Below are 110,714 nucleotides of genomic sequence, written 5' to 3'. Positions count from 1 at the left end.
ATAGGTGATGACCCCGATCTCTTCCTTCTGGCAGAGTGCTGCGAGATCTCCCTCGAAGGTCGAGCGCGTATAGAGATTGTATTCGGGCTGGAGCACGTCGTAGCGGCTGACACCCGCCGCCTTGGCGGCATCGAAGGTCGCCTGCAATTGTTCGGCATTGAGGTTCGAGCAGCCGATCGCCCGGACCTTGCCCTGCTCCTTGAGCCGGGAGAAGGCCGTCAGGCTTTCCTCGTGGGAGGTGTCCGCATCCGGCCAGTGAGCGAGGTAGAGATCGATATAGTCGGTCTGCAGGCGGCGAAGGGAATCATCGACCGCCTCGGCGATCCAGCGGGCGCTGAGGCCCCGGCGGTTCTCGCCGAGGTCGCCACCCACTTTGGTCACGATGATCGCATCTTCCCGGCGCACGCTTCCGCGCTTCAGCCAGTTTCCGATGATCGTCTCGCTTTCGCCGCCGACATGGCCATCGGCCCAGCTCGAATAGATGTCGGCCGTATCGATCGTGTTGAAGCCGGCGTCGAAGAAACGATCGAGAATGTCGAAGGACGTCTTCTCGTCGGCGGTCCAGCCGAAGACATTGCCGCCAAGCACGACGGGGGCGATGGAAAGGCCGGTGCGGCCGAGAGCACGTTTCTGCATGGAAAGCCTCGAAAAGTGGAGAAGGAGAGGGGGAAGGGTTAGGGAGACGCTATCAAGCGTAAGCGACGGGTACCATTAAAATCGTGGATGGGTCTGGAAACGAAACGGAGAGCGACCAGTCACTTGCCGGTCCTTCGGAATTCGCTGGGCGACACGCCGTGGTGCTGGGACCAGACGCGGCGCATATGCCGCGACGAGGCAAAGCCGGCCCGCTGCGCCAGGCTTTCCATGTCGAGCCGCGATTGTTTGAGCAGTTCCTGGGCAAGCGTCACCCGCATCAGATTGACGTAATCGACGACGGACAGTCCGACATGTTCGCGAAACAGGCGGGAGAGATGCCGTTCGCTGAGATGGGCTATGGCCGCAAGCCCCGGCAGCGACCACTCGCGCGCCGGATCGGCCATGATCGCATCCTGGGCGCGGTGGATTGCCGGGTGAATGTGATTACGCCCCGAAAGCCAGGGCGACATCTGCGGGTCCTGTCCGCTGCGGCGAAGATAGATGACCATCTTGCGGGCCACCGAAAGCGCGGTCAGCGGGGAGACGAACCGCCCCACGACATGCAGCATCAGATCGATCCCGGTTGAAATCCCGGCGCTCGAAAAGCGATTGCCGTCCTCGACATAGAGCCGGTTGTCGAGCACGCTGGCGGTCGGGGCAAGCGCCCGCAGCTCATCCAGGCATTCGACATGCGTGGTGCACTGGCAGCCTTCCATCAGCCCCGCGGCGGCGGCAAGCAAAGCGCCAGAGCAGATGGTCATTAGTCGGATGTCGGGGCGAACGGCCTGTGCCAGCCAGCGCGTCAGCACCTTCAGTTCCGGATCGCGTGCGATCTCGGCAATGCCGACCGTGAGGCTGCCGGAAATGATCAGCACGGCATCATCCGGCAGGCTGTCGGGCAGCGGTTCCAGCCCATCCAGCGTCAGTCCGATGGATGTCTGCTGCCGGGGGGTCGCGGAAATGTAGCCATAGTCGAACCGAACCTCGTCCTGCTCCTCGTTTGCATAACGCAAGGCTTCCAGCGGGCCGGCAATGTCGACCAGCAGGGTGTCGGGCGGAATGAGGATATAGACCGGGATCACGTCCATGACGGATCTTACGCAGCGACCGGAAGCGGCGCCAGCGCCTGTTCGACCGTGACGATCCGGGCGAAGCGTCCTGATAACACCAGCTCGGTCCGGACGCGAATGTCCTCGGCGGAAAACACCGCCCCGGAGGCATGCGTCATCGGGAAGGTGAGGGTCGCCTCGGTGACGAAATCGACGGCGAAGCCGAGATCCGACGCATGCCGGGTCGTGGTCTCGCAGCACTGCTCGGTGCGGATGCCGGAGACGATCACCCGGCGGATGCCGTTTTCGCGCAGCCAGGCTTCTAGCCCGGTGTCGACCAGGGCCGAGTGCACGCCCTTGTGGAAGGTGACATCAGGCGTGAGCGAAATCTCAGCGAGGGTCCGCACGAACCCGCTTTCAAGGGTGAAGGTGTCGTCGGCATCGACATGGAAGATCTGCACGATCGGCATGCCCACAGCTGTCGCGCCGTCGATCAGCGCCTGTTGGCGCGCAAGATAGGACGCTGCGGTCGACGGATCCCAATCCGGCATCTGGCGAAAGCTTTCCTGGGCGTCGACCACGATGAGGGCTGTGTCTTGGGCGGACATATTCGACTCCTGTCGTTGCGTTCGAGCTCTACCATAGAGCCGGGGCTTGAGGCCACTATGTCCGGGACGGACGAAGTTCGGACATTTTCGGCCATCCTCTTGCGGAAGCCCGTGCGAAGATGGCATCGACGCCGTTGCACCCTGCCTGTCCTTCCCCTAATGTCCGCCCCGACATTTTTGAGGAGGATGAGAGATGCTGCGTTTCGGAATTCTGTCGACGGCCAAGATCGGTCGCGAGCTCGTGGTGCCGGCGATCCAGGATGCCGAAAACGCCGTCGTAACAGCCATTGCAAGCCGGGATCTGGCAAGGGCCCGAGAGATGGCCGACCGCTTCTCCGTGCCCCATGCTTTCGGCTCCTACGAGGAGATGCTGGCCTCCGACGTGATCGACGCCGTCTATATTCCGCTGCCGACCAGCCAGCATGTCGAATGGGCGATCAAGGCGGCCAATGCCGGCAAACACGTGCTCTGCGAAAAGCCGATCGCGCTGAAGGCCGACGAGATCGACGCCATCATCGAAGCGCGCGACCGCAACAAGGTGCTGATCACCGAAGCGTATATGGTGACTTACGCACCGGTCTGGCTGAAAGTGCGCGACCTCTTGGCCGAGGGCGCGATCGGCACGCTGAAGATGGTGCAGGGCTCCTTCACCTACTTCAACCGCGATCCCGGCAACATGCGCAACATTCCCGAACTCGGCGGCGGCGCGCTGCCGGATATCGGCGTCTACCCCACCATCACCACCCGCTTCGTGACCGGCAAGGAGCCGGTCCGCGTCCAGTCGACGATCGAGCGCGATCCGGACTTCGGCACGGACATCTATGCAAGCGTGAAGGCGGATTTCGCCGATTTCGAGCTGAATTTCTATGTCGCGACCCAGATGGCCAACCGTCAGCTGATGGTCTTCCACGGCACGGATGGTTTCATCGAGGTGAAGTCCCCCTTCAATGCCGACCGCTGGGGCGCCGAGGAAGTGGAACTCACCAATCGCGGCCACAATGTCTCGCAGATCTTCCGCTTCCCCGACAGCCGCCAGTACAAGCTGGAGGCCGAAGCCTTTGCCCGCGCGGTCGAGGGGAAGACGGGTGAAGTGGTCACGCTGGAAAGCTCGAAGCTGAACCAGAAGCTGATCGACGCGATCTACCGCGCAGCGACCAAGGACGGCTGGGAGGCGGTGTAAGCCGCGGCTTTATCATCTCGTCTCATCGATCAGCGAAAGCGTTTGATCCGGTACACGCCGAAGGCGATGAAGAGAAGAGCGGCCGCCCAGGCCAGAAGCAGATGCAGAATCGGCTGGATTTCCGGCGCGCGTGCGTTGAGGATCCCAAACAGGCCGAAGTTGATCAAGCCTGTGATCGCAAGCAGCGGCCACAGGCCCGGCACCTGGAGAATGGCGCCGGGAGACTTGCCAAGCCCGGTAGTCGCTCGCAGCATTTGCGAAACCGCATAAGCGGTCAGAAACGAGACGCCTCGGGACAGGATCGGCGCTTCCAGCGCGGTAAGGATCATCGGAAAGAGCACGAGATCTGCGACGATCGTAATCCCGAGCGTCACGCGCCAATCGAGTCGGTTGCGCCGCTCAGACATGGATCGTGACGAGCCCGGCAACGATCAGCAACGTTCCCATGAGATAACGAAAATGCAGTGGCTCGCCGAAGACGAGCTGCGCCAGAACGGGAACGAAGCAGAATGTCAGCCCCATGAAAGAATAGGCGATGGTGAGGGGAACGGAGCGCAGCACGTAGATCCAGACAACCGTGCCGAAGCCGTACAGGGCGAGCGCCGCGATGAAGACTGGATTGACGGCAAGCGTGATGAGGCTGGCCAAAGAAAACGTGCCGGTGGTCTGGCTCGCAAACTTGAACAGGACTTGTCCCATCGCGATCATCAAGGGGGTGCCGAGCAATCCGATCCAGGTTGCGAGTGTCAGGCTGGAGAAATCCAAGGTGCTCAGCGCTCCACGTTTTCCATGTAGAAGATGTCACGCCCGATATCGACGCAGCTATGCTGCGCAGGGACCGGATGCATGGCGCGCAGAAAGGAATGCGTATAGGGGAAAAAGTTGAAATGCGGATTGAAACTGTAGCGTGCCTCGCGTTCCCGGGGAACGACAATGATGACCCGCCTGCGGGCAATGCGCCGCAGCTCGGCAATTGCACGGTGGTACTCAAGCACGTGTTCGATGACATGCGTGCAAACGACGGTGTCAAACTCTCCATCGGCAAACGGGAGGTTTTCGATCTTTGCGGCAATATATTCGACGCCCGGTAAGGCTGCGGCATCATCAATGACGAAATCGACGCCTGTCACCCGCGTCAATGTCGGGTGACCTTGGCGGATGCGCGTGAGGAGCGCGCCTGTCCCGCAGCCGATGTCGCAAACGCTGTCCCCTTGGACTTCCTCTACGACCCGGCGGATGCAGGCTTCCGAATTGTCGGTGCCGGCATGCACCCGCGGATGCTTGCGGTAAAGATCAGCGTAAGCCTCCTCTGTCAGGAAGGGCGCACGCGCACGAAATTCGGCCAGGTCCGATATGTGCTTGCCCCACGCCAATTCGGCCAACCAGAGGAACAGCTTGGAATCGCGCAGGATCGGTGGGAGGACATCTTCAATGAAGAAGCGGATCCTGTTTGTTGTTTCGCGCCTCATGCCGCATCTCTTTTGCGTGCCGCCTCTTCGGCCGGATCGGAGCGCTTGCCGGAATAAATCGACGGTAGACTGAGATAGTGCAATCGTAGCAGCTCGTTGCGACCCTGCGCCACGGAATCCAGAATCACACCGCCGGCGAAGGAAACAAAACTCAGGCCGACAAGGCAGAGAGACAATACCCATGTCGGCATTCGCGGGACGAGACCCGTCTGAAGGTATTCGACGATTACCGGGGCGCCAAAGAGAATGCCCGCCATCAGAAACGCGCTTGCGATACTTGCAAAGAACGCAAAAGGACGCGTCTCCTTCATCAGCATGGCAAACATACCCAGGATCTTGAACCCGTCCCGGAAGGTGGAAAGTTTCGATTGGGATCCGGCGGGACGGCGTCCGTAATTGAGTTCAAGCTCGGTTACCGGCAGCTTGAGCCGCGAAGCATGCACCGACATTTCCGTCTCGATCTCGAAGCCGGCAGAGACGGCCGGAAAACTTTTCACATAGCGGCGCGAAAAGGCGCGGTAGCCGGAGAGGATGTCGGTGAAGTCGTTGCCGAAGAGCAGGCGGTAAAGCCCGTTGAACAGCCGGTTGCCGAAGGCATGGCCGTTGCGTCCGGCATCGGCATGTACGCCGCGCCGCGTGCCGACGACCATGTCGACGCGCTCGGTGATCAGCGTGCGGATCAGTTCTTCAGCGTCGGCGGGGCCATAGGTCCCGTCGCCATCGGCCATGATGTAGATATCGGCATCGATATCGCAGAACATGCGGCGCACCACATGGCCCTTGCCCTGGCGTCGTTCGCGCACGACGGTGGCGCCGGCCAGCATGGCGGTCAGCGCCGTGCCGTCGGTGGAATTGTTGTCGTAGACGTAGATCCGCGCCTCCGGCAGGGCCGCCCGGAAGTCGCGCACCACCTGGCCGATCGTCGCCGCCTCGTTGTAGCAAGGCAAGAGAACGGCAATGTCGGGAGCATTGGTGGCCGGACCACTCATGGGGCAATACCTGCTGGGGCTCTGGAGACCCTTATGGTCCCCTCTCGCTTTACTATTTCTTGAGAAGGTTAAGGCTAGGTTTCGCCCGCGTATCATCTTGGAATGATGGCACCGAGCCAGTCGATGCGCCGGGTCTTTGAAGAAACGGGGGATCCATGATCGATTTGTCCGCACAGGCGTCAGACAAGGTTCAGTCGAGGGCATCCCTGCCACTCTGGATCGGTTTCTACAGTGTCGCGGCCATCGCCTTCATCGCGCTTCTCAACCTGCCCGGAGCCGTGGATTATGTCGGCGCCGACAACGACGATGTCATGCGCCTCGTCGAGGTGCGCGATCTGCTCGCCGGCCAGTCCTGGTTCGACCTGATGCAGTATCGCTTGGGCCTTGACGGCGGCACGCTGATGCATTGGTCCCGCCTGATCGACCTGCCGATCGCGCTGTTGATCCGGCTCTTTTCCCATGTCGCGCCCGGTGAACAGGCTGAAGCTTTAGCGCTGCTTGTCTGGCCGCTGTCGCTCGTCGTGCCGCTGATGACGGCCATGGCGGTTGCCGCTCGCCGCATCGGGTCTGATGTGACGATGCATGTCGTGCTGATGTTCACGGCCGTCTTCTGCATCACCAGCAATCGTTTCCTGCCGGGGGCGATCGATCATCACAATGTTCAGATGGTCTTGGCCGCCATCATGGCGGCGGGGCTGCTCGACCCGGCCCGTGGCCGCATGAGCCATGCCGTGGCGGGCTTGGCCGCAGCGGTGGCGCTGGCCATCGGTGCGGAAACGACGCCGCTGGTGGCGGCCGTCTGCGCCGTGGTCGGCCTTCTCTGGGTGGCCGAAGGTCCGGCTTTCACCTCGGCTGCGCGCAGCTTCTCGCTGACCCTGCTTCTGTCGCTCTCTGCGCTGTTTTTTGCCACGGTGCCGCCCGCTCGCTACGGCGCCGTCACCTGTGACAGCCTTTCGATCGGTTTCTACGCCATCGTCGGCATTGGTGCCGCAGCGCTTTATGTCGCGACCTATCTCGGCAACGGGGCAAGCCTGCGCCTGCGCAGTGTCGCAATCCTGGTCATCGGTGCCCTGGTTCTGGCCACCGCTTTGATCGTTGCGCCCCAGTGCCTGCAGAACCCGCTGAATGAACTCGATCCGCTGTTGCAGACCCTGTGGCTGTCAGGCGTCATCGAGGCGCAGTCCTTTCGCCAGCAACTGGCCGCTGACCCGCAAAGCTTCGGTGGTTTTTACGCCGTCGGTTTCTTCGGCATTGCCGTCTGCCTGTTCCGCATTGCCGGTCGGGACGGCGTGCGCGTCCATCTCGTGCTGCTCGCACTGCTGGCCGTCAGCTACCTCGTTGCCCTCGTGCAGGTCCGTGGCAGCACCTTTTCAAATCTCTTCGCCATCCTGCCCCTCTCTCTCCTGATCTCGGACCTGCGCCTGAAGACCCATGACCAGCCCGAGCATCTCGGCGCCGGCCTGCTCTTTGCGCTCACCGCAATCCTCTCCGTGCCGAGTGTCTGGATCCTGAGCGGCGTGTTCTTCGTCGAGGGCACGGCGGGCGTTACCGCGCGGATGAAATCGCTGGTCGGACCAAACCAGATGGCGCAGGACGCAGCCGTTGCCTGTGACACGCGGGCGGCATACCAGACGCTTGCCAAGCTGCTGCCGACGACGGTGGCCGCCCCCTCCGACATCGGCCCGGAAATCCTCCGTTTCACCCGGCATCGCGTCCTGACCGGCCCCTATCACCGCAACCAGGGCGGCATGCTGACCGAGATCCATATCGGCCTGGCCAAGCCCGACGAGGCCGCCGCCTTTCTGCGAGGCGCAGGCGTCGGCATTCTCGCCTTCTGCCCGGATTTCCTGCAGTCGGAAAAGATTGCCCGGATGAAACCGGATGGCCTCTATGCACAGCTGCTCAAGGGCAATGTGCCGGCCTATCTCACTCCCGTTCCGATCGACGGCCCATCGGGATTGCAGATCTTCACCGTGACGTTGCCCTGATCAATGCCGGGGAAACCGGGCAGGCTGCGACGGCACGGGCTGATCTCGGCGGATTTTTCCGCTAGCAAAGGGGCATGAGCAATTTCTTCGACAACGATTCGCCGACGAATCTGACCGAGTTCTCCGTTTCGGAACTGTCGGGCTCGATCAAGCGCACCATCGAAACCTCCTTCGATCATGTCCGCGTGCGCGGCGAAATCTCCGGCTATCGCGGACCGCATTCCTCGGGCCATGCCTATTTCAGCCTGAAGGACGACAAGGCGCGCATCGATGCGGTGATCTGGAAGGGCTCGTTCTCGAAGCTGAGATATCGCCCGGAAGAGGGCATGGAGGTGATTGCCACCGGCAAGGTCACCACCTTCCCCGGCTCGTCGAAATACCAGATCGTCATCGAGCAGATGGAACCTGCCGGTGCCGGCGCGCTGATGGCGCTGATCGAGGAGCGCAAGCGCCGCTTTACGGCCGAAGGCCTGTTCGATCCCGCCCGCAAGCAGCAGCTGCCCTTCCTGCCCAAGGTGATCGGCGTTGTCACTTCGCCGACGGGAGCCGTCATCCGCGATATCCTGCACCGCATCTCGGATCGCTTCCCGGTGCATGTTCTCGTCTGGCCGGTGAAGGTGCAGGGCGAGGGCTCCGGCGACGAGGTGGCGAATGCCATCCAGGGGTTCAACGCCCTGGAGCACGGCGGCCCGATCCCGCGACCCGATGTTCTGATCGTGGCGCGCGGCGGTGGCAGCCTTGAGGATCTCTGGAGCTTCAACGACGAGGCCGTGGTGCGGGCCGCCGCTGCGAGCACGATCCCGCTGATCTCCGCCGTCGGCCACGAAACCGACTGGACGCTCATCGATTACGCGGCCGATATCCGTGCGCCGACCCCGACGGGTGCGGCCGAGATGGCGGTGCCTGTCAAGGCGGACCTCGAGGCGCAGGTCTCGGCATTGTCGGCCCGTCTGTCCGGTGCCATGAACCGCCAGATGGACAATCGCCGGCAGAACCTGCGCGCGCTTGTGCGGGCACTGCCCTCGCTCGATCAGCTGCTCGCTTTGCCGCGCCGTCGCTTCGATGAAGCCGCAGCCGGGCTCGGCCGCAGCCTTGAACTCAACACCATGAACAAACGGCGCAATTTCGAACGCGCGGCGGCCAGGCTTTCGCCCGACATGCTGGTGCGTCGCTTGGTCGAGCGGAAGCAGAAGCTGTCCGAACAGGCAGCCCGTGCCGAGCGCGTCGTCGAACGGCTGCTCGACCGCAACAAGGCCCGCCTGGAACGCTTCGATGCGACGCTGAGTGCCGTGCCGGCTCGCCTGAAAGCCATGACCGACCGGTCGCGCGATCGTCTCGACGGTCTGTCGCGCCGGGCAGACAGCGCCGTGGTCAACGATCTGCGCCGCGCCCGCCAGGCGCTCGTCTCCCAGGATCGCGTGTTGCAGTCGCTCTCCTATACCAATGTGCTCGCGCGCGGCTATGCCGTGATCCGTGATGCCGAGGATCGGCCGGTGACGCGGGCAAACGCGGTGGCGCACGGCCAGGGGATCGAGATCCAGTTCGCCGATGGTCGGGTGAAGGCCGTGGCCGGGGAGGGCGTTCTGCCGCCCGAACCGACGGCGCCGTCCAGGCCCGCGCCGCAGCCGCGCCCTGCGAGAAAGCCCGAGGGCACCTCTGGTCAGGGCAGCCTGTTCTGACATTTGTCTGGCGAGGTGCCGGCTCCAGCAGCAGACAAGGCATCTGCGTTGACAGACATCGAATCTGAGGCATCAATAATATTTTCCGCGATATGGCGGAAAAGAGCAAAATACTCGCGAAATTATCGGCAAATATTTTCGCTTATGGCCGTTGTTTTCGTGATGAAAAACCATCCGAATAGAGTCGAAATTCGTGCAATTTCGACTTTCGGTTGACTTTTAGGCCAGCTCTGTCTATATCTGGTTTGTCGATATTTGTTTGTCTGGCTTTGGTTACCGCGCTTCAGCGCTTTGAGCGAAACTTCCTTTCAAAAATCGTTATCCTGTCCGCAGCGCAGTCGCGCTGGGGGAAATCTATGCGCTACGAAAGGGTTCATCATGACCACTGGCACAGTAAAATGGTTCAATTCCACCAAGGGCTTCGGCTTCATTCAGCCTGACAACGGCGGCCCGGACGCATTCGTCCACATCTCGGCTGTTGAACGCGCCGGAATGCGCGAAATCGTTGAAGGCCAGAAGATTGCCTACGACATGGAGCGCGACAACAAGTCGGGCAAGATGTCGGCCTGCAACCTGCAGGCGGCCTGATAGATCCGGGATCCGCTTTCCTTTGACCACGGATGTACTGGCACTGTCGAAAGCAAGATCCCTAGGGAAGGTCAGGCGGTTTGCCTGGCCTTTTTTTATTGCCCGACAAGGGCAGGCTCCTGAAAGGAGACGAAATGTCCGACAACCTAACGAAGTCGCGCCAGACCGCCGAAGCGGCCTTTGCGCGTACCCAGTCACAGTTTCTCGCCCGCGGTCGCGCCGTCGACGAACTGGATGCCATTACCGCAGCGCGGGATGAAAAGACGGCGCGCCTGCGCGAAGCCCGTCTCACCCGCGAACGCGAAACGCGCGAACGCGCGACGGCCGCCCTTGTGGCCAAGCGCGCGCGCCCCTGACACCCCACTCGAGAGATCGGAGCACCGATGAAATTCAGCAGAGATCATGGCCTGGCCGAGCGCCGGACGACAGCCACAGACGCCAAGGCGGCATTGCTCGAGGCCTACAAGGCCGCGCATTCCGCAGCCGACCCCGACCGTGAAGCGCGTTTGGCCGAACGGGCCGCGCGCGCCGAAGAGCGCGCCAAGCGCCATGCCGAACGCGACCGTGCCAAGGCAGAGGAAAAAGCCCGCGCCGAGCAGGAAGCCCGCGAACGCGAGGAAGCCCTGACTGCCGCAGCGAGCGCCGAAAAGGACGCCCGCGAACAGGCCGAAGCATCACGCATCAGCCGCGTCGTCGAAGACGAAGCCGCCCGCAAGGCCGAGCGTGACCGCCGTTACGCCGCCCGCAAGGCCCGCCAGGGCTGACAGGCGCTGCCACCGATCTGCCGGTCATCGATTTCGGTTGACCGGCACAGCGCTGCACGGCCGCCCGGCGGCAAATAAATTGCGCGCAATTGATCAACCCGACGTGATTATACTGGAAAACTATCTTCGTCGTCGCCACATCTGTCTCCGAAGCTGAATGCATGAACACGGCACTCGGCGAAAAGGAGTATGATCATGATGAAGAAGACCATTCTGGCCGCCATTGTCGCTGCGGCCACGTTCGGCGTTGTTTCCGCCCAGGCTGCCACCTATGTCGAAGCCGGTGGCTGGACGCCGCGCGAGATCCTGTTCGGCAAGCAGTATAACGGCAATGTCACGGCAATCCGCGTCGATCGCGGCGGGTTCGATCGTCACACCTATCCGCGCCAGGCCATCTACCCGACCGGCAACAGTCTGCGTCTGGCTCAGGCCGTCGTCACGGAAGATCCGAGCCTGGTTGCCGCACTCCAGGTCCGCGGCATTGCGCAGCACAACGTGCTCTGGGTCCAGACCGCGCTCAACGGCGGCAAGATCGTCTACTACCGCTGAGTTTGAGGCTCTGGCCGAAAATCAAAACCCCGCCCTGGAATGAGGACGGGGTTTTTGTTTGACCGCTGAGGGATTAAGTCTCAGGCCCACTCGCCCTTGCGCATCACCGGAACCTTGGAGCCATCGGCGCGGATGCCGTCGATATCGACCTTGTCGGAACCGATCATCCAGTCGATGTGGATCAGCGAGGAATTGCCGCCCTGCGCCTTGATCTGGTCCGGGCTGAGCGAGGCCCCGTCGAGGAAGCACTTCGAATAGCACTGGCCGAGTGCGATGTGGCAGGAGGCGTTTTCGTCGAACAGCGTGTTGTAGAACAGCACGCCCGAGGCCGAGATCGGCGAGGAATGCGGCACCAGCGCCACTTCGCCCAGCCGCCGTGCACCTTCGTCGGTGTCGAGCACCTTGTTGAGCACGGCCTCGCCCTTGGATGCCTTGGCCTCGACGATCCGGCCGCCTTCGAACCGCACCTGGATGTCGTCGATCAACGTGCCCTGGTGCGAAAGCGGCTTGGTCGAGGAGACATGGCCCTCCACCTTCAGCGCATGCGGCGTGGTGAAGACCTCCTCCGTCGGAATGTTCGGATTGCAGGTCACGCCGTTCTTCGCCGTCGACGCACCGCCATGCCATTCATGGCCGTCGGCGAGGCCAACCGTCAGGTCCGTGCCGGGGCCGGTAAAATGCAGCGCTGAGAAGCGTTCGCCGTTGAGCCAGGTCGAGCGCTTCTTCAGTTCCGCATTGTGTTCGGCCCAGGCCGCGACCGGATCGTCGCGATCGACACGCGAGGCAGCAAAGATCGCGTCGGCCAGCTTGCGCACGGCCTCGTCGATCGGCAGATCAGGGAAGACGAGCTTCGCCCAGGACGGGTTCGGGTAGGAGCAGATGTTCCAGTTGATGTCGAAGTTGGAGATATGCTCCAGCGCCGGCTTGTAGGCGATCGAGGTCGCCTTGTTGGCGCGGCCGACCTTGGCAGGGTCTTCGGAGGCGAGCAGCATCGGATTGTCGCCGGCGATCGCGAGGCGTGCCGCGCCGTTTTCATAAGCCTTCGCCATGCCGTCATAGAGCCAGTTCGGCGCGCGATCGAAGCTCTCGTCGTGACCGTGGCGATAGCGCGCCAGCGTCGTCTCCTCGTCCGAATAGAAGGTGGTGACCGTCGACGCGCCCGCTTTGTAGGCATGCGCCGTGATCAGCCGCACCAGCGGCACGGCGACGAGCGGGGCCGTCAGCACCAGGTCCTGACCCTTTTGCAGCTGCAAGCCGACCTTGATCGCCACCTCGGCGAGCTTGTCGAGTTTTACAGGATCGATGGAGGCGGAGTAATCGGGAAGGGTCATGGGGCATTCCTGTTGTGGCTGTCACGCCAGAGTTAAGGGCAAAGATGGCGAAGTCCAGACCGCGGGGCGAGGTCAGGCGATCAAATGCGCTACAATTGCAAGCAGCGCCTTTTGCGCATCCTGTGGTGAGAGCCGCACCTGCAGCCCGCGCTGTCCGCCATTCATGTAGACGAGCGGCTCGTCCATGGCGGAGATCTCGATAGCGGTCGGCACCTGCTTTTTCTGGCCGAAGGGGCTGATGCCGCCGACCACGAATCCGGTGAGCTTTTCCGCGTTGGCCGGCTTCATCATCGCTGCGGATTTTCCGCCGAAGGCTGCCGCCAGCTTCTTCATCGACACCTCCTTGTCGGAGGGCACGACGACGCAGACCGGCTTGCCGTCGAGTTCGGCCATCAGCGTCTTCAGCACCCGCGACGGATGCTCGCCGATCGCTTCCGCCGCCTGCAGCCCGATGCGCTCGGCATTCGGGTCGTAGTCATAGGTCGCGGTGGTATAGGCGACGCCGGCCTTGTCGAGAAACTGCGTGGCGCGGGTGGTCTTCGCCATGGGATCAGGCCTTGAAGGTTTGCTGATAGGTCTCGGGCTTGAAACCGACGACAAGCGCGCCGTCCACGTCGAGCACCGGGCGTTTGATCATCGAGGGCTGCGCCAGCATCAGCGTCTTGGCCTTCGCGGCGTCAAGGTTCTCTTTCTGCGCGTCGTCGAGCTTCTTGAAGGTGGTGCCGGCCTTGTTCAGGAGCACCTCCCAGCCGACTTTGCCGATCCAGCTGTCGAGGGTCGACGCGTCAATGCCCTTGGCCTTGTAGTCGTGGAAGTCATGCGAGACGCTGTGGTCATCAAGCCAGGTGCGGGCCTTCTTCATCGTGTCGCAGTTCTTGATGCCGTAGATGGTGGTGGGCATGCCATGTCTCCTGTTCACAAACGAGGGATAGCAAGGCACAGCCGCGCATGGCAAGCCGGCACCGTCCTGCCGGATTGGTGAAGAGGAGAGGTTCGGAAATCGGGTTGCCGGGCGGGCCGGGAAGAGCCATCTTCAGCATGCTGCAAGGGGCAGCCAGATGGACGAGCGCATCATGTCAGTCACGCATTACTATGCGACCTTCGAGGCCGCCCATGGCCATTGTGCCATTCTCTGGAGCGAGAATGGCATCGCAGGCTTCCGACTGCCGGCTGCATCGCAGGAAGAGACGGTGCTGTCCATAAGTCGGCGCCACGCCTCGATCATCGAGACGGATCCGGACGCCCGGATGGCGGGTGTGATCGGCCGCGTGAAGCGCTACTTTGATGGCGAGCAGAGCGATTTTTCCGATCTGCTGCTCGACTTGTCCGCCCAGACCGATCTGTATCGCCAGATCTATGCGGCCACGCGACGCCTGGGCTGGGGCACGTCGACCACCTATGGCGCCCTGGCCGCCGAACTGGAACTCGGACCGGCGGGCGCATGGACGATCGGCCAGGCCATGGCCAAGAACCCCATTCCGCTGATCATCCCCTGCCATAGGGTCCTCGCGGCCGGACGCAAGATCGGCGGCTTCTCCGCGCCTGGCGGAACGGACGCCAAGCTGCGAATGCTGGAGCTGGAGGGGGTTGAGCTGCCTGAAACGACCCCGGCGCAGCAGTCCTTTGCTTTCTGAGGACAGGGTACGGAAAAGAAAACGGAGGGCGAGGCCCTCCGTTTCATTCGTTCACTAAGGTTGAGGCGGTCGCCTCATTCCCACTCGATCGTCCCCGGCGGCTTGGACGTCACGTCGTAGACGACGCGGTTGATGCCGCGGACCTCGTTGATGATGCGGGTAGCAGCCCGGCCGAGGAATTCCATGTCGTAGTGGTAGAAGTCGGCGGTCATGCCGTCGACCGAGGTGACGGCGCGCAGCGCACAGACGAATTCGTAAGTACGCCCATCGCCCATGACGCCGACGGTCTGCACCGGCAGCAGCACGGCAAAGGCCTGCCAGATCGCGTCGTAGAGGCCGGCCTTGCGGATCTCGTCGAGATAGATGGCATCGGCTTCGCGCAGGATGTCGAGCTTTTCGCGGGTGACACCACCCGGGCAGCGGATGGCAAGGCCCGGACCCGGGAAGGGGTGACGGCCGATGAACGAGTCGGGCAGGCCAAGCTCCTTGCCGAGCACGCGCACTTCGTCCTTGAAGAGTTCGCGCAAGGGCTCGACGAGCTGCATCTTCATGCGCTCGGGCAGGCCACCGACATTATGGTGGCTCTTGATCGTCACGGAAGGGCCGCCGGTGAAGGACACACTTTCGATGACGTCGGGATAAAGCGTGCCTTGGCCGAGGAAATCGGCGCCGCCGAGCTTTTTCGCTTCTTCCTCGAAAGTCTCGATGAACAGGCGGCCGATGATCTTGCGCTTGGTTTCCGGGTCGCTGACACCTTCGAGCTCGCCAACGAACTTGTCGACGGCATCCACATGGATGAGGTGCAGATTGTAGTGTTCCTTGAACATGGCAACGACATCCGCTGCCTCGTTCTTGCGCATCAGGCCGTGGTCGACGAGGATGCAGGTCAGCTGATCGCCGACGGCCTCGTGGATCAGCAGGGCTGCTACGGACGAGTCGACGCCGCCCGAGAGCGCGCAGATGACGCGCTTGTCGCCGACCTGGGCACGGATCTGCTCAACCGCCTTCTGGCGATAGGCATGCATGGTCCAGTCGCCCTTCACGCCGGCGATGTTCTGCACGAAGTTTTGGATGAGCTTCGCACCATCGGGCGTGTGCACGACCTCAGGGTGGAACTGCACGGCGTAATATTTGCGGGCCTCGTCGGCGATGAAGGCGAAGGGCGCGTTGGACGAGGTGGCGAGCACCTTGAAGCCCGGCGGGATCGCGGTGACGCGGTCGCCATGGGACATCCAGACCTGGTGGCGCGAGCCGACAGACCAGAGGCCTTCAAAGAGGGTGCAATCCTGCTCGACTTCGAGGAAGGCGCGACCGAATTCGCGGTGATGGCCCGCTTCGACCTTGCCGCCGAGCTGGGCGCACATGGTCTGCTGGCCATAGCATATGCCGAAGATGGGAAGACCGCTGTCGAACAGAACCTGCGGTGCCCGGGGGCTTCCTTCATCGAGCACGGAAGCGGGGCTTCCCGACAGGATGATTGCCTTGGGCTTCAGGCGCTTGAAGCCTTCTTCGGCGGACTGGAAAGGGACGATTTCGCAATAGACGCCGGATTCACGAACGCGGCGGGCGATCAGCTGCGTTACCTGGCTGCCGAAATCGACGATGAGAACACTGTCGGGATGTGCTGTCTGGGTCATGGCGAGCCTTTAAAGAAAAAGGGGCCATCTTTCAATGGCAGATCGGACGGAGAATCCCGATTTTTTGTGCGCCTGCTCAGAACCAGAAGACGCCGTCTTCGAGCGCCGTCTGCAGGCTGTCGACCGCGAGCGCCAGCTTCTTGTCGATGATGTGCAGATACTGCGTCCAGTCGTCGATATGGTTGACGTCGTGGCGCCCATCGGAAATGCCGCGCAGGCCGATCAGCGGCACGCCAAAACTCTGGCAGGCGCGCAGGATCGCGAAGGTTTCCATCTCGACCATGTCGGCATCGATCGACTGATAGGCAGCCCCCGAGACGACATTGGCGCCGGTGGAGAGGCTGGCGATGGGAATGCCGGGAATGCGCAAGGGAAGCTCGACGGCGACGGGCAGATCGAGAAACGGCGTCTTGCCCTTTTCGAAGCCGAAGGCGGAGGCATCCATGTCGCGATAGGAAACGGAGGAGACCTGATAGACTTCGGCCTGTTCGAGCCTGGCGGAGCCGGCCGAACCGAGCGAGACCACGAGGTCCGGAAGATCGTCATGGATAGCGAGCCGCGCCAGTTCCCTGGTCAGGACGACCGCGGCTTCGACCGGGCCTACGCCGGTCATCAGCGGCGAAATGCGCGTGCGCAGGAAGACGCCGTATTCGGCATCCGCTGCCATGACGAAGAGCACCTGTCTGCCGGCGATCGACTTCATCTCATAGCTCATCCGGAAATCCCCTCCCGCCCGCGGATCACCATCAAGGTGCTGGTCATCGAGGCGATCAGCTTGGCCGGACCGTCGGTCAGCGCATAACCGCGCCCGTCGGCCACGATGATGTTGGAGCCGGGCTTGGTGATCTCGCCACGAAACAGAAAACGTTCGCCCCGGCCCGGCGACATCAGGTTGACCTTGAATTCGATGGTGAGCAGCGAGACTTCGGGCTCGACCACGGTATAGGCTGCATAGCTGCAGGCCGTATCAAGCGCTGCCGAAATCACGCCCGCATGCAGGAAACCGTGTTGCTGGGTGAGCTTGGGATCGAAACCCAGTTCGATCTCGACGACACCCTGACTGATGCGCGAAAGCTCCGCCCCCAGCGTCTCCATGGCGCCCTGACGAGCAAAACTGCGTCGAATGCGTGCCTCGACGGTATCAGGATCGATTTCTGTCATGCTTGATGCCCCTTCGGCGCGAAATTGGCACGCAGAAATAAGGCATGCAAGCACTCATCAGCCAGTTTTCAATTGAGCCAGGCAATGCTGAGGTTGAGCAGGCTCGCAAAGGCGACCCAGGCGAGATAGGGGACAAAGAGCAGTGTCGAGACACGGTCGATCGGCCGCGCCTTGATCATGAAGCCGACGATCGTCAGCAGCATGCCGGCAATCACGATGAGGCCGAGTTCGGGGTTCTGCAGACCGAAAAAGGCAGGCGACCAGAGCAGATTGGCACCCAACTGGGCAAACCAAAGCTGCATCGCCGCCGATTTCGGTGCCCGCATCCAGATCCGCGCACCGGCAATGCCGATCAGCACATAGAGCGTGGTCCAGACCGGGCCGAAGAGCCAGGCGGGCGGGTTGAAAAACGGCTTCTGCAGCGTCGCATACCAGTCGCCTGACATGTTCGCGAGGCCGGACAAGAGACCGGCCGAAACGACGATGACGATGAAGACGGCATAGGTGAGGATGATGCGCATGGAGCCTAACTAGGGCAGCCGGTCGCCTTTGGCCAGATGCCGGTCAACCGATCAGAGCCGAACGATATGCTGGTCCCAGGCAACGCGGTGCACCCGGTCGAGGAAGTCGCCGCGATAGGAGGAGACGGCAAAACTCTCACGGGACGGCGCGATGCCGGCGGCATCCGCGACCACCGTTTCCGAGATCAGCCGTCCGTCGCGTCCGTCGAGCACGGCCCAGAGCCCATTCTTCGGCGAGGCAATGCCGACCAGGCCCTGGGCGCGGTTGACGGCGATGGCGCCGACATAATTGCCGAGCCGGTCGGTGGTCGCCTCCGGCAGCGACACGAAGGAGAGAGCCTCGCCCTTGGAGAAATGCCCGACCAGCGGCGGCCGGTCGGTGCGCGGCCCCTCATATTGGCAGGCAAACCAGATCTTGCCGTCCTCGGCGATATCCAGATGGCGGGTGGAGAGCTGGCGCAGTTCGGCGGGCAAAGCGTGTTTCTGGATCAGCTCGCCGCTCTTCGCATCGACCAGCGCCAAGGATGGGTCCATATGGTCGAGATTGAGCTTGGTGCGGCCGAAATCCGGATGGGTCTCGATGCCGCCATTGGCGATGACCAGCATGCCGTCAGCCGTCACCGTGATGTCATGCGTGCCGATGCCATGGGCCGGCACTTCGCCGACGCGTTTAAAACCCGAAAGGCAGTCATAGATCCCGATCACGCCGGCATTGGCGTCAAAATCGTTTTCGCTGGCGTAAAACAGCTGACCATTGGGCGAAAAGGCGCCATGGCCGAAATAATGTCGCCCCTCCGGCGCCGAGATGATTTTCGGTTCGGCCCGGTGGGTGGTGTCGAAGATGACGGCAAAGGTGCCCGGTCGCCGGGCAAAGGCGACGGAGAGGCCGTTGACCGTGCTGTGGCAAAGCCCGTGGACGCGGCCCGGAAGCGCGATCTGCTCGATGAGTTCCCCGGCCTCACTGACAAGGCCAATGGCAAACCGGCCATCCGGCAGCTTCAGGCCGGAGGCATAGACCGCATCCGTCTGGTCGAGCGCGAAGGCGGCGCGCGGCGTCAGCCCGGCGACGAAGGCAAGGCCCGCCGCCCGCACGAAGGCACGGCGATCGATCAAGGGCAGGACCGGCATCTCAGTCCCCGTCGGAAAAGGAGAAACCGGCGGCAAGGCCGATACCGCCACCGAGATCATTGTTGAGGCGCAGGATCAGGTCGCGGCTGTTGAGCAGCAGGAAGTCGAGTTTCGCCACCTGTTCCGGCGTTTCGAGCGCCTTGGCGACATCGGGTTCGATATCACCGGAAACCCGCGCCAGGGAATGCGCCACGAAATCGGTGGAGCTGACGACCGAGCGATTGTCTTCGGCCAAGAGGTCAGCCATGCCGGATTGGTCCATCAGGTCGCGGATACCCTCGATATTGGCCGTGATCGAGCGGAAGGTATTGCCAGAGCGCCAGTAGATCGCCTGGTGGGGCAGGGCCTTCGCCGCATCACCCTTGTAAAAACTCTCAATGCGCTGGTCGCGCACGGTTTCAGCCGCATGCACGAGCACGCCGAGCAGCTCCTTGGCTGCCTCTGCTTCGTCGCGATAGATGGGGTTGTTCGGGCCCGGTGTCTTCCAGGCGGCCTGAATGCCGTCCGGTTTGTCCCATTCGGTCGCAAGCTCGCCGCCCAACCGCTGCAGATTGGCGGCGATGGCCGCCCCATAGCGGCAGCGATAGCCCTCCTTCTCGGCGGTCAACGCCTCGGCGCCTGTGCCGTAGAGTACGAATTCGAGCGCGCCGATGCCCTGCATTGCAACGCTCTTGTCCTTCAGCGTCTCCATCGACGTCGCGCTTTCGTCCGATTTGGCAAGCGCGGCCTGCACCTGTTTCAAGCCAGTGCCCTTGCGGTCGGGGAAAAACAGGATGCGCTCGAAGCGATTGCCCTCGAGCACGGGGCCGACGCGCACGATCTCGATCCGCGACCAGGCGTCGACCACGCTGCCAAAGGCTGTCCGGGCACCGTCGAGGCTGAGCTGCGAGGGGGCAGCACACAGGGCGCCCATGGCGGATGCCATGGCGGTCGCGCTGTCATGGAAGCGGTGATAGCCGGGGCGAATGAAACCGTCGACGGCCTTGGCCATGACGCCGGGCACCTTCGCGGTGTCGAGCACGCCGGGGGGGATGGGGCTTTCCTGCGCCAGCGCGGGGCCGAAGCCGAGCGGAAGTGCCAGAAGTGTGGCGAAGGCGATCCGGGTAAACGGTGTCCGCATCAGAGAGACTCCAGGAATGTGATGAGGGCCTTGCGGTCCTGGGGGGCGGAAGCAGCAAAGAGATCCCGAGCCGCTTTCGCTTCCCCGCCATGCCAGAGGATGGCTTCGGTGAGAGAGCGGGCGCGCCCGTCATGCAGGAAGAAACTGTGGCCATTGACGGCTTGTGTGAGACCGATACCCCAGAGCGGCGGTGTGCGCCACTCGCTTCCTGTGGCATCGCCCACGGCCTGCCCGTCGGAGAGGCCCTCGCCCATGTCATGCAGCAGGAAATCGGAATAGGGCCAGATCAGCTGGAAGGCCTGCGCCTTGTTGTCGGCCTTGCGGCTGGTGACGAATTTGGGTGTGTGGCAGGCGGTGCAGCCGCCGTCGTAGAACAGCTGCTTGCCGCGCAGGACCTCGGCATGCTCGACATCGCGACGGGCCGGCGGCGCCAGGGTCTTGGCATAGAAGGTGACGAGATCAAGCACCGGGGCGGGCGCCTCGGTGTCGCCCAGCCGCGCCTGCACGCCGGTGGCGCTGGCGAGACATTGCGCCTGTGCTGGCGTGCAATCGCCGAAATGACGTCGATCGTCCGGCGTCGAAATGCCGATATCCCCGGCAAAGGCGCCGGAACTCTGGTCGCGCACAGAAGCGTTCTGCGCCTTCCAGCCGAAACGCCCGAGCTTGATCTCGCCGGTCCTGTGATCGCGGGCGCGCGCCGCCTTGCCCGAGATCCCGTCGCCGTCGGCATCGTCAGGGTCTGCCAGGGCCAGGATATCCTCCTCGGCAATCGCCTCGATCAGGCCAAGCCCGATCATCGGATTGGCAATGCGCGGCGACAGCGTCGTCGTCGGGTCGAGCGGTCCGTAGGCGAGGTGGGAGACCGAATAGGTGGGTCGGCGCAGCCTCACGGTCTCGCCGCCCGAAAGCGTCACGGCCTGTTCGTCATAGCGGATCTGCATCCGCCCCTCGGCGGAAAGGCCCGGTACCGCCTGGTCCTGCAGCTGCCCGCCATAAACCGGGTCCGGCAGGCTCATCACCTCCAGCCGCTCCAGCTTGGCGCGCTCTTCCGCGGTGGCGGGGGCACGTGCGAGCCGCAGGAACATTGAGGTCGCGTCACGATCGCCCTCCGGCGGATGGCCGCGTCCATCCTTCACATGGCAGCTCTGGCAGGCGCGCGCGTTGAACAGCGGCCCCAGCCCATCGGAGGCCTGGGTCGAGGAGGGGGAGGAGACCCAGAGCTTGGTGAAGAGCGCATTGCCGAGCTTGAAATCCTGCTCTTCGGCAAAGGTGATGTTGGGGGCAAAATGCGAGAAGGCATCGCGGGAGACGCCATGCTGCGAGGTGCCGGCGCCGCCTTGTTTGATCTCGAAGGGTTCTGCTTTGGAGAAATCGCTGGTTGGCGTCGTCACCGCCTGCACACGGGCAAGGTCTTGCGGGGAGAGGTCACTGCGGGTGACCGCTTCCCCGGCGCTCGACGGGATCGCTGTCGGCATGAGCAGCGCGAGGCCGGCAGCGAGAGCGATCGGAGTTTTCATCGGGGAGATCGGGCCGTTCTGAGTGGAACGGCCCGCCTTTGCTTCTTACTGGAACACGGCGCCAGGATTATCAAGGCTGTCGGAGCCTTCAAGCTCGATCGTGCCGAGATCCAGCGACGCAATGACGCGCTGGATGGTCTGGGTCTGGTCGATCAGCCCGTCGATGGCGGCCTGCACGGTGGCATTGCCCTCGGCATTGCCTTCGCCGATCATCTGGTCATAGGCCTCCTTGGTCTCGGCGCGCTTGGCCATGGCGTTCATGGCGTCCAGCGTCTTTGCAAGCTTCGCCTTCATCTCGGCATCGAGCGCCGGATCCTTGGCGGCAACCAGTTCCGAGAGCGACGGGCCGGTGAGCTTGGTGCCGTCGGCGCGGGTGTAATCGCCGAGATAGGCCGAGGCGATGCCGATGGCGTCGTTCAGATGCGAATTGTGCGTGTTGTCGGAGAAGCAGTCATGCTCTTCTTCCGGGTCATGCAGCAACACGCCGAGCTTCATGCGCTCGCCGGCGAGTTCACCATAGGAGAGCGAGCCCATGCCGGTCAGAATGATCGACAGACCCTTCTTCTCGTCGGCAAGCACGTTCTTCGTGGCGTCGCCTTCCGGCGCCCAGGCATCGACCATTTCCTGCAGATCCTGCACGAGCAGCGTCGAGGCGGACTTCAGATAGTCGGCGCGGCGATCGCAATTGCCGTTGGTGCAATTGGCCTTGTCGTAATCCGTATAGGGGCGGTTGCCGGCGCCGGGACCGGTGCCATTCAGGTCCTGACCCCAGAGCAGGAATTCGATGGCGTGATAGCCGGTCGCGACATTGGCTTCGACGTCGCCGGCCTCATGCAGCGTGTTGGCGAGGAAATCGGGCGTGATCTTCGAGGCGTCGATCTCTTCACCGTTGATCTTGATCTTCGGGTTGGCGATGACATTCGCCACATAAAGCGAATTGCCGTCGCTTTCGGTGCCGTAGGCGGCATCGACATAGTCGATCAGGCCTTCATCGAGCGGCCAGGCATTCACCTTGCCTTCCCATTCGTCGACGATCGGGTTGCCGAAGCGGTAGACTTCCGATTGCTGATAGGACGGGCGAGCCGCGATCCAGGCGGCGCGCGCAGCCTTCAGCGTCTCGTCGCTCGGCTTGGCGATCAGCGCGTCGATGGCGGCATCCAGAGCCTTGGCGGTGGTGAGCGCATCCTGGAATTTCGCCTCCGCGAGATCGGTGTAGTGCACCAGAACCTCTTTGGCAGACGGGGCGGCAAAGGCCGGCCCGGCGAACATCGCAGCCGACGAAGCCAGGAGCGCAAAAGATGCGCCGATGACGGTTTTCCGGATCATGGTGTCTCCCTTCGGCACCGACACGGCGCCACTCTTTGAACGGACGCCATGTCTTGGCTGAAAATCAAACTGGTGTCAAACAGTCGAGTATAAGAAAGAGAACAATCCTTGAGCCCGTTGCAGGGGTTACTTGCGCCGCATGCGGCAGAAGAAGAAGCCGTCCGTATCCATGCTGGCCGGGCTGAGCGTCAGCGTCCTGCTATCGGCCGAACGCGGCACGGGTGCAGATGCGCCAAACAGCCGTTTCCAGTCATCGAGCACAGGCACGATCTCGAAGGCCGGGTTCTTTTCGCAAAAGGCCCGAACCTGCCGATCGTTTTCATCGGGCAGGACGGAGCACGTCACATAAACCAGCGAGCCGCCGGGCTTGACGAAGGCGGATGCCGCCGTCAGCGCCTCGTCCTGCTGCGACACCCGCTCCTGCAGATTGCGATCGGTCAGCCGCCACTTGGTGTCGGGGCGACGGCGCCAGGTGCCGGTGCCGGTGCAAGGCGCGTCGACCAGCACGTGGTCGAAGCGTTCCTTCAGGCTCTCCAGCGCCTTGGCGCTGTCATGCACCTGGACGTTATGCGTACCGGCGCGCTTCAGCCGCTCGATGATCGGCGCCAGTCGCTTGCGGTCGGCGTCATAGGCATGCACTTGGCCCTTGTTGTTCATGGCCGCTGCCATGGCCAGCGTCTTGCCGCCGCCGCCGGCGCAGAAGTCGAGGACCTGCTGGCCCTCGCGCGGATCGACGAGATCGGCGACGATCTGCGAACCCTCGTCCTGCACCTCGAACCAGCCCTTCTGGAAGCTGAGTTCTGCCGTGACGTTCGGGAGGCGCGACGGCCCTTCGCCGGCCGGCACGCGCATGCCGAAACGGGCAATCGGCGAGGCCTGGGCGCCGGCGCGGTCCAGCGCCTTCAGCACCTTCTCGCGGTTTGCCTTCAGGGTGTTGACGCGCAGATCGAGTGTCGGGCGGGTGGCAAGTGCCTTGGCTTCCGCAAGCCAGTCGTCGCCGAAGGCTTCCTCGAAGGCGGGCTGGACCCAATCCGGGATATCGCCCTGGATATGCAGCGGAGCAGTCGAGAGATCGCGGGAGGAAAAGGCTTCGATCTGCTGGGCGGAAAGAGGGGCCGGAGCAAAGTTGTCGCCTTCGAAGCCGGCGGTGAGCGCATCGAGTTCCATGCCCCACTGGCGCAGGAGAACGGCCCAGCCCAGGGCCTGCGCGCTGTCGTCATCCATCAGCCAGGTGTGGGAGAGCTTCATGCGAAGCGCGTCATAGACGATATTGCCGATCGCGGCGCGGTCGCCGGATCCGGCGAAGCGATGGGCCAGCCCCCAATCCTTGAGGGCATCGGCAACGGGACGGCGACGGGTCTCGATATCATCCAAGACTTCGATCGCACCGGCAAGACGGCCGCCCAGACGCATGGTCATTCTCCTTTGAAAGAAGAGAGCGTGGTAACGGCTGTCTGGTGCAAGAGCAAGCGCCTAACCACGTTCGACCGTAAGCGCCGTCCGGACGGGTGGAGAGATCAGCCGATGATCTCGTAGCAGACCTTGGCGTGGCCGGAACGAACCATGCCGATGTTCTGGGCTGCAGCCTTGGAGAGATCGAGCACGCGGCCGCGAATGAAGGGTCCGCGATCGTTGATGCGGACAACCACGCTCTGGCCGCTGCGGGCATTGGTAACCTTGACCTTGGTTCCGAACGGCAGGCTCTTGTGGGCTGCCGTCATCTTGGCCGGGTTCATACGTTCACCGGAAGCTGTCTTCGAATGCAGGGCGTACCACGAGGCGCCACCGCAGGAGGACTTGGCATTTGCACTGTGGGGCGCGAAAGCACAGAGTGCAGCAATAGTTGCAGCGGTGAAAATAGAGCGGCAGCTGATCGTCAAGTTACATTTCCCTAGTCGTTGACACGAGGTGTTTTTTGCGTGTCTGAGGCTAGGCAGGGTCAAAAGTGGCAAAAAAGTGCCAATTGGCAATCACGAACTATTTCACAATGTAACATTCGTGATGGTCGGATTGGGTGTCTTTACCTTAATGAATGGTAAAGAATTCAGAAAAATTGTTTGATTCCAGTCGTAAACGCGGAATGAAAATCCAGCCCGAGTCCGGGATGCGCCGTTCACGGAATCGAGAAAGAAAAATTTTCCACAGCGGTCATATTTGCTGCCCAAATTGTGGTGCGGAAGGGGCCGAGGCCCTGCCTTTCGGCCATTTTTGCCAGTCTTCACGCAAAGTTCGACCTGGAAAAACGGCTTTCAGGCCTTTTGGTTCCACCGTCCGGAGCCAAGTAATTCCGCCAGAGACATATGGTAGTTCTGGTACCTGAAGTTGAATCCGAGTGCCTTGATCTTGGCGTTCGAAACACGCTTGTTCTCGCCGTAGAAGGAGCGCGCCATTGGCGTCAGATCGGCCGTTTCGAAGGGCTGTTCGGGCGGCGCATCCATACCCATCAACCGCGCGGCCTCGGTCACCACGTCCTGTGGCGGAGAGGGCTCGTCGTCCGTGACGTTGAACACGCCACCCGTCCGTGGCCCGGCCAGGAAAGCGGTCGCCTCGGCTATGTCTTCCACCCGGATGCGGTTGAACACCTGGTCCTTCTTCACCAGCCGTCGAGCGGTGCCGTTGGCAAGGTTCATGAAGGTGTTGCGGCCCGGCCCGTAGATGCCGGAGAGCCGGAGGATGGCAAGCGGGATGCCTTCGGCTGCAGCCAGCCTCTGCCAGGCCTCTTCCGCCTCCACGCGCTCCACCGAGCGCACCGAAACCGGTTTCAGCTCGGATGTCTCGTCCACCCAGGCGCCCTGATGGTCGCCATAAACCCCGACGGTCGAGAGATAGCAGACCCATTCCAGCTTCGGCATCACGGACTTCAGGCCCTGGCCACCGAACAGCCGGACCAGCGGATCGCCATCCGCGCCCGGCGCGATCGACTGGACGAGATGCGTGACGTCTTTCAATGCGGCTTCGAACTCCGGCGTCAGGCTGGAACCGTCAAAGACGAAAGGCTCGATGCCGGCGGCCTCAAGGGCGGCCCCTTTTTCGGCGCTGCGTGTGGTGCCGGCGACAGAGGCACCCTGGCCGCTCAACAGCCGGCCGATCGCCTTGCCCGAATAACCGGCTCCGAAAATCATCACACGCATGCGTCAGCTCTCCATCATCCATTCCAGCCGGACCGTTTCATCCGGTTCTTGCCCCATGCGCGCCGTCCGCAAGGCCAGGAAGTCCAGGCTCGGCAAAAGCCGCGACAGCGCCCAGACGGCCATGCCGCGCACATCGGCGGAAGTATCGTCGAGAAGCGCCTCGCAGGCCGGCGCCAGCTTGACCGACCTGGAATTGCCCGCTGCAATCAGGACGTTGCGCACGAAGCGGTCGCGCCCGATGCGCTTTACGGGCGAGCCGCTAAAGTAGGTGCGGAAGTCGGCATCGTCCAGCGTCAGGAAGAAGGCGATCTCGGGCGCTTTCAGATCATCGCGCGCCTTGAGCTTCATCTCGCGGGCGCTCGCCGCGAACTTGTTCCACGGACAGGCGGCCAGACAGTCGTCGCAGCCATAGATCCGGTTGCCGAAGGCGGGGCGAAGCTGAGGGTCGATCCGCCCTTTGTGCTCGATGGTGAGATAGGAAATGCAGCGTCGCGCATCGATCTGGTAAGGCGCCGGGAAGGCATCCGTCGGACAGGCGTCGAGACAGGCGCGGCAGGAGCCGCAATGATCGCGTTCCGGCTGATCGATCTCAAGATCTTCAGTGGTGAACAGGCTGCCGAGAAACAGCCAGGAGCCGAAGTCGCGACTGACCAGATTGGTGTGTTTGCCCTGCCAGCCGAGCCCGGCTGCCGCCGCGAGCGGTTTTTCCATGACAGGCGCCGTATCGACAAAGACCTTCACATCGGCGCCGGCGCGCGCGGCAAAGCGCGTCGCGATCTCCTTCAGCCTCCCCTTGATCACGTCGTGATAGTCGCGGTTTCGGGCATAAACGGAGATGGCGGCCTTGTCCGGCTCTGCCTGCAAGAGGCGCGGATCCGCGTCCGGACCGTAATTCATCCCGAACATCACGATGGAGCGCACGTCCGACCAGAGCACGCGCGGATCGCCGCGCCTCTCCAGGGTCTCTTCCATCCAGGCCATGGTGCCGTGCCGACCGGCCTCGACAAAAGCGGCAAGACGCCCCGGCGCCTCCGGAATGCTGTCGGGCAGGGTAACGCGACAGACATCAAACCCTTGTGCGAGCGCTTCCCCGCGCAGGAAGCGCGTCAGGTCTTCCCGCCGCTTCCTGATCTTCGGATCGCTCTGCGGCTCGTCCATCGGGCTGGCCGTCAGAAGTCGAGATCGGCGTAATGCGAGACCGGCGTGATGCCGCGCACGCGTTCGGTCAGGAGCGGGCGGAAGGAGGGGCGCGATTTGATCCGCTGGTACCATTCCTTGGCGACCGAGAACTCGTTCCAGTCGATCTCGCCGAGATAATCGAGCACCGAAACGGCAGCCGCTGCCGACAGGTCGCCGTAGCTCAAACGTTCGCCGGCCACCCACTGGCGCGAGCCGGAGAGCCAGGTGAGATACTTCATGTGGTGGCGGATATTGCCACGCGCGGTGCGAAGCACCTTGGAATCGGGAGCGCCGCCGCCCAGGCCATTGGGGATCAGCAGCTTGTGCACCCGCTCGCGCACCAGCGGTTTCGTGACATCCTGCTCCATCTTTTGCAGGAACCACTCGACCAGACGGCGGATCTCGGCCCGCTGGAAAGGATCTTCGGCAAACAGCCGTCTATCCCGCTTCAACACGCCATGCGTCTCGTCGATGAATTCGGAAATCACGATGGGGCCACACAGCGCCCGCATATTGTCGTCGACATAGACGGGCAGGGTGCCGGCGGGATTGAACGCCAGGAATTCCTTGCGTTTCTCCCAGGTCTGTTCTTCCACCAGATCCACCTGGAAGCCGTATTCGGCGAGCACCAGACGGATGAAACGGGACGCGGTGGACATCGAATGATGATACAGGGTCGGCATTGTGACTCGGATTCTCGGATTTTTTAAAAGTGCCAAACCGCGCCATCAGAGGCGACTGGTCATGATCTCGGCTTCCAAGCTATAGGTGCTTGGTTAATGCAATACAAGCAAATCACTGACAGCCTTCCCCCCCGACGGAGACCTCATGGAAGATCAATCAATTATCAGCGCGCTGGTGCTCGGCCTCATCGAGGGCTTGACCGAGTTCATCCCGGTGTCGTCGACGGCGCATGTCCTGCTCGCCGGTCATTTTCTCGGTTTCAAGTCGCCGGGCAACACCTTTGCGGTGCTGATCCAGCTGGGCGCGATCCTCGCCATCCTGAGTGTCTATTTCACCAAGCTTCTGCAGATCGCCCTGTCGTTGCCCACAAGTGCTGCCAGCCGCCGCTTCGTCGGCGCCGTGCTCGTCGGCTTCCTGCCAGCCGCTGTGATCGGCGCGATCGCCCATGATTTCATCAAGACCGTTTTGTTTGAAACGCCGATGCTGATCTGTGTCGTTCTGATCCTCGGCGGTTTCGTGCTGCTCTGGATCGACCGCAAGCCGCTCACGCCTCGTTATCACGACGTGACCGAATATCCGCTGTCGCTGGCGCTGAAGATCGGCTTCTTCCAGTGCCTGGCGATGATCCCCGGCACCTCGCGCTCGGGCGCCACAATTGTCGGTGCTCTGCTGCTTGGCGCCGACAAGCGCTCGGCCGCGGAATTCTCGTTTTTCCTGGCCATGCCGACCATGGTCGGCGCCTTCGCGCTCGATCTCTACAAGAACCGTGATGCGTTGAGCTTCAACGACGGCGCGATCATCGCCATCGGCTTCATCGCTGCCTTCGTCTCGGCGATCTTTGTGGTCAGGTCTCTGCTGGATTTCATCTCGCGGCGCGGTTATGCGCCGTTCGCCTACTGGCGGATTGCGGTCGGTGCAATCGGCCTCGTCGCCCTTTTGCTGGTGGGGTGATCCCGCCAGGGCTGCGCGAAAAAAAGGGCCGTTCGAAGCGGCCCTTTTTTATGGAAACATGATCAGTTCGTCGCCGGGATGGAAGCCGTGCTGCACGGGTCGATCCCGTATGCCGGGGTGCAATTGCCCTTGCGGGCCGCCACCGTGGTCGGCGCCACGAAGGAGCCGGCGATGATCACCAATGCCGCACATGCAAAGAACAGTGCGATGGACTTGCCCATGAAATGCCTCTTGAGACTGTCGTAAAACAAATGACCGGCGAACAAATCTCGCCCGGCGCTGCGGGCGAGTCTTTACGCATTGCTGTGATGGCCATCAATAGGCGATCTTGCTTTATCCGCGGTTAACATGCGTCTTTCTTTAGCTGCGTCTTTTGTGCAACTCCGACACAGAAGGCAGCGCCTGGGAAAGCCTGTCAGGCCGCCTTGCCGGCGCCGGCATACTGGCCGTGCGGGCGGTACTGCACGAGATAGGTCGGCAGGATGGCAGCCACGGTCACCGGCTCGATGCCGAGGCCTTCGAGGGTGCGACCCTCAGCCTTGGCGGCTGGCGAGACCACATTGTCCTTCTTCAGGAGTGTGACCTGGTCGGGCGTGAGCGGCGGCGTGATCAGCGGGATGGCCGATGCAATGCTGCCGATCAGCGAGGCAATGCCGAATGGCAGGGAAACGAGCGTGCGCTTGCGCCCAACGACTTCAAGCATGGTCTCGAGACACTGCTTGAAGGTCAGGACGTCGCGACCGCCGAGTTCGTAGGTCTTGCCGCGCGTGATCGTGCCATCGACGGCACGGGCGACGACTTCGGCCACGTCTTCCACATAAACAGGCTGGAACTTCGTCTTGCCGCCGCCGACGAGCGGCAGGACGGGCAGCATCTGCGCCATGGCGGCGAACTTGTTGAAGAAACCGTCTTCAGGGCCGAAAACGATCGAGGGACGCAGGATCGTTGCATCCGGCAGGATCGACTGGATCGCGGCTTCGGCACGCCCCTTGGTGGCGGCATAAACCGACGCCGACTTGGCATCGGCGCCGATGGCGGAGATATGGGTCAGCGTCGCGCCAACCGAGCGGGCGGCTTCGGCAACGGCACGGGCACCAAAATCCTGCACGGCATCAAAGCCATTACGGCCGCTCTCGAACAGGATGCCAACGCAGTTGACGACATGGTCGGCGCCCTGCACGGCGGCATCGACCGACGCGCGGTAACGCAGATTGGCCTGGACGAAGGAGATCTGGCCGACATTGCCGAGCGGCTGCAGGAAGCCCGCGAGATCCGGACGGCGCACGGCAACGCGAATACGATAGCCGCGCTTGGCGAGCGCCCTGACCACATGCCGTCCGACGAAACCCGAGCCCCCGAAGACGGTGACGAGCGGCGGTTGGTTGGACAAGGTCATGGACGGGCTCCCCTGAACGGTGCGGCGCACGCGGCGCGTATGATATCGCGCCTCTCTTAGCCGAATCGCTTGCCCGGGGAAAGGGCAGATGAGGCCTTTGCCGGCAGGACAAAGAGCCTCAGGTCAAAAGCATCAGACGCCTTCGACGACCACCATTTCGGCATCGGCCACTTCCTGGCGGATTTTCGCGGCAATCTGGTATTCCGGCGAGTTGTAGCAATCGACGGCGGCCTGATGCGACGGGAACTCGATCACCACGTTGCGGGCGCGCACCTGGCCCTCAAGCTGCGTGTAAGCGCCGCCCCGGGCGAGGAAGGTCGCGCCGTATTTTTCAAAGGCCGGCTTTGCGGCGGCGACATAATCCTTGTAGCGCTCGGCATCGCGAATATCGACGCGGGCGATCCAGTATCCCTTGGCCATGCGGCCCTCCCTGACAGCTTGAAATTAGTGTGACGTACCCAGCGCTGCGTCCATCTCGGCGAGAATGGCAAGTGCGGCCGCTTTCGGGTCGGCGGCCTTCACGATCGGGCGCGCCACGACGAGATGGCTGGAACCGGCGGCAATCGCGTCGGCCGGCGTCATCACCCGCTTCTGGTCGCCATGGTCGGCGCCGGCAGGCCGGATGCCCGGCGTGACGATCGCCATCTTCGGCCCGAGGATCTGGCGCACGGCCGATGCCTCCTCCGCCGAGCAGACCACCCCACCCATGCCGGCGATGCGCGCCTGTTCGGCCCGCTTCAAAACCAGCGTATGCGGATCATATTCATAACCGGCATCGGTCAGGTCCTGCTCATCCATGGAGGTCAGCACGGTCACGCCGAGCAGGCAGAGGCCGGAACCGGTGGCGGCCTCGACGGCCGCCTTCATCGCCTTCGGATAGGCATGCAGCGTCAGCATGGTCATGCCCATGCGCGCGATATTCTCCACGGCCGAAGCGACCGTGTTGTCGATGTCGAGCAGCTTCATGTCGAGGAAGACCTGCTTGCCGTCCTTGGCGAGGTCGCGGGCAAATTCCAGCCCGCCGGCAAAGGCGAGCTGATAGCCGATCTTGTAGAAGGAGATGCTGTCCCCGAGCGTGGTGACCACGCCCTCCGCATCGGCGACGGTCGGAACATCCAGTCCGACGATGAGACGGTGACGTGCGCTCAAGACAAAGACTCCTGCCAGATCGAGACCGACGTCAAGTCGCACGACACGCCATGAATCGCAAGCACGACCAACGGCGTGCAGGCGATGATCCCCCGCTCAGATGGGAAGAGACACGATCAGGCCCGGCGATAGATCCACAGCTGCGCCGGCGGGATGTTGCGCACGATGAAGTCGAAATGCTGGATATGGTAGCGGTCCGGCTTGGCGATAACAGGCGAAACCGGGCCGTAGGTGATCTGTACCACCGGCCGTCCGGCCGGCATGCGGGACAGCAGGTCGTCGATGAGCCGGATGCGGGCCTCCATCGGGAAGCTCAAAAGCGGCACCGCCGAGATGACGCTGTCGAAGGTCTGGTCGGCAAAGGCGCCGAGTGTCTTTTCCAGATCGAAGGCGTCGCCGTGGATGAAATTCACCCCGGCATAGTCCTCGACCAGCCGTTCGTAGAAGTCACGCGAATATTCGACGGATACGATCTTCTCGGGCGCAATGCCGCGGGCCAGGATCTGTTTGGTGATGACGCCTGTGCCCGGACCGAGCTCGAGAACAGGAAGTCCGGAGGCGGTGTCGATGACGCTCGCCATCTTCCGTGCGGTGACGGACGAGGTCGGCACGATGGCGCCGACCTGCTTTGGCCCCTGCATCATCCCTCGGAAGAAGCGGATTTCTTCGTCGAACTTCTTTTCGAACCGTTCTTTCAAGCGCAGCGCCATCATCGTCTCCGTTACTGACCGCATTGACTGGAATTCAATAAGCCGACTTTGGAGCGAATTGTCGCAAAAACAAGATCAGATGGCGCCCAGAGAGAAGATTCCGTGAAAAATTATACGCGCATCGGCATAAGCACATAAAGCGCATCGACGCCGGCCGTGTCGCGGATGAGCGTCGGAGAGCCCGCATCGGCGAGCAGGAAGATCGCGTCTTCGCCGGAAAGCTGGCTGGTGATGTCGAGCAGGTACTTGGCGTTGAAGCCGATCTCCATCGCGTCGTTTTCGTAACCGACGGCCACTTCTTCCGTAGCACTGCCCGAATCCGGGTTGTTGACGGTGAGCAGCAACTGGCCATCGGACAGCGCCAGCTTCACGGCGCGGCCACGCTCCGACGAAATGGTCGAGACACGGTCGACGGCACGGGCAAAGGTCTGGCAATCGACGCGCATTTCCTTGTCGTTCGCCTGCGGAATGACGCGCTGGTAGTCCGGGAAGGTGCCATCGATCAGCTTCGAGGTCAGGACGACCGAGCCGATGGAGAGACGGATCTTCGAATCCGAGATCTCGATCCCGATGGTCAGATCCGGATTGTCGATCAGCTTCTGCAGCTCGCCGACCGTCTTGCGCGGAATGATGATGCCCGGCATGCCCTCCGAACCCGAGGGCGCATCGACATCGGCGCGCGCCAGACGGTGACCGTCGGTCGCGACCGCCCGCAGCTTCAGGGCGCCGCCGGCCTCGATCGTGTGCAGGAAGATGCCGTTCAGATAGTAGCGTGTCTCTTCGGTCGAGATCGCGAACTGGGTGCGATCGATCAGCATCTTGAAGTCGGATGCCTTGATCTTGAAACTGTGGCTGAAGCTGCCGGCGGTGAGATCCGGGAAATCGGACTGCGGCAGGCACTGCAGCGAGAATTTCGAACGCCCCGAGGCGACGGTCATGCTGGCACCATCAGGCGTGGTGGCGAGCAAAACTTCCGAACCGTCGGGCAGCTTGCGCACGATTTCATACAGCAGATGCGCGGGCACGGTCGTGGCGCCAGCCTGCTCGACCATGGCGGCCGTGCTTTCGGTGATCTCGAGATCGAGGTCGGTCGCCTTCATGTCGAGCGCGGCGCCTTCGGCCTTCAACAGGACGTTCGACAGGATCGGGATCGTGTTGCGACGCTCGACCACGCGATGCACATGGTTCAGAGACTTGAGGAGATTGGACCGTTCAAGAGTTATACGCATGGGACGCTACCGCTTTCGACGTGTCGTCATCCGGTTGCCCGGATGGAAGAAGGGCCGGCCTGATCCCGGGCCGGACGATGTGGACGGGCAAAATGGCAGGAAACGAACGGGAAAAGCAAGAGCCTCAAAGGTTTTCCACGCTCCCACCCACCAGAGCTTGGCGGAATGGTTTATGGCCGGGCGCCCTTGTGGAAGATCGGGGCGTGGAGGATAAAGACGCCATGACAGATCATGACAAATCCGCAGCGCAGGCGCCATCCGCCAAACGCTATCGTCTGAACGACACGTTGGTCCCCGCCCGCCCGTTGGAGCCGGCGCTTTATCTCGTCGCCACGCCCATCGGCAACCTGAGCGACATTACGCTCCGGGCTCTGGAAACCCTGGCCGGCGCCGACGTACTCGCCTGCGAGGATACCCGCGTCACCCGCGTCCTGCTCGACCGCTACGGCATCGAGAACCGCCCCTACGCCTATCACGAATACAATGCCGACGAGGCTGGCGCCCGGCTTCTCGCGGCGCTGGACGCCGGCAAGTCGGTGGCCCTGGTCTCCGATGCCGGCACGCCGCTCGTGTCCGATCCCGGCTATCGCCTTGGCCAACTGGCGATCGAGGCCGGCCACCGCGTCGTGCCGATCCCCGGCGCGTCTGCCCCTCTGGCCGCCCTTGTCGGCTCCGGCCTTCCCAATGATGCCTTCCTCTTTGCCGGCTTCCTGCCGACCAAGGACAAGGCGCGTCGCGACCGGCTGAAGGAACTCGCCAAGGTGCCGGCAACGCTGATCTTCTTTGAATCTCCGCATCGCATCGGCGATACGCTGACGGCTGCAGCCGAGGAACTCGATGCCAGCCGCCCGGCCGCCGTCTGCCGGGAGCTTACCAAGACCTTCGAAGAATTCCGCCGCGGCACGCTTGGCGATCTGGCGGCGATCTATGCCGACAAGGCCGTGAAGGGCGAGGTGGTGCTGGTGATTGGACCACCCATGGCCGATGCCGCACCCGATGCAGCTGATGTCGACAGTCTGCTTTCCGAACTCGCAGGCACCATGCCGACGGCCAAGGCCGCGACCGAGGCTGCCAAGCTGACCGGCCTGCCACGCAAGGACCTCTACCAGCGTCTCCTGGAACTCAAGGGGGCCGCATGAAGCCCCAGGGCGTGGATCGAAATCGCATCCGCGCCGAAAGGCTGGGCCGCTGGTCTGAAGTTCGCGCAGCGGTCGCGCTTCTTTTGAAAGGTTACCGTATCCTCGCCTTCCGCTACCGTACCAGGGCGGGCGAAGTCGACATCATCGCCCGGCGTGGCGATCTCGTCGTTTTCGTCGAAGTGAAAGCGCGAAAGACCGTCTCGTCCGGCGTCGATGCCGTCGGCTTGGAGGCACAGCGTCGCATCCACAATGCCGCAGATCACTGGATTTCCAGGCAGTCGGACGCGACAAAACTGTCACTTCGCCATGATATCATCGTGGTGCGGCCATGGCGCTGGCCAACGCATCTGCCGGGTGCGTTCTAGGTTCATTTCGCCTTCGATGTGGAAAACTCGAAACTCGCCAATTGTGACAGGACTGTCACCAAACATTCAAGTCGCTGTCACCGAGCATGCCTAATGCAGGCCTCACCGCAACAACCGGTGGAGAGGATCTGTCCCATGATCAAGAAGATTTCCCTGGCCGCTCTGGCCCTGACCATGACCGCATCGACAACGCTTGCCGCAACCAACATCACCTGGTGGCACGGCATGGGTGGCCGCAACGGCGAAGTGATCAACGAGCTCGCCCAGAAGTTCAACGCTGCCCAGAGCGAATGCGCGATCACGCCCGTTTCCAAGGGCTCCTACGAGGAAGCCCTGTCGGCCGGCATCGCCGCTTTCCGTTCCGGCGAACAGCCGAACATCCTGCAGGTTTTTGATGCCGGCGCTGCCACCATCATCAACGCCAAGGGCGCGACCATTCCGGCTGAAGACCTCCTGAAGGAGAACGGCTTTGCCTTCGACCGCAACGCCTTCATCGAGGGCGTACGCTATTTCTACGCCGACGCGGATGGCAAGTTCGTCGGCATGCCGTTCAACTCCTCGGCCCCGATCATGTACATCAACGACGAAGCCCTGAAAAAGGCCGGTGTCGAAGCCCCGAAGACCTGGGAAGAGTTCGAAGCCATCGCCCCGAAGCTGAAAGAGGCCGGCTTCATCCCGCTCGTCCAGTCGCAGCTGACCTGGCAGTTCACCGAGAACTTCTTCTCGCGCAACAACATCCAGTTCGCCTCGAACAACAACGGCTATGACAGCATCGTCGACACGACGATCAACGTCACCGACGAGCGCCACGTCATGATGTATGACAAGCTCAAGGCCTGGTACGATCAGGGCCTGTTCGGCTACTACGGCGCGGCCTGGAACGACAACCAGAAGGTCTTCGAAGAAGGCAAGGCGGCTCTCTGGATCGGTTCGTCCGGCTCCTTCGGCGGCCTTCAGAAGACCGCGACCATGCCCTTCTCGGCAACCTTCCTGCCCTATTGGGGCTCGATCGAAGGTGCTGGCGTCCACTCCTTCATCGGTGGCGCTGCCCTGTTTGCCATGTCCGGCAAGTCGGCTGAAGAAAACAAGTGCACGGCCACCTTCTTCAACTTCCTGACCTCGACCGAGATCCAGAAGTTCTACCACCAGGCCACCGGTTACGTTGCCATCACCAATGCCGCCTACGAGCTGGCCAAGTCGGAAGGCTACTACAACGAGAAGCCGGCCGCTGAAGTCGGCATCAAGCAGCTGCAGCTGCCGGGCGCCGAGTGGGACAAGGGCTATCGCCTCGGCTTCTACCCGCAGATCCGCTCGATCATGGAACGCGAATACAACCGCATCTTCGCCGGTGAAACCACCCCGAAGGACGCCATGGACACGATCAAGAAGGAAGCTGACGAGCTTCTCGCCCGCTTCGCCAAGACGGCCGGCTGATCATTGCTGGGCTCTTGCCCCTCGCCCCACCCTCTCCCCGCAAGCGGGGCAAGGGAGTTGAGACGCTGCGGTCTCGCCCTTCTCCCCGCCTGCGGGGAGAAGGTGGCCCGCAGGGCCGGATGAGGGGCTCCCGTTCCAAGCGGGAGGCCCCTTCTTCTCGAAAGACACCACCATGAAGCGCGTCCAGTTCAACTCGCGATACCTGCCGTATCTGTTTCTGCTGCCGCAGTTCGTGATCATATCGATCTTCTTTTACTGGCCGTCTGCCCAGGCGATCACCTCGTCTTTCTATATCGAGGATCCCTTTGGTTTCGGCGCGAGCTTCGTCGGTTTCGCCAATTACACGGATGCGCTCGCCTCGCCGGAATATCGCAAGATTGCCGGCTTCACGATCGCCTACAGCCTGATCGTCACGACGCTTGCTTTGTCGCTCGGCCTCCTGCTTGCGCTGAAAGCCGATGCCGTGATCCGCGGCAAGTCGGCCTACAAGACGCTGCTGATCGTCGTCTATGCCATTGCCCCGCCGGTCGCGGGCCTGATCGGCATGATGTTCTTCGACCAGCATATCGGTCCCTTCGTCAAATTCGCCGCCCTGTTCGGCTGGGATATGAAGGTTGGCCTCAACTATTTCGACACGGCCTTTGCCATGGTCGCGGTCGCCGTCTGGAACCAGATCCCTTACAATTTCATCTTCTTCCTCTCCGGCCTGCAGGGCATCCCGGCCTCCATCCGTGAGGCCGCCGCCATCGACTGCAAGTCCGGCACGCGCCGCTTCTGGACGGTGATCCTGCCGCTCCTCACTCCGACCGCCTTCTTCCTGCTGGTCATCAACATGACCTATTCGCTTTTCGACACCTTCGGCGTCATCGACGTCATCGTGAAGGACAAGCCGGCCAACAACCCGATCACGCTGGTCTACAAGGTCTATCTCGACGGTTTCCGCGGCAATGACCTCGGCTCGTCCTCGGCCCAGTCGGTTATCCTGATGCTGGTCGTGCTGGTCCTGACCATGATCCAGTTCCGCTTCATTGAACGTCGCGTCCATTACGGTTGAGGAGAGCGCCATGTATCGCACCAAATTCTTCGACCATCTGATCCTGATATCAGGCGTGATCTTCATGCTCGGCCCGCTGGTCGTCGCCTTCACCACCTCGACGCACTCTGCCGCCGAGATCCACACCCATGGCCTGATGCTCTCGATCGGCGATGATTTCACCTCGACCTATGACAAGGTCCTGTTCAAGTCCGGCGGCTTCACCGGCCAGGTCACGGGACTGACCATGGCGATGAACTCGCTGATCCTGGGCCTGGGCTTCGCCATCGGCAAGATCGTTCTCTCGATGCTCGCGGCTTACGCCATCGTCTATTTCCGCTTCCGCTTTGCCACGCTCGCCTTCTGGTTGATCTTCACCACGCTGCTCCTGCCGCTCGAAGTGCGCATCATGCCGTCCTATAAGGTGATGAGCGATCTGGGTCTCTTGAACAGCTATCAGGGCCTGATCCTGCCGCTCCTGGCCTCCGCCACCGGTACCTTCTTCTTCCGCCAGTTCTTCAAGTCGGTGCCCGACGAACTGCTGGAAGCCGCCCGCATCGACAACGCCGGGCCGTTCAAGTTCTTCGTCGACATCCTCTTGCCGCTCTCGCGCACCATGATCGCCGCCGTCTTCATCATCATGTTTGTCTATGGCTGGAACCAGTATCTCTGGCCCATGCTGATGACCACCGACGAGAGCTTCTACACCCTGATGCGCGGCATCAAGCAGATCCTGCAGGTCTGGGTCGGCGCGCAGATCCCCGATTACAACGAAGCCTTTGCCATGGCCGTGCTCGCCATGCTGCCGCCGGTGCTGGTGGTGGTCGTCTTCCAGAGCTGGTTCATCAAGGGCCTCACCGAAACCGACAAGTGAGAGGAGCGCATCATGGCTTCCATCGACATCAACGAGGTCTGCAAGATCTACGACAAGGGCGGCGCCAGGGCCGTCGATAGCGTCGACATCCAGATCGGGGACGGCGAGTTCATCGTGCTGGTCGGCCCCTCCGGCTGCGGCAAGTCCACGCTTTTGCGCTTGGTGGCAGGGCTCGAGGCGATCTCGCAAGGCACGATCTCGATCGGCGACCGCGTGGTCAACGAGGTTGAGCCAGCGGACCGCGACATCGCCATGGTCTTCCAGAACTACGCGCTTTATCCGCACATGACGGTCTACGACAATCTGGCCTATGGCCTGAAAAACCGTGGCACCCCGAAGCAGGAGATCGCCGCCCGCGTCGCGGAAGCGGCAAAGATGCTGGAGATCGAGAAATATCTCGACCGCAAGCCGCGTGCTCTCTCGGGCGGCCAGCGCCAGCGCGTCGCCATGGGGCGCGCCATCGTCCGCAAGCCGGCGGTGTTTCTCTTTGACGAGCCGCTGTCCAACCTTGATGCCAAGCTCCGCGTCTCCATGCGCGGCGAGATCCGCAAACTGCAGAAGCGGCTGAAGACGACCGCGATCTACGTCACCCACGACCAGCTGGAGGCCATGACGCTGGCCGATCGTCTGGTCGTTCTGAACGGCGGCCGCATCGAGCAGATCGGCACGCCGCTCGAGGTCTACAACCGCCCCGCTTCCACCTTTGTCGCCAGCTTCATCGGCTCGCCGGCCATGAACCTGCTGGATGCAAATGTCGACGCCGGACGCCTGATGATTGGCGGTGCACAACTGTGCTTCGGTGGCGCCCTGCCGGAAGGGCCGATCCGCATCGGCCTGCGCGCCGAGGATCTCGTCGCTGCAGAGCCGCACGCGGCCCAACTCGTGCTTGATGTCGACTACGTGGAGGAACTTGGCGCTCAGCGCCTGGTGCACGGCATGGTCGCCGGCCAGGCAATGACCGCAATCGTCTCGCCAAACTCCGACCTGGCCGATCATCTGCCGCTGACGATCGCCGCCGACAAACTGCATGCCTTTTCGGCAGATACCGGCCGGCGGATCGAGCCGGCACCGGATGCCAACACGCGGGCCTCGATGTCACCTGCCATGGTTCCGAGTTTCGCCTGACGGTTCCGGATGGATTGCATTTTATCGATCTGCCAAACCGCGTTTTAGCGAGTTCTTGTTAGGGTCCTCCCGCATTACAGGCGAGGGGGATCACGATGCCATTGAAACTTCTGCTGGCGGGAATGGCCGGCGTCATGCTGGCGGCACCGCGCCGCAAGAAGGACGAACTGCCGCCGGTGGTCGCCGCCCATGGCGACAATCTGGCGCTGAAGGCCGCTCCGATCAATCCCGACTGGATCATCCGCGGAACGCCGCTCGCCCGCATCGGTCAGCATTCCACCAGCACCGACGAGGCAAGCTCGACGGCCGTCTGGGACTGCACGGCCGGCGAATTTCGCTGGTTCTTCGGCTGGGACGAAACGGTTGTCATTCAGGAAGGCGAGGTGCATGTCACCGGCGAGGATGGTAGCCAACGGCTTCTGCAGGCCGGAGACATCGCCTATTTCCGGGGCGGCACCTGGGCGACCTGGCGCGTCGACGTCTATGTCCGCAAGGTTGCATTCCTGCGCAAGCCCTTCCCGGGACCGCTCGCGACGCTCTATCGTTTGCGCAACGCCTTGCGCCAGGGCAAGTTTTCCGCCCTGTGACGTGATCCCAGCATCAGCAAAATTCAAGCAAGCCGCCGTTGCCATCAAGGGCGGCTGAGCCTAAATCTGCCTTGCTTTTGAACGAGGACAGAGCTTATGGCGAAAATTACCAATGTCGCGGTCCAGATGGACCACGTCTCCACGATCAACATCGCGGGCGACTCGACCTTCGCCATGAGCCTGGAAGCGCAGGCGCGCGGTTACAAGCTCTTCCACTACACGCCCGATCGCCTGTCCATGCGCGACGGCAAGGTCTATGCGACGGTTGAGCCGATGGAACTGCGCGACGTCAAGGGGGACCACTATACCCTCGGCACGCCCGAGCGGGTTGATCTCTCCACCATGGATGTCGTGCTGCTCCGCCAGGATCCCCCGTTTGACATGAGCTACATCACCTCCACGCATCTGCTCGAGCGCATCCACCCGAAGACACTTGTCGTCAACGACCCGGCGTGGGTCCGCAACTCGCCGGAAAAGATCTTCGTCACCGAATTCGCCGACCTGATGCCGCCGACCCTGATCACCAAGGATCCGGCCGAGATTGCGCGGTTCCGGGAAGAGCAGGGCGATATCATCCTGAAGCCGCTTTACGGCAATGGCGGCGCCGGCGTCTTCCACTCCACCCGCGACGACCGCAATTTTTCTTCGCTGATGGAGATGTTCAACCAGATGTTCCGCGAGCCCTTCATTGCGCAGGGCTATCTGCCGGCTGTGCGCAAGGGTGACAAGCGCATCATTCTCGTCGACGGCGAACCGGTGGGCGCGATCAATCGGGTTCCCGCCGAGCATGACGCGCGGTCCAACATGCATGCCGGCGGCAGGCCCGAGCCGACCGAACTGACCGCTCGCGAGCGCGAAATCTGCGCCCGCATCGGCCCAGCCCTGCGTGAACGCGGCTTCCTCCTTGTCGGCATCGACGTCATCGGCGACTACATGACCGAGATCAACGTGACCTCGCCGACGGGCATTCGCGAAGTGAAGAAGTTCGGCGGCGCCGATATCGCAGCACTTCTGTGGGATGCGATCGAGAAAAAGCGCATCTGATCGCAACCGCCTGATTCCATTTCAGAAGTTCATCACTCGTTCTGCTTGCACAACCCGGCACAACCGGCCGCTTACCTGCAGATGTGAATGTTCTGCAAACGTTCTTGCTATTTTCTGCGCCTTATGCGAGATTGTTCCCGTCATCACACGCAATATGAAGTTGCGGTGACGGCTTCAGATCGATCGGCGAGGGCGGGCAATGGTAGCGCGTGTCAGTACGGTTGCATTCCAGGGGATCGAGGGTGTGCCCGTCGATGTCCAGGTCATGGTTGCCCCCGGCAAGGCCGGCATGCAGATCGTCGGCCTGCCCGACAAGGCGGTCGCCGAAAGCCGGGAGCGGGTGCAGGCCGCCCTGCATGCCTCGGGTCTCTCGCTGCCGCCCAAGAAGATCACCGTCAATCTGGCACCGGCAGACCTTCCGAAGGAGGGTTCGCATTTCGATCTGCCCATCGCGCTCGGGCTGATGGCGGCCCTCGGCGCCATTCCGGGCGACGCCCTCTCGGGCTATCTGGTCATCGGCGAACTCAATCTCGACGGCACCATCGCCCCCATCGCCGGCGCGCTTCCGGCCGCCATCAGCGCCAACAGTGTCGACAAGGGCCTGATCTGTCCGGCCGAGAGTGGTGCTGAAGCCGCCTGGGCCGGCGCCGAACTCGATATCCTCGCTCCGCGCAGCCTGATTGGCCTCGCCAACCATTTTCGCGGCACGCAGATCCTGTCCCGTCCGGAACCCTCCGTCCGTGCCTTGCCCGCCAACCTGCCTGACCTTGCCGATATCAAGGGCCAGGAAAGCGCAAAACGCGCGCTCGAAGTGGCGGCGGCCGGTGGACATAACCTTCTGATGGTCGGTCCGCCGGGATCGGGAAAATCCATGCTGGCTGCCCGACTGCCCTCGATCCTGCCACCGCTCTCGGCGCCTGAACTGCTTGAGGTCTCGATGATCCATTCGATCGCCGGGCAACTGTCCGGCGGCAAGCTCTCCGATCGGCGCCCCTTCCGCACCCCGCATCATTCGGCCACCATGGCAGCGCTCGTCGGCGGTGGCCTGAAGGCGAGACCGGGCGAGGCCTCGCTTGCCCATCACGGCATTCTCTTTCTCGACGAACTGCCGGAATTTGCCCCGCCGGTTCTGGATGCGCTCCGCCAGCCGCTCGAAACCGGCGAATGCATCATCGCCCGCGCCAATCACCGGGTCTCCTACCCCTCCGATTTCCAGCTGGTGGCCGCGATGAACCCCTGCCGCTGCGGCATGGCGGGGGAGCCAGGCCATGTCTGCGCCCGCGGCATCCGCTGCCAGACGGAGTATCAGGGCCGCATCTCGGGTCCGCTGGTGGATCGTATCGACATCCGCATCGATGTGCCGGCCGTCTCGGCCTCCGACCTCATCCGCCCCGGCACGGCAGAAAACAGCGCCGATGTCGCCCGCCGCGTGGCCGCCGCCCGCAACCGCCAGCGCGAGCGTTTTGCCCGGCTTGATCTGCCCTTTTCGACGAATGCCCGCTGCTCCACGGCCTTGATCGAAACGCTCGCCGAACCCGACCCCTCCGGACTGCAGCTCCTGCGCGATGCGGCGGACAAATTCCGGTTTTCGGCCCGCGGCTATCACCGCGTCTTGAAGGTGGCGCGAACGCTCGCCGATCTCGATGGCGTGGAGACCCTGGGCCGCATCCACCTCGCCGAAGCGATCTCCTATCGCATCGCTTCGGAGCGCCTCGCAGCGGCTGCGTAGGGATAGGCAAGTCGGAAGAAGGCCGGGCCCTTGCCTGCGTGTTAACGCTGGAGCGAGCATGCAGCCTGGAAAAGCGCCGCGTGAGTTTGGCCCGAAGGACCGGGTGGGCGGCAGAGCAGGTCTGATGGCCGATGATCAGGCGGGCTGTGATGTCTCGTTGGGCCGCAGCATGTCGGTTGGCAGCGACATACGAATGACGGCGCCGGTTTCGGGATAGTGCATTTCAGCCTGGCCGCGCACGCCTGAAATCACCCGCTTCATCAGGGTGGAGCCGAAACCGCCAGCGCCCGCTTCGGGGGGCGTGGGGACCGGGCCGCCCGTTTCGCGCCACTCGATGACGAGCCGGCTCTCTTCGCCTTCCGGCTGCTCAAGCCGCCAGGTGAGGTCGATCTGGCCAGTGCCGACGCTGAGTGCGCCGTATTTTGCAGCATTGGTGCCAAGCTCGTGCAGGATGAGGCTGAGCACCACGACCGTCTGGCCACCGACGGGCACACGCGGGCCGGAGGCCGAGAAGCGCGGCGTGCCGACCACCGCAAACGGTTCAAGCGCCTGGAAGATGACCGCCTGCAGGGAGGCGTCCTCGCCCTCGCGCAGGCCGCGCAGGAGCAGGTTTGAACGACCGAGCGCGGTCAGCCGGTCACGCAGTCGGGCTGCCAGTTCCTCGGCGCTGGAGGCGTTCTTCAGCGACAGGCTGATGATGGCGTTGATGGTGGCGAAGATGTTTTTCAGCCGATGGTCGAGCTCCTGCGCCATCACCTCCTGGCCGTCGGCCAGCCGTTGGGTTTCCTGCCGGGCGGCGATCTCGGCGCGGTAGGCCGCCATCATCAGGTGGATGAGCGTGAGATCCGTGACGATGACAAAGACATAAAGCCCCATCGCCACCAGCGTGCCGGCGGAGACGTCGAAACGGTAGGGCGTAATGAAGAAATACCAGGCGGCAAGTCCGGAGAGAATCGACACCAGAATGCCCTGTCGCACACCGAAGACGAAACCGCAGATGACGACGGCCGGGAAGAAGGTCAGAAAGGGGAAACCGGCGGGCATCAGCGGGTCAAGCCAGGCCCGCAGCAGAAGCGCGACGAGGAAGACGAACAGGCTCGCGCCATAGGTCACAACCCTGTCCTTGCCGGACAGGGTTTTCTGGACAGCAGCAAAGGCTGGCAGTGTGTCGAAATATGCGCGCATGGGCCTCGTCATCGATACGAAAGTGCTCACGAACCTAGCTGAGCCGTGCATTGGCGACAACCCGCCAAGCTTGATATCGATTTAACGCTCATCGCAAGCAGGGATCTGGACGATTTGAATGCATTTCCGCCCCACCGCAAAGCCCGACTGCAGCCAATGCGCGCGAATTGAGACTGGTAGGATCGATGCCCCCTGAGGCCGGAGACCGGAAATTGGCCGGGCGCAGATGAGGTGGCGAAAGGCATGGCAGACGCGGCCTTCAGAGACCGCGTCTGCCGGCTGTTATTCGCCGAGACCGGCAAACAGTGCGGTCGAGAGATAGCGCTCGGCAAAGGAGGGGATGATCACCACAATCGTCTTGCCGGCGTTTTCAGGGCGCTGCCCGACCTTGATCGCGGCCGTGAGTGCGGCCCCTGAGGAAATCCCGACAGGCACGCCTTCGAGGCGGGCAACCAGCCGCGCATTCTCGAATGCTTCGTCATTGGTGACGGTGACGACCTCGTCATAGATCTTGGTGTCGAGTATGGCAGGGGCGAAGCCCGCACCGATGCCCTGGATCTTGTGCGGACCGGGATTGCCGCCCGAAAGCACGGGGCTGTCGGCCGGCTCGACCGCGACCACCTGGATGGCTGGCTTCTTTGCCTTCAGCACCTGGCCGGTGCCGGTGATCGTGCCGCCGGTGCCGATGCCGGAAACGAAGATGTCGATCGAGCCTTCGGTGTCGTTCCAGATTTCTTCCGCCGTCGTCTTGCGGTGGATCTCCGGATTGGCCGGGTTCTCGAACTGCTGGGGGATGATCGAATCCGGTGTCGCCTCGGCCAGTTCCTGCGCCTTGGCGATCGCGCCCTTCATGCCCTTTGCGCCTTCGGTCAAGACGAGTTCGGCCCCGAGCAGGGCCAGCATCTTGCGGCGCTCGATCGACATGGTCTCGGGCATGGTGAGGATCAGCCGATAGCCCTTGGCAGCGGCGGCGAAGGCAAGTGCGATGCCGGTATTGCCGGAGGTCGGCTCGATCAGCGTGGTCTTGCCGGGGGTGATTTTGCCCTGGGCTTCCAGGCTTTCGATCATCGCGACCCCGATACGGTCCTTGACCGAGGCGATCGGATTGAAGAATTCGAGCTTGGCGAGCAGATGCGCCTTCACGCCCTTTTCCCTGGCCAGCTTGTCGAGCCGAACGATGGGCGTGTCGCCGATCGTTTCGGTGATCGATCCATAGACGCGTCCGCGGCCTGGTTTCTTGGCATCCGTCATGTTTCGTCTCCCTGCAGAATTTTGCTTGCACGCAAGGATAAGCACATTGTTTCCCGCCCGCCAGAACCCTTTCTCCGTGCCGTGTTTGAAAAGGGAAATATTCCTCCGCCGACCGCCTCAAGGTTGGCCGGATTGCCCCTACATCGGCTCAAGGTCTCAACCCGTCGGTCAGACAGGCCGAGCGGCAATATAGGCGGCGGTGCTGGCCAGGATCCCGGCTGCCCCACGGTTCAGCAGCTTCAGCGCCGAGGGGCGCTTCATCAGGTGCCGGGCCTGGGCGGCGAGCAGGATATAGGGGATGAGAACGGCCATCAGCACCAGGAAGGTGAGGCTGATCAACAGCAGGTAGTCAAACAGCCCGATGGCACTGAGCGGCAGAAGGCTCGGCGCCAGCGCAATGTAGAACAGCATGGTCTTTGGATTGCCGAGCGTCACCAGCAGGCCGGACAGGAAGGAGCGGCCGGCCCGGCTTTCCTTGTCGGCCGTCACCGATTGCGACAGAAGCCCCGCCGTCCACAGCTTGTAGGCGATATAGACGAGATAGGCAGCGCCGATGAACTTGATCACCACGAAGACGGTGGCGAAGGTTTTCGCCACCAGCGCCAGGCCGAGGATCACCGCCGTCAGATAGATGATGTCGCCGAGGATCAGGCCCAGCCCCATGAAGAAGGTCGGCCGGAAGCCGGAGCCGAGCGCGCGTGCGACGATCGCGGTCATACCGGGGCCGGGAATGGCCGCTGCAATGAAAAGCGCGCCGCAATAGGCGATTACAGTGGCAAGTGTCATGATGGCCTCCCTCTCCGTGCGATTTCCATAGTCTGGGGCGGAGAGACTTGCAACGGTGACACGTTCCCCGTTGCAGCGAACGAGCGCCGCATCTTAACTGGCACAACGCCATCCCGGAGCCCTCCGCATGCCGAGCCTTGCTGCCTTTGCCGCCTTTGCCCTCATCTGTCTCGGCATGGTGCTCACCCCCGGCCCCAACATGATCTATCTGGTGTCGCGCTCGATCTGCCAGGGCCCCGCCGCTGGCCTCGTCTCGCTCGGCGGCGTGGCGCTCGGGTTTTTCGTCTACATGCTGCTCACGGCGCTTGGCATCACGGTTCTGTTGCTGGCCGTCCCGATGGCTTATGAACTGCTGAAACTCTGCGGTGCGCTTTATCTCGCATGGCTCGCCTGGCAGGCGCTACGCCCCGGCGGCCGCTCGCCCTTCCAGGTGCGCGACCTGCCGGTCGACAGCCCGCGAAAACTCTTCGTCATGGGTTTCGCCACCAGTCTGCTCAATCCGAAGGTGGCGATCCTTTACATGTCGCTTCTGCCGCAATTCGTCGATCCGGCGTTGGGCAGCGTCTTTGTCCAGTCCGTCATCCTCGGCTTCACCCAGATCGTCATCAGCGTATCCGTCAACGCGCTGATCGCGCTCTCCGCCGGGACGATCACGCTTTTCCTCGCCGGCCGTCCGTTCTGGATGGTGGCGCAGCGCTGGCTGATGGGCACGGTCCTGGCGGCCCTCGCCATCCGCATGGTGGCGGAAGCGCAGCGCTGACGGGGGAGATCATGCTACAAGTTAAAAATCAGCCATAGGCGACAGCATGGCGGGCGTGGGTACAGCGGACGGATCAATCCCCCTGACCATCAACGCGCAGGATCCGGCATAGGGTTTCGCGTCGCCGCTCCACCCCAGGCGATCCGTCGGGAAGAACACCTCGATCCGCTCAAGCGGGACACCCAAGGCGGCGCAGATGTCCGCCACCAAAGGTATCTGGCGGGCAGCTATATCAAGCAACTGCACAGTGTCGCCATCGATCTTCCAGCCAATGACGGCGTCAAGAGCGGGTAGGTAACTCAGCCGGATCTCCGGATCAAAGAGGGCATTGAGCAGAAACATCTCGGACTGGCGCTGGACGGCAAACATCCTGGAAACCGGTTGGCGGTTGGCCAGAATGTCTGAGACCAACGTGATGTCGTCGGCATTTGCCAGGTCGAGATCCCGCGAATGCACCTTCCTGAAAGAGGTTTTTGGCATGTTTCCGCAAAAGTGGAACTGCGGGACAACCTGAAACCCGAAAGAACGATAAAGGTCCGGCTTGTCGGTCAAGAGAATGCCGACCTCGAACCCCTCAGCGTCGGCCCAGGCAAAGGCGCGGTGCATGAGGTCACGGTAAAGACCCCGTCCACGATAGCCAGGGCGAACGGCACCAGATTGAAAACCTGCCGTCTTGACGACACGGCCCTCAATCACAAGCGGCATGGAAAATGCCGAGAAATTGGCAATGCAACGGCCGGCTTCGTCAAAGTACCCAAACGGCATAGACGACGGGTCTGGTCCGCCGAGACGGTTCTGCAGAGTGATGTCGATGCCGAACACGTCGTGCAGCAGATCCGCGAGTGCCTGAAAGGCCTTGGGATCGGCGAAATAGCCTTGCCGCAGGCTCAGTCTCTCCGACATGCCCGTGTTCTCACACCCCCGTCGACCCGAAACCGCCCGCACCCCGCGCCGTGTCTGATGTCTCTGTCACCTCGGCCACCAGCACCTGCGTCACCGGCGCAATCACCATCTGGGCGATCCGCATGCCGCGCTCAATGACAAAATCCTCGTCCCCGAGATTGATCAGCAGCACCTTCACCTCGCCGCGATAATCGCTGTCGATGGTACCAGGCGTGTTGAGGCAGGTAATGCCGTGCTTGAAGGCAAGGCCGGAACGGGGCCGGATCTGCGCTTCGAAGCCAAAGGGAATCTCGAAGATGAAACCGGTCGGGACCAGCGCCCGGCGGCCCGGCGACAGCACCATGGGTTCGTCAGCCGTCACGGCAGCCCTCAAATCCATGCCCGCAGCCCCTGTCGTCTCGTAACCCGGCAGGTAGAGACCCTCGCCATGCGGCAGACGCTTCAGATTGAGGTGAGGGCCGAGCACGTCGGAGCGAATGGAGGACATGGGCACATTCCTTTGTTTGTCGCGCTCAATTGCATATTGGCCGTCGAAACGCTAGATAACCGCCGACCAAAAGGAATTCCTGAGATTATGGCTGAAACCCTCGCAGAGGCGGTCTCCCGCCGCCGCACCTTTGCTATTATCGCCCACCCGGACGCCGGCAAGACGACGCTCACCGAAAAGCTGCTGCTGTTCGGCGGCGCCATCCAGCTCGCCGGTGAAGTGAAAGCCAAGAAGGATCGCATCCAGACCCGCTCGGACTGGATGAAGATCGAGCGCGAGCGCGGCATCTCGGTCGTCACCTCTGTCATGACCTTCGAATATGAAGGCAATGTCTTCAACATTCTCGACACACCCGGCCACGAAGACTTCGCCGACGACACCTATCGCACGCTGACGGCCGTCGATGCCGCCGTCATGGTCATCGATGCCGCCAAGGGTATCGAGCCGCGGACCTTGAAGCTGTTCGAAGTCTGCCGCATGCGCGACATCCCGATCATCACCTTCGTCAACAAGATGGACCGCGAAAGCCGGGATATCTTCGAGATCCTCGATGAGGTCGAAGAGAAGCTGGCGCTGGATACGGCCCCGATCACCTGGCCCGTCGGCCGTTCCAAGAGCTTCTGCGGCTCGTATAACCTGGTCGAAAACACCTTCCGGGGCTCCGACAAGCAGGTCGAGGCGCTGGCCGTCAACAGCCCGAAGAATGTCGCGGAAAACCTGCCGGAAAACGAGCGCGCCACCTTCATTGACGAGCTGGAACTGGCGCAGGAAGCCTGCAAGCCCTTCGATCACAAGGCCTTCCTCGAAGGCCATATGACGCCGGTCTTCTTCGGCTCGGCGCTGCGCAACTTCGGTGTGCGCGACCTGATCAATGCGCTCGGCGATTTCGCCCCGCCGCCGCGCGACCAGGTGGCCGATGTCAGAACCGTGCATGCCTCGGAAGAAAAGATGACGGCCTTCGTCTTCAAGATCCAGGCCAACATGGACCCGAACCACCGCGACCGCATCGCCTTTGCCCGCATCTGCTCCGGCAAGCTGGAACGTGGCATGAAGGCCAAGCTCGCCCGCACCGGCAAGCTGATGGGCCTCACCGCCCCGCAATTCTTCTTCGCCTCGCAGCGCCAGCTGGCCGACACCGCCTTTGCCGGCGACGTGGTGGGCATCCCCAACCACGGCACACTTCGCATCGGTGATACGCTGACCGAAGGCGAAAACCTCGTCTTCCAGGGTGTGCCGAACTTCTCGCCGGAAATCCTGCGCCGCGTGCGGCTGGAAGATGCGATGAAGGCGAAGAAGCTGAAGGAAGCCTTGCAGCAGATGGCCGAAGAAGGCGTCGTGCAGCTCTTCTCGCCGGAAGATGGCTCCCCCGCCATCGTCGGCGTCGTCGGCGCGCTGCAGCTCGATGTCTTGAAGGAACGCCTGCAGGGCGAATACACCCTGCCGGTTTCCTTCGAAATGTCGCGCTTCTCGGTCTGCCGCTGGATTTCGGCCGACAACAAGGACGATCTGGAAAAGTTCATGACCCAGCGTCGTGGCGATATCTGCCGGGACCTCGACGGCGATCCCGTCTTCATGGCGCAGGACCAGTTTTCGCTGCGTTACGAAGCCGAGCGTTATCCGGCGATCAAGATGGTCGCCATCAAGGAATACCACGTCGCGAAGGCGGCGTGATCTAATCAAGATGCGCCGGGCGGTATCGAAGAACTGCCCGGCGTTCTCCTGTCGTCAGCCGCGCGCGACGATCCGCAAGCGTTTCTCGGCGTCGACGGTTACCCTCAGCCCTTCATAGCTCGCAATGGTCGGGTGGTCCGTGCCTAAGGGATTGCGATGCGTTGCCGTGATCACGGCAACCTGCGCGCCGGCAGCCTCGCCCGCCTGAACACCTGCCAGCACATCCTCGAACACCAGGCACTGCGCCGGATCGACCCCAAGCCGCTCCGCGCCGAGGCGATAGCCGGTCGGATCGGGCTTGCCGATCTTAACATCCTCCGCCGTCACGATTTTTGCCGGGAAGGGCAGGCCCGCAGCGCCGATCCGCGCGCGCGCCAGGGCTGCGGGCGCAGAGGTGACGATCGCCCAGCATTCCGGCGGCAGGCTTGAGAGAAACGCGATGGCACCGGGAAGGGCCACAACCCCGTCGAGATCCTCCGTTTCCCCGCGTTCGACCTCTAGCGCTTCCACGAATGGATCGACACCCGGCAGGTTCAGCCCACGGATCGTATCGATGCCGCGTCTGCCATGCATGGTCGGAAGGAAGGCTTCGACGTCGAGTCCGTGTTTGCGGGCCCAGCGACTCCAGACCCGCTCGGTGGAGGCGGTGGAATTCAGAAGCGTTCCGTCCATGTCGAAGAGAAAGCCGTGAAAAGGTCGGTCGAAAAGACGCTCGGGGGAGTGATGCAAGAGCGGGGTCCTCGTTCTGTCGTGTCGATCCCTCCCTAGCCGGAGAGCGCTTCGGCGGCAAATGTTTAAGTGGGGAGCAGCGAGAGACAGGTGACAGGACGTCCGCCCTCGCCTAGTCTTGACCATGAGAGACAGGGGCGTCTGGCGAGAGCCGGGCTGAGAAGCACCCTTTGAACCTGAACCAGATCATGCTGGCGGAGGGAGTCGATCGGTCGTTTCGGCAGCCGGACTGCTGTAGATCGCCGCCGCTCCGCCCTTGCAAGGGAGCGCGCCCATGACGACCACGTCCATCCGCAACGTCCTGTCCATCGCCGGCTCCGATCCATCGGGCGGCGCGGGTATCCAGGCGGATATCAAGGCGATTTCCGCGCGCGGTTGTTATGCCATGGCGGCGCTCACCGCGCTCACCGCCCAGAACACCCGGGGCGTCTCGGCCGTCTGCCCGCTCGCCCCCGACTTCGTCGAAGAGCAGATCCGCATGGTCTTTGCCGACATCCGCGTCGATGCGGTGAAGATTGGCATGATCGCGAATGCCCGGATTGCCGAGGCCGTCGCCCGCGCCCTCGAACCTCATCGCGGCATTCCCGTTGTGCTCGATCCTGTCATGATCGCCAAGGGCGGGGCGGCGCTGCTCGATCCGGAGGCGGTCGCCGTGCTGAAGGATCGTCTGCTGCCGCTTGCCACGCTCTTGACCCCCAACTTGCCGGAAGCCGCCGCCCTCCTTGGCGCACAGGAAGCGGCCGATCGTGCGACCATGGCCGAGCAAGCCAGCCGGCTGGCGGCCCTCGGCCCGGCCGCCATATTGATGAAAGGTGGCCACCTCGCCGGGCCAGAAAGCCCGGATTGCCTTTTGAGCGGGGAGGGCATCAGCTGGTTCGAAGGCGTGCGGATTGCCGGCAGCAACACCCATGGCACCGGCTGCTCGCTGTCGAGCGCCATCGCTGCGGAGCTCGGCAAAGGCAAGCCGCTCGGCGAAGCCGTCTCCTCGGCCAAACTCTGGCTGCAGCAGGCCATTACCATGGCGGACCAGCTCGAAGTGGGCAGCGGTCATGGACCCGTACATCATTTCCATGCGCTCTGGCGCGCCGGTGCGGCGGACTGAACAGCCTCAGCTGTCTTCCTGGCGTTCGAGCCCGCTGATATCGAAGACGAAGGGCAGGGCGGAGCCCAGCCATGACTGGTGGTGCGGTTTGAGCTCAAGGCGTTGGTCGATGGTCCCAAGCCGGATACCGATCTTCCCGTCGGCACTCTCTCGCCAGAGCGGCGAGCCGCAATCGCCGCAGAAGAACTGGTCACTCGGCTGGCCGCTGTCGCCGAGTTTGCGATAGCGGCGCGGTATGCCGCAGAGGAGGCGGAAACGATCGGGAAGGGCGGCCGCCGTCACCCGATAGGCAGAGCCCGTCAGGCGTTGGCAATCGGTGCAATGACAGATGCCGATCCGCTGGGGTTCGATCTCCGCTTCATAACGAACAGCGCCGCAATGGCAGGCACCGGTGATCCGCAAGGGCAACCTCCGGGCAAAGAAAAGCCCGGCGCTGGAGGACCGCCGGGCGAGATGAACTTGACTGCACCCTATTAATGATCGGCCTTGATAAAGGTTCCATTCTGCAGTTCACGCATGGCCTGCATCAGCTCCTCACGGCTGTTCATCACGATCGGCCCGTGCCAGGCGACAGGCTCCTTGATCGGCTTGCCCGTCACCAGCAGGAAGCGGATACCCTGCTCGCCGGCCTGTACGGTGATTTCGTCGCCGGTGTCGAAGACCACCAGCGTGCGATTGCCGGAGAGATCGCGGATGTTGAGCTCTTCGCCCATGTATTCCTTCTCGACCTTCACCCCGAACGGCTTGGAGGCGTCACGGAAAGAGCCGGAACCGGCAAAGATATAGGCGAAAGCCGAGCGATAGGTATCGACCGGGAAGGTCTTGCGCTTGCCGGGCGGTACCGAGATGTCGAGATAGACAGGCTCGGCGGCGATGCCGTCCACGGGTCCGCTCTTGCCCCAGAAGTCGCCACAGATGACACGCACGGCCGTTCCGTCATCGTCGACGACGACAGGAATGTCGGCCGACTTGATGTCCTGGTAGCGCGGGGTCGTCATCTTCAGAGACGAGGGCAGGTTGGCCCAGAGCTGGAAGCCATGCATCCGCCCGGCGAAATCGCCCTTCGGCATTTCCTGATGCATGATGCCGCTGCCGGCCGTCATCCATTGCAGATCGCCGGCGCCCAGCATGCCCTGGTTGCCCAGACTGTCGCCATGTTCGACGGTGCCGGCCAGAACATAGGTGATCGTCTCGATGCCGCGATGCGGATGCCAGGGAAAGCCACGGATGTAATCGCTCGGATCGTCATTGCGGAAATCGTCCATCATCAGGAAGGGGTCGGTCATCGAGGGATCACCGAAGCCGAAGACGCGGTGCAGCTTGACGCCGGCACCTTCCATGGTCGGTGTGGCGCGGCTCTCATGCTTGACGGGACGAATGGACATGGGGACTGGCTCCTTGGCCGAATGCGTTGCGTGTTGAGCAAGATATAACCGCTCTGGCCGCCGCGCCACAGGAGCGGAGGGCGGAACGCAGTGTTCACATTTGCCCCTGCTGCACTGCAGAAAAAGATTGCGACGGCCGACAAAATTCTGTCATGAACGTGCGGATGTTTGCAAATCGTTAGCCTATCGGGCCAACACTGTTGTCGGGCAGCCCTTGTGTCGGCGCCTTCCGGAGTTGTGAAACGCATGTGTCGTTGGGCAGCCTATCGCGGAGAAGCGATCTTCCTCGAGGAACTCGTCACCTCGCCCGCACACTCGCTCATTGAACAGTCCCATTGCGCCACCCGCGCCAAGACCGCCACCAATGCTGATGGCTTCGGCATCGCCTGGTATGGCGACCGGCCGGAGCCGGGCCGTTTTCGTGATGTCCTGCCGGCGTGGTCCGACTGCAATCTGAAAAGCCTCGCCCGCCAGATCCGCTCGCCGCTGTTCCTCGCCCATGTGCGCGCCGCGACCCATGGGTCGACCCGTCGCGACAACTGTCATCCCTTTGTGCACGACACCTGGTCCTTCATGCACAATGGCCAGATCGATCATTTCGACCGCATTCGCCGGCCGATGGAAGCCATGCTCGACGACGAGCATTTCCACGCCCGCGTCGGCACAACCGACAGCGAACTTCTGTTCCTGCTGGCCCTGCAATTCGGCATGAAGGATCGCCCGCTTGCCGCCATGGCAGAGGCCGTCGGTTTCGTCGAGCAGATCAGCCTGCACCTGGCAGGCGCCGCCGGCATCCGCCTGACCGCCGCCTTCTCGGATGGCGACACGCTGTATGCTGTCCGCTATTCGACCGATGAATTCGCCCCCACGCTCTACGCCGCCCCCATGGGGCCGAAGGGCAGCTATTGCCTCGTCTCCGAGCCGCTGAACGACGAAGCCGATACCTGGGTCGAAATCCCGGCTTCGAGTGCCGTGATCTTGAGCGCCAAGGGGCTGGAGGCTGCCGAGTTCAAGCCGGTCTCCGCGCGGATCGACATGGCGCCGGACCGGCCAATCGCGCTGGCCGGCTGAAAACGTCGTTCTCTAGAGCCGTTCATTTCTAAATGGAATCAGCTCTGTTGGCTCAAACGGAGTCGGATGGTCGACCGGCCGGCGCGTGTCGTAGCTACTGCCTACGGCCAAGCCGGCCGGTCGATCAGGCGGCCCGTTTCAGCCAACCCGAAGGGCCGGGCATCTTTCCGCCGGGATCAGCGGCGATCGGCTCGCACATACATCCGGGTATGCACGTCGCCCATCGCCACTGCCCCGACGAAAACCTGCTCCGGCAGAACTGCTTCCATTTAAAAATGAACGGCTCTAGTCTTCGATCCCGAGTTCCCGCCTGAGCTTGCGCGTCAGGCTGCCGCTGACGGTCCGGTAGGATCGAACAAGATATTCCTCGACATCCGCTGCCGTCAGTTCCGTATCCGGGCGGACGCTCACCCATTTGCGCTTGGCGAAATACGGCGCCTGGGACACGCCGTCGAGCGAAGTCAGGATCTCGAAACTTTCCTCGCTCACCTTGAAGGCGAGGTGTCGGTCCGCATCGCTGAGAAGGCCAAAGACCTTGTCTCCGACCTTGGCGACACGGCTGTCCCATTGGTCGACGAGGCTGGTCCCGGCCAGGTCTTCGACGAAGCTCGTGAAATCGCCGCGATCGAACAGGTTCATGCGGGCGCGCCTTGCACATGCGTGGCAATCCACGCAGCCAGCCGGTCTGCAACCTCGTCCTTGGAGAGATCGGGCCAGTCCTCGACACCACTCTTCGTGATCAGCCGGACGCGATTGCGATCCCCGCCCATGATGCCGGTCTCCGGCGAAACGTCATTGGCCACGATCAGGTCCGCCCCCTTGCGTTCCAGCTTCGCCCGTCCATTGGCGTCCACATCCTGCGTCTCGGCGGCAAAGCCCACCACCAGGCGCGGGCGTTGAGCGTGATGCCCGACGGTCTTCAGGATATCCGGGTTTTCGGTGAGCAAGAGAGGGGGCGGCGCCTCGCCCGGCTGCTTCTTGATCTTCTGGTCGGAACCCGAAGCCACCCGCCAGTCGGCGACAGCAGCCACCATCACGGCGATATCGGCCGGCAGGTTGGCGATGACGGCATCGCGCATCTCTTCGGCCCGCTCCACATGCAGAACGCGCACCCCATGGGGGTCGGGAATCGTCACCGGCCCCGAGACCAGCGTGACCTCGGCCCCCAGCCGGGCAAGTGCTGCGGCAATCGCGTGCCCCTGCTTGCCGGAGGAGCGGTTCGCGATATAGCGGACGGGATCGATGGGCTCATGTGTCGGGCCTGAAGTGACGATCGCCTTCAGACCGGAAAGTGGTTTCGGTCCGGACAGCAGGCCTTCCACGGCCGCGACGATCTCCAGCGGTTCGGCCATGCGACCGACACCGCGCTCGCCGCTCTCGGCCATCTCCCCGGCCATGGGGCCGATCATGGCGATTCCATCCGCCTTCAGCGTCGCGACATTGCGTCCGGTCGCGGCATTCTCCCACATCTTCGGGTTCATCGCCGGCGCAACGAGGATCGGCCGATCGCTGGCAAGCAGCACGGCGGAGGCCAGATCATCGGCCAGCCCATGCGCCATCTTGGCCATCAGGTCGGCAGTGACAGGCGCCACCAGCACGAGGTCACAGTCGCGCGCCAGCCGGATATGGCCGACATCCTGCTCGTCCTCGCGGGAAAACAGATCGAGATAGACATGGCTCGCCGAAAGCGCGCCCACCGCAAGCGGTGTGACGAATTCCTGTGCCGCCCGCGTCATGATGGGGGTCACGCTCGCCCCGCGTTCCCGCAGCCGCCGGATCAGGTCGAGGCTCTTGTAGGCGGCAATGCCGCCGGCGATGATCAGAACGATGCGTTTACCGGCCAAGGTCATGAAAGTAAGGCCCCTTTTGTCGGCGCGACCCTAGCGCAAAACGGGCGTGAGGCAAACGCTGCCGCAAAGGCTGGTAAACGCCGGGAAAGGATCAGGAGGTCACGTCGAGCTTGAGCGGCACTTCGGCGACGGTTCCGCGCTGGCCTTCCAGATAGCGCAGCCCGTCACCCAGCGTGGACGCCATGGACTTGACGATCCGGCTGCCGAGCCCGGTGCCCTTCGGCGCGCTGTTGACGTCGATGCCGATCCCGTCATCCTCGACCCTGAGCATGGCCTCATCCGCAGAAATCGTCTTCAGATGCACGCGGATATCGCCGCTCTGGCCGGGGGCATAGGCATATTTGAAGGCATTGGTGACGAGTTCGGTGACGATCATGCCGACCGAAACGGCCTTGTCTGCCGTCATCGAAATCCTGTCAGCCTCGATCAGAAGGCGGATCGGCTTTTCCGCACTGCTGAGCGAGTTGGAAAGCTCCGCCGTCAGGCGCCCGAGATAGCGGTCCAGTTCGACACGGCTGACATCATCGGAGGTATAGAGGCTGCGATGCATGCCGGCGATCGCCGTGATGCGCGCCTGTGTCTCTGAAAGCTCCGCCTTCACTTCATCGCTGCGTGCGCTGGAAATCTGTAGCCGCAGCAGGCTGGCGACCAGCGCCAGCGAATTGGCGACGCGGTGGTTCACCTCCGCCAGCAGGGCTTCCGCCCGCTCCTTGCCGAGCCGGATCTCTTCGTCTGCCCGCTCCTTTGCCACCCGCAGCCGCGCATTGGCCACCGACTGCTCGATGGCGCTGGTCAGCAGCGACAGGAAGTCTTCGCTGACGGTCTTGATGACATAGTCGGCAGCCCCGGCCTTGATCGCCTCGATCGCAATCTGCGCCTCGTTCGAGCCCGTCACATAGACGACGGGCAAGTCGACACGCGTCTCGCGCATCAGCGCCAGCACCTCGTGGCCGGTCGTCTGGCGCAGGTAGTGGTCCAGCACGATGACGTCGAAGTCCTGACTGTTCAGGCGCTCCAACGCATCGCTCGCCGTCTCCGCATGCGAGACGTCGTGGCCCAGACGCCCCATATGTTTCTGCACCAACCGAGCGATGGCAGCGTCGTCGTCGATATAAAGGACGCGAAAGCTCATCGCGGTTGGCCCGGTGTCATGGGATCTGCATGACAGAAAAGAAGAGACCGAGCTGCCGGATGGCATTGGCGAAATTGTCGTAGTCGACAGGTTTGGTAATATAGACATTGGCCCCGAGGTCGTAGCACCGCTGGATTTCGCGCTCGTCGTCCGTTGTCGTCAGGATGACCACAGGCATGCGCCGCGTATGCAGATTGGATTTGATCTGGTCGAGAATATCGGTGCCGGACATGTCAGGCAGATTGAGATCGAGCAGGATCAGAAGATAGCGATCTTCCGAGGCCTTGCCGCTGCGATCCTTGCCGAGCACATAATCGAGCGCATCCGTCCCGTTGGTGAACGGAACGATGTCGTTGTTGACGCCGGCCCGCCGGACGTTCTTTTCGATGAGACGAGCATGGCCCTCGTCATCCTCGATCATGATGATTGTAACTTCCTTGCCCACCGCTTTCATAGTCAACTCCGTACCAAGCGTGATAGATCCGATGGCAGTCGCAATACGAATGTCGAACCCTCGTCCAAACGGGACTTGACGGTGATTTCACCACCCAGGTTCCGCGCCAGAGAGCGGACATGGGCGAGGCCAATGCCTTCGCCAGATTGATCTTGCTGGCCGGATCGTCGGAAGAGTTCGAAAATTCGTTCGTGGTCGTGTTCTGCTATGCCGCGACCATTGTCCTGGACCTCGATCCGCACCATGTGGCGCCCTTCGGGCATGGTGCGTACGGCGAGCTCCAGAGGTCGTACCGGATTCCTATACTTGATAGCATTGTCGAAAAGGTTACCGAGAATTTGTTCAAGCGACAACCTGTCGGTTGTCATTTCGTTCAGCCGGATGTCGAGATCGACCTTTCCGTCGCTCTCGCTGATCTGGTGATTGACGCTGGCCATGATCGTTTCCAGCATCGGCTGGAGTTCAATCGGTTCTGGCTTCAGCTGCCGCCGTCCATCGCGGGAAATCTTCAGGATGGCATTGATCAGGCCGTCCATCTTGCGGGTCGAGGAGCGAATGAAGCCGATCGCCTCGGGAAGGTCTTCGGACGCGGCGAGCTTTGCCTCGGCAATCTGGCTTTCGCTGAGCGGCGCATCTTCGTTCAAAACATAGGTTTGAAGCGACTTCATCGATGCGTCCAGCTCCGCCGTAAATCCCATGATGTTGACCAGGGGCGCCCGAAGGTCGTGCGTCACGATATAGGCAAAACGCTGGATTTCCTGGTTGGCCTGCATCAGGTCTTCGGTCCGCTCGGCAACCCGAGCTTCCAGGCCGGCATTGAGCAGTTCGATTTCCTTCTGCGATGCGGCGAGCGCCCGGACATGTTGCAGCACAACCAGAATGGCCCCGCCCATGACCGCGATGATGGCGATGCCGCCGCCGATGGTAATCCACTTCAGCTGCTGCGTTGCGGCGATCTGTTCGGCGGTGCCCAGATCCACGTTCTTGTCGGACTGGTCCTTGAAGAAGTCTAGGGTGGTGCGGATGCGCTCCATGTATTCCCGGCCGACTTCGGTCTGCACCAGTGCGATTGCCTCTTCGCGGGAACCGGATTGGACGAGCTCGATGGAGCGGGCCAGTTCATCGAGCTTGCCGGAGACGGCGGCCCGCAGGTCGGGCATGCGTTCCGCCTTGATCGGCCGATCCTTCACGACCTCATCGAGCTTGTCGAGCGAGCCCCGGATGTCGTCGACCGCATTGGTATAAGGCTGCAGAAACTTCGGGTCCCCCGTAATGACGAAACCGCGCTGACCGGTTTCGGCATCCGTGATCTCTTGCAGAAGATTGACGGCCATCCGGCGAATATTGCGCTCGCCGAGAATGTACTCGAATGTCGAACGCGTCCTGTCCACCATGGCAAGCGTGGTGCCAATGATTGCGACAAGAATGGCTGTGCCGATCAGGAGAAAAAGCAGGGTGGACCGGACGAAGCCGCTTTGCTGGACTGACATGGAGCTCCGACGGAACAAATTGAGGTCTATCAGGTTCAACGTCCCACGAGACCGTTTGTTCCACCGATGTAACAAGAAATTTTGTTATATTAGCAAAGTCAGGCGAGTTGGACGGCGATCGCGACCAACGCCGCCGCTATCACCCAGAGTGCAATTCGCCCTGATCGTGTATGCCGCGCCTCGGCGCGTCCGATCCGCTCGGCCGTCTGCGCGTCGAAGCGCAAGCCCTCTTCGCTCATCCGCATGATCTCGCCATGCAGCTTTTCCGTCTTTGTCGCGATTTCGGGTAGCGCTTCTGCCAGCCGCATGGCGGCCTTCGCGCCATCCTTCAGGTCGGTGACGATGCGTTTTGGCCCGAGATTGTCGCGGATCCAGTCGGACACCACAGGCTCGGCCGCCTTCCACATGTTGAAGCGCGGGTTAAGGATGCGCGAAACACCCTCGACGACCACCATCGTCTTCTGCAGCATCACCAGCTCGGGCCGCGTCTCCATGTCGAAGATCTCGGTCACCTCGAACAGCAGCGTCAGAAGCTTGCCCATGGAGATCGTCTCGGCCGGCTGACCATGGATCGGCTCGCCGATCGCCCGGATGGCCTGGGCGAAACTCGCGACATTGTGGTGAGCAGGCACATAGCCGGCCTCGAAATGCACTTCCGCCACGCGCAGATAATCGCGGGTGATGAAGCCGTAGAGGATCTCCGCCAGAAACCGGCGTTCCTTCTTGCCCAGCCGTCCGGCAATGCCCATGTCGACGGCCACGATCATGCCGGAGGCATCGACGAAGAGATTGCCGGGATGCATGTCGGCATGGAAGAAACCGTCGCGCAGCGTGTGGCGCAGGAAGGACTGGATCAGCGTGTCGGCCAGCATGTTCAGATCATGCCCGGCGGCCTTCAGCCCTTCGACATCCGACATCTTGATGCCGTCGATCCATTCCATGGTGACGACGTCACGCCCGGTCCGCTCCCAGTCAACCTGGGGAACGCGGAAACCGGGATCATCCTTGGTATTTTCGGCGATCTCGGAGAGCGCTGCCGCTTCCAGCCGCAGATCCATCTCCACCTTGGTGGTCTGCTCCAGCGTCTTCGTCACCTCGACCGGGCGCAGGCGCCGCGAATTCGGGATGAAGCGTTCCTGCAGACGGGCGACCAGATACATCGCCTCGAGATCGGCGGCAAAACGCTTGCGCACGCCCGGTCGGATCACCTTCACGGCGACTTTGCGCGGCCCTTCCGGGGTCTCGACCTCGGCGGGGTGAACCTGTGCGATCGAGGCGGCCGCAATCGGCTCGTCGAAGCGGACATAGAGATCTTCGATCGTCCGGCCGAGAGACTCGCGGATCGTGCTGCGCGATGCTTCCGTCGGGAAAAAAGCCATCCGGTCCTGCAGCCCCGACAGATCCTCGGCGAAATCGGCGCCAACGACATCGGGACGCGTGGCCAGAAACTGCCCGATCTTCACATAGGAAGGCCCAAGGCGCGCGACCGCATTGGCCAGCCGATCGGCGCGCTCGACGGATTTTGCCCGGCTGCGGGCAAGCGGTGCCACGGCCGCCTTGGCGAACCCGACCAGCGGCGGCAGCCCTTCCGACGGAAGTGCTGCAACGACACCTTCCCGCACCAGCACCCAGCCGACCCGCGCCAGGCGGACATATGCACCGATCGTGCTCATGCGGTTCAGATCTTCCAGCCGGAATGCAGGGCCGCGATCCCGCCGGTGTAATTGGTGAAGCGCACGCTTGCGAAGCCGGCGCGCTCGATCATCCGGGCGAAATCAGCCTGGTTCGGGAACTTGCGGATCGATTCCACCAGATACTGGTAGGGCTCGGCGTCGCCCGTGATCATCTTGCCGAAGCGCGGGATCGCGTTGAACGACCAGGCATCATAGACCTTGTCGAGCAGCGGCAGTTCGACCTCGGAGAACTCCAGGACCAGCAACCGCCCGCCGCGCTTCAAGACGCGGAAGGCCTCGGACAGCGCCACGTCGATATGCGGCACGTTGCGGATGCCAAAAGCGATCGTATAGGCGTCGAAGGAATTGTCGTCGAAAGGCAGGCTCTCGGCATTGGCCTCGACAAAGGTCAGGTTCGGGGTGAGCCCCTTCTTCTCCGCCCGCTCGGCGCCGACGCCGAGCATGGAGCCGTTGATGTCGAGCACGGTCGCATGGGCCAGCCGATTGGAGGCCTCCACGATGCGAAACGCGATGTCGCCGGTGCCGCCGGCCACATCAAGCACTTTATAGTTGGGATCCTTGCGCGGATTGAGCGAGGCGACCATCGCATCCTTCCAGACCCGGTGCAGGCCGGCCGACATCACGTCGTTCATGATGTCGTAGCGCTTGGCCACCTTGTGGAAGACGTCGTTGACCAGGCCCTGCTTTTCCTGCTCGTCGACCTGGCGGAACCCGTAGGAGGTTTCCATGCCGCCATCGGCGGAAATGCGGCTTGCAGTCATCATCTCACTCCACGGTACGGACAGGTCGGGCAGACCATAGCGAAAAGGGCTCTCACGCGCTATCTGCGCAAGTGCACCCGCTTCAAGGCTGGTCTATAGACCGTAAAACAGGCGCTTCAAACAGAAAGATGGGCTGAAATGCCGGAATTGCCAGAGGTAGAGACAGTCCGTCGCGGCTTGGCGCCGACGATGGAAGGCGCGCGGCTTGAGCGGCTTGAGCTCCGCCGCCCCGATTTGCGCTTTCCCCTGCCGCGCGATTTTGCCGCAAGGGTCGAGGGCCGTCGCATCGAGGCGCTGTCGCGCCGCGCCAAATATCTGCTGATCGACCTGGAGGACGGTGCAACCGTGATTGCCCATCTCGGCATGTCCGGCTCCTTCCGCATCGAGGCGGGGGCGGCGACCGATATGCCGGGCGTCTTCCACCACGAGCGCAGCAAGGATGAAAAACACGATCACGTGCTCTTTCATCTGGAGCGGCAGGATGGGCCGGTGCGCGTCATCTATAATGACCCTCGCCGCTTCGGCTTCATGGATCTCGTCCACCGCGCCGAACTCGACGATTACCCCGCCTTCCGCGACTTAGGCCCCGAGCCCGTCGGCAATAGGCTCTCTGCCGATTATCTGGCCACGCGATTTGCCGATCGTAGCCAGCCCTTGAAGAGCGCCCTGCTTGATCAGAAGGTGATTGCGGGCCTCGGCAATATCTATGTCTGTGAGGCGTTGTGGCGCGCGCATCTGTCGCCCACTCGCAAGGTCTCGACCCTGGTCACCAAGACCGGCAAGCCAAAGCCGGAATTGACATTGCTCGCCTCCTCCATCCGCGAGGTCATCGCCGATGCCATCGAGGCCGGCGGCTCGTCGCTGCGCGACCATATCCAGACCGATGGCACGCTCGGCTACTTCCAGCACTTCTTCCGCGCCTATGATCGCGAGGGAAGGGAATGCCTCACGGATGGTTGTGGCGGTACCGTCGAAAGGATAGTTCAATCCGGCCGCTCGACATTCTATTGTCGCCGCTGCCAGAAGTAGCGCCGCAAGCGCCAGCCAGGGAGAGAGACATGTCCTTCGAAACGCTGTTGACCGAACGCCGCGACCGGGTTGCGATCATCACGCTGAACCGCCCCCAGGCGCTGAATGCGCTGAATTCCACCGTCATGCGCGAACTGCGCCAGCTGCTCGGCGAATTGGAAGCCGATGCCGGCATCGGTGCGGTGGTCCTGACCGGCTCGGAAAAGGCCTTCGCCGCCGGCGCTGATATCAAGGAGATGCAGTCGCTCGATTTCGTCGATGCCTATACCGGCGGCTTCATTGGCGGCTGGGACGAGGTTGCCGGCTTCCGCAAGCCGATCATCGCGGCCGTTTCCGGCTTCGCGCTCGGCGGCGGTTGCGAGCTCGCCATGATGTGCGACTTCATCATCGCCTCGAAGACCGCGAAATTCGGCCAGCCCGAAATCACGCTCGGCATCATCCCCGGCATGGGCGGCTCGCAGCGCCTCACCCGCGCGGTCGGCAAGGCCAAGGCCATGGATCTCTGCCTGACCGGCCGCATGATGGATGCTGTCGAAGCCGAGAGCGCCGGTCTCGTCGCCCGTCTGGTCGAACCCGAACGGCTGCTGGACGAGGCGGTGGAAGCGGCCACCAAGATCGCCGCCTTCTCGCTGCCGTCAGTGCTGATGGCCAAGGAAGCGGTCAACCGGGCTTTCGAGCAGACATTGACGGAAGGCCTGCGCTCGGAACGCCGGCTCTTCCACGCGCTTTTTGCCACCGAGGATCAGAAGGAAGGCATGGCGGCCTTCGTCGAGAAGCGCAAGCCGGTCTTCCGGAACAGATAAGCGCCCGGGAGGGCGCGTTATCTGCAGAATCCGCGTTGACGCATTCGCGCTTTCCCGCTATATGCCCGCCCACGGTTGGAAAAGCCTTCAGCGCTTTTCCCATGAAGCAGCTCCCCAAGTGCTGGTATGGCAGGTCGCAATGACCCGACGCGGCAATGGTGGGCTTTGGTTTGAATTTCGAGAGAGGCATCTATGGCCAACACTTCTTCGGCGAAAAAGGCGACCCGCAAGATCGCTGCCCGCACTGCAGTCAACAAGGCTCGTCGTTCGCGCGTCCGTGGTTTCATCCGCAAGGTCGAAGAAGCGATCGCTTCCGGTGACGCAGCGGTCGCCAAGGACGCCCTGCAGGCTGCCCAGCCGGAACTGCAGCGCGCCGCCACGAAGGGCGTCGTTCACGCCAACACCGCATCGCGCAAGATCTCGCGCCTGGCGGCTCGTGTGAAGGCTCTGGCCGTCTAATTTTCGACACCGTTTCGACAAAATTAAAAGAGCCTGGCGATTCGCCGGGCTCTTTGCGTTGTCCTTGTCACAGTCGTTAAAATTGTGTTTTAGGGTATTCTTTTGCGCTGCAGCGTGTCAATGGCGTGACAGAAAATATTGTTTATTTTCAATGGCTTGAAAGAGGTGCCTGCGCATTTGTCCACTTCCCCTTGGGGCAGGTTGGGCACTCTGGGAGTCAAGAGAATTTTTATTTTTTTACGTCTGAGAAGGTCCATTTCGGGACTGCCTGTGAATCTCCTTGATTCAAAAGCGATTCTTTTTCAGCGGAATGTGACGCAAAAATGAAGTACCAAGAGTCAATGGCCGCGCGCCGGTTTCGTGCAAAAATCAGTGTTGATCTTGGCTTTTGATCCTGCATTAATGATCTCCAGCAAGGGGCGTGGGACTGGTCTGGAAAGACGGTCCGGTCGGTAGGAATATCGGTTCTCAACGCCACCATTGCCGGAACGGAGTGTTTCCATTCCGTTTTCTCATAAAGCAACCGACATTGCATCGGAGACCTGACGGTTTCCGCGTGGTGACGGCTTTGTGCCTTGACCCGGAGGAATGCCGGGCGGGGAAGGGTGGACCGCATGTCGAGGATGCAGTCCATTGGTTAGAGGGAAGGTCATCGGCTGGGGCGATGACCGGATTGGTGCGAGCCTTTGGCTGAAGGCTCGGAACCGATCCATTCGGGGATGGTTGGTCTGGTTACGGATCGGCCCGAGATGAAGTGGTTGTCGGACGGCTCAAAGAACGCCCGGCACCTGGAATGATTTGGAAGGCGGCAAAATGCAGATGAATTCTATGACGGCCGGTGCGTTGGCGAACGGGGACAATGCACATTCGGCGCTGGACGCCGCGTGCGCCGAGGGCGCAGGAGACAATGCCGAAATGAAGCATGATGCTCTTTTCGACCGGTTCAGCAAAAGATTGAAAGCCCAGGTCGGGGTCGACGTGTATCAGAGCTGGTTCGGCCGCCTGAAGCTCCACTCCGCCTCCAAGAGCGTGGTGCGCCTCACCGTCCCCACAACCTTCCTGAAGTCGTGGATCAACAACCGTTATCTCGATCTGATCACGTCGATCTTCCAGGCTGAGGATCCGTCGATCCTCAAGGTCGAGATCATGGTGCGCAGCGCAAGCCGCAGCACCCGCGTCCCGGCCATCGAAGAACGCCCGGTGGGCACCGATGCCGCGCCGCAGCAGGCAGCAACCCGCCGGACGGGTCCGCAGAGCCTTGGCCAGATCGCCTCTCCTCCGGGGCCGTCGTCCGTCACGGGCCGCGCCACGAGCACCGCAAGCCCCCTCTTTGGCTCGCCGCTCGACAGCCGCTACACCTTTGATGGCTTTGTTGAAGGCGCATCGAACCGCGTGGCGCTCGCCGCCGCCAAGACCATTGCCGAAGCCGGCGCCGGTGCCGTACGCTTCAACCCGCTGTTCATCCATTCCTCGGTCGGACTGGGCAAGACGCACCTGCTGCAGGCGATCGCCAATGCCGCCGTCCATAGCCCGCGCGCACCCCGCGTCGTCTATCTGACGGCTGAATATTTCATGTGGCGTTTCGCAACCGCCATCCGCGACAACGACGCCCTGACGCTGAAGGACTCGCTGCGCAACATCGACCTCCTGATCATCGACGACATGCAGTTCCTGCAGGGCAAGATGATCCAGCACGAGTTCTGCCACCTCCTGAACATGCTGCTCGACAGCGCCAAGCAGGTCGTCGTCGCGGCCGACCGCGCGCCTTGGGAACTGGAATCGCTCGATCCGCGCGTCCGTTCGCGCCTCCAGGGTGGCGTCGCCATCGAGATGGAAGCGCCCGATTACGAGATGCGCCTCGACATGATGAAGTCGCGTCTTGAAGCCGCTCGCAAGGAAGACGCATCGCTCGATATCCCGGATGACATTCTCGAACACGTCGCCCGCAACATCACCAGCAGCGGCCGTGACCTCGAAGGCGCCTTCAACCAGCTGCTCTTCCGCCGCTCCTTCGAACCGAACCTGTCGATCGAACGCGTCGATGAACTGCTCGCCCACCTCGTCGGCGCCGGTGATCAGAAGCGCGTGCGCATCGAGGACATCCAGCGCGTGGTGGCTCGCCACTACAACGTCTCGCGCCAGGAACTGGTGTCGAACCGCCGCACGCGCGTCATCGTCAAGCCGCGCCAGATCGCCATGTATCTGTCGAAGACGCTCACCCCGCGTTCCTTCCCCGAGATCGGCCGCCGCTTCGGCGGACGCGATCACACCACGGTGCTGCACGCCGTGCGCAAGATCGAGGAGCTGATCTCCGCCGACCAGAAGCTGTCGCAGGAAATCGAACTGCTGCGACGCCTGATCAACGAATAAGACGAGATATCAAGGCCGGCTCCCAAGCCGGCCTTCTGCTATGGCAGATCCCATGAGCCGCGATCCCTCCCTTAGATTTTACGATGAGAACGCCGAAGTCTATGCGGCGCGCGACCGCCGTCTGCCCGAGCGCCAGATGACCCGTTTCGTCGAGCGTCTTCCGGCGGACGCGCGGATCCTCGAGCTCGGCTGCGGTGCGGGTGACGACAGCGCCGCATTGATTGCCCGCGGCTTCGACGTCACCCCCTCGGATGGATCAGCCGCCATGGCGGCCGAAGCCGAGCGCCGCCTGGGGCGCCCGGTCCTGGTCCTGCCGTTCCAGCAGCTGGCCTATGTGGCGGCATTCGACGGCATCTGGGCCAATGCCTGCCTTTTGCATGTCCCGCGCCGCGATCTGTCGGATGTGCTCGGCCGCGTGGCGCGCGCGCTCCGCCCTGCCGGGCGCCTCTATGCCAGCTTCAAGACGGGTGGAGGGGAGGGGTTGGACAGCCTCGGCCGCTACTACAACAGGCCGTCACAGGAAGAGCTGCATGCGCTTTGCATTGCCGCCGGCTTCGTCGATATCGAGATCGAGACGGTCTCGGGCGGTGCCTTCGACGGCGAACCGACCACCTGGCTCTATCTTCACGCCGGTCTGGCCTGAACCTTGGCCACGGGAATGATCTCGGGGCTTGCCGCAACAAGGCGGCTGCCGTCGAAGTCGCCCAGCCATTCGACGTTCTCGAAACCCGCTTCCGCCAGCAGGCGGCCGATGGTGTCCCGGTCTGCAAACCGCAGTCGGCTTTCGCTCACCCTGGTCTCGCCGGTGTCGAGCAATGTGAACACCGCATCGAAGGTGACATGTTCGCCCTCGACAGCCTTGATCTGGTAGAACACCTCGACGCGACCGATCCCGGCCACCAGCTGCACGTCGCGGGTGTCGCTCTTCGTCCAGCGCTCCCAGGCCCTCGCCAGCGGATTGCGGCTCTCGAACACCAGCCGCCCCTCGGGCGCCAGATGCCGCCGGACGAAGTTGAGCATGGACAATGCCTCAGCATCGTCGAGAAACACCTGGAAGACATGTCCGGTCAGGATCACCAGATCGAATTCCTCGCCGAGCGAAAGACTGGGATCAAGCACATTGCCGTCAACCCAACGAACCCTTTCGGCCGTGTCCTTCGTCCGCGCCACCTTGAGCATGCCGGGTGCCGGATCAAGGCCCGTCACCGTATGACCGAGATCGGCCAGCGCCAGCCCGATCGAACCGGTTCCGCAACCGATATCGAGCACCCGGCAAGGCGCATCGCAGAGACCAAGGTAAAAATCTCTGTCCATCCCATGAATATTGAAGGCATCGTAGAGCACGGCCATGTCATAGCGGGCAAAGGCATCATCGACAGGCATGACACCCTCCTTGGATCGTTAGCAGGCGAGATCGGCGACCACGGCGTTGAGGATCAGCATGCCCGCCGGCGTGCAGCGCAGCCTGGAATTCCCCAGCCGCTCGATGAACCCCTGTTCCAGCAGGAACTGCTCCTTGTCAGGATCGGGGTCCCGCCCGGAGAGCTGCTGCCAGCGGGCGAGATCCACGCCCTCGCGCAGCCGAAGCCCCATCATCAGCAGTTCGTCGGCCTGGGCCTCGTTGTCCAGGTCCTCGCGTTCGACAATGCCATGGCCATCCTGCTCGACGGCCGACAGCCAGGTTTCCGGATGCTTCTGCGCGGCCGTCGCAATCTTCGTCCGCCCCTTCGTCAGCCGGCCATGCGCGCCGGGGCCGATCCCGGCATAATCGCCGTAACGCCAATAGGTCAGGTTGTGCCGGCTCTCGGCGCCGGGCCGGGCATGATTGGAAACCTCATAGGCCGGCATGCCCTCGCGCGCGGTAATCTCCTGCGTCGCCTCATAGAGAGTGGCGGCTTGCTCCTCGTCTGGCACGATCAGCTTGCCCGCCTTGTGCAGCCCGTAAAAGGCCGTGCCTTCCTCGATCGTCAGCTGGTAGAGCGACAGGTGGTCGACGGCATAGGAGATCGCCTCCTTCAGCTCGCGCTCCCAGGCCTCCACCGTCTGGTTCGGCCGGGCATAGATGAGATCGAAGGACATGCGCGGAAAGATTTCGCGTGCCAGCCGAATGGCCTTCAAAGCATCCGCGACATCATGCAGCCGTCCGAGGAACCTCAGATCCGGATCGTTCAGCGCCTGCACACCCATCGACACCCGGTTGACGCCGGCTGCCCGATAGCCGTGGAAGCGTGTTGCCTCGACGCTGGATGGATTGGCCTCCATGGTGATCTCGATGCCATCAGGCACATGCCAGGTCGACGCGATGCCGTCCAAGATGGCGCCGACGGTCGAAGGATCCATCAGCGACGGCGTACCGCCGCCCATGAACACGCTGGTCACCGTCTTCGGCCCGGACAGCGCCCGCATCGTCTTCATTTCAGTGAGGAAGGCCTGGACGAAGCGCGCCTGGTCCACCGGCTGGTGGCGCACATGGCTGTTGAAGTCACAGTAGGGACACTTGGCCGCACAGAAGGGCCAATGGATATAGACCCCGAAACCGGGTTCGCCCGTATCGGGCAGAAGCGTAAACGACCCGTCGGTCAAAGGCTCATGCCTCCAGGCAGGTTTCGACAAAGCGCTTGAAGGCCCGCGCCCGGTGCGACAGCGCCGCAGCATCGCCCGGTTTCCAGCCATGCTTCTCATCCGCCGTCATTTCGCCGAAGGTGCGGTCGTGACCTTCCGGCTGGAACACCGGATCGTAGCCGAAGCCGGCCGTGCCGCGCGGCGGCCAGGCAACGACGCCCTCGATTTCGCCGCGGAAGAATTCGGTATGGCCATCCGGCCAGGCCAGGCAGAGCACGCTGACGAAACGCGCGGTCCGCTGGGCGGCCTGCGTCGCACCACGCTCCTGCAGAGCCTTCTCGACCTTTTCCATCGCCCAGGGAAAATCGCGTGTGCCGTCTTCCCGCTCGGCCCAGTTGGCCGTGTAGACGCCCGGCGCGCCGTCAAGCGCATCGATGACAAGACCGCTGTCGTCAGACAGGGCCGGAAGCCCCGAAGCCTTGGCCGAAGCGAGCGCCTTGATCGCCGCATTTTCCTCGAAGGTCGTGCCGGTTTCATCCGGCTCGGAGAAGTTCAAGTCCTTGGCCGATTTCGCGGAGAAGCCGAACGGGCCAATCAGGTCGGCGATTTCGGCGATCTTGCCGGCATTGTGGCTGGCGACGACGATGGTGCGGGTGTCGAGCTTGCGCATGAGGGCCTCAGAGATTCCAGAGTTTTGGTTCGGCGCATTCCAGGCTGTTGCCTGCTGGATCGCGGAAATAGATCGAGCGGGCGCCCCCTGGCCAGCGGAAATCGGCTTCGATGGGGACCCCGGCGGAGCTGAGCCGTGCCACCATCGCATCGAGTGCATCGGCCGACACTCGAAAACAGAGATGCCCCGCGCCGCTCGTGCCGTGCGCTGGCACCGGCAAGGAACCGGATGCTGCGGGCTTCACTGTCTCGGCCGGATTGAAGATCAGCACCACCGTCTGCCCGCAGCGGAAGAAGATGTGCCGATCATCATGCCGTGCGATGCGATCCAGGCCGAGTACCGTGCTGTAGAAATGCTCGGCAGCGTCGAGGTCGGACGCATAAAGCGCCGCTTCCAGAACGCCTTCGATCTCCCTAGCCATCCACTCGGCCCTTCGTCTCAGGCAATCGCCTGCTTCTGCAGGGTCACCAGTTCGTCAATGCCATTGCGGGCAAGGCCGAGCAGCGTCAGGAATTCGTCCTGGCTGAACGGCTTGCCTTCGGCCGTGCCCTGGATCTCGACGATGCCGCCGGAGCCGGTCATGACAAAATTGGCGTCCGTCTCGGCTGCCGAGTCTTCGAGATAATCGAGGTCGATCACGGGCTGGCTGGCGAAGATACCGCAGGAAACGGCCGCGATATGGTCCTTCAGGACCTTCTCGACCTTGATCATGCTGCGGGTTTCCATCCACTTCAGGCAGTCATGCAGCGCAATCCACGCCCCGGTGATTGAGGCCGTGCGTGTGCCGCCATCCGCCTGGATGACGTCGCAGTCGATCGAAATCTGCCGCTCGCCGAGCGCTTCGAGATCGACGACTGCCCGCAGCGACCGGCCGATCAGCCGCTGGATTTCCTGCGTGCGGCCGCTCTGTTTACCCGACGATGCCTCGCGACGCATGCGCTCGCCCGTGGCGCGCGGCAGCATGCCGTATTCGGCGGTCACCCAGCCCTTGCCGGAATTGCGCAGCCATGGCGGCGTCTTTTCTTCGAGGCTCGCCGTGCACAGCACATGCGTATCGCCGAACTTCACCAGACAGGAGCCTTCGGCATGCTTGGAGAAATTGCGCTCGAACGAGACTTTGCGCATTTGATCTGTTTTTCTGCCGGATGGCCGCATTGCAATCTCCTGGGTTGTCAGAGCCTTCTAAGGACGGTGGCAGTCCTTTGCAAAGAAAAAACCATGCGACAGTGCGGCAAGGCAGGGCGACAGCCCAATTAGTCCTTTGTCATCGGAGGGCGAATGACTATATTCTTGCCATGGAAACAATGAGATCATGCCCGCGCTGACAATGGCCGCACCCAAGACGACCATCGCAGATGTTGCCGCATCGCTGGACGACCGCTCCAGGGAGGTCTTTCGCCGGATTGTCGAGACCTATCTCGACTCCGGTGATCCGCTCGGCTCGCGCAACCTGTCGCGCCTTCTGCCGATGTCGCTGTCGCCCGCCTCGGTGCGCAACGTGATGAGCGATCTCGAACATCTCGGTCTCATCTATGCGCCGCATGTCAGCGCCGGTCGCCTGCCGACACAGGCAGGTCTGCGTTTCTTTGTCGATGCCTTCATGCAGGTCGGTGACCTCTCGGAAACCGAGCGTGACAGCATCGAACGCCAGATCCGCCCGTCGAGCCCAGGTCAACCGGTGGAAACCATGCTGACCGAGGCAAGCCGCATGTTGTCGGGCCTGTCGCGCGGCGCAGGTCTCGTCATCTCGGCGAAGAACGATCCGGTCCTCAAGCATGTCGAATTCATCCGCCTGGAGCCCACCAAGGCGCTTGCCGTCCTCGTCGGTGAACACAACCAGGTCGAAAACCGCATCATAGACCTGCCGTCGGGCGTCACGGCCTCGCAGCTGACGGAGGCCGCAAACTTTCTCAACGCCAACCTGGCCGGCCAGACGCTGCGCGAATTGCGCAGCCAGATCGACAGCATGAAAACGCAGGTCGCCTCCGAACTCGACACGCTGTCCCAGGACCTTGTCGAACGGGGCCTCGCGGTCTGGTCGGGCGAAGGCGCCGAGCAGAATCCGACGCGCCTCATCGTGCGTGGCCGCGCCAACCTGCTCGAAGGGCTGGTCGATCTCGAAGATATCGAGCGTCTGCGACTGCTGTTTGATGACCTGGAGCGTAAGGAAAGCCTGATCGAGATCCTCGATCTCGCGGAAAGCGGCCCGGGGGTGCGCATCTTCATCGGCTCGGAAAACAAGCTCTTCTCCCTCTCGGGCTCGTCGCTGATCGTCGCGCCCTATCGGGATGGCGAGGACCGGATCGTCGGCGCCGTCGGTGTCATTGGCCCCACCCGGCTCAACTATTCCCGCATCGTTCCGATGGTGGATTATACCGCCCAGCTGATGGCGCGCCTGTCACGCACGGGGCGCTAGGCCGAATTGGCCGCCGACACTTGATTTTTTCACCTCAAACCCTGATATCGGGCACGAAATCGAACCTCGTGTTCGACAATGCAGAATCATTCGGAGAACGTCATGACCGAAGAAACCAACAAGAACGGACCTGACGCGGACGCCGCAGAGGCTTACGCTGCCGAAGCTCAGGAAGACCAGGCACAAGCAGAAGCGGAAACCGAGGCCGAAGGCGGCGAAGGCGATGCCCTTGACGCCTTGAGGGCAGAAAATGCGGACCTGCGCGATCGCTTCCTGCGTCTGGCGGCCGACATGGACAATCTGCGTCGCCGCACCGATCGCGAAATCAAGGATGCGAAGTCCTACGCGGTCACCGGCTTTGCCCGCGACATGCTGTCGGTTTCCGACAACCTGCGCCGCGCCATCGAGAGCCTGCCGGAAGAAGCCCGCACGGGTGCTGACGCCGCGGTCACCGCGCTGATCGAAGGCGTGGAAATGACGGAGCGTGGCATGTTGGCCACCATGGAGCGCCACGGCATCCGCAAGATCGAGCCGGTCGGCCAGAAGTTCGACCCGAACTTCCACCAGGCGATGTTCGAAGTGCCCAATCCGGACGTTGCCAACAACACCGTGGTCCAGGTGGTGCAGGCCGGTTATGCCATCGGCGAACGTGTGCTGCGCCCCGCCATGGTCGGCGTCGCCAAGGGTGGACCCAAGGCCGAAGCCGCAGAGGATGCGGCGAAAGCCTGATCGAGGCCCCATCGCAAACGAAAAAAGCGCCCCCGAGAGGCGCTTTTTTTGTGTCTGCCTATGTTCGATGCGCAGCTTATGCCGCGTTCGAGGCCTGTTCTTCGTTCAGGAACGTATAGATCGCGGAAGCGGAATCGGTGGCGCGCAGCTTGGCGACGAGATCCTGGTCGCGCAGCACACGGGCAATGCGCGACAGCGCCTTCAGATGATCGGCGCCGGCACCTTCCGGTGCGAGCAGCAGGAAGACGAGATCGACCGGCTGGTCGTCCAGCGCTTCGAAATCGACAGGGGTTTCCAGCCGCGCGAAGACGCCGGTGATCTGCGTGACCTTGTTGAGCTTGCCATGCGGAATGGCGATGCCATTGCCCACACCGGTCGAACCCAGACGTTCGCGCTGTAGAATGACGTCGAAGATTTCACGCTCGGGGATATTGGTGAGCTTGGAAGCCTTGGCCGCGAGTTCCTGAAGCAACTGCTTCTTAGAGTTCACCCTGAGTGCCGGTACGACAGCGTCCTGATGCAGCAAATCTGCCAAGGCCATATCAATTTCCTTCATGCGTCTGAGCCGGTGGCGGGCGAACGTTTTGCGTTCGCCCGCGCCAGTCTCGTCAGCCTTTGATGTTGGCGGAATCGATCCACCCGATATTACCGTCATTGCGACGATAAACGATATTCAATTGTTCTTTTCCCGGGCTTCTGAACAGGAGAACCGGTTCGTCCGTCATGTCGAGGGCCATGACTGCCGAAGCAACCGTCATGGTCCGCAATTTCTTCGTGCTCTCGGCCACGATCGTCGGTGCATAGTCTTCCGGCAGTTCCTCGTGGTCGTCGTCCAAGGAATCCATGACCGCATAGGCCACCTCGATCGGCGGGTTCGATGCTTCGCCGGCGTGATGATCCTTCAGCTTGCGCTTGTAGCGGCGCAGGCGCTTCTCGACGCGCTCGAAGGCGGTGTCGAAGGCCACTTGCGGATCATTGGCCTCGCCTGCGGCATGCAGGTTCGCGCCGGTATCGAGATGCACCAGGCAATCGGCCGAAAATCGCGATTGCGATTTTGCCACGACCACTTGCCCGGAATACCCTCCGTCGAAGTATTTGGTAACCGCATCCTGGATTCGGTCTTCGATCCGCTGGCGGAAAGTTTCACCGATTTCCATCTGCTTGCCGGATACACGCACACTCATGGAGTTTCCCTTCTTATGATTGGTTACGTGCCCATTTTACGCCAAGCGACGCCCGCGTCCAAGCTTTTCGAGAGGGGCGGGCAGTCTGTACCTTCGTTTGTCGGGCGTGATCCGGCCAATTGTCTCCGGGGCCAACAGTGTGCGCTGTCGATTGCGGCGCGCTTCTAGCCGCCATCCTTTCAAAAGTCAATGACCGGTTAATTTTCGGAATTTCGGGCGACCGTCAATGAGCCGAAATCTTCGCCATCGCCCGCTTTTCCCGGCGTCTCTGCACGGACGAGGGGATGTTCATCGACTCGCGATATTTGGCCACGGTCCGTCGTGCCAGCTCGACACCACCCGCCTTCAGCGTGTCGACGATGTCGTCATCCGACAACACGGCCTCGGGACTTTCCTTCTCGATCAACGCCCGGATCCTGTGACGAACTGCCTCGGCTGAATGGCTGTCGCCGCCCTCCGCAGAGGCGATCGACACCGTGAAGAAATATTTGAGTTCGAACAGCCCGCGCGGCGTCATCATGTATTTGTTGGTGGTCACGCGACTGACGGTGGATTCGTGCATCTTGATCGCGTCTGCCACCGTTTTCAGGTTCAGCGGCCGCAGGTGATCGACGCCGTGGTCGAGGAAGGCCGATTGCTGGCGCACGATCTCGGCCGCCACCCGGCTGATCGTCCGGGCTCTCTGGTCGAGGCTTCGCGTCAGCCAGTTGGCATTCTGCATGCACTCCGACATGAAGGCCTGGTCGGGGCTGTCCTTCGCCCCGCCCTGCCGGCCGACGGCCACCATATAGCTGTGATTGACCAGAACCCGGGGCAGGGCGTCGGGATTGAGCTCCACCTGCCAGCCGCCATTGTTGTCCGAGCGCACCACCACATCAGGTGTCACGGATTCCGACAGCGTGTGCTCGAAGCTGCCGCCCGGCTTCGGATTGAGCTTGCGGATCTCCGCCAGCATGTCGAGCAGGTCTTCCTCGTCGACGGCGCAGAGCCGCTTCAGCGTGGCAAAATCCCGCTTCGCGAGCAGTTCCAGATTGTCGATCAGCATGGCCATCGCCGGATCATACCGGTCGCGCTGACGCAGCTGGATCGCCAGGCATTCGCTGAGCGAGCGGGCGAAAACGCCGGATGGTTCCAGAGTTTGCAGGGTCTGCAGGACGGCTTCGATCTGGTCGCGCGCGCGGCCGAGGCGATCCGCAAGTTCGTCGAGATCGAGCCGCAGATAACCGCATTCGTCGAGATGGTCGACCATGATTGCGGCGATCAGCTGATCGGCGGGCGCGGGCAGAGCGAAAGGGATCTGTTGGTTGAGATGGTCGCGCAGGCTGACCTGTCCGGCCACGAAATCGTCGAGATCGACGCCCTCACCGGTTTCGCCGGCATGGCCCGGCATGGATTTCCATTGTCCCAGCAGTTCCGGCGCGTCTGGTCGCACGCTGGAGCCTTCGTCGGCAAAGGCCGTGTCGAAATTGGTGTCGAGCCGGTCGTTGAGGCGTTCGCTGCCGCTGCCTTCATACCAGTCGCTGTCGAGCGAGGGGCTTCCGGCCGTGTCATCGGTGGATTGTCCGGCATTGGCGCCGCCGCCATGGAGGTCGGAAGTGTCGGCCGATTCCCCGCCCAAATCTCCGTCATCTGCATTCAATTCGAGCAGTGGATTGCGTTCCACTTCCTGCGCGATGAATTGCATGAGTTCGAAGTGAGTCATCTGCAGCAGTTGGATCGACTGCATCAACTGCGGTGTCATCACCAGCGATTGGCTCTGTTTCAGGAACAGATTCGCGGATAAGGCCATGGCGGACGCTTAACTCCCCTGCATCCCCCCGCAGAACCACAGGTTCTGACGGGTGAATTCCAATTGGCCCAAAAATTGCTTTTTATTTTGGTTTGGTCAAGCCGCAGGGAGATGGCGGCGGGCTTTTATTGTCCCGATCACAGGCTGAACTTGTCACCCAGATACAAACGGCGGACATCCGCATTGTTGACGACGTCGTTGGCCCGGCCGTGGGTCAAGACTTCGCCGGCATGGATGATATAGGCCCGGTCGATGAGTCCGAGTGTTTCCCGCACGTTATGGTCGGTGATCAGAACGCCGATGCCGCGTGCGGTCAAGTGGCGGACGAGGTTCTGGATATCCGACACCGAGATCGGATCGACACCCGCAAAGGGTTCGTCGAGCAGCATGAAGGTCGGGTCGGTCGCGAGTGCGCGCGCAATTTCCAAGCGTCGGCGCTCACCGCCCGACAGCGCGACCGACGGCGACTTGCGCAGCTTTTCGATATGAAATTCGTGCAGCAGTTCGTCGAGCTTCGCCTCGCGCTTCTTTTTGTCCGAAACATGCACTTCCAGCACGGCGCGGATATTGTCTTCCACGCTCAAGCCCCGAAAGATCGAGGCTTCCTGCGGCAGGTAGCCGACGCCCAGCCGCGCGCGGCGATACATCGGCATGGACGTGACGTCGTTGCCGTTGATCGAGATCGTGCCGGCATCCACAGGCACGAGGCCGGTAATCATGTAGAAGCACGTGGTCTTGCCCGCACCGTTCGGGCCGAGCAGGCCGACGGCTTCGCCCCGCCGCACGACCAGCGAAGCGCCGTTGACGACACGGCGGGAATTATAGGCCTTGGTCAGGCCATGCGCGATCAGCGTGCCTTCGTAGCGCGCCTTGTCGCCGGGCAAGCCCGCCGGTGCAGCTGCCGCGCCGGCCTGCTTGGTCTTGGAGAAAAAGGGCATTTGCACGAGCCGATCCGTTATTGCTTCTGCGATTTGGGGTCGAGCTGGATCTGCACGCGACGCCCGCAACTGTCGAGTTTGGCCTGTCCTGTTTCCATATGGACCGTCAGCTTGCAGCCGACGAAGACATTCTGGCCTTCCGACAACACCACCTTGTCGCCCTCAAGGACGAAAACCTGCTTCGACATGTCGAAGTAACCCTTGTCGGCCGTCGCCTGCTGCGTCTCCGACTGCAGGAAGACCTTGTCCGTCACATCGATCTTTTCGATGTCCGCATTGCCCTGCGTGACGGTGGTGCCTTCGCCGCGATAAAGAACCGTCATGGCGCCCGCCTGCAGCGTGGTCGTGCCCTGCACGACCTTGACGTTGCCGGTGAAGAAAGCCTTCTTTTCCTGCTCCCGGATCTCCAGCGCATCGCTTTCGATCTGGATCGGCTGGTCGTTCGACAGCTTCATCCCAGCCATCTGGCTGGTTTTCGTCTGCGCCAGCGCTGCCGAACCGGCAAAGGCGGCGCAACCCGTCGTTACGACGAGACCAGCGATCATGAGCGAGGAAAGGCGGCGTTGTTTCATGGCTGGATCGTTTCCATTGACCGATTGCTGCGCAGGGACGAAGGCTCGAGGTTCAGCCTGACATCCCCGGAAAATATCATTGTTCGACCCTTATCCTTCATATTGAGGGAGTTCGCAACAATCGAGGCGCCCTTGGTTTGAATGGCGACAGGGTCTTTCGTCTCCATCGAGCCACCCGCAATATTGAGCCGCGCCGAATTGAACTGCGCGTCGATTCCACTGGACAGATTGAGGGTGAAGGGCTTGTCCAGGTCGAGGAAATTGGCGCCGCGATCGAACAGCCCGCCCTGGGCCACGATTCGGGCCACCACATTGTCGCTGACCGGAACTGCCGCAGTGATGGTTTCAAGTGTAATGAGATTGGGGTTCTTGACGTCCTGCAGGGCGCGATCGGCCCGCATGGAATAGTTGACCCCTTCGGAATTGCGGCCCGCGATCGCCGGCTTCTCCATCACGATCTTGCCGTTCTCGATCTTCGCCGATTCGATCTGCAGCTCTTCAGGCATCATGCTGCGCACGGCCGAAACGCCGATGAAGATCAGCGACACGACGAGCGCGCCGACCGGCAAAAGCACGCGCAGACGCCGCACGCGCGCCGAATGGCCCACCGCGCGGCGATAGGCTGCCGCGTCTGAGGCGATCCCCTTCGTCTGCCCGATATCGGAGGGTGTTTGCAGCATGTGTCGGAATCCAATCTGATGGCGGGCGACCTTATCCGTCGATCGGCCCGCAGCAATTCGTCGTTTCGCATGTCTCTTGGCGCTTGCCAATATGGCCCATATGGATTGTCGGCCGTCAGCTACAAGAGCAAGGCGAGCTTGACCGTGTCTTGCGACTGTCATGCGGAGAAAGTGAGGCCAAGACCCTTCCAAATGATTGTGACATTGGTCATTGGCTTCGCAAGGCGGTCGCTTTATGGTTAAGTTGTTCCTTGACTGGGCTTTTTCGCTTTGGCAACGTTGGCGCCGCTCAAGTCACAACAGAAAAATGCAGGGGGTCGGCGTGATCAAGTCGGAATTGGTGCAGATTGTCGCGGCCCGTAATCCGCATCTCTATCATCGCGATGTCGAAAACATCGTCAACGCCGTGCTCGACGAGATCACGGATGCGCTGGCCGCCGGCAATCGTGTCGAGCTGCGTGGCTTCGGCGCTTTTTCGGTCAAGAATCGCCCCTCGCGCTCCGGCCGCAATCCGCGCACCGGTGAAACCGTCTTCGTCGAGGAAAAGTGGGTGCCCTTCTTCAAGACCGGCAAGGAATTGCGCGAGCGCCTGAACCCCGGCATGGGCGACGAAGACGACGAATAACATCGTGTCGCATTGAAAATTCGGCGCCTGGCCTTACCTTGGCCGTGGTGACATACCGCTCGGTCCCGAGAGCGGAACTGCAGGGAGTTGCAAGATGGTCCGGAAAATCGTGAGCCTCGTGGTGCTTCTTCCGCTGGCGATCCTCCTGATCGTTCTCGCCGTTGCCAATCGCCACGCCGTGAGCCTCGCGCTCAATCCTTTCAATCCCGCCGACCAGGCGCTCTCCGTTTCTGCCCCGCTCTTCGTCCTGCTCATTCTCGCGGTCATGCTCGGCGTGCTGCTCGGTGCTGTCGTCACTTGGTTCTCCCAGGGCAAGCATCGCAAGAAGGCGCGCAGCCAGTCGCGCGCGGCACAGCAGTGGCAGGCCGAAGCCGATCGCCAGAAAACCCGCGCCGAGCAGATCGCCGGCGCAACCCTGCCTCAGGCCGCCCCGCAACTCGCCGCCAAATAAGCTCGCGGCAAATTTTCTTTCCGCGCCCTGTCCGGAATGCTAAGGGCTGGCCGAGATTAGCACCGAGCCACGGATCATTGACGTGAAGAACAAGGAACGTCGCCCCGGCGCCAAGCCATTCCCGGGAGCGAAGCCAAAAGCCAATGGCGATGCTGGCCGCCCGCGTCCCCCGAAGGGCGGCGATTTCGCTGGCAAGCCCAACCGGCCGTCGACAGGCCCGGCATCAGGGCCTGCGGCCGGCAAGCCGGAGCGCAGCAGTTCTCGCCCCGTGCGTCGCAGCCCCGCAGAGGACGGCAAGGTCGCAAGCCCGGCTGATACGGCACCAGAACCGGCCCGTGCACTCACCGCCCGCACCGGCGACCGCCCGTCTGAGCGTGTACCCCTCATCCTCGAATCCTCCGGCGCCGGTGATTTCCACCTGATCGACAGCGGTGACGGGGTAAAGCTCGAGCAATACGGCCCCTATCGCATCGTCCGGCCCGAAGCCCAGGCCCTCTGGCCGAAGGCGTTGCCATCCCATGTCTGGGACAAGGCCGATGCGGTCTTCACCGGAGACACCGACGAAGACGGCATGGGCCGCTGGCGTTTCCAGCGCGAGGCGCTCGGCGAAACCTGGCCGCTGTCTTTGCTCGGCATCGATTTCCACGGTCGCTTCACCGCGTTTCGCCATGTCGGCGTCTTCCCCGAACAGATCGCCCACTGGAGCTGGATGAAAGAGAAGATCGAGGCCGCCGATCGGCCTCTGAAGGTCCTCAACCTCTTCGGTTACACCGGCGTTGCTTCGCTCGTCGCGGCCGCCGCCGGCGCCGAAGTCACCCATGTCGATGCCTCCAAGAAGGCGATCGGCTGGGCGCGTGAGAACCAGTCTCTGAGCCGCCTCGACAAGGCGCCGATCCGCTGGATCTGCGAGGACGCGATGAAGTTCATCCTGCGCGAGGAACGCCGCGGCCACCGCTACGACATCATCCTCACCGACCCGCCGAAATTCGGCCGTGGTCCGAATGGCGAAGTCTGGCAGCTCTTCGATCATCTGCCGCTGATGCTCGATGTCTGCCGCGAACTGCTGGCCCCCAAGGCCGTCGGTCTTGTGCTGACGGCCTATTCGATCCGCGCGAGCTTCTACTCGATCCACGAACTGATGCGCGAAACCACGCGCGGCAAGGGCGGCCTAGTCGAATCGGGCGAACTCGTCATCCGCGAGGCCGGCCTTGACGGCAAGACGCCGGGGCGTGCGCTCTCCACCTCTCTCTTCAGCCGCTGGGTGCCGAAATGACCGACGACTATCGCCATGAGGGGCCGCGCCGCGTCGGCCAGGTCAAGGAAGTCACCAGCCTCGCCAATCCCATCATAAAGGACATCAAGGCGCTCTCGCAGAAGAAGAGCCGCGACGAAAGCCGCACCTTTTTGGCCGAAGGCCTGAAGCTCGTCATTGATGCGCTGGATCGCGGCTGGACCATCCGCACCCTCGTCTATGCCAAGGCCGGCAAGGGCAAGCCGCTGGTCGAAAAGGTCGCCGCGCGCACGGTTGCTGCTGGCGGCCTGGTGCTGGAAGTCAGCGAAAAGGTCATGTCCTCGATCACGCGGCGGGAAAACCCGCAAATGGTCGCCGCCGTCTTCGAACAGCGCTGGACGGCTCTCAAGGATATCAGGCCACAGGACTCCGAAACCTGGATCGCGCTGGACCGCGTCCGCGATCCCGGCAATCTCGGCACGATCATCCGCACCGCCGACGCCACCGGCGCCTCGGGCGTCATCCTCGTCGGTGATTGCACCGATCCCTTCTCCATGGAAACCGTGCGCGCCACCATGGGCTCGATGTTCGCTTTGCCGCTGGTGAAGACGACGCCGGCCGATTTCCTCAAATGGAAGAAATCCGTCGACGCACGCCTCGTCGCCACCCATCTCGCCGGCGCCGTCGATTACCGCACCATCGATTACCGTTCGAAGCCGGTTATCCTGATGATGGGCAACGAACAATCAGGTCTGCCGGATGAGCTGGCAGAGGCCGCCGATAAGCTCGCCCGCATTCCCCAGGTCGGCATGGCCGACAGCCTCAATCTGGCGGTCGCCACCGGTGTCATGCTCTTCGAAGTCCGCCGCCACCTGCTCGCGCTCGACGGAGGCAAGTGACCGATGCTATCAGCCTTCAATCGGCCGCTGCCGGTCATCGCCTTCATCATCGCCGCCCTGCTGCTCGATCAGGCGATCAAATATGCCGTCGAGATCTATCTGCCCATGCAGGAGCTGATCCCGGTTCTGCCCTTCTGGGCGCTTTACCGCACCCACAATCTCGGCGTCGCCTTCTCCATGCTCTCGCATCTCGACGCCTGGTTCATCGTGGCGCTCCGCCTGGTCATCGTCGCCTTCGTGCTCTGGCTCTGGCGCAAGACCGGCCCTGAGCAGCACTGGGCCCATCTCGGCTTTTCCATGATCATCGCCGGCGCCCTTGGAAACCTGATCGACCGCTTCACCTATGGCTATGTCGTGGATTACATCCTGTTCTACACGCAGACCTGGTCCTTCGCCGTCTTCAACCTGGCCGACAGTTTCATCACGCTCGGCGCGGCTTGCATCGTCATCGACGAGATTATCCAGCACCGGAAGCCCAAGCCGGAAGCCGACTGACGGGCATGCCCAATTTTGTCACTTTCCTGTTGCAGTAAAGTGTTTAAACGCCCGTGACTTGAACGCTGGACGAAGCTGATGAGCGTGGACCTGATCGACCGTGGATTGATGCCGGATCTTGCCCCCGTGGCGCCGCCGCTGGCCGTATCCGGCACGCGCGATCTGCTCGGCCGCATTGGCAATCTCGAAACCCGCATCGCCCGCACCGAACGCGAGATCGACGCGGCACAGGCCGTGCGTTATCGCGTCTTCGTCGACGAGATGAAGGCCCAGGTCTCCGCTGAAGATGCCCGCCGTGGCCGTGAAATCGACAGCTGGGACAGCATCTGTGACCATCTCCTGGTGCTCGATCGCTCGATCGATGGCGACGCCGAAGACCAGATCGTCGGCACTTACCGCCTGCTGCGCCACGAAGTGGCGATCGCCCATGGCGGTTTCTATTCCGGCTCCGAATTCGGCGTGAACCCGCTGATCGCCCGCCATCCGGGCAAGCGCTTCATGGAGCTCGGCCGCTCCTGCGTGCTGCCGCAATACCGCACCAAGCGCACAGTCGAACTGCTCTGGCAGGGTTGCTGGGCCTATGCGCTGCATCACCGCATCGACGCCATGTTCGGCTGCGGCTCCTTCCCCGGTGTGCAGCCGGAAGAGCATGCGCTGGCGCTGTCCTTCCTGCATCAGAATGCCGTCGCCAAGGGCGAATGGGCCGTCGACGCACTGCCCCATCTCTACCGCGAAATGGACTTGATGCCCTCGGAAGCGGTCAACCCCCGCCGCGCACTGTTCTCCATGCCGCCGCTGATCAAGGGTTACCTCCGCCTCGGCGCCATGGTCGGCAATGGCGCGGTCGTCGATCAGGCCTTCAACACGACAGACGTGCTGATCATCCTGCCGATCTCCAGCATCTCCGGCCGCTACGTCAACTATTACGGCGCCGACGCCGGCCGGTTCGCCAGCGCCAGCTGATTCCTTCTCCCCGCTTGCGGGGAGAAGGTGGCCCGAAGGGTCGAATGAGGGGCGGTAAAGCCGAACCACGCCGTCCTCAGATTGAGCCGATCACCGCGAAACAGCACATCCCTCGGCAATCCCTCCGTCTGCGCCGCGTCGGCAACCATCGGCCACCTCCACCGTCCTCACCCTCACGGGCACTTCTGCCACCATCGGCAGGTCGGCAAGTTCTCTCAGGCTCATGGTAAGCAGCTCCGGGTGCCCCGACGGATCAAGCCGCCAGTCCGGCTCGGCGTACCTGTTCTGCTGAAACAGCGTCTTCCAGAAAATCTTGAACATGGCCTTGCCTTCCGCGCGCCTGATGGACGCGAAATCGGTTTGAACAGGCCTTGATCCTCTGCTTCCCGTTGATGCTTTTCAATTGAGTTTTGCCCCGGCCGACTATAGCTTTCCTATATGAAGAACCTCAACCAGGTGCATCTGAACGGCCTGCGCGCCGTCGAAGCCGTCGCCCGCTTGGGATCGCTCCATGCCGCAGCAGACGAACTTGGCGTGTCGGTCGGCGCCGTCAGCCAGCAGGTGATCAAGACCGAGCAGCAGCTCGGCCGGCCGCTCTTCGAGCGCACCAGCCGCGGCATGGTCCCGGTCGAGACGGCGGCCGGCGTTCTCTCGCGTCTGCTGGATGGCTTCCGGCTGTTGTCCGGTGCCGTCGCCCTCGCACAGAAGACCGATGACAGCCTGCTGACCATCTCCGTCGCCCCGGTTTTTGCCGCCCGCTGGCTCGTTCACCGCATCGCCGCCTTCTCGGCGCTCTATCCCCATATCGGTCTGAGGATCGACGCCAATGACCGGCTGACCGACGCCAGCCAGGCGGATGTCGATCTGAGGATCCGGGTCGGTCGCGGCCAGTGGCCTGGCTTCAAATCGGAATTGATTCTCGAACAGCGCATCGCACCCGTTTGCACGCCCGCCATGGCAGCGCCGCTCAAGCAGCCGGCCGATATCCTCGACCTTCCCAAGATCATCGACAGCCGCGCCATGTTCACTTGGGATGTCTGGCTCTCAGCCGTCGGCTTGGCCGGCGCGGAGATCAAGGCGCGCCACAGTTTCAGCGAAGCCTCGCTCTGCCTTGATGCGGCAATCGCCGGTAAGGGGGTCATGCTCGCCTGGCAAACGCTCGCCTCGCACCAGCTGCAACACGGCCAGCTGGTCGCGCCCTTCGGCCCGGCGGTGAAGACCGGCTTCGGCCACTACTTCGTCGTCCCCGAGAATGCGAAGCGTTCGGATAAGGTCGACAAATTCAAGCGCTGGCTGAAGCGCGAGCTTGACGAGGATATGGAGCGGCTCGCGAAAGCCGCTCCGGTTTTTGCGTCCGGAAATGCGTCTTAATCAGCCCGCCGCATTATAGGCCGCAATCGCCGCCATATTGACGATGTCGCTGTCCTTCGCGCCCATCTGCGCAATCTGCACCGACTTCTCAAGCCCGATCAGCAGTGGCCCCATCACGGTCAACCCGCCCAGTTCCTGCAGCATCTTGGTCGAGATCGCCGCCGAATGGATCGCCGGCATGACCAGAACGTTTGCCGTGCCCGAGAGACGGCAGAATGGATACTGCTCCATCCGGTGCTGGTTGAGCGCGATATCTGCGCCCATCTCGCCATCATATTCAAAGGACACGCCGCGCCGGTCGAGCACCTTCACCGCCTCGCGCACGCGCTCCGAACGTTCGCCGGTCGGATGCCCGAAGGTGGAATAGGCGAGCAGCGCCACGCGCGGCTCAAGCCCAAGTCGATGCGCAACGCCGGCGGCTTCTTCCGCGATATCCGCCAGCTCCTCTGCCGTCGGCATATCATGCACGGCGGTATCGGCCACCACGATCGTGCGTCCCCGCGCCAGCGCCAGCGACACCCCGATCACCCGGTGACCCGGTGCCGTATCGATGCAGCGGCGCACGTCTTCGAGCGCCGTCGAATAATTGCGCGTCGTGCCCGTCACCATGGCATCCGCATCCCCCAAGGCCACCATGCAGGCGGCAAAGTGGTTGCGGTCGGTGTTGATCAACCGCTGCGCATCGCGGTGCAGATAGCCCTTCCGCTGCAGGCGGGCGTAGAGATATTCGGTATAGGCCTCGACGCGGGTCGAGAGCCGCGCATTGACCACCTCGATGCCGGGACGGTCGAGGTCGATGCCGGCCCGCTCGGCGGTTGCCTTCAAGGGTTCGTCGCGGCCGAGCAGGATCGCGGTGCCCAGCCCCTGGTTGACGAAGGCAATCGCCGCCCGCATCACCTGCTCCTCTTCGCCCTCGGCAAAGACGACGCGTTTGGGGTGGCTGCGCACATGCTCGTAGATCCGCTGGGTGGCCGCCGCGATCGGGTCGCGCCGGGCCGACAGCTCATGCGCATAGGCACCGAGATCCTCGATCGCCTTGCGCGCCACGCCCGTCTCCATAGCGGCTCTGGCGACCGCAACCGGAATGGCCGAAATCAGGCGCGGATCGAAGGGTACCGGAATGATGTATTGCGGCCCGAAACGCGGGCGTTCGCCCTGATAGGCGGCGGCGACATCATCAGGCACGTCTTCACGCGCCAGGCTCGCCAGTGCCCGGACGGCCGCGATCTTCATCGCGTCGTTGATCTGGCTGGCGCGCACATCGAGCGCGCCGCGGAAAATATAGGGGAAGCCGAGAACATTGTTCACCTGGTTCGGATAGTCCGAACGCCCGGTCGCCATGATCGCATCGTCGCGGATCTCGGCGACCTCTTCCGGGGTGATCTCCGGGTCCGGATTGGCCATGGCAAAGATGATCGGGTTCGGTGCCATCGAGGCGATCATGTCGGAAGACAGTGCACCCTTTTGCGAAAGCCCGAACACAACATCGGCGCCGACCATGGCTTCCTTCAGCGATCGACGGTCAGTTTTCACAGCATGCGCCGACTTCCACTGGTTCATGCCCTCGGTGCGGCCCTGATAGATCACGCCCTTGGTGTCGCAGAGAATGATGTTTTCGCCGTTGAAACCCATCGCCTTGATCAGCTCGATACAGGCGATCGCCGCAGCCCCGGCACCATTGCAAACGAGCTTGGTCGTCTTGAAGTCGCGCCCCGTCAGCTCCAGCGCATTGATCAACCCGGCCGCCGCAATGATCGCCGTGCCATGCTGGTCGTCGTGGAAGACCGGAATGTCCATCAGCTCGCGCAACCGGCTTTCGATGATGAAGCAGTCTGGCGCCTTGATGTCTTCGAGATTGATCCCACCGAAGGAGGGGCCGAGGTAGCGCACGCAGTTGATGAATTCGTCGACATTTTCGGTATCGACCTCAAGATCGATCGAATCGACATCGGCAAAGCGCTTGAAGAGGACCGACTTGCCTTCCATGACCGGCTTGGAAGCCAGCGCCCCGAGATTGCCGAGGCCAAGGATGGCGGTGCCGTTGGAGATGACGGCCACCATGTTGCCCCGTGTCGTATAATCATAGGCCGTCGCCGGATCGGCAGCGATCGCCTTCACGGGCACGGCGACACCGGGGGAATAGGCAAGCGACAGGTCGCGCTGCGTCGCCATCGGCTTGGTCGGGGTAATTTCCAGCTTGCCCGGCCGCCCCTGCGAGTGAAAGTCCAGCGCTTCCTGTTCCGTCACCGAGACTTTCGTCCGGCCGGTCGTCTTCTCGTTTGCCATGCTTCCCCTCACCATGTTGTGGGCAGCGGGCGAACGCCGGCCCATCCTTGTTGTGTTTCCTCGTCTTAAGTCGTTAGTGTCACGCGACTTCCTTTTCAAGAAAACATTGAGCCCGTGACGCTATATCAAGCCACCCCGAGTGATGTCCTGAACGTCGCCGAGCTGACCTCGGAGGAGAGCCGCGCGACGGCGACCCCGATGATGGAACAGTATATCGAGATCAAGGCTGCCAACCCCGGCAGCCTGCTCTTTTATCGCATGGGCGATTTCTACGAGCTGTTCTTCGAGGATGCGGTCGATGCCTCCCGCGCCCTCGGCATCACGCTCACACGGCGCGGCCAGCATCTCGGCCAGGATATCCCCATGTGCGGCGTGCCGGTGCATGCGGCCGATGATTACCTGCAGAAACTGATCTCGCTCGGCTTCCGCGTCGCCGTCTGCGAACAGGTCGAAGACCCGGCCGAAGCCAAGAAGCGCGGTTCGAAATCGGTCGTCAAGCGCGACGTCGTACGCCTGGTGACACCGGGCACGATCACCGAGGACAAGCTCCTCTCGCCTTTCGAATCGAATTATCTGATGGCGCTCGCCCGCATCCGGGGCGGCAGCGCCCCCCAGCTGGCGCTCGCCTGGATCGATATCTCCACCGGCATCTTCCGCCTGGCTGAAACCACCGAAACGCGCCTGCTCGCCGATATCCTGCGCATCGAGCCGCGCGAACTGATCGTACCCGACACACTCTTCCACGACGAAGAGCTGAAGCCCGCCTTCGACGTGCTCGGCCGCGTCGTCGTGCCCCAGCCGGGCATTCTCTTCGACAGCGCCAGCGCCGAAGGCCGCATTGCCCGATATTTCGGCGTCGGCACGCTGGATGGCTTCGGCGCCTTCTCCCGCGCCGAGATTGCAGCGGCTGCCGCAGCCGTCGCCTATGTCGAAAAGACCCAGATCTCCGAGCGCCCGCCGCTCGGCCTTCCCGAACGCCAGAATGCGGCTTCCACCCTCTTCATCGATCCTGCCACCCGCGCCAATCTCGAACTGGTGAAGACGCTCTCGGGCGAGCGCAACGGCTCGCTCCTGAAGGCCATTGACCGCACCGTCACCGGCGGCGGCGCCCGTCTGTTGGCCGAGCGCCTGATGTCGCCGCTCACAGACCCGGACGCGATCTCCGACCGCCAGGACTCCATCGCCCATCTTCTCGCCGACGGTCTGCTCGTCGACCGCCTGCGTGATGCCCTCAAACGCGTGCCCGACATGCCGCGCGCGCTCTCCCGCCTGGCCCTCGATCGCGGCGGCCCGCGTGACCTCGGCGCCATCGTCGCCGGCCTTCTCGCCTCGGCCGAAGTCGGCCGCCTGCTCGATCCCGCAAGCCTGCCGAAGGAACTCGCCGAAGCGCTCGCCGACCTCGCAGCACTGCCCGCCGATCTAGCGCCAAGCCTGGCTTCGATGCTCGCTGACGAATTGCCGCTCCTCAAGCGCGACGGCGGCTTCCTGCGCGATGGCGCGATCCCGGAACTCGACGAACTGCGTGCGCTGCGCGACCAGTCCCGCCGCGTCATCGCCGGCCTGCAGCTGCAATATGCCGAGGAAACCGGCATCAAGTCGCTGAAGATCAAGCACAACAATGTGCTCGGTTATTTCATCGAGGTCACTGCGGGCAATGCCGGCCCGATGACCGAGGGCGACGAGGCGAAATCCCGCTTCATCCATCGCCAGACCATGGCAAACGCCATGCGCTTCACCACGACGGAGCTTGCTGATCTCGAAAGCCGCATCGCCAACGCCGCCGGTCAGGCGCTGTCGCTGGAACTCGCCGCCTTCGATCGCATGGTGGCAGAAGTCGTCGCAGCCGCCGAACCGATCAAGGCCGCCGCTCGTGCGCTCGCCACCATCGATGTCGCATCCGGCCTCGCGGCCTTGGCGGAAGAGCAGGGCTATTGCCGCCCGTTGGTCGATGACTCGAGAATGTTTTCGATCACCGCCGGCCGCCACCCGGTGGTCGAGCAGGCGCTGCGCCGCCAAGCCGCCAGCCCCTTCATCGCCAATGATTGCGATCTCTCCCCCCATGACACCAAGGGTCCCGGCGCCATCTGGCTGCTGACCGGCCCCAACATGGGCGGTAAATCGACCTTCCTGCGCCAGAACGCGCTGATCGCCATCCTCGCCCAGATGGGCTCCTTCGTGCCCGCCGGTGCCGCTCATATCGGGATCGTCGATCGCCTCTTCTCCCGCGTCGGCGCCTCCGATGATCTGGCCCGTGGCCGCTCCACCTTCATGGTCGAGATGGTCGAAACCGCCGCCATCCTCAACCAGGCAACCGACCGCTCGCTGGTCATATTGGACGAAATCGGCCGTGGCACCGCGACCTTCGACGGCCTCTCCATCGCCTGGGCCGCCGTCGAACACTTGCACGAGGCCAATCGCTGCCGCTCGCTCTTCGCCACCCATTTCCACGAGCTGACGGCGCTCTCGGAAAAGCTCGCCCGCATGTCGAACGTCACGATGCGCGTCAAGGAATGGGATGGCGACGTCATCTTCCTGCATGAGGTCGGCCCCGGCTCCGCCGATCGTTCCTACGGCATCCAGGTCGCCCGCCTCGCCGGTCTGCCGGCCGCCGTGGTCGCCCGCGCCCGCGACGTGCTCACCCGCCTCGAAGACAGCGACCGCAAGAACCCGGCGGCCCAGCTGATCGACGACCTGCCGCTCTTCCAGGTCGCCGTCCGCCGCGAGGAGATCGCCAAGGCCGGCCCCTCCAAGGTCGAGGAGGCCCTGCGCTCACTAGATCTTGACGACCTGACGCCTCGCCAGGCGCTCGATGCGCTCTATGATCTCAAGAAACAACTTGGCAAGTCTTGACCGGTAGAGTGCCTGTCAATCGCGCCCGAAAAGCGCTATAGCGCCACCAATCCCGGCCGATTCCCGGGTTCCCAAGAGATGATGCAGCCCCCATGGCCAAAGCAGAGCTTGCCTTCGACGACCTCCTCGACACCGACGCGCTGCTGGCGTCCTGCAAGACGGTCGCGGAAGCCGGCTGCGGCAACATGCTGGAGACCCGCTCGAAGCTCCTGCCCATCCTGAAAAAGGCCTCGGCCGATGCGCGCGAACAGGCGCGGCTGAAGCTCTTCGAGGATGGCAGCGGCATGAACTGCGCCAACCGCATCTCCTGGATCCAGGACCAGCTGATTTCGGTCATCTTCGATTTTGCCCGCACCCATGTCTATCCGAAGGACACGGAAGGTCTGTCAGTCGCTGCCGTCGGTGGTTACGGTCGCGGCACGCTCGCACCCGGCTCCGACATCGACCTTCTCTTCCTGCTGCCGGCGAAGGCCGGGCCGGGCATGCACAAGGCGGTCGAGTTCATCCTCTATCTGCTCTGGGATGTCGGCTTCAAGGTCGGCCACGCCACCCGCACGGTCGAGGAATGCATCCGCCTGTCGAAGTCGGACATGACGATCCGGACCGCCATCCTCGAAACCCGCCACATCTGCGGCGATGAGGCGCTGGTGACCGAGCTCCAGCACCGTTTCGACCAGGAAGTGACGACCGGCACCGCGCCGGAATTCATCGCCGCCAAGCTTGCCGAACGCGACGAACGCCATCGCAAGGCCGGCGACAGCCGCTATCTGGTCGAGCCCAACGTCAAGGAAGGCAAGGGCGGCCTGCGCGATCTCCAGACCCTCTTCTGGATCGCCAAATACAATTACCATGTCCGCGACACCGACGAACTGGTCCGTCTCGGCGTGCTCTCCCGCCACGAATGGCGTCTCTTCCAGAAGGCAGACGATTTCCTCTGGGCCGTCCGTTGCCACATGCATTACCTGACCGGCAAGCCGGAAGAGCGGCTCTATTTCGACATCCAGCCGGAGATTGCGAAAAGCCTCGGCTATCAGCCGCGCCCCGGCCTCTCCGCCGTCGAGCGCTTCATGAAACACTACTTCCTGGTGGCCAAGGATGTCGGCGACCTCACGCGAATCTTCGCAGCCGCCCTCGAGGACCAGCAGGCCAAGGCCGCTCCCGGCATTGGCGGCATGCTCGGCCGCTTTGCCAACCGCCCGCGCAAGATCCCCGGCGCCAGCGAGTTCATCGACGATCGCGGCCGCATTGCGCTCGCCGATCCCGGCGTCTTCAAGAAGGACCCGATGTCGATCATGCGGCTCTTCCATGTGGCGGATCTGAACGGGCTGGAATTCCATCCCGATGCGCTGAAGGCCGTCACCCGCTCGCTGTCCCTGATCGACCATGATTTCCGGGAAAGTGAGGAGGCCAATCGCCTCTTCCTGTCGATTCTCACCTCACGCAAGGATCCGGGCTTCATCCTGCGCCGCATGAACGAAGCCGGCGTTCTCGGCCGTTTCATGCCGGAATTCGGCAAGATCGTCTCGATGATGCAGTTCAACATGTATCATCACTACACCGTCGACGAGCACCTGATCCGCACCGTCGAGGTGCTCTCCGAGATCGACAAGGGCAAGGCGGAGGAGATCCATCCCCTCGCCAACAAGATCATGCCGGAGATCGAGGACCGCCAGACGCTCTATGTGGCGGTCCTTCTCCACGACATCGCCAAGGGCCGCCAGGAGGATCACTCCGTCGCCGGCGCCAAGGTCGCCCGCAAGCTCTGCCCGCGTCTCGGTCTGTCGCCCAAGCAGACCGAAATGGTCGTCTGGTTGATCGATCAGCATCTGCTGATGTCCATGGTCGCCCAGACCCGTGACCTGCACGACCGCAAGACCATTACCGATTTTGCCGAAAAGGTGCAGTCGCTCGACCGGTTGAAGATGCTGCTGGTCCTGACCATCTGCGATATCCGCGCGGTCGGCCCCGGTGTCTGGAACGGCTGGAAAGGCCAGCTTCTGCGCACGCTCTATTACGAGACCGAGCTGCTGCTGTCAGGCGGCTTCTCCCAGGTCTCGCGGAAAGAGCGCGCCAAGCACGCCGCCGAACAGCTTACCCAGGCGCTCGAGGGCTGGAGCCAGAAGGACCAGCGCACCTACACCAAGCTGCATTACGAGCCCTATCTGCTGTCGGTCGATCTCGAAGACCAGGTCCGCCACGCCCATTTCATTCGCGAGTCGGACAAGGCGGGCAAGGCGCTCGCCACCATGGTGCGCACCCACCAGTTCCATGCGATCACCGAAATCACGGTGCTCTCGCCTGACCATCCGCGTCTCTTGTCGATCATCGCCGGTGCCTGCGCCGCAGCCGGTGCCAACATCGCCGACGCCCAGATCTTCACGACCTCGGATGGCCGCGCTCTGGACACGATCCTGATCAACCGCGAATTTCCGATCGACGAGGACGAGATGCGCCGCGCCGCCACCATCTCTAAGATGATCGAGGACGTTCTCTCCGGCCGCAAGCGCCTGCCTGAGGTCATCGCCACGCGCACCAAGGGCAAGAAGAAGAACAAGACCTTCCCCGTCCAGCCGGATGTGCGCCTGTCCAACGCCCTCTCCAACAAGTTCACGGTCATCGAGATCGAATGCCTCGACCGCATCGGCCTCCTGGCCGAAATCACCGCCGTGCTGTCCGATCTTTCGCTCGACATCCATTCGGCGCGCATCACCACCTTCGGCGAAAAGGTCATCGATACCTTTTACGTCACCGATCTCGTCGGCCAGAAGGTCACCAACGAGAACCGCCAGGTCAATATCGCCAACCGCTTGAAACTGGTGATGGCGGAGCAGCCGGACGAGTTGAAGGACAACATGCCATCCGGCATCATCGCCCAACCACAGCGCGCCACGCCGGCACCGAAGAAGGCACGGGCCTGAAATGAGCCTCGTCAAGAAATTCATGACCGTCGGTGGCGCGACGCTCGGCAGCCGCGTTTTCGGCTTCGCCCGCGAAACCCTGATGGCGGCCGCACTCGGCACGGGCCCGGTTGCCGACGTCTTCTACGCTGCCTTCCGCTTCCCCAATCTCTTCCGCCGTCTCTTCGCCGAGGGCGCCTTCAACGCCGCCTTCGTGCCGCTCTTTGCCAAGGAGATCGAGGCAAACGGGCTGGATGGCGCCAAGCGCTTTTCGGAAGAAGTCTTCGGCGTCCTCTTCTCGGTCCTGATGATCCTCACCATCGGCATGCAGCTTGCGATGCCCCTGATCGTCGAATGGATCATCGCGCCGGGTTTTGTCGGAGATCAGGAGAAGTTCGATCTGACGGTGCGTCTTGCCACCGTCATGTTCCCCTATCTGATGTGCATGTCGCTGACCGCCATGCTGAGCGGCATGCTGAATTCGCTGCACCACTTCTTCGCCGCCGCGATTGCGCCTGTCTTCCTTAATGTCCTGATGATCGGCGCCCTCGGCTGGGCATTGTGGACGGGTGCCGATCCCGCCGCCACCGCCTGGGCGCTCTCCTGGTCGGTGCTCGGGGCCGGCCTGTTGCAGATGGCCGTCGTCTATCTCGGCGTGCGCCATGCCGGCATCCGGATCGGCTTCAAGCGTCCGCGCTTCACTCCCAATGTGAAGCGGCTGCTGGTGCTGGCCATTCCCGCAGCCGTCACCGGCGGCATCACCCAGATCAACCAGCTGATCGGCCAGGCCATCGCATCCGGCAAGGAAGGCGCGATCGCCGCCCTGCAATATGCCGACCGCATCTACCAGCTGCCGCTCGGCGTCGTCGGTGTCGCGGTCGCCGTCGTCCTCCTGCCGGAACTGGCGCGGGCGCTGAAAAGCGGTCACATGAAAGAGGCCGGCAATCTCCAGAACCGTGCCATCGAATTTGTGCTGTTCCTCACGCTGCCGGCCGCAGCCGGCATCTGGGTCCTCTCCGATGAGATCATCCGCGTCCTCTATGAACGCGGCGCATTCACCGAGCAGAACACCGCCGTCGTCGCCTCGATCCTTGCGATTTATGGCCTGGGCCTGCCCGGTTTCGTGCTGATCAAGGCTCTTCAGCCTGGATATTACGCCCGCGAAGACACCAAGACACCGATGCGCTTCACCATGGTCTCGGTGGCGCTCAACACCGGCCTCGCGGTCACGCTCTTCCCGATCTTCGAGGAAAGCGGCATCGCGATCGCCGAAGCCGCCGCCGGCTGGACCAATACGATCCTGCTCTTCTCCGTGCTGCTCTGGCGCGGCCATCTGGTGTTCGAACGGTCGTTGATCACCCGAACTTTGCGCTTGATGGTCGCCTCGGCCATCATGGCCGCTCTGTTGGTCTATCTTTCCGCCCGTTGGTCCGCCTGGCTCTCGCCGCAGAGCCCGCTCTTCGACCAGTTGCTCGCTTTGGGTGGCCTGATCGCGATTGCCATGCCCGTCTATTTCGGTATCGCCTTTGCCATCGGCGGCGCTGATCTCGGCATGATCAGACGCAATCTGAAGCGCAAGCCGAAGTCAGCGGCCGCCAAGGATACGGTCACCGGCGAAGGCGATCAGCAATAGGTCCAGCGGCGCTTCGGCCCGATATCGACATGCACGATGCCGTTGCAATAGCGGCCGATGCCGCCGATCCCCGGCGCGCTCGCCGCCGCCGCCACGATCTTCTTCTCGGAGACGCCGGGAACCCGGATATCGGCGGCGTAACAGTGGCTGTGTTGCGATTTGCCCGAACGTGGCCGATGGCCGGAGGTGACGATCGGCTTCTTGCCGGTCTTCTTGGCGATATGGGCAAGGATGCCCTTCAGCTCGTCCGGAAAACAGCTGGCCCTCACGCTCACCCGTTGCAGGGTATAGGCAACCGTGGTGTCATGCTTCATGAAGAAGTGACGCTTCTTGGTCTCGACGGCCTCCACGGGAGAGAGAAAACCGATGGAAAGCACGCAGCCGAGCGCGACGCGAAACAATGTGCGCATGAGTGACCTTCTGGAATGAATTTGTTGCCTTAAGCGATCAAGATCGCTTGCTGGGGTTTTTTATTCCGGAGAATGTGGCGAATTTGGTGCGCTTTGCTCAATTCTTCAGGGCGGGGCTTGTCCGGGGCGCCGAATCACGATGCGGTTACACACGAAACCGCCTCCTAACCCCCTCGATTTGGGGAGGAAATCACCGCGATCGTGACATCAGCGGGCGTTGTGTCACAGCCCGAACAGAAAGACCTTATTCATGAGCAGAAACAGCCTCTTCCTCGTCAGTCTGGTCGTCGACAGCTACGATCGCGCCAAGGCCTTCTATTGCGATGACCTCGGCTTCACCTGCGTGGAAGACACGGTCCAGCCCGAGGGCAAGCGCTGGCTGGTGGTCCGCCCGAGGGGTGGCGCAGGTGCATCGCTGCTGCTGGCTGAGGCCTCGGACGAGACCCAGCGCGCGGCCATTGGCAACCAGACCGGCGGCCGCGTCGGCTTCTTCCTCGAAACCGATGATTTCGCCCGCGACCACGGGCGTTTCCTGAAAGCTGGTGTCGTCTTCCAGGAGGAGCCGCGCCACGAGCCCTATGGCACGGTCGCCGTCTTTGCCGATCTCTACGGAAACCTTTGGGATCTGATCGAGCGGGCACGGCCCTCACCTCAAAAGTGAGCGCTTGATTGCATCCCGCCCGCCGTGCATAAGCCGTGACCGACACGATCAGTAGATCGGGCCCTCCACCAGCCTGTTGAGGATTACAATGACTGAGTTCAAGCCGCTGGTTTTCTCCGGCGTTCAGCCCACCGGCAACCTCCATCTCGGCAACTATCTCGGCGCCATCAGAAAGTTCGTCGCGCTGCAGGAAAACAACGACTGCATCTATTGCGTCGTCGATATGCACGCGCTGACCGCCCAGTTGGTCCACGAGGACATGCCGACCCAGATCCGCTCGATCACCGCCGCCTTCCTCGCCGCCGGCATCGATCCGGAAAAGCACATCGTCTTCAACCAGTCCCAGGTGCCGCAGCATGCGGAACTCGCCTGGATCTTCAACTGCGTCGCCCGCATCGGCTGGATGAACCGGATGACCCAGTTCAAGGACAAGGCCGGCAAGGACCGCGAGCAGGCCTCGCTCGGTCTTTACGCCTATCCGAGCCTGATGGCCGCCGACATCCTCGTCTACCGCGCAACCCATGTGCCTGTTGGCGACGACCAGAAGCAGCATCTGGAACTCGCCCGCGACATCGCCATGAAGTTCAACCTCGACTTCCACGACAAGATCGTGCCGACGGGTCTCGGCATCGACATCAAGGTCGGTGAAGAGCCGGTGCATGCTTACTTCCCCATGGTCGAGCCGCTGATCGATGGTCCGGCGCCGCGCGTCATGAGCCTGAAGGACGGCTCGAAGAAGATGTCGAAGTCGGACCCGTCGGATCTCTCGCGCATCAACCTGATGGACGACCAGGATGCGATCTCCAAGAAGATCCGCAAGGCGAAGACCGATCCGGATGCCCTGCCGAGCGAGACGGAAGGCCTGAAAGGTCGCCCCGAAGCCGACAACCTCGTCGGCATCTTCGCGGCTCTGGCCGACAAGTCGAAGGCGGACGTTCTGACAGAGTTCGGCGGCCAGCAGTTCTCGGTCTTCAAGCCGGCTCTGATCGATCTCGCTGTCGAGGTGCTGGCGCCGATCAACGCCGAAATGCGCCGCCTGATGGAAGATCCGGGTCATATCGATGCGGTCCTGCGCGATGGCGGTGCCCGCGCCCGGGCCCGCGCTGAAAAGACCATGAACGAAGTCCGCGACATCATCGGATTCGTGCGATAAGCTCCCCTCGATCGCGGGTTTGCTCCAAGCCCGCGATCGACATCGACACACCTTCAGCCGGCGGGGTTTTCCATGGTTTCAACGCGTCTGTCACGTCTTGAAGGTCACCGCCGCAAGTTCATGGCGGTCATTGACAATACCCCGGAATGCTCCCGCGCCGTCCATTACGCAGGCCGTCGCGCCAAGAATTCCAATGGCGGGCTCGTGCTGATCTACGTGATCCCGGACGGTGACTTTCAGCAATGGCTGGGCGTCGAGGAGATCATGCGCGCAGAGGCGCGCGAGGAAGCCGAGGCCGTGATGGCCAAGGCCGCCCAGACGGTGCGCGAATCGATCGGCATCGAGCCGGAACTCGTCATCCGCGAGGGCAGCGCCTATCCGGAGATCAACAGCCTGATCGAAGAAGACCGCGACATCGCGATCCTCGTTCTGGCCGCAGGCTCCACCAAGGATGGTCCCGGTCCGCTCGTCTCGATGATCGCCGGCCGGGGTGCGGCCTTCCCGATCCCCGTCACGGTCCTGCCGGACTCGCTGACCGACGAGGAAATCGACGCACTTTGCTAGTCTTTTGCCCCTCCCGGTCGATCATGTCTTGAACTGCCGGGCCGGAAGCCTTAACTTTTGAAGAATTCTAAATTTGAGCGGTGAGAGCACCGCGCGGAGACCGCCATGTTCATCCAGACCGAAGCCACGCCGAACCCCGCCACACTGAAGTTCCTGCCCGGCAAGGTGGTGATGCAGACGGGCACGGCGGAATTCCGTGATGCTGAGACGGCGGCAGCCTCGCCGCTCGCCACCCGTATCTTCGCCATCCCAGGCGTCACCGGCGTCTTCTTCGGTTATGATTTCGTCACCGTCTCCAAGGATGGCCCGGAATGGCAGCACCTGAAGCCCGCCATCCTCGGCACGATCATGGAGCATTTCATGAGCGGCGCCCCGGTCATGGGCACGGCCTCGACATCCGCGCAGGTCGATAGCGACGAAGAATTCTTCGAGGCTGGCGACGAGACGATCGTTGCCACCATCAAGGAACTGCTCGAAACCCGCGTCCGCCCGGCCGTCGCCCAGGATGGCGGCGACATCACCTTCCGCGGCTTCAAGGACGGCAAGGTCTTCCTCAACATGAAGGGCTCCTGCGCCGGTTGCCCGTCTTCGACCGCCACTCTGAAGCATGGCGTGCAGAACCTGCTGCGCCACTTCGTGCCGGAAGTTCAGGAAGTCGAAGCGGTCTGATTGGACCGGTCTGGGGATACGATGATCGTTCTTGCGATCGATACGGCGGGTGTGGATTGCGCAGCCGCCGTTTATGATTCATCCACCGACACAGTGCTTGCACGCGTCAGCGAAACCATCGGTCGCGGCCATGCCGAACGGCTGATGGCGATGATCGAGGAGGCCGTGACGACATCCGGCCTCAGCCTCACTGACGTCGAGAAGATCGGCGTCACCGTTGGTCCCGGCTCGTTTACCGGGATCCGCGTCGGCGTCGCTGCCGCCCGTGGCCTGGCGCTGGCGCTCGGCATCGAGTGCGTCGGTGTCTGCACGCTCGAAGTCCTCGCCCGCACCGTGCCGGCGACGGATGCGCCCGTGCTCGCCGCCATCAACGCTCATCGTGAAGAAGTCTATATCCAGACCTTCCAGAACGGCGCGGCCCTGGACGAACCCGCTTTGGTCGCTCTGGAGGATTTCCTCTCCCGCGCAGCTGTTGCCGGAACCAAGGTCACCGGTTCGGCGTCCGCCCTGATTGCCGATCCGGAAGCCCAGACAGAAGCCGATCACTACCCGATCGACATCGTCGCCCGCATTTCAGCGACGACGAAAGCTCAGGGCAAGGCCAAGCCGCTCTATCTGCGGGGACCCGATGCAAAACCGCAGACGGGTTTTGCCGTATCGAGAGCCTGACATGCGCGACAGCCTTTTCTACCGCCAGCCCGAATTCGAAATCGTGGAGATGGTCCCGGATCACTGCCGGGCCGTCGCCGAACTGCATGCCCAGCGTTTTCCACGGGCCTGGGGGGATGGCGAATTCCTCAGTCTGCTTCTCCAGCCCAACACTTTCGGTTTTGCCGCCTGGCAGACCAACACGCTGATCTTCAAGGCGCCTTTGAGCGGCTTCGTGCTCGCCCGCGAAGTGGCTGGTGAAGCCGAGATCCTGACCTTTGCCGTCAGCGACAAGGTTGGCCGTTTCGGTCTTGGCTGGCGCCTGATGCAGGCGGCGATGCGCCAGGCGAAAAACAGGGGCGGCGAGGCGATCTTCCTGGAGGTCGACGACGGCAACGCGCCGGCACTTGGCCTCTACCGCAAGCTCGGTTTCGAAAAGGCCGGCGAACGCCCGGCCTATTACACCGACGAAAACGGCCGCCGGACCTCCGCGCTTGTCATGCGCCGCGATCTTCGCTAACCCGGCGATTGCACCAACCGATCATCTGCGGATATGCTGAATTCATGAACGACGCCCTGAAATCGCTGGAAGCGCTCTGTGCCGAACGCGGCATGCGCATGACCGAGCAGCGTCGTGTCATCGCCCGCATCCTGGAAGAGTCCGACGATCATCCCGACGTCGAGGAGCTTTATCGCCGCTCGTCCAAGATCGACGCCAAGATTTCGATCTCCACCGTCTACCGCACGGTGAAACTCTTCGAAGACGCCGGCATCATCGAGCGTCACGATTTCCGCGACGGCCGTTCCCGCTACGAGACGGTTCCGGAAGAGCACCACGACCACCTGATCGACCTGAAGACCGGCACCGTCGTCGAGTTCCACTCGCCGGAAATCGAGGCGCTGCAGGAGCGCATCGCCCGCGAACACGGCTTCCGCCTCGTCGGCCATCGGCTGGAACTTTACGGCATTCCGCTCTCGAAGGACGAGAAGTAACCCATGCAACCCGAGGCGGGCAGGTTCGGCCTGGTCAACGGCCTGCGGATCGGCATCATGGCCGTCGTCCTCGGCCTTTTCTCCGCTGTCCTCATCCCCCTGCAACTGCTCGCCCTGCGCTTCGACTGGCGCCTGCGCCGCCGCCTGCCGCGTACCTGGCACAAGGTCGCCCTCTATTGCCTCGGCATCCGGGTCCACATCCATGGCAGCCTCGATCCGCGCCGCCCCCTGATGATCGCCGCCAATCATGCCTCCTGGAAGGACATTCTCGTCCTCGGCTCGCTCGCCGATGTCGTCTTCATCGCCAAGACCGAAGTCGCGTCCTGGCCGATTTTCGGCACGCTTGCCCGCCTGCAGAAGACGATCTTCGTCGTGCGCGAGGAAAAGCGTCGCACCGGCGATCAGGTCAATGAAATCGCCGGCCGCATGGCCGATGGCGAAATCGTCGTCCTCTTCCCCGAAGGCACCACCTCCGACGGCAACCGAGTCCTCTCGGTCAAATCTTCCCTTTTTGGCGCCGCCGCCGCGGCCCTACCGAAGGATCAGGAAAACGCCGTCGTCCACGTCCAGCCGGTCGCCATCGCCTATACCCGCATCCAGGGCATGCCCATGGGCCGCTACCATCGCCCGATCGCCGGCTGGCCCGGCGATGTCGGCATGGTGTCCCATCTGATGGGTGTCTTGCGTGCCGGCGCGCTGGATGTCGATGTCACCTTTGGCGACACGGTCGACTTCCGCCAGGGCGACAACCGCAAGACCCTCGCCACACATGTCGAGAGCCGCCTGCGCGACATGCTGCTCGCCCATCTGCGCGGCCGCCACAAAAGCTAAGCTGCGGTATTCCGGTAGTTGTACTCTGAACTTAGTTAGGTCATTTTACTGGCCGCAAAAGTTGCAGGGGAGGGGAAGGCCGAATGCTTCGAATGCTGTTCAGGCTATTGATGGGACGGCATAGGCGACGGTCCAGAAGCTTAACCCGACCGCCTGTCGTCGTGGTCCACCTGCCGCCCGAGCCAACGGATGACCGCATTCTCAGAGGTCAATGCTGGGTCGTCGATGGGGACACAATTGTCATAGAAGGTACGCATATCCGCATTGCCGGAATAGACGCGCCAGAATTGGATCATCCCTGGGGCAAAAAGTCGAAGTGGGCTTTGGTGCAGATGTGCAAGGGGCAAACTATTACCGCCAGACTGCGCCCTGACCTCTCATATGATCGAGTGGTAGCAGAATGCTTCCTACCGGACGGTCGGGATCTTGCCGCCGAACTTGTGCGTGCTGGAATGGCCCTCGACTGGCCAAAGTTTTCAGGAGGCAAGTATCGCCATCTTGAGACGCCCGATGCCAGAAAGAGGATGTGGCGCGCCGCCGCCCGCCAACGCGGAAAGCTTCGACCGCAATCTGAGATCTGAGGCTATTGGGTTTGTAGTCCATTGCGATTTTTTAGGTTTAACCGCGCGCCGAAAACCACTAAATAGCCGGCATGACCCAGGACATCCTCGACTTGCCAACCGAACAGGCGCCGGGCGCCAACACGCGCAAGGTCTTCATCAAGACCTATGGCTGCCAGATGAACGTCTATGACAGCGGCCGCATGGCCGATGCCCTGGCGGCGGATGGTTACGCCCCGACAGACGTCATGGAAGAGGCCGATCTCGTCGTCCTCAACACCTGTCACATCCGCGAAAAGGCTGCCGAGAAGGTTTACTCCGCGCTCGGTCGCCTGCGTGAGCACAAGAAGGCCCGCGCCGCAGAAGGCAAGGAGTTCATGATCGGTGTGGCCGGTTGCGTGGCCCAGGCCGAAGGCGAGGAAATCTCCCGCCGCGAGCCCGCTGTCGATGTCGTCCTCGGTCCCCAGACCTATCACCGTCTGCCGAAGGCGCTCCAGAAAGCCCGCGCCGGCGAGCGTGTGGTCGATACCGAATATGCGCTGGAAGACAAGTTCGAGCATCTGCCCGATCCGACCAAGGTTATCGGCAAGCCGCGCTCCGTCACCGCCTTCCTCACCGTCCAGGAAGGCTGCGACAAGTTCTGCACCTTCTGCGTGGTGCCCTATACCCGTGGTTCGGAAGTCTCCCGCCCGCTCTCCCAGCTTCTGACGGAAGCCCGTCGCCTGGTCGACAGCGGCGTGCGTGAACTGACCCTGCTCGGTCAGAACGTCAATGCCTGGCACGGCGAGGATGAGAAGGGCAGGGCGATCGGCCTCGGCGACCTTCTCTACAAGCTCGCCGAAATCCCCGGCCTTGCCCGCCTGCGCTACACCACCAGCCACCCGCGCGACATGGACGACCGCCTGATCGAGGCGCATCGCGATTTGAGGATGCTGATGCCCTATCTGCATCTGCCGGTGCAGTCAGGCTCCGACCGAATCCTGAAGGCGATGAACCGCCGCCACAAGGCCTCCGAATACATCGCCCTGATCGAGCGCATCCGCTCGGTCCGTCCCGACATCGCGCTGTCGGGCGATTTCATTGTCGGCTTCCCCGGCGAGACGGACCAGGATTTCGAAGACACGATGAATCTTGTGCGCGAAGTGAACTATGCCCAGGCTTATTCGTTTAAGTATTCGACCCGACCCGGAACCCCTGGCGCCGATCTGCCCGATCAGGTGGCCGAAGACGTGAAGACCGAACGCCTGGCGCGACTGCAGGAATTGCTGCTGAAGCAACAGCAGGCCTTCATGGAATCCCTGGTCGGACAGCAGATGGATGTGCTCCTTGAGAAGCCCGGCCGCATGCCCGGACAGCTGATTGGACGCTCCCCTTGGCTGCAGTCTGTGAATCTTGATGCAAAGTCATCGCAAATCGGTGACATTATACAGGTACGAATCACCGCAGCCGGCCCAAACAGCTTGTTTGCCGAGGTGGCAGAGGGTTAGAGTGAGGGCCTGAACCTGATCCAACAGGAGCCTGATCGCTTGAACGCCACAGAAGTGATTTCCTCACCTTCGCGCAACATCAAAACCGCTGCGACCGACGCCAATCACTTCATCTTGACGTTCGAGAACAACAGGCTGGCCAGCGAGCTCTTCGGTCAGTTCGACCAGCATCTGAAGCTGCTCGAACAGCGTCTGCATATCGAGGCTCATGCCCGCGGCAATTCCGTGGCCATCACCGGCGAACTTCTGGCGACCAACCAGGCCCGCCGCGCGCTCGATTTCCTCTATGCCCGCCTGCAGAGCGGCGGTTCGGTCGAAGCCTCCGATGTCGAAGGTGCGATCCGCATGGCGGTCGCAGCCGATGATCAGCTGACCCTGCCGACGCTGGAGCGCAAGGCCCGGCTGTCGATGGCGCAGATCTCTACCCGCAAGAAGACCATTGCCGCCCGCACGCCGACCCAGGACGCCTATATGCGGGCGCTGGAGCGTGCCGAGCTCGTCTTCGGCGTCGGCCCCGCCGGCACCGGGAAGACCTATCTCGCGGTTGCCCATGCAGCCCAGCTGCTCGAGCGCGGCGTCGTCGACAAGATCATCCTGTCGCGCCCCGCTGTCGAAGCGGGCGAGCGCCTCGGCTTCCTGCCTGGCGACATGAAGGACAAGGTCGATCCCTATCTGCGCCCGCTTTATGATGCGCTCTACGACATGATCCCGGGCGACAAGGTCGAACGCGCGATCACCGCCGGCGTCATCGAGATCGCGCCGCTCGCCTTCATGCGCGGCCGCACGCTCGCCAATGCCGCGATCATTCTCGATGAGGCGCAGAACACCACGTCGATGCAGATGAAGATGTTCCTGACCCGCCTTGGCGAGAACGGCCGCATGATCATCACCGGCGACCCGAGCCAGGTCGACCTGCCACGTGGCGTGACCTCCGGCCTCGTCGAGGCCCTGCAGGTGCTCAAAGGCGTCGAAGGCGTGTCGGTCGTCCGCTTCAAGGACACCGATGTCGTCCGTCACCCGCTGGTCGGCCGCATCGTTCAGGCCTATGACGCCAAGTACAAGGTACAGGATGAAAGCGAGCAGGCCGATCACTGACGGCCCGTTCAGACCCGACATGACGCACTTGGACATACAGATCGCCGTCGAGGCAGACGGTTGGGCAGACGAGGACGCGTTGGAGGCATTGGCCTCCCGCGTGCTCGGCGCGGCAGAGACCTTTTTGCAGACACAAGAAGGTCAGCTCTTCCCGGCCCAGCCGACTGAACTCTCCCTCGTCTTCGCCGACGATGAAACCATCCGCGAAATCAATTCGGAATGGCGCGGCAAGGACAAGCCGACCAACGTCCTGTCTTTCCCCGCCTTTCCGCTCACGCCCGGCAAGATGCCTGGCCCTATGCTCGGCGATATCGTCATCGCGAGGGAGACGGTGGAGCGGGAAGCCGTCGAACTCGACAAGAGTTTCGACGATCATCTGACACACCTGATGGTGCACGGATTTCTCCATCTTTTCGGCTATGACCACATCGAAAACGATGACGCCGAGGAAATGGAAGCGCTGGAGACTCGCATTCTGGCGGAACTTGGCCTATCTGACCCCTATGCGGGGCAGGACCCCATCTGATAGTTTGGACCAATGAGCGACTTTGTAACAAGAACGGCCCCCGAGGCCAGTGACGGACCGGAAGGCCCGTCGTCCGACGAGGGCAGTAGTCCTTCGCGAGCGGAAAGCTCGAACCGAAACTCAACCTCTTTCTGGGCACGCCTCGCCCGTATCCTGAAGCCGTCGTCCTCGACGAGCCTGCGCGAGGATCTGACTGACGCGCTGAAGGCGGATGCCAGCCTTGGCGAAGCCTTCACGCCCGAAGAGCGGGCGATGCTGCACAACATCCTCCGCTTCCGCGAAGTCCGCGTCGAAGACATCATGGTGCCGCGCGTCGATATCGAGGCGGTCGATCAGAGCGTCACGATCGGCGAGCTGATGACCATCTTCGAGGTTTCCGGTCGTTCGCGCATGCCAGTTTATGCCGAAACGCTGGATGATCCGCGCGGCATGGTCCACATCCGCGACCTTCTCTCCTACGTGACCAAGCAGGCCCGCAGCCGCCGCCGTGCGCCGGCCCGCGCCGCCGCAAACGGTGCCGAAAAGGTTGAGAAGACAGAGAAGGCTGCCAAGCCGAAGATCGACTTCGATCTCTCTCGCATCGATTTGTCCAAGACCGTTGCCGATGCCGGCATCATCCGCTCCATCCTCTTCGTGCCACCCTCCATGCTTGCCTCAGACCTGATGAGCCGCATGCAGGCCGCCCGCACCCAGATGGCGCTCGTCATCGACGAATATGGCGGCACCGACGGGCTGGTCAGCCATGAAGACATCGTCGAAATGGTCATCGGTGATATCGATGATGAACATGACGACGAGGAAGTCATGTTCAGCCGGGTGTCAGACGATGTTCTGGTGGCCGATGCCCGCGTCGAACTCGAAGAGATCGCGGAAGCGATCGGTCCCGATTTCGACATCAAGGATCGTCTGGAAGACGTCGATACGCTGGGCGGTCTGATCTTCTCCGCACTTGGCCGCATTCCGGCCCGTGGCGAAGTCGTCCAGGCGCTGCCAGGCTTCGAATTCCACATTCTCGACGCCGACCCGCGCCGCATCAAGCGCGTGCGCGTCACGCGCAAGCGCGCGGCCGTCCGCCGCCGCTCCGCCAAGGGCGAGCCGGAAAGCCGTGTTGATGAGCACGAGACCGAGAAGGTCTCCACAGCGACCAAGGCCCCGGCGCCGGTGGCAACGGAGGCCAAGCCTCGTGCCGCCAGGGCGGAGCCGAAGCCCCGCCGCAGCAAGCCGGCTGCGACCAACGGCGTCAAGGTGCCGACGGCCAGCAATGAGGCGGAACCCGCAGCCGCGATCGCCCCTGTCGCCGTCGGTGATGCCGGCAACTCTGTTTCCGGCGCCTGACCGCCGCCAGTGGTGAAGTCCGCGACATCCGCCCGGAAGTTTGAAACACTGCCGGGCGGTTGATTCGCGGTAGCGGAGGGGTGTGCATGGAACGACTGGCCGGCAGGATCTTGCTGCTCGGAGGATGGCGTCGATCGGGCTTGGCAGTCCTTGCGGGCGCCATCGGCGCGCTCGCCATGCCGCCTTTCGGCGTCTTCGCCGCCATGTTCGTCTCCTTCACCCTCCTGGTCTGGCTCCTCGACGGGCTTACCGGCGATCCCGAGCGCTCGGGCACGCTCAATCTGCGCGCCGCCTTCCTGACCGGCTGGCTCTTCGGCCTCGGTTACTTCGTCGCCGGCCTCTGGTGGCTCGGCAATGCGCTGCTGGTCGATGCCAGCGGCTTTGCCTGGGCGATCCCGCTTGCGGTGCTCGGCCTGCCGGCCCTTTTGGCGATCTTCTATGGGGTCGCCGCCATGCTTGCCCGCCTCGTCTGGTCCGATGGCATGGGCCGCATCGCAGCACTCGCGCTCGGCTTCGGCCTCACTGAGTGGCTGCGCGCAACGATCGCCACCGGCTTTCCCTGGAATGCCATCGGGTATGCCGCCATGCCCGTGCCGCTGATGATGCAGTCGAGTTATGTGCTCGGCCTTTTTGGTGTGACCGCGCTGTCCGTCTTCGTTTTTGCCGCTCCGGCCCTGCTCGGCACCCGCCGGGGCGCCGTGCCCGGGCTCACGCTCGCGGTGCTCTTGTCCGCAGCGCATTTCGGCTATGGCGCCTGGCGCCTCCATCTCGCTCCGCCGGAGATCGGCGAGGAGCGGCAGGTCAGCATCCGCCTCGTCCAGCCGAACATCGACCAGGCCCAGAAGATGGAAAACGCCGATCGCGTCGGTGTTTTCGAAAAACACCTGGCCCTCACTTCGGCCGCGCCCGCCGCCGGCCACCAGAGGCCGGACGTCATCGTCTGGCCGGAAACCTCCGTTCCCTTCATCCTGACGGAAAATCCGGACGCGCTGGTTCGCATCGGTGATGTTCTGCAGGATGGTCAGGTGCTGATCACCGGTGCCGTCAGGGCGGAGGAGCGCGGCGCGGGCCTGCCGCCGCGCTACTACAATTCGATCTACCTGATCGACGACAAGGGGCAGATCCTGGCGGCCAGCGACAAGGTGCATCTGACACCTTTCGGCGAGTATCTGCCGTTCGAGGATCTCCTGCGCCGCTTCGGCATCGAGGAACTGATCAGCCTGCCGGGTGGCTTCTCTCCGGCCGCCAGTCGCTCACCTCTCACGCTTCCCTCGGGTCTCTCCTTCTATCCGTTGATCTGCTACGAGGCGATCTTTCCGGGTGAACTGGCGCCGGATCTGGCGGGCGCCAATGCAATCATTAATATCACAAATGACGCCTGGTTCGGCGCAACACCCGGCCCCTACCAGCACTTCCTTCAGTCCCGTTTGCGTGCAGTGGAGCGTGGCGTTCCCCTCATTCGGGACGCCAACAATGGTATATCTGCTGTGACGGATAGCTATGGTCAGGTCGTTGATGGTCTGGCACTGAACATATCGGGCGCTATCGATGCAACCATAGGCATGCCAACTGTGCCGAAACGAAACAGTTTCGACCACAACCTAAACTTTTGGTTGGTCCTGGGAGTCCTTGGTTTCGTCGCAAGCATTTCTCGTTTGGGTTTTATTAGACGGATGAATTGACCAAAAACCCCTAAAATTGCATAGTGGCTCCGACCGTGAGTCTGCAAGTATGCTAAAAGATCATCGACGACGAGTACAACGTATCGTAATGGTTGGGCGGGCATGGGGTTATGGTCAAAACGCCAACACATTTGTCAGGACGACATTAATGATCGAGAACAAGAAGAAGCCGAACCCGATTGACATCCATGTCGGTAGTCGGATTCGCCTTCGTCGAACGATGCTTGGCATGAGCCAAGAGAAGCTTGGTGAAAGCCTAGGTATCACATTTCAGCAAATTCAGAAGTATGAAAAGGGCACCAACCGCGTCGGTGCAAGCCGGCTTCAGAATATCTCCAATATTCTGACGGTTCCCGTTTCTTTCTTCTTCGAAGATGCGCCGGGCGAGCAGTCGTCGGGATCGGCGGGCATGGCCGAAGCGTCCAGCTCCAACTATGTCGTGGACTTCCTGTCCTCGTCGGAGGGGCTGCAGCTCAATCGTGCATTCGTCAAAATTGCCGATCCGAAGGTTCGCCGCAAGATCGTCGATCTGGTCAAGGCTCTGGGCGCGGAAGCGGACGCCGAGTGATCGGCACCCTGGTCTGACAAAAAAAAGCGGTCCCCCCGGGCCGCTTTTTTTTGTCCTGTAGGGAAAAAGTTTACTCACATAAAGATATATTTATGTGGTTGTGTTCTTGTCATTGAAACTTGAACTGGGTAACGATGCCGCCATCCATACTTTGAGGGGAATCCCGATGCGCGCCAACTATCTCTTCACCAGTGAATCCGTATCTGAAGGTCATCCGGACAAGGTCTGTGACCGCATCTCCGACGAAATCGTCGATCTCGTATACCGGGAAGCGGCCAAGACCGGGGTGGATCCCTGGACCGTGCGCATCGCCTGCGAGACCCTTGCCACCACCAACCGCGTCGTCATCGCCGGTGAAGTCCGCCTGCCGCCGAGCTTGATGAAGACCGACAAGAACGGCAACGAGGTCATCAACCCGGCCAAGTTCAAGTCCGCCGCCCGCAAGGCGATCCGCGACATCGGCTACGAGCAGGACGGCTTCCACTGGAAGACCGCCAAGATCGACGTCCTCCTGCATTCCCAGTCCGCCCACATCGCCCAGGGCGTCGACAAGGCTGCCGACTCGTCCAACAGCGAAGGCGCCGGCGACCAGGGCATCATGTTCGGTTACGCCTGCAAGGAAACGCCGGACCTGATGCCGGCCCCGATCTACTACTCCCACAAGATCCTGCAGCTCCTCTCCGCCGCCCGCAAGAAGGGCGAGGGAGATGTCGGCAAGCTCGGCCCCGATGCCAAGAGCCAGGTCACCGTCCGCTACGTCGACGGCAAGCCTGCCGAAGTGGCCTCGATCGTCCTCTCCACCCAGCATCTCGACGAGAACTGGGATTCGAAGAAGGTCCGCCAGGTCGTCGAGCCCTTCATCAAGGAAGCCCTTGGCGAGTTGAAGATCGCCGCCGATTGCGCCTGGTACATCAACCCGACCGGCAAGTTCGTCATCGGCGGCCCGGATGGTGACGCAGGTCTCACCGGCCGCAAGATCATCGTCGACACCTATGGCGGTGCAGCCCCCCACGGTGGCGGCGCTTTCTCCGGCAAGGACACGACCAAGGTCGACCGTTCGGCCGCCTACGCTGCCCGTTACCTCGCCAAGAACGTCGTGGCCGCCGGTCTCGCCGATCGCTGCACCATTCAGATCTCCTATGCCATCGGCATTGCCCAGCCGCTGTCGATCTATGTCGACCTGCACGGCACCGGCAAGGTCACCGAGGACGAGGTCGAGGCCGCGATCCGCAAGGTCATGGACTTGTCCCCATCGGGCATCCGCCGCCATCTTGACCTGAACAAGCCGATCTATGCTAAGACGTCCGCCTACGGCCATTTCGGCCGCAAGGCTGGCCGCGACGGTTCCTTCTCCTGGGAGAAGCTCGATCTGGTCAAGCCGCTCAAGGACGCTCTCAAGGCTTGAAGGTGAAATGACGGACGCGGAACGTAAGACGAGGTCGACCGAAGCCTTTTTCGGTCGACGCAAGGGCAAGCCGTTGCGCGAGCAGCAGGTCGGGCGCATGGAAACCATCCTGCCCGAGCTCAAGGTCGATCTCGCATCGCCCGTCCCGGCAGACCTGAAATCGCTGTTCCCCGTGCCCGTCGACAAGATCCGGCTCGAAATCGGCTTCGGTGGTGGTGAACATCTCGTCCACCGCGCCCGCACCAATCCCTCGACCGGCTTCATCGGCGTCGAACCCTTCGTCAATTCCATGGCGAAGCTCCTGGCCGTGGTGGAGGCCGAGGGCTTGAAGAACATTCGCGTCTATGACGATGATGCCGTGCAGCTTCTGGATTGGCTGCCGGAAGGCCAGATCGACCAGATCGACCTTCTCTACGCCGATCCCTGGCCGAAGAAGCGCCACTGGAAGCGCCGTTTTGTCTCGCAGGTCAATCTCGAGCGTTTCCACAAGGTCTTGAAGCCTGAAGGCATCTTCTGCTTCGCCTCCGACATCGACACCTATGTCAACTGGACGCTGCAGCATTGCCGCGCTCACGGCGGCTTCGAATGGACGGCGCGCAATGCCAGTGACTGGCTCACGCCGTATGACGGCTGGCCGGGCACCCGCTACGAGGCCAAGGCCCGCCGCGAAGGCCGATCCTCGGCCTACCTCACCTTCATCCGCCGCTGAGCAAGCGTCAGCCCGCGCTGACGCTCTTCCATTCCATTGTCTCGTTCAGTGCAGAGAAACGGTCTTCAGATCGTCTTCGGCTGCCTTGAAGAAGGTGCTCGAGCGATTGTCGGTCAAAAGGATCGGCGTGCCGTCTGCGGCAAACAGCGCCCAGAGATCCAGCGTCGGATCGATTTCCGGCGCTTCCGGAAAACAGCGCGACACTTCGTCGGACTTCATCTTGCGAATATAACCCACTTCGCCGGCTCCGAGATGAGCCAGTTCGGATTGCGTCAGGCGGGCCGAAGCTTCTTTTAGTAACATTCCGAGCCTCCACATTGGGGGAGAGGCGGCAAAGCATGCCGCAACCGTCATTGTGCGGCGGAGATGTTAATTTTCCTTACCAGATGCATCGGTGCCATGCGGATGATTTCGATTGAAAGCAATCCGTTGCGCAAGCTGGCCCCGGTCACTTCCATACCCTCCTCCAGCGCGAAAACCCTTTGGAATTGGCGGGCTGCGATGCCGCGGAAGAGGAAATCCTGCTCCTCCCGCTCGGCCTGTCTGCCGGTGATCGAAAGCTGCCCGCCCTCGATCGTCACATCCAGTTCCTCTTCGGCGAAGCCTGCCACCGCAAGGGTGATTCGCAGCCGATCCTGCCCCTTGTCAGCCGGCAGTCGCTCGATGTCATAGGGCGGATAGCCGTCGCTTCCGCGCGGCCGCCGCAGCGGAACGCCCTCGGCAAGACTGAACGTGATGATCAACCCCTCGGCGGGAAGGCGGTTTCGGCTCATGCGATTCCCTGTTTGCGTCACCAGTCGACGCCGGTCCTGTATCCACCCAAATATGGGGACTGACGCGCGGCACGACAAGCGGTCGACTGCTTGACAAACGCCATCCGCAGCGCCAAGCCTCGCGCTTTCGATATCAGGACGCCCCATGACAGACCCCCGCAAGATCATCATTGATACGGATCCCGGCCAGGACGATGCCGCGGCCCTCATGCTCGCCTTCGCAAGCCCGGACGAACTGAACCTTCTCGGCATCACCACGGTCGCCGGCAATGTGCCGCTCTCCTATACCAGCCGCAACGCCCGCATCGTCTGCGAACTCTGCGGCCAGCAGGCCCGCGCGGTCTATGAAGGCGCGGATCGCCCGATGGTGCGCGATCTCGTCACCGCCGAGCATGTGCATGGCAAGACTGGCCTCGATGGCGCAGTCCTTCCCGAGCCGACCATGAAGGTCCAGCCTCAGCACGCCGTCGATTTCATCATCGACACCATCCGCCGCGAGCCGGAAGGCACAGTCACGCTCTGCACGCTCGGCCCGCTCACCAATATCGGCCTCGCCCTCCAGAAGGCGCCGGATATCGCACCCCGCGTCCGCGAACTGGTGATGATGGGCGGCGGCTTTTTCGAGGGTGGCAACATCACGCCCGCAGCCGAATTCAACATCTACGTCGATCCCCATGCGGCCGCCGCCGTCGTCGGTTCCGGCATCCCGGTCACCATGATGCCGCTCGATGTCACCCATCAGCTGATGACCACCAAGGCCCGCGTCGCCCGCATCGCCGAAATCGGCACCAAGCCGGCCGCAACCATGGTCGAGTGGCTGCAATTCTTCGAGCGCTTCGACGAGGAAAAATACGGCTCCGACGGCGGCCCGCTGCATGATCCGACTGTCATCGCTTACCTTCTGAAGCCCGAACTCTTCGGTGGCCGCCACTGCAATGTCGAGATCGAGCTGCAGTCCGAACTCACGGTCGGCATGACCGTCGTCGACTGGTGGCGTGTCTCCGGCCGCAAGCCGAATGTCCAGGTCATGCGCAACGTCGATGCCGATGGCTTCTTCGACCTGCTCATCGAGCGCTTCGCCCGCCTCTGACACCGCAGGCTGGACTTTGAGCGTGATCTCCACCTGAAAGAAGGGCCGCCGGTTTTCCGGCGGCCCTTCTTTGTTAGAGCCGAAACGTCGGTTCGGCTCAGAACTCTTCCCAGTTGTCGCCGCCGGCTGCGGGTGCCCGTCCGGAGGCTGCGGCGACCTTCCGGGGTGCCGGATGGTAAGCGGGTGCCCTTGGCGTAGAAGAGGTTGGCGCCGCGCCTGTGGGCTGGCGCATGGCCTGCGCGGTCGTCCGCAACATTGCCGTAGACTGTCCGCCGCCGCTTACCTGAAACCGCGCCACGAGGTTCTTCA

General features: G+C 62.4%; 118 protein-coding genes and 1 riboswitch (2 of these 119 cut by a window edge). Of the genes, 57 read left to right on the top strand and 61 right to left on the bottom strand.

Going from position 1 to position 110,714, the window contains the following annotated elements; all coding sequences use genetic code 11:
* From DMY87_RS05800 to DMY87_RS05790, 3 genes are all read right to left on the bottom strand, one after another.
* A protein-coding gene (locus DMY87_RS05800; protein WP_110790274.1) for an aldo/keto reductase crosses the window boundary here: on the bottom strand, positions 1–636 show its 5' portion. Its footprint begins 315 nt before the window's first position; 636 of the gene's 951 nt are visible here — the first part of the coding sequence; its start codon is at positions 634–636; its stop codon lies beyond the left edge, outside the window.
* A gap of 119 nt (positions 637–755) precedes the next feature.
* Positions 756–1,724 carry a GlxA family transcriptional regulator gene (locus tag DMY87_RS05795; protein WP_110790273.1) on the bottom strand — a complete coding sequence of 323 codons (969 nt, stop codon included), beginning with the start codon at positions 1,722–1,724 and terminating at the stop codon, positions 756–758.
* 8 nt (positions 1,725–1,732) lie between these two features.
* Positions 1,733–2,293 carry an isochorismatase family protein gene (locus DMY87_RS05790; RefSeq protein ID WP_110790272.1) on the bottom strand — a complete coding sequence of 187 codons (561 nt, stop codon included), beginning with the start codon at positions 2,291–2,293 and terminating at the stop codon, positions 1,733–1,735.
* Between the two features lie 193 nt (positions 2,294–2,486).
* On the opposite strand from DMY87_RS05790, the gene DMY87_RS05785 reads away from it, so the two are divergent.
* Positions 2,487–3,473, top strand: coding sequence for a Gfo/Idh/MocA family protein (locus tag DMY87_RS05785; RefSeq protein ID WP_110790271.1), 987 nt, complete (start codon positions 2,487–2,489; stop codon positions 3,471–3,473).
* 29 nt (positions 3,474–3,502) lie between these two features.
* Here DMY87_RS05785 and DMY87_RS05780 read toward each other — a convergent pair whose 3' ends face one another.
* Genes DMY87_RS05780 through DMY87_RS05765 form a run of 4 tightly spaced genes read right to left on the bottom strand, consistent with a single transcriptional unit; the run spans position 3,503 to position 5,931 of the window.
* Complete coding sequence (locus DMY87_RS05780; protein ID WP_133253002.1) at positions 3,503–3,847, bottom strand: hypothetical protein; 345 nt, start codon at positions 3,845–3,847, stop codon at positions 3,503–3,505.
* Positions 3,848–3,872: 25 nt separating this feature from the next.
* Positions 3,873–4,238: a DMT family transporter gene (locus DMY87_RS05775; RefSeq protein WP_245408824.1), complete on the bottom strand. Its 366-nt coding sequence runs from the start codon at positions 4,236–4,238 to the stop codon at positions 3,873–3,875.
* A 5-nt stretch (positions 4,239–4,243) separates the two neighbouring features.
* Positions 4,244–4,942 (bottom strand): class I SAM-dependent methyltransferase, encoded by a 699-nt coding sequence (locus DMY87_RS05770; protein WP_110790269.1) that lies wholly within the window; start codon positions 4,940–4,942, stop codon positions 4,244–4,246.
* Positions 4,939–5,931, bottom strand: coding sequence for a glycosyltransferase (locus tag DMY87_RS05765; protein WP_110790268.1), 993 nt, complete (start codon positions 5,929–5,931; stop codon positions 4,939–4,941). Before DMY87_RS05765 ends, DMY87_RS05770 begins: the two co-directional genes overlap by 4 nt.
* A 155-nt stretch (positions 5,932–6,086) precedes the next feature.
* On the opposite strand from DMY87_RS05765, the gene DMY87_RS05760 reads away from it, so the two are divergent.
* The 6 genes from DMY87_RS05760 (at position 6,087) to DMY87_RS05735 (ending at position 11,499) form a co-directional block, all read left to right on the top strand.
* Positions 6,087–7,919, top strand: coding sequence for a hypothetical protein (locus DMY87_RS05760; RefSeq protein ID WP_110790267.1), 1,833 nt, complete (start codon positions 6,087–6,089; stop codon positions 7,917–7,919).
* 74 nt (positions 7,920–7,993) lie between these two features.
* Positions 7,994–9,598, top strand: a complete 1,605-nt coding sequence (gene xseA, locus DMY87_RS05755; RefSeq protein WP_110790266.1) for an exodeoxyribonuclease VII large subunit — start codon at positions 7,994–7,996, stop codon at positions 9,596–9,598.
* A 378-nt stretch (positions 9,599–9,976) separates the two neighbouring features.
* Entirely contained in the window at positions 9,977–10,186 is a 210-nt protein-coding gene (locus DMY87_RS05750; RefSeq protein ID WP_025427963.1) for a cold-shock protein, read from the top strand.
* Positions 10,187–10,320: 134 nt separating this feature from the next.
* Positions 10,321–10,542 carry a hypothetical protein gene (locus DMY87_RS05745; RefSeq protein ID WP_110790265.1) on the top strand — a complete coding sequence of 74 codons (222 nt, stop codon included), beginning with the start codon at positions 10,321–10,323 and terminating at the stop codon, positions 10,540–10,542.
* A gap of 27 nt (positions 10,543–10,569) precedes the next feature.
* The gene (locus tag DMY87_RS05740) at positions 10,570–10,950 is read left to right on the top strand and encodes a DUF6481 family protein (RefSeq protein WP_110790264.1); all 381 of its coding nucleotides are present in this window, start codon (positions 10,570–10,572) and stop codon (positions 10,948–10,950) included.
* 195 nt (positions 10,951–11,145) lie between these two features.
* Positions 11,146–11,499 (top strand): YceI family protein, encoded by a 354-nt coding sequence (locus DMY87_RS05735; protein ID WP_133253001.1) that lies wholly within the window; start codon positions 11,146–11,148, stop codon positions 11,497–11,499.
* An 80-nt stretch (positions 11,500–11,579) separates the two neighbouring features.
* Here the strand turns inward: DMY87_RS05735 and DMY87_RS05730 are convergent, their stop codons facing one another.
* From DMY87_RS05730 to DMY87_RS05720, 3 genes are all read right to left on the bottom strand, one after another.
* Positions 11,580–12,830 carry an aminopeptidase gene (locus DMY87_RS05730; protein ID WP_110790262.1) on the bottom strand — a complete coding sequence of 417 codons (1,251 nt, stop codon included), beginning with the start codon at positions 12,828–12,830 and terminating at the stop codon, positions 11,580–11,582.
* A gap of 72 nt (positions 12,831–12,902) precedes the next feature.
* Positions 12,903–13,376 (bottom strand): Cys-tRNA(Pro) deacylase, encoded by a 474-nt coding sequence (gene ybaK / locus DMY87_RS05725; protein WP_110790261.1) that lies wholly within the window; start codon positions 13,374–13,376, stop codon positions 12,903–12,905.
* A 4-nt stretch (positions 13,377–13,380) separates the two neighbouring features.
* Positions 13,381–13,731 carry an ArsC family reductase gene (locus DMY87_RS05720; RefSeq protein WP_110790260.1) on the bottom strand — a complete coding sequence of 117 codons (351 nt, stop codon included), beginning with the start codon at positions 13,729–13,731 and terminating at the stop codon, positions 13,381–13,383.
* A 169-nt stretch (positions 13,732–13,900) separates the two neighbouring features.
* Here DMY87_RS05720 and DMY87_RS05715 point away from each other — a divergent pair, with 169 nt between their 5' ends.
* Positions 13,901–14,464, top strand: coding sequence for a methylated-DNA--[protein]-cysteine S-methyltransferase (locus DMY87_RS05715; RefSeq protein ID WP_205908146.1), 564 nt, complete (start codon positions 13,901–13,903; stop codon positions 14,462–14,464).
* A 74-nt stretch (positions 14,465–14,538) separates the two neighbouring features.
* On the opposite strand, the gene guaA is transcribed toward DMY87_RS05715, so the two are convergent.
* The 13 genes from guaA to DMY87_RS05650 form a co-directional block, all read right to left on the bottom strand.
* The gene (guaA, locus tag DMY87_RS05710) at positions 14,539–16,101 is read right to left on the bottom strand and encodes a glutamine-hydrolyzing GMP synthase (protein ID WP_110790259.1); all 1,563 of its coding nucleotides are present in this window, start codon (positions 16,099–16,101) and stop codon (positions 14,539–14,541) included.
* 76 nt (positions 16,102–16,177) lie between these two features.
* A complete protein-coding gene (locus DMY87_RS05705) occupies positions 16,178–16,816 on the bottom strand; it encodes a 5'-methylthioadenosine/S-adenosylhomocysteine nucleosidase (RefSeq protein WP_110790258.1) in 639 nt (212 codons plus the stop codon).
* Positions 16,813–17,262 carry a PaaI family thioesterase gene (locus DMY87_RS05700; RefSeq protein WP_110790257.1) on the bottom strand — a complete coding sequence of 150 codons (450 nt, stop codon included), beginning with the start codon at positions 17,260–17,262 and terminating at the stop codon, positions 16,813–16,815. Before DMY87_RS05700 ends, DMY87_RS05705 begins: the two co-directional genes overlap by 4 nt.
* A gap of 68 nt (positions 17,263–17,330) precedes the next feature.
* On the bottom strand, positions 17,331–17,783 hold the full coding sequence (locus DMY87_RS05695; RefSeq protein ID WP_110790256.1) for a TspO/MBR family protein: 453 nt from the start codon (positions 17,781–17,783) through the stop codon (positions 17,331–17,333).
* Positions 17,784–17,834: 51 nt separating this feature from the next.
* Complete coding sequence (locus DMY87_RS05690) at positions 17,835–18,911, bottom strand: DUF1513 domain-containing protein (protein ID WP_110790255.1); 1,077 nt, start codon at positions 18,909–18,911, stop codon at positions 17,835–17,837.
* 1 nt (position 18,912) lies between these two features.
* Complete coding sequence (locus DMY87_RS05685; protein ID WP_110790254.1) at positions 18,913–20,031, bottom strand: imelysin family protein; 1,119 nt, start codon at positions 20,029–20,031, stop codon at positions 18,913–18,915.
* A complete protein-coding gene (locus tag DMY87_RS05680) occupies positions 20,031–21,548 on the bottom strand; it encodes a di-heme oxidoreductase family protein (RefSeq protein ID WP_110790253.1) in 1,518 nt (505 codons plus the stop codon). Before DMY87_RS05680 ends, DMY87_RS05685 begins: the two co-directional genes overlap by 1 nt.
* Positions 21,549–21,593: 45 nt before the next feature.
* Positions 21,594–22,874, bottom strand: coding sequence for an imelysin family protein (locus tag DMY87_RS05675; RefSeq protein ID WP_110790252.1), 1,281 nt, complete (start codon positions 22,872–22,874; stop codon positions 21,594–21,596).
* A 126-nt stretch (positions 22,875–23,000) separates the two neighbouring features.
* Positions 23,001–24,287: an RsmB/NOP family class I SAM-dependent RNA methyltransferase gene (locus DMY87_RS05670; protein ID WP_110790251.1), complete on the bottom strand. Its 1,287-nt coding sequence runs from the start codon at positions 24,285–24,287 to the stop codon at positions 23,001–23,003.
* A 104-nt stretch (positions 24,288–24,391) separates the two neighbouring features.
* Entirely contained in the window at positions 24,392–24,754 is a 363-nt protein-coding gene (locus tag DMY87_RS05665) for a septal ring lytic transglycosylase RlpA family protein (protein ID WP_165826145.1), read from the bottom strand.
* Positions 24,755–25,123: 369 nt separating this feature from the next.
* Complete coding sequence (locus tag DMY87_RS05660) at positions 25,124–26,005, bottom strand: SDR family oxidoreductase (protein WP_110790250.1); 882 nt, start codon at positions 26,003–26,005, stop codon at positions 25,124–25,126.
* A 3-nt stretch (positions 26,006–26,008) separates the two neighbouring features.
* Positions 26,009–27,163 carry a tRNA epoxyqueuosine(34) reductase QueG gene (gene queG, locus DMY87_RS05655; RefSeq protein WP_110790249.1) on the bottom strand — a complete coding sequence of 385 codons (1,155 nt, stop codon included), beginning with the start codon at positions 27,161–27,163 and terminating at the stop codon, positions 26,009–26,011.
* 11 nt (positions 27,164–27,174) lie between these two features.
* Entirely contained in the window at positions 27,175–27,867 is a 693-nt protein-coding gene (locus DMY87_RS05650) for a glutathione S-transferase family protein (protein ID WP_110790248.1), read from the bottom strand.
* Between the two features lie 145 nt (positions 27,868–28,012).
* Here DMY87_RS05650 and DMY87_RS05645 point away from each other — a divergent pair, with 145 nt between their 5' ends.
* On the top strand, positions 28,013–28,819 hold the full coding sequence (locus DMY87_RS05645; protein WP_110790247.1) for an undecaprenyl-diphosphate phosphatase: 807 nt from the start codon (positions 28,013–28,015) through the stop codon (positions 28,817–28,819).
* Positions 28,820–28,881: 62 nt separating this feature from the next.
* On the opposite strand, the gene DMY87_RS24115 is transcribed toward DMY87_RS05645, so the two are convergent.
* From DMY87_RS24115 to dnaN, 6 genes are all read right to left on the bottom strand, one after another.
* A complete protein-coding gene (locus DMY87_RS24115; RefSeq protein ID WP_165826144.1) occupies positions 28,882–29,040 on the bottom strand; it encodes a hypothetical protein in 159 nt (52 codons plus the stop codon).
* A 194-nt stretch (positions 29,041–29,234) separates the two neighbouring features.
* On the bottom strand, positions 29,235–30,215 hold the full coding sequence (locus DMY87_RS05635) for a complex I NDUFA9 subunit family protein (protein WP_110790245.1): 981 nt from the start codon (positions 30,213–30,215) through the stop codon (positions 29,235–29,237).
* A 132-nt stretch (positions 30,216–30,347) separates the two neighbouring features.
* Positions 30,348–30,635, bottom strand: a complete 288-nt coding sequence (locus tag DMY87_RS05630) for a DUF1330 domain-containing protein (RefSeq protein ID WP_110790244.1) — start codon at positions 30,633–30,635, stop codon at positions 30,348–30,350.
* A gap of 24 nt (positions 30,636–30,659) precedes the next feature.
* Positions 30,660–31,364, bottom strand: coding sequence for an orotidine-5'-phosphate decarboxylase (gene pyrF / locus DMY87_RS05625; RefSeq protein WP_110790243.1), 705 nt, complete (start codon positions 31,362–31,364; stop codon positions 30,660–30,662).
* 116 nt (positions 31,365–31,480) lie between these two features.
* A complete protein-coding gene (gene pmtA / locus DMY87_RS05620) occupies positions 31,481–32,074 on the bottom strand; it encodes a phospholipid N-methyltransferase PmtA (protein ID WP_110790242.1) in 594 nt (197 codons plus the stop codon).
* Between the two features lie 110 nt (positions 32,075–32,184).
* Positions 32,185–33,303: a DNA polymerase III subunit beta gene (gene dnaN / locus DMY87_RS05615; protein ID WP_110790241.1), complete on the bottom strand. Its 1,119-nt coding sequence runs from the start codon at positions 33,301–33,303 to the stop codon at positions 32,185–32,187.
* Between the two features lie 221 nt (positions 33,304–33,524).
* On the opposite strand from dnaN, the gene rsmI reads away from it, so the two are divergent.
* From rsmI to DMY87_RS05570, 9 genes are all read left to right on the top strand, one after another.
* A complete protein-coding gene (rsmI, locus tag DMY87_RS05610; RefSeq protein WP_110790240.1) occupies positions 33,525–34,442 on the top strand; it encodes a 16S rRNA (cytidine(1402)-2'-O)-methyltransferase in 918 nt (305 codons plus the stop codon).
* The gene (locus DMY87_RS05605) at positions 34,439–34,807 is read left to right on the top strand and encodes a YraN family protein (RefSeq protein ID WP_110790239.1); all 369 of its coding nucleotides are present in this window, start codon (positions 34,439–34,441) and stop codon (positions 34,805–34,807) included. Before rsmI ends, DMY87_RS05605 begins: the two co-directional genes overlap by 4 nt.
* A gap of 135 nt (positions 34,808–34,942) precedes the next feature.
* The gene (locus DMY87_RS05600; protein ID WP_110790238.1) at positions 34,943–36,241 is read left to right on the top strand and encodes an extracellular solute-binding protein; all 1,299 of its coding nucleotides are present in this window, start codon (positions 34,943–34,945) and stop codon (positions 36,239–36,241) included.
* A 172-nt stretch (positions 36,242–36,413) separates the two neighbouring features.
* Entirely contained in the window at positions 36,414–37,295 is an 882-nt protein-coding gene (locus DMY87_RS05595; protein WP_110790237.1) for an ABC transporter permease subunit, read from the top strand.
* A gap of 10 nt (positions 37,296–37,305) precedes the next feature.
* The gene (locus DMY87_RS05590; protein WP_110790236.1) at positions 37,306–38,148 is read left to right on the top strand and encodes an ABC transporter permease subunit; all 843 of its coding nucleotides are present in this window, start codon (positions 37,306–37,308) and stop codon (positions 38,146–38,148) included.
* Positions 38,149–38,160: 12 nt separating this feature from the next.
* Positions 38,161–39,273: a sn-glycerol-3-phosphate import ATP-binding protein UgpC gene (locus DMY87_RS05585; protein WP_110790235.1), complete on the top strand. Its 1,113-nt coding sequence runs from the start codon at positions 38,161–38,163 to the stop codon at positions 39,271–39,273.
* Between the two features lie 122 nt (positions 39,274–39,395).
* A complete protein-coding gene (locus DMY87_RS05580; RefSeq protein WP_425353471.1) occupies positions 39,396–39,860 on the top strand; it encodes a cupin domain-containing protein in 465 nt (154 codons plus the stop codon).
* A gap of 96 nt (positions 39,861–39,956) precedes the next feature.
* The gene (gshB, locus tag DMY87_RS05575; RefSeq protein WP_110790233.1) at positions 39,957–40,904 is read left to right on the top strand and encodes a glutathione synthase; all 948 of its coding nucleotides are present in this window, start codon (positions 39,957–39,959) and stop codon (positions 40,902–40,904) included.
* Positions 40,905–41,103: 199 nt separating this feature from the next.
* On the top strand, positions 41,104–42,633 hold the full coding sequence (locus DMY87_RS05570; RefSeq protein ID WP_110790232.1) for a YifB family Mg chelatase-like AAA ATPase: 1,530 nt from the start codon (positions 41,104–41,106) through the stop codon (positions 42,631–42,633).
* Between the two features lie 135 nt (positions 42,634–42,768).
* Here DMY87_RS05570 and DMY87_RS05565 read toward each other — a convergent pair whose 3' ends face one another.
* The 3 genes from DMY87_RS05565 to DMY87_RS05555 form a co-directional block, all read right to left on the bottom strand.
* The gene (locus DMY87_RS05565) at positions 42,769–43,818 is read right to left on the bottom strand and encodes an HWE histidine kinase domain-containing protein (protein ID WP_110790231.1); all 1,050 of its coding nucleotides are present in this window, start codon (positions 43,816–43,818) and stop codon (positions 42,769–42,771) included.
* A gap of 282 nt (positions 43,819–44,100) precedes the next feature.
* Positions 44,101–45,069, bottom strand: a complete 969-nt coding sequence (gene cysK, locus DMY87_RS05560) for a cysteine synthase A (protein WP_110790230.1) — start codon at positions 45,067–45,069, stop codon at positions 44,101–44,103.
* A 168-nt stretch (positions 45,070–45,237) separates the two neighbouring features.
* Complete coding sequence (locus DMY87_RS05555; protein WP_110790229.1) at positions 45,238–45,855, bottom strand: LysE family translocator; 618 nt, start codon at positions 45,853–45,855, stop codon at positions 45,238–45,240.
* 127 nt (positions 45,856–45,982) lie between these two features.
* Here DMY87_RS05555 and DMY87_RS05550 point away from each other — a divergent pair, with 127 nt between their 5' ends.
* The gene (locus tag DMY87_RS05550; protein ID WP_110790228.1) at positions 45,983–46,615 is read left to right on the top strand and encodes a LysE family translocator; all 633 of its coding nucleotides are present in this window, start codon (positions 45,983–45,985) and stop codon (positions 46,613–46,615) included.
* A 21-nt stretch (positions 46,616–46,636) separates the two neighbouring features.
* On the opposite strand, the gene DMY87_RS05545 is transcribed toward DMY87_RS05550, so the two are convergent.
* Positions 46,637–47,437: a GNAT family N-acetyltransferase gene (locus DMY87_RS05545; RefSeq protein WP_245408823.1), complete on the bottom strand. Its 801-nt coding sequence runs from the start codon at positions 47,435–47,437 to the stop codon at positions 46,637–46,639.
* Positions 47,438–47,528: 91 nt separating this feature from the next.
* The gene (gene dut, locus DMY87_RS05540; protein WP_110790226.1) at positions 47,529–48,005 is read right to left on the bottom strand and encodes a dUTP diphosphatase; all 477 of its coding nucleotides are present in this window, start codon (positions 48,003–48,005) and stop codon (positions 47,529–47,531) included.
* Between the two features lie 87 nt (positions 48,006–48,092).
* Here dut and DMY87_RS05535 point away from each other — a divergent pair, with 87 nt between their 5' ends.
* Positions 48,093–49,676 (top strand): peptide chain release factor 3, encoded by a 1,584-nt coding sequence (locus DMY87_RS05535; protein WP_110790225.1) that lies wholly within the window; start codon positions 48,093–48,095, stop codon positions 49,674–49,676.
* A gap of 54 nt (positions 49,677–49,730) precedes the next feature.
* Here the strand turns inward: DMY87_RS05535 and DMY87_RS05530 are convergent, their stop codons facing one another.
* Positions 49,731–50,405: an HAD-IA family hydrolase gene (locus tag DMY87_RS05530; RefSeq protein WP_245408822.1), complete on the bottom strand. Its 675-nt coding sequence runs from the start codon at positions 50,403–50,405 to the stop codon at positions 49,731–49,733.
* A gap of 123 nt (positions 50,406–50,528) precedes the next feature.
* Positions 50,529–50,625, top strand: a riboswitch (TPP riboswitch).
* A gap of 54 nt (positions 50,626–50,679) precedes the next feature.
* Here DMY87_RS05530 and thiD point away from each other — a divergent pair.
* On the top strand, positions 50,680–51,507 hold the full coding sequence (thiD, locus tag DMY87_RS05525; protein ID WP_110790224.1) for a bifunctional hydroxymethylpyrimidine kinase/phosphomethylpyrimidine kinase: 828 nt from the start codon (positions 50,680–50,682) through the stop codon (positions 51,505–51,507).
* 6 nt (positions 51,508–51,513) lie between these two features.
* Here thiD and DMY87_RS05520 read toward each other — a convergent pair whose 3' ends face one another.
* Both DMY87_RS05520 and DMY87_RS05515 read right to left on the bottom strand, forming a co-directional pair.
* Complete coding sequence (locus DMY87_RS05520) at positions 51,514–51,909, bottom strand: GFA family protein (protein WP_110790223.1); 396 nt, start codon at positions 51,907–51,909, stop codon at positions 51,514–51,516.
* A 71-nt stretch (positions 51,910–51,980) separates the two neighbouring features.
* Positions 51,981–52,892: a pirin family protein gene (locus DMY87_RS05515; protein WP_110790222.1), complete on the bottom strand. Its 912-nt coding sequence runs from the start codon at positions 52,890–52,892 to the stop codon at positions 51,981–51,983.
* Between the two features lie 246 nt (positions 52,893–53,138).
* Here DMY87_RS05515 and DMY87_RS05510 point away from each other — a divergent pair, with 246 nt between their 5' ends.
* A complete protein-coding gene (locus DMY87_RS05510) occupies positions 53,139–53,963 on the top strand; it encodes a class II glutamine amidotransferase (RefSeq protein WP_110790221.1) in 825 nt (274 codons plus the stop codon).
* Between the two features lie 285 nt (positions 53,964–54,248).
* Here DMY87_RS05510 and DMY87_RS05500 read toward each other — a convergent pair whose 3' ends face one another.
* The 7 genes from DMY87_RS05500 to ubiE all read right to left on the bottom strand — a co-directional run bounded on the left by DMY87_RS05500 (position 54,249) and on the right by ubiE (position 61,344).
* On the bottom strand, positions 54,249–54,602 hold the full coding sequence (locus tag DMY87_RS05500) for an MmcQ/YjbR family DNA-binding protein (protein ID WP_110790220.1): 354 nt from the start codon (positions 54,600–54,602) through the stop codon (positions 54,249–54,251).
* Complete coding sequence (coaBC, locus tag DMY87_RS05495; RefSeq protein ID WP_110790219.1) at positions 54,599–55,813, bottom strand: bifunctional phosphopantothenoylcysteine decarboxylase/phosphopantothenate--cysteine ligase CoaBC; 1,215 nt, start codon at positions 55,811–55,813, stop codon at positions 54,599–54,601. Before coaBC ends, DMY87_RS05500 begins: the two co-directional genes overlap by 4 nt.
* A gap of 91 nt (positions 55,814–55,904) precedes the next feature.
* Entirely contained in the window at positions 55,905–56,945 is a 1,041-nt protein-coding gene (locus DMY87_RS05490; protein ID WP_110790218.1) for a sensor histidine kinase, read from the bottom strand.
* Positions 56,946–56,961: 16 nt separating this feature from the next.
* Positions 56,962–57,399, bottom strand: coding sequence for a response regulator (locus DMY87_RS05485; protein WP_110790217.1), 438 nt, complete (start codon positions 57,397–57,399; stop codon positions 56,962–56,964).
* Between the two features lie 2 nt (positions 57,400–57,401).
* A complete protein-coding gene (locus tag DMY87_RS05480; protein ID WP_110790216.1) occupies positions 57,402–58,889 on the bottom strand; it encodes a sensor histidine kinase in 1,488 nt (495 codons plus the stop codon).
* Positions 58,890–58,987: 98 nt separating this feature from the next.
* On the bottom strand, positions 58,988–60,562 hold the full coding sequence (gene ubiB / locus DMY87_RS05475) for a 2-polyprenylphenol 6-hydroxylase (protein ID WP_110790215.1): 1,575 nt from the start codon (positions 60,560–60,562) through the stop codon (positions 58,988–58,990).
* Positions 60,563–60,567: 5 nt separating this feature from the next.
* On the bottom strand, positions 60,568–61,344 hold the full coding sequence (ubiE, locus tag DMY87_RS05470) for a bifunctional demethylmenaquinone methyltransferase/2-methoxy-6-polyprenyl-1,4-benzoquinol methylase UbiE (protein WP_110790392.1): 777 nt from the start codon (positions 61,342–61,344) through the stop codon (positions 60,568–60,570).
* Between the two features lie 138 nt (positions 61,345–61,482).
* On the opposite strand from ubiE, the gene mutM reads away from it, so the two are divergent.
* From mutM to DMY87_RS05445, 5 genes are all read left to right on the top strand, one after another.
* Complete coding sequence (gene mutM, locus DMY87_RS05465) at positions 61,483–62,373, top strand: bifunctional DNA-formamidopyrimidine glycosylase/DNA-(apurinic or apyrimidinic site) lyase (protein WP_110790214.1); 891 nt, start codon at positions 61,483–61,485, stop codon at positions 62,371–62,373.
* A gap of 29 nt (positions 62,374–62,402) precedes the next feature.
* Positions 62,403–63,176 (top strand): enoyl-CoA hydratase, encoded by a 774-nt coding sequence (locus tag DMY87_RS05460; RefSeq protein WP_110790213.1) that lies wholly within the window; start codon positions 62,403–62,405, stop codon positions 63,174–63,176.
* Positions 63,177–63,368: 192 nt separating this feature from the next.
* Positions 63,369–63,635: a 30S ribosomal protein S20 gene (rpsT, locus tag DMY87_RS05455; RefSeq protein ID WP_062276883.1), complete on the top strand. Its 267-nt coding sequence runs from the start codon at positions 63,369–63,371 to the stop codon at positions 63,633–63,635.
* Between the two features lie 813 nt (positions 63,636–64,448).
* Positions 64,449–66,005, top strand: a complete 1,557-nt coding sequence (dnaA, locus tag DMY87_RS05450; protein WP_110790212.1) for a chromosomal replication initiator protein DnaA — start codon at positions 64,449–64,451, stop codon at positions 66,003–66,005.
* Positions 66,006–66,057: 52 nt separating this feature from the next.
* Positions 66,058–66,648, top strand: a complete 591-nt coding sequence (locus DMY87_RS05445) for a class I SAM-dependent methyltransferase (RefSeq protein ID WP_110790391.1) — start codon at positions 66,058–66,060, stop codon at positions 66,646–66,648.
* Here the strand turns inward: DMY87_RS05445 and DMY87_RS05440 are convergent.
* The 5 genes from DMY87_RS05440 to rph are packed head-to-tail and all read right to left on the bottom strand — an operon-like array spanning position 66,630 to position 70,392.
* Complete coding sequence (locus DMY87_RS05440) at positions 66,630–67,388, bottom strand: class I SAM-dependent methyltransferase (RefSeq protein ID WP_110790211.1); 759 nt, start codon at positions 67,386–67,388, stop codon at positions 66,630–66,632. The two genes, DMY87_RS05445 and DMY87_RS05440, sit on opposite strands and share 19 nt — an antisense overlap.
* An 18-nt stretch (positions 67,389–67,406) precedes the next feature.
* Positions 67,407–68,588 carry a radical SAM family heme chaperone HemW gene (gene hemW / locus DMY87_RS05435; RefSeq protein ID WP_110790210.1) on the bottom strand — a complete coding sequence of 394 codons (1,182 nt, stop codon included), beginning with the start codon at positions 68,586–68,588 and terminating at the stop codon, positions 67,407–67,409.
* A gap of 4 nt (positions 68,589–68,592) precedes the next feature.
* Positions 68,593–69,237, bottom strand: a complete 645-nt coding sequence (gene rdgB / locus DMY87_RS05430) for an RdgB/HAM1 family non-canonical purine NTP pyrophosphatase (RefSeq protein WP_110790209.1) — start codon at positions 69,235–69,237, stop codon at positions 68,593–68,595.
* 7 nt (positions 69,238–69,244) lie between these two features.
* A complete protein-coding gene (locus DMY87_RS05425; protein WP_110790208.1) occupies positions 69,245–69,658 on the bottom strand; it encodes a VOC family protein in 414 nt (137 codons plus the stop codon).
* 17 nt (positions 69,659–69,675) lie between these two features.
* Positions 69,676–70,392: a ribonuclease PH gene (gene rph, locus DMY87_RS05420; RefSeq protein WP_110790207.1), complete on the bottom strand. Its 717-nt coding sequence runs from the start codon at positions 70,390–70,392 to the stop codon at positions 69,676–69,678.
* A 172-nt stretch (positions 70,393–70,564) separates the two neighbouring features.
* Between rph and hrcA the strand changes: the two genes are divergently transcribed.
* Positions 70,565–71,653 (top strand): heat-inducible transcriptional repressor HrcA, encoded by a 1,089-nt coding sequence (gene hrcA / locus DMY87_RS05415; RefSeq protein ID WP_110790390.1) that lies wholly within the window; start codon positions 70,565–70,567, stop codon positions 71,651–71,653.
* A gap of 78 nt (positions 71,654–71,731) precedes the next feature.
* Entirely contained in the window at positions 71,732–72,382 is a 651-nt protein-coding gene (gene grpE, locus DMY87_RS05410) for a nucleotide exchange factor GrpE (protein ID WP_110790206.1), read from the top strand.
* 76 nt (positions 72,383–72,458) lie between these two features.
* Here the strand turns inward: grpE and ptsN are convergent, their stop codons facing one another.
* The 6 genes from ptsN to lptC all read right to left on the bottom strand — a co-directional run bounded on the left by ptsN (position 72,459) and on the right by lptC (position 77,545).
* Positions 72,459–72,923: a PTS IIA-like nitrogen regulatory protein PtsN gene (gene ptsN, locus DMY87_RS05405; RefSeq protein WP_110790205.1), complete on the bottom strand. Its 465-nt coding sequence runs from the start codon at positions 72,921–72,923 to the stop codon at positions 72,459–72,461.
* A gap of 67 nt (positions 72,924–72,990) precedes the next feature.
* Positions 72,991–73,566, bottom strand: coding sequence for a ribosome hibernation-promoting factor, HPF/YfiA family (gene hpf / locus DMY87_RS05400; protein ID WP_110790204.1), 576 nt, complete (start codon positions 73,564–73,566; stop codon positions 72,991–72,993).
* A gap of 223 nt (positions 73,567–73,789) precedes the next feature.
* Complete coding sequence (gene rpoN, locus DMY87_RS05395) at positions 73,790–75,355, bottom strand: RNA polymerase factor sigma-54 (protein ID WP_110790203.1); 1,566 nt, start codon at positions 75,353–75,355, stop codon at positions 73,790–73,792.
* 137 nt (positions 75,356–75,492) lie between these two features.
* The gene (gene lptB / locus DMY87_RS05390) at positions 75,493–76,293 is read right to left on the bottom strand and encodes an LPS export ABC transporter ATP-binding protein (protein ID WP_110790202.1); all 801 of its coding nucleotides are present in this window, start codon (positions 76,291–76,293) and stop codon (positions 75,493–75,495) included.
* A gap of 17 nt (positions 76,294–76,310) precedes the next feature.
* Positions 76,311–76,865 (bottom strand): LptA/OstA family protein, encoded by a 555-nt coding sequence (locus tag DMY87_RS05385; RefSeq protein ID WP_110790201.1) that lies wholly within the window; start codon positions 76,863–76,865, stop codon positions 76,311–76,313.
* Positions 76,862–77,545, bottom strand: coding sequence for an LPS export ABC transporter periplasmic protein LptC (lptC, locus tag DMY87_RS05380; RefSeq protein WP_110790200.1), 684 nt, complete (start codon positions 77,543–77,545; stop codon positions 76,862–76,864). The genes DMY87_RS05385 and lptC overlap by 4 nt, the downstream gene beginning before the upstream one ends.
* A 322-nt stretch (positions 77,546–77,867) precedes the next feature.
* Between lptC and DMY87_RS05375 the strand changes: the two genes are divergently transcribed.
* From DMY87_RS05375 to olsB, 6 genes are all read left to right on the top strand, one after another.
* Positions 77,868–78,170: an integration host factor subunit beta gene (locus DMY87_RS05375; protein WP_054149157.1), complete on the top strand. Its 303-nt coding sequence runs from the start codon at positions 77,868–77,870 to the stop codon at positions 78,168–78,170.
* Positions 78,171–78,264: 94 nt separating this feature from the next.
* A complete protein-coding gene (locus DMY87_RS05370; protein WP_110790199.1) occupies positions 78,265–78,621 on the top strand; it encodes a LapA family protein in 357 nt (118 codons plus the stop codon).
* 82 nt (positions 78,622–78,703) lie between these two features.
* Positions 78,704–79,894 carry a class I SAM-dependent methyltransferase gene (locus DMY87_RS05365; protein ID WP_110790198.1) on the top strand — a complete coding sequence of 397 codons (1,191 nt, stop codon included), beginning with the start codon at positions 78,704–78,706 and terminating at the stop codon, positions 79,892–79,894.
* On the top strand, positions 79,891–80,751 hold the full coding sequence (locus DMY87_RS05360; RefSeq protein ID WP_110790197.1) for a TrmH family RNA methyltransferase: 861 nt from the start codon (positions 79,891–79,893) through the stop codon (positions 80,749–80,751). The genes DMY87_RS05365 and DMY87_RS05360 overlap by 4 nt, the downstream gene beginning before the upstream one ends.
* Before the next feature lie 3 nt (positions 80,752–80,754).
* Positions 80,755–81,246, top strand: a complete 492-nt coding sequence (gene lspA, locus DMY87_RS05355) for a signal peptidase II (RefSeq protein WP_110790196.1) — start codon at positions 80,755–80,757, stop codon at positions 81,244–81,246.
* A gap of 108 nt (positions 81,247–81,354) precedes the next feature.
* Positions 81,355–82,209 (top strand): l-ornithine N(alpha)-acyltransferase, encoded by an 855-nt coding sequence (gene olsB, locus DMY87_RS05350; RefSeq protein ID WP_425353470.1) that lies wholly within the window; start codon positions 81,355–81,357, stop codon positions 82,207–82,209.
* Positions 82,210–82,299: 90 nt separating this feature from the next.
* Here the strand turns inward: olsB and DMY87_RS05345 are convergent, their stop codons facing one another.
* Complete coding sequence (locus tag DMY87_RS05345; RefSeq protein WP_110790194.1) at positions 82,300–82,530, bottom strand: hypothetical protein; 231 nt, start codon at positions 82,528–82,530, stop codon at positions 82,300–82,302.
* Positions 82,531–82,647: 117 nt separating this feature from the next.
* Here DMY87_RS05345 and DMY87_RS05340 point away from each other — a divergent pair, with 117 nt between their 5' ends.
* On the top strand, positions 82,648–83,580 hold the full coding sequence (locus tag DMY87_RS05340; RefSeq protein WP_110790193.1) for a LysR substrate-binding domain-containing protein: 933 nt from the start codon (positions 82,648–82,650) through the stop codon (positions 83,578–83,580).
* On the opposite strand, the gene DMY87_RS05335 is transcribed toward DMY87_RS05340, so the two are convergent.
* Positions 83,581–85,866, bottom strand: coding sequence for an NADP-dependent malic enzyme (locus DMY87_RS05335; protein ID WP_110790389.1), 2,286 nt, complete (start codon positions 85,864–85,866; stop codon positions 83,581–83,583).
* 198 nt (positions 85,867–86,064) lie between these two features.
* Between DMY87_RS05335 and mutS the strand changes: the two genes are divergently transcribed.
* The 3 genes from mutS to murJ all read left to right on the top strand — a co-directional run bounded on the left by mutS (position 86,065) and on the right by murJ (position 93,246).
* Positions 86,065–88,716 carry a DNA mismatch repair protein MutS gene (gene mutS, locus DMY87_RS05330; protein ID WP_245408835.1) on the top strand — a complete coding sequence of 884 codons (2,652 nt, stop codon included), beginning with the start codon at positions 86,065–86,067 and terminating at the stop codon, positions 88,714–88,716.
* 92 nt (positions 88,717–88,808) lie between these two features.
* The gene (locus tag DMY87_RS05325) at positions 88,809–91,634 is read left to right on the top strand and encodes a [protein-PII] uridylyltransferase (RefSeq protein WP_165826143.1); all 2,826 of its coding nucleotides are present in this window, start codon (positions 88,809–88,811) and stop codon (positions 91,632–91,634) included.
* A gap of 1 nt (position 91,635) precedes the next feature.
* The gene (murJ, locus tag DMY87_RS05320; RefSeq protein ID WP_110790190.1) at positions 91,636–93,246 is read left to right on the top strand and encodes a murein biosynthesis integral membrane protein MurJ; all 1,611 of its coding nucleotides are present in this window, start codon (positions 91,636–91,638) and stop codon (positions 93,244–93,246) included.
* Here the strand turns inward: murJ and DMY87_RS05315 are convergent.
* A complete protein-coding gene (locus DMY87_RS05315; protein WP_110790189.1) occupies positions 93,237–93,656 on the bottom strand; it encodes a YcbK family protein in 420 nt (139 codons plus the stop codon). The genes murJ and DMY87_RS05315 overlap by 10 nt on opposite strands.
* 250 nt (positions 93,657–93,906) lie before the next feature.
* On the opposite strand from DMY87_RS05315, the gene DMY87_RS05310 reads away from it, so the two are divergent.
* The 17 genes from DMY87_RS05310 to trmB all read left to right on the top strand — a co-directional run bounded on the left by DMY87_RS05310 (position 93,907) and on the right by trmB (position 108,542).
* Positions 93,907–94,317 (top strand): VOC family protein, encoded by a 411-nt coding sequence (locus DMY87_RS05310; protein ID WP_110790188.1) that lies wholly within the window; start codon positions 93,907–93,909, stop codon positions 94,315–94,317.
* Between the two features lie 88 nt (positions 94,318–94,405).
* Positions 94,406–95,470: a tryptophan--tRNA ligase gene (trpS, locus tag DMY87_RS05305; protein WP_110790187.1), complete on the top strand. Its 1,065-nt coding sequence runs from the start codon at positions 94,406–94,408 to the stop codon at positions 95,468–95,470.
* Positions 95,471–95,542: 72 nt separating this feature from the next.
* Positions 95,543–96,034 (top strand): universal stress protein, encoded by a 492-nt coding sequence (locus DMY87_RS05300; RefSeq protein ID WP_110790186.1) that lies wholly within the window; start codon positions 95,543–95,545, stop codon positions 96,032–96,034.
* Positions 96,035–96,139: 105 nt separating this feature from the next.
* On the top strand, positions 96,140–96,703 hold the full coding sequence (locus DMY87_RS05295) for a NifU family protein (RefSeq protein WP_110790185.1): 564 nt from the start codon (positions 96,140–96,142) through the stop codon (positions 96,701–96,703).
* A gap of 21 nt (positions 96,704–96,724) precedes the next feature.
* Positions 96,725–97,372 carry a tRNA (adenosine(37)-N6)-threonylcarbamoyltransferase complex dimerization subunit type 1 TsaB gene (tsaB, locus tag DMY87_RS05290; protein WP_110790184.1) on the top strand — a complete coding sequence of 216 codons (648 nt, stop codon included), beginning with the start codon at positions 96,725–96,727 and terminating at the stop codon, positions 97,370–97,372.
* Between the two features lies 1 nt (position 97,373).
* On the top strand, positions 97,374–97,871 hold the full coding sequence (locus DMY87_RS05285) for a GNAT family N-acetyltransferase (RefSeq protein WP_110790183.1): 498 nt from the start codon (positions 97,374–97,376) through the stop codon (positions 97,869–97,871).
* 44 nt (positions 97,872–97,915) lie between these two features.
* Positions 97,916–98,344, top strand: a complete 429-nt coding sequence (locus DMY87_RS05280) for a Fur family transcriptional regulator (protein WP_006728031.1) — start codon at positions 97,916–97,918, stop codon at positions 98,342–98,344.
* 30 nt (positions 98,345–98,374) lie between these two features.
* Positions 98,375–99,175 (top strand): lyso-ornithine lipid O-acyltransferase, encoded by an 801-nt coding sequence (olsA, locus tag DMY87_RS05275; protein ID WP_110790388.1) that lies wholly within the window; start codon positions 98,375–98,377, stop codon positions 99,173–99,175.
* An 83-nt stretch (positions 99,176–99,258) separates the two neighbouring features.
* On the top strand, positions 99,259–99,756 hold the full coding sequence (locus tag DMY87_RS24625) for a thermonuclease family protein (protein ID WP_205908141.1): 498 nt from the start codon (positions 99,259–99,261) through the stop codon (positions 99,754–99,756).
* A 71-nt stretch (positions 99,757–99,827) separates the two neighbouring features.
* Entirely contained in the window at positions 99,828–101,222 is a 1,395-nt protein-coding gene (gene miaB, locus DMY87_RS05265; RefSeq protein WP_110790182.1) for a tRNA (N6-isopentenyl adenosine(37)-C2)-methylthiotransferase MiaB, read from the top strand.
* Between the two features lie 39 nt (positions 101,223–101,261).
* Positions 101,262–102,317 carry a PhoH family protein gene (locus DMY87_RS05260; protein WP_110790181.1) on the top strand — a complete coding sequence of 352 codons (1,056 nt, stop codon included), beginning with the start codon at positions 101,262–101,264 and terminating at the stop codon, positions 102,315–102,317.
* 19 nt (positions 102,318–102,336) lie between these two features.
* Positions 102,337–102,843, top strand: coding sequence for an rRNA maturation RNase YbeY (gene ybeY, locus DMY87_RS05255; RefSeq protein ID WP_110790180.1), 507 nt, complete (start codon positions 102,337–102,339; stop codon positions 102,841–102,843).
* Between the two features lie 12 nt (positions 102,844–102,855).
* The gene (locus tag DMY87_RS05250; RefSeq protein ID WP_110790179.1) at positions 102,856–104,178 is read left to right on the top strand and encodes a hemolysin family protein; all 1,323 of its coding nucleotides are present in this window, start codon (positions 102,856–102,858) and stop codon (positions 104,176–104,178) included.
* 86 nt (positions 104,179–104,264) lie between these two features.
* The gene (lnt, locus tag DMY87_RS05245) at positions 104,265–105,860 is read left to right on the top strand and encodes an apolipoprotein N-acyltransferase (RefSeq protein WP_110790178.1); all 1,596 of its coding nucleotides are present in this window, start codon (positions 104,265–104,267) and stop codon (positions 105,858–105,860) included.
* Between the two features lie 148 nt (positions 105,861–106,008).
* Positions 106,009–106,428, top strand: coding sequence for a helix-turn-helix domain-containing protein (locus DMY87_RS05240; protein ID WP_110790177.1), 420 nt, complete (start codon positions 106,009–106,011; stop codon positions 106,426–106,428).
* A 166-nt stretch (positions 106,429–106,594) separates the two neighbouring features.
* The gene (gene metK, locus DMY87_RS05235) at positions 106,595–107,833 is read left to right on the top strand and encodes a methionine adenosyltransferase (RefSeq protein WP_110790176.1); all 1,239 of its coding nucleotides are present in this window, start codon (positions 106,595–106,597) and stop codon (positions 107,831–107,833) included.
* A 7-nt stretch (positions 107,834–107,840) separates the two neighbouring features.
* Positions 107,841–108,542: a tRNA (guanosine(46)-N7)-methyltransferase TrmB gene (gene trmB, locus DMY87_RS05230; RefSeq protein WP_110790175.1), complete on the top strand. Its 702-nt coding sequence runs from the start codon at positions 107,841–107,843 to the stop codon at positions 108,540–108,542.
* Between the two features lie 45 nt (positions 108,543–108,587).
* Here the strand turns inward: trmB and DMY87_RS05225 are convergent, their stop codons facing one another.
* Positions 108,588–108,845: a BQ00720 family protein gene (locus DMY87_RS05225; RefSeq protein ID WP_110790174.1), complete on the bottom strand. Its 258-nt coding sequence runs from the start codon at positions 108,843–108,845 to the stop codon at positions 108,588–108,590.
* 47 nt (positions 108,846–108,892) lie between these two features.
* Positions 108,893–109,315, bottom strand: a complete 423-nt coding sequence (locus DMY87_RS05220) for an Hsp20 family protein (protein ID WP_110790173.1) — start codon at positions 109,313–109,315, stop codon at positions 108,893–108,895.
* A gap of 145 nt (positions 109,316–109,460) precedes the next feature.
* On the opposite strand from DMY87_RS05220, the gene DMY87_RS05215 reads away from it, so the two are divergent.
* Positions 109,461–110,405 (top strand): nucleoside hydrolase, encoded by a 945-nt coding sequence (locus DMY87_RS05215; RefSeq protein WP_110790172.1) that lies wholly within the window; start codon positions 109,461–109,463, stop codon positions 110,403–110,405.
* Positions 110,406–110,502: 97 nt separating this feature from the next.
* Here DMY87_RS05215 and DMY87_RS05210 read toward each other — a convergent pair whose 3' ends face one another.
* On the bottom strand, positions 110,503–110,714 hold the 3' end of the coding sequence (locus DMY87_RS05210; RefSeq protein ID WP_110790171.1) for a methyl-accepting chemotaxis protein. It continues 2,143 nt past the right edge of the window; 212 of the gene's 2,355 nt are visible here — the last part of the coding sequence; its start codon lies off the right edge, out of view; the stop codon is at positions 110,503–110,505.

Origin of the sequence: Peteryoungia wuzhouensis, assembly GCF_003205195.1 — a bacterium.
Lineage (GTDB): Bacteria > Pseudomonadota > Alphaproteobacteria > Rhizobiales > Rhizobiaceae > Allorhizobium > Allorhizobium wuzhouense.
Note: the sequence above shows the minus strand (reverse complement) of the source record. Positions and strands in the feature narration are given on the sequence as shown.

Excerpts from the sequence above, each read along its gene's own strand:
- rpoN (WP_110790203.1), bottom strand. The coding sequence starts at position 75,355 with ATGGCCTTATCCGCGAATCTGTTCCTGAAACAGAGCCAATCGCTGGTG.
- DMY87_RS05370 (WP_110790199.1), top strand. The coding sequence starts at position 78,265 with ATGGTCCGGAAAATCGTGAGCCTCGTGGTGCTTCTTCCGCTGGCGATC.
- DMY87_RS05695 (WP_110790256.1), bottom strand. The coding sequence starts at position 17,783 with ATGCGCATCATCCTCACCTATGCCGTCTTCATCGTCATCGTCGTTTCG.
- DMY87_RS05585 (WP_110790235.1), top strand. The coding sequence starts at position 38,161 with ATGGCTTCCATCGACATCAACGAGGTCTGCAAGATCTACGACAAGGGC.
- rpsT (WP_062276883.1), top strand. The coding sequence starts at position 63,369 with ATGGCCAACACTTCTTCGGCGAAAAAGGCGACCCGCAAGATCGCTGCC.
- DMY87_RS05480 (WP_110790216.1), bottom strand. The coding sequence starts at position 58,889 with ATGTCAGTCCAGCAAAGCGGCTTCGTCCGGTCCACCCTGCTTTTTCTC.
- DMY87_RS05510 (WP_110790221.1), top strand. The coding sequence starts at position 53,139 with ATGTGTCGTTGGGCAGCCTATCGCGGAGAAGCGATCTTCCTCGAGGAA.
- guaA (WP_110790259.1), bottom strand. The coding sequence starts at position 16,101 with ATGACCCAGACAGCACATCCCGACAGTGTTCTCATCGTCGATTTCGGC.
- DMY87_RS05225 (WP_110790174.1), bottom strand. The coding sequence starts at position 108,845 with ATGTTACTAAAAGAAGCTTCGGCCCGCCTGACGCAATCCGAACTGGCT.
- DMY87_RS05680 (WP_110790253.1), bottom strand. The coding sequence starts at position 21,548 with ATGAAAACTCCGATCGCTCTCGCTGCCGGCCTCGCGCTGCTCATGCCG.
- DMY87_RS05485 (WP_110790217.1), bottom strand. The coding sequence starts at position 57,399 with ATGAAAGCGGTGGGCAAGGAAGTTACAATCATCATGATCGAGGATGAC.
- lnt (WP_110790178.1), top strand. The coding sequence starts at position 104,265 with ATGGAACGACTGGCCGGCAGGATCTTGCTGCTCGGAGGATGGCGTCGA.
- DMY87_RS05345 (WP_110790194.1), bottom strand. The coding sequence starts at position 82,530 with ATGTTCAAGATTTTCTGGAAGACGCTGTTTCAGCAGAACAGGTACGCC.
- dut (WP_110790226.1), bottom strand. The coding sequence starts at position 48,005 with ATGTCCTCCATTCGCTCCGACGTGCTCGGCCCTCACCTCAATCTGAAG.
- rdgB (WP_110790209.1), bottom strand. The coding sequence starts at position 69,237 with ATGCGCAAGCTCGACACCCGCACCATCGTCGTCGCCAGCCACAATGCC.
- DMY87_RS05515 (WP_110790222.1), bottom strand. The coding sequence starts at position 52,892 with ATGTCCATTCGTCCCGTCAAGCATGAGAGCCGCGCCACACCGACCATG.
- dnaN (WP_110790241.1), bottom strand. The coding sequence starts at position 33,303 with ATGCGTATAACTCTTGAACGGTCCAATCTCCTCAAGTCTCTGAACCAT.
- DMY87_RS05705 (WP_110790258.1), bottom strand. The coding sequence starts at position 16,816 with ATGAGCTATGAGATGAAGTCGATCGCCGGCAGACAGGTGCTCTTCGTC.
- DMY87_RS24625 (WP_205908141.1), top strand. The coding sequence starts at position 99,259 with ATGCTTCGAATGCTGTTCAGGCTATTGATGGGACGGCATAGGCGACGG.
- mutS (WP_245408835.1), top strand. The coding sequence starts at position 86,065 with ATGATGGAACAGTATATCGAGATCAAGGCTGCCAACCCCGGCAGCCTG.
- ptsN (WP_110790205.1), bottom strand. The coding sequence starts at position 72,923 with ATGGCCTTGGCAGATTTGCTGCATCAGGACGCTGTCGTACCGGCACTC.
- DMY87_RS05360 (WP_110790197.1), top strand. The coding sequence starts at position 79,891 with ATGACCGACGACTATCGCCATGAGGGGCCGCGCCGCGTCGGCCAGGTC.
- DMY87_RS05310 (WP_110790188.1), top strand. The coding sequence starts at position 93,907 with ATGAGCAGAAACAGCCTCTTCCTCGTCAGTCTGGTCGTCGACAGCTAC.
- DMY87_RS05785 (WP_110790271.1), top strand. The coding sequence starts at position 2,487 with ATGCTGCGTTTCGGAATTCTGTCGACGGCCAAGATCGGTCGCGAGCTC.
- DMY87_RS05570 (WP_110790232.1), top strand. The coding sequence starts at position 41,104 with ATGGTAGCGCGTGTCAGTACGGTTGCATTCCAGGGGATCGAGGGTGTG.
- trmB (WP_110790175.1), top strand. The coding sequence starts at position 107,841 with ATGACGGACGCGGAACGTAAGACGAGGTCGACCGAAGCCTTTTTCGGT.
- DMY87_RS05630 (WP_110790244.1), bottom strand. The coding sequence starts at position 30,635 with ATGGCCAAGGGATACTGGATCGCCCGCGTCGATATTCGCGATGCCGAG.
- cysK (WP_110790230.1), bottom strand. The coding sequence starts at position 45,069 with ATGACGGATGCCAAGAAACCAGGCCGCGGACGCGTCTATGGATCGATC.
- DMY87_RS05425 (WP_110790208.1), bottom strand. The coding sequence starts at position 69,658 with ATGGCTAGGGAGATCGAAGGCGTTCTGGAAGCGGCGCTTTATGCGTCC.
- thiD (WP_110790224.1), top strand. The coding sequence starts at position 50,680 with ATGACGACCACGTCCATCCGCAACGTCCTGTCCATCGCCGGCTCCGAT.
- DMY87_RS05795 (WP_110790273.1), bottom strand. The coding sequence starts at position 1,724 with ATGGACGTGATCCCGGTCTATATCCTCATTCCGCCCGACACCCTGCTG.
- DMY87_RS05595 (WP_110790237.1), top strand. The coding sequence starts at position 36,414 with ATGAAGCGCGTCCAGTTCAACTCGCGATACCTGCCGTATCTGTTTCTG.
- olsB (WP_425353470.1), top strand. The coding sequence starts at position 81,355 with ATGCCGGATCTTGCCCCCGTGGCGCCGCCGCTGGCCGTATCCGGCACG.
- DMY87_RS05600 (WP_110790238.1), top strand. The coding sequence starts at position 34,943 with ATGATCAAGAAGATTTCCCTGGCCGCTCTGGCCCTGACCATGACCGCA.
- DMY87_RS05285 (WP_110790183.1), top strand. The coding sequence starts at position 97,374 with ATGCGCGACAGCCTTTTCTACCGCCAGCCCGAATTCGAAATCGTGGAG.
- DMY87_RS05300 (WP_110790186.1), top strand. The coding sequence starts at position 95,543 with ATGGTTTCAACGCGTCTGTCACGTCTTGAAGGTCACCGCCGCAAGTTC.
- lspA (WP_110790196.1), top strand. The coding sequence starts at position 80,755 with ATGCTATCAGCCTTCAATCGGCCGCTGCCGGTCATCGCCTTCATCATC.
- trpS (WP_110790187.1), top strand. The coding sequence starts at position 94,406 with ATGACTGAGTTCAAGCCGCTGGTTTTCTCCGGCGTTCAGCCCACCGGC.
- DMY87_RS05550 (WP_110790228.1), top strand. The coding sequence starts at position 45,983 with ATGCCGAGCCTTGCTGCCTTTGCCGCCTTTGCCCTCATCTGTCTCGGC.
- queG (WP_110790249.1), bottom strand. The coding sequence starts at position 27,163 with ATGGACGAGCCGCAGAGCGATCCGAAGATCAGGAAGCGGCGGGAAGAC.
- DMY87_RS05645 (WP_110790247.1), top strand. The coding sequence starts at position 28,013 with ATGGAAGATCAATCAATTATCAGCGCGCTGGTGCTCGGCCTCATCGAG.
- DMY87_RS05760 (WP_110790267.1), top strand. The coding sequence starts at position 6,087 with ATGATCGATTTGTCCGCACAGGCGTCAGACAAGGTTCAGTCGAGGGCA.
- hpf (WP_110790204.1), bottom strand. The coding sequence starts at position 73,566 with ATGAGTGTGCGTGTATCCGGCAAGCAGATGGAAATCGGTGAAACTTTC.
- DMY87_RS05220 (WP_110790173.1), bottom strand. The coding sequence starts at position 109,315 with ATGAGCCGAAACCGCCTTCCCGCCGAGGGGTTGATCATCACGTTCAGT.
- DMY87_RS05730 (WP_110790262.1), bottom strand. The coding sequence starts at position 12,830 with ATGACCCTTCCCGATTACTCCGCCTCCATCGATCCTGTAAAACTCGAC.
- tsaB (WP_110790184.1), top strand. The coding sequence starts at position 96,725 with ATGATCGTTCTTGCGATCGATACGGCGGGTGTGGATTGCGCAGCCGCC.
- DMY87_RS05535 (WP_110790225.1), top strand. The coding sequence starts at position 48,093 with ATGGCTGAAACCCTCGCAGAGGCGGTCTCCCGCCGCCGCACCTTTGCT.
- DMY87_RS24115 (WP_165826144.1), bottom strand. The coding sequence starts at position 29,040 with ATGGGCAAGTCCATCGCACTGTTCTTTGCATGTGCGGCATTGGTGATC.
- DMY87_RS05490 (WP_110790218.1), bottom strand. The coding sequence starts at position 56,945 with ATGAGCTTTCGCGTCCTTTATATCGACGACGACGCTGCCATCGCTCGG.
- dnaA (WP_110790212.1), top strand. The coding sequence starts at position 64,449 with ATGCAGATGAATTCTATGACGGCCGGTGCGTTGGCGAACGGGGACAAT.
- DMY87_RS05660 (WP_110790250.1), bottom strand. The coding sequence starts at position 26,005 with ATGCGTGTGATGATTTTCGGAGCCGGTTATTCGGGCAAGGCGATCGGC.
- rsmI (WP_110790240.1), top strand. The coding sequence starts at position 33,525 with ATGACAGATCATGACAAATCCGCAGCGCAGGCGCCATCCGCCAAACGC.
- DMY87_RS05770 (WP_110790269.1), bottom strand. The coding sequence starts at position 4,942 with ATGAGGCGCGAAACAACAAACAGGATCCGCTTCTTCATTGAAGATGTC.
- DMY87_RS05250 (WP_110790179.1), top strand. The coding sequence starts at position 102,856 with ATGAGCGACTTTGTAACAAGAACGGCCCCCGAGGCCAGTGACGGACCG.
- rph (WP_110790207.1), bottom strand. The coding sequence starts at position 70,392 with ATGCGGCCATCCGGCAGAAAAACAGATCAAATGCGCAAAGTCTCGTTC.
- lptB (WP_110790202.1), bottom strand. The coding sequence starts at position 76,293 with ATGCCCTTTTTCTCCAAGACCAAGCAGGCCGGCGCGGCAGCTGCACCG.
- DMY87_RS05445 (WP_110790391.1), top strand. The coding sequence starts at position 66,058 with ATGAGCCGCGATCCCTCCCTTAGATTTTACGATGAGAACGCCGAAGTC.
- lptC (WP_110790200.1), bottom strand. The coding sequence starts at position 77,545 with ATGCTGCAAACACCCTCCGATATCGGGCAGACGAAGGGGATCGCCTCA.
- DMY87_RS05565 (WP_110790231.1), bottom strand. The coding sequence starts at position 43,818 with ATGCGCGCATATTTCGACACACTGCCAGCCTTTGCTGCTGTCCAGAAA.
- pmtA (WP_110790242.1), bottom strand. The coding sequence starts at position 32,074 with ATGGCGCTGCGCTTGAAAGAACGGTTCGAAAAGAAGTTCGACGAAGAA.
- miaB (WP_110790182.1), top strand. The coding sequence starts at position 99,828 with ATGACCCAGGACATCCTCGACTTGCCAACCGAACAGGCGCCGGGCGCC.
- grpE (WP_110790206.1), top strand. The coding sequence starts at position 71,732 with ATGCAGAATCATTCGGAGAACGTCATGACCGAAGAAACCAACAAGAAC.
- hrcA (WP_110790390.1), top strand. The coding sequence starts at position 70,565 with ATGGCCGCACCCAAGACGACCATCGCAGATGTTGCCGCATCGCTGGAC.
- DMY87_RS05690 (WP_110790255.1), bottom strand. The coding sequence starts at position 18,911 with ATGCCGGTCCTGCCCTTGATCGATCGCCGTGCCTTCGTGCGGGCGGCG.
- DMY87_RS05720 (WP_110790260.1), bottom strand. The coding sequence starts at position 13,731 with ATGCCCACCACCATCTACGGCATCAAGAACTGCGACACGATGAAGAAG.
- DMY87_RS05735 (WP_133253001.1), top strand. The coding sequence starts at position 11,146 with ATGATGAAGAAGACCATTCTGGCCGCCATTGTCGCTGCGGCCACGTTC.
- mutM (WP_110790214.1), top strand. The coding sequence starts at position 61,483 with ATGCCGGAATTGCCAGAGGTAGAGACAGTCCGTCGCGGCTTGGCGCCG.
- DMY87_RS05440 (WP_110790211.1), bottom strand. The coding sequence starts at position 67,388 with ATGCCTGTCGATGATGCCTTTGCCCGCTATGACATGGCCGTGCTCTAC.
- metK (WP_110790176.1), top strand. The coding sequence starts at position 106,595 with ATGCGCGCCAACTATCTCTTCACCAGTGAATCCGTATCTGAAGGTCAT.
- DMY87_RS05240 (WP_110790177.1), top strand. The coding sequence starts at position 106,009 with ATGATCGAGAACAAGAAGAAGCCGAACCCGATTGACATCCATGTCGGT.
- DMY87_RS05580 (WP_425353471.1), top strand. The coding sequence starts at position 39,396 with ATGGCCGGCGTCATGCTGGCGGCACCGCGCCGCAAGAAGGACGAACTG.
- DMY87_RS05635 (WP_110790245.1), bottom strand. The coding sequence starts at position 30,215 with ATGACCTTGTCCAACCAACCGCCGCTCGTCACCGTCTTCGGGGGCTCG.
- ybaK (WP_110790261.1), bottom strand. The coding sequence starts at position 13,376 with ATGGCGAAGACCACCCGCGCCACGCAGTTTCTCGACAAGGCCGGCGTC.
- DMY87_RS05460 (WP_110790213.1), top strand. The coding sequence starts at position 62,403 with ATGTCCTTCGAAACGCTGTTGACCGAACGCCGCGACCGGGTTGCGATC.
- xseA (WP_110790266.1), top strand. The coding sequence starts at position 7,994 with ATGAGCAATTTCTTCGACAACGATTCGCCGACGAATCTGACCGAGTTC.
- DMY87_RS05385 (WP_110790201.1), bottom strand. The coding sequence starts at position 76,865 with ATGAAACAACGCCGCCTTTCCTCGCTCATGATCGCTGGTCTCGTCGTA.
- DMY87_RS05670 (WP_110790251.1), bottom strand. The coding sequence starts at position 24,287 with ATGCGTCTGGGCGGCCGTCTTGCCGGTGCGATCGAAGTCTTGGATGAT.
- DMY87_RS05675 (WP_110790252.1), bottom strand. The coding sequence starts at position 22,874 with ATGATCCGGAAAACCGTCATCGGCGCATCTTTTGCGCTCCTGGCTTCG.
- murJ (WP_110790190.1), top strand. The coding sequence starts at position 91,636 with ATGAGCCTCGTCAAGAAATTCATGACCGTCGGTGGCGCGACGCTCGGC.
- ubiB (WP_110790215.1), bottom strand. The coding sequence starts at position 60,562 with ATGAGCACGATCGGTGCATATGTCCGCCTGGCGCGGGTCGGCTGGGTG.
- DMY87_RS05605 (WP_110790239.1), top strand. The coding sequence starts at position 34,439 with ATGAAGCCCCAGGGCGTGGATCGAAATCGCATCCGCGCCGAAAGGCTG.
- DMY87_RS05765 (WP_110790268.1), bottom strand. The coding sequence starts at position 5,931 with ATGAGTGGTCCGGCCACCAATGCTCCCGACATTGCCGTTCTCTTGCCT.
- ubiE (WP_110790392.1), bottom strand. The coding sequence starts at position 61,344 with ATGACTGCAAGCCGCATTTCCGCCGATGGCGGCATGGAAACCTCCTAC.
- DMY87_RS05215 (WP_110790172.1), top strand. The coding sequence starts at position 109,461 with ATGACAGACCCCCGCAAGATCATCATTGATACGGATCCCGGCCAGGAC.
- DMY87_RS05325 (WP_165826143.1), top strand. The coding sequence starts at position 88,809 with ATGGCCAAAGCAGAGCTTGCCTTCGACGACCTCCTCGACACCGACGCG.
- DMY87_RS05295 (WP_110790185.1), top strand. The coding sequence starts at position 96,140 with ATGTTCATCCAGACCGAAGCCACGCCGAACCCCGCCACACTGAAGTTC.
- DMY87_RS05745 (WP_110790265.1), top strand. The coding sequence starts at position 10,321 with ATGTCCGACAACCTAACGAAGTCGCGCCAGACCGCCGAAGCGGCCTTT.
- DMY87_RS05340 (WP_110790193.1), top strand. The coding sequence starts at position 82,648 with ATGAAGAACCTCAACCAGGTGCATCTGAACGGCCTGCGCGCCGTCGAA.
- DMY87_RS05790 (WP_110790272.1), bottom strand. The coding sequence starts at position 2,293 with ATGTCCGCCCAAGACACAGCCCTCATCGTGGTCGACGCCCAGGAAAGC.
- DMY87_RS05740 (WP_110790264.1), top strand. The coding sequence starts at position 10,570 with ATGAAATTCAGCAGAGATCATGGCCTGGCCGAGCGCCGGACGACAGCC.
- DMY87_RS05700 (WP_110790257.1), bottom strand. The coding sequence starts at position 17,262 with ATGACAGAAATCGATCCTGATACCGTCGAGGCACGCATTCGACGCAGT.
- DMY87_RS05315 (WP_110790189.1), bottom strand. The coding sequence starts at position 93,656 with ATGCGCACATTGTTTCGCGTCGCGCTCGGCTGCGTGCTTTCCATCGGT.
- ybeY (WP_110790180.1), top strand. The coding sequence starts at position 102,337 with ATGACGCACTTGGACATACAGATCGCCGTCGAGGCAGACGGTTGGGCA.
- DMY87_RS05335 (WP_110790389.1), bottom strand. The coding sequence starts at position 85,866 with ATGGCAAACGAGAAGACGACCGGCCGGACGAAAGTCTCGGTGACGGAA.
- DMY87_RS05280 (WP_006728031.1), top strand. The coding sequence starts at position 97,916 with ATGAACGACGCCCTGAAATCGCTGGAAGCGCTCTGTGCCGAACGCGGC.
- DMY87_RS05750 (WP_025427963.1), top strand. The coding sequence starts at position 9,977 with ATGACCACTGGCACAGTAAAATGGTTCAATTCCACCAAGGGCTTCGGC.
- gshB (WP_110790233.1), top strand. The coding sequence starts at position 39,957 with ATGGCGAAAATTACCAATGTCGCGGTCCAGATGGACCACGTCTCCACG.
- coaBC (WP_110790219.1), bottom strand. The coding sequence starts at position 55,813 with ATGACCTTGGCCGGTAAACGCATCGTTCTGATCATCGCCGGCGGCATT.
- DMY87_RS05650 (WP_110790248.1), bottom strand. The coding sequence starts at position 27,867 with ATGCCGACCCTGTATCATCATTCGATGTCCACCGCGTCCCGTTTCATC.
- DMY87_RS05685 (WP_110790254.1), bottom strand. The coding sequence starts at position 20,031 with ATGCGGACACCGTTTACCCGGATCGCCTTCGCCACACTTCTGGCACTT.
- DMY87_RS05555 (WP_110790229.1), bottom strand. The coding sequence starts at position 45,855 with ATGACACTTGCCACTGTAATCGCCTATTGCGGCGCGCTTTTCATTGCA.
- DMY87_RS05500 (WP_110790220.1), bottom strand. The coding sequence starts at position 54,602 with ATGAACCTGTTCGATCGCGGCGATTTCACGAGCTTCGTCGAAGACCTG.
- DMY87_RS05590 (WP_110790236.1), top strand. The coding sequence starts at position 37,306 with ATGTATCGCACCAAATTCTTCGACCATCTGATCCTGATATCAGGCGTG.